Genomic DNA, 96443 nt, shown 5'->3' on the forward strand with positions numbered 1-96443 from the left:
GTGGGGTGCGCCTGGCGGACGAGCCCGGCCACACGCACCAGGAGCGCACCGACCCGCGCTGGGCGGCACTCAGCGGCCTGATCCCGCAGGACGAACGACCGCAGGACCGCAACTCGTAACACTGGTAACACCCGGGCACTTCGCAGTTCCGTAATTTCCGTAGTACTTGTGTTCCCGCAGTACCGATACCTAGGAGTCGTAACCGTGGCCGTTCCGAAGCGGAAGATGTCGCGCAGCAACACCCGCAGCCGCCGGGCCCAGTGGAAGACCACTGCCCCGTCGCTGGTGACCTGCGTGAACCCCGCCTGCCGCGCGAAGCACCTGCAGCACACCGTTTGCCCGAACTGCGGCCAGTACGGCGCGAAGGGCGAGCGCCGCCAGGTCGTCGAGAGCTAAACGGCACCAAGTCAGTGAATTCGGTCAACGAAACGGGGCTCTACGCCGAGCTGAACCAGCGGCTCGGCGTATCGCTGGCTGACAATTTGCTGGAGCACGCCTTCACCCACCGCTCGTACGCGTACGAGAACGGTGGGCTGCCGACCAACGAGCGGCTGGAGTTCCTCGGGGACTCCGTGCTCGGCGTCATCGTCACGGAGTCGCTGTTCCGGAACCACCCGGACCTGTCCGAGGGCCGGCTGGCCAAGCTGCGCGCCGCGGTGGTCAACATGCGCGCCCTGGCCGGCGTCGCCCGCGACCTGAAGCTGGGGAAGTACCTCCGGCTCGGGCGCGGCGAGGAAGCCACCGGCGGGCGGGACAAGTCGTCGATCCTGGCGGACTGCGTGGAGGCGCTGATCGGCGCCGTCTACCTGGACCGCGGGTTCGAGACCGCCGGAGCGGTGGTGCACACGCTGTTCGACGACCTGATGGAGTCGTCGGCCCGCCTGGGCGCCGGCCTGGACTGGAAGACCTCGCTGCAGGAGCTGGTCGCCCAGCTCGGCGTCGGCGTGCCGGAGTACGTGATCGCGGAGTCCGGACCGGACCACGCGAAGACGTTCGAGGCGCGGGTCCGGATCGGTTCCGACACGTACGGTCACGGCATCGGCCGGAGCAAGAAGGAAGCCGAGCAGCAGGCCGCCGAGACCGCCTGGAAGGCCCTGCGCGCCGCGCACCCCGACAGCACGGACCCCTCGCAGCAGCCGTAGCCGTCGGTGCCAGAGCTTCCTGAGGTAGAGGTCGTCCGCCGCGGTCTGGCGGAGTTCACCACCGGCCGCACGATCGACGCGGTCGAGGTCCTGCACCCCCGCCCGGTACGGCGACACGCCGCCGGGCCGGACGACTTCGTGGCCCGGCTCAAGGGCCAGGTCTTCGCCGAACCGGCCCGCCGCGGGAAGTACCTCTGGCTGCCGCTGGTCTCCGGCGACGCGGTGCTCACCCACCTCGGGATGAGCGGCCAGTTCCGGGTCCAGCCGGTCGGCGCGCCCGACGAGCCGCACCTCCGGGTCCGGTTCCGGTTCGCCGACGACGGCGGAGAGGTCCGGTTTGTGGACCAGCGGATGTTCGGTGGTCTGTCCTACTCCGAGGGCGGCGCCGAGCTGCCTGCCGAGATCGCCCACATCGCCCGGGACCCGTTCGACCCGCTGTTCGACCCGGAGGCCGCAGGCGCCAAGCTCCGGCGCCGCAAGACCGGCCTGAAACGGGCCCTGCTGGACCAGACCGTGGTCAGCGGGATCGGCAACATCTACGCCGACGAAGCGTTGTGGCGGGCCAAGCTGCACTACGCGCGGGCGACGGACACGCTGAAACCCTTGCAAACAAGGGCGATCCTGCAGCACGCCCACGACGTGATGGCCGCGGCGCTGACCGTTGGCGGCACCAGCTTCGACGCCCTGTACGTCAACGTGAACGGGGAATCCGGGTACTTCGAGCGCGGCCTGAACGTCTACGGCCAGGAGGGATCGCCATGCCCGCGGGACGGCCGGCCGATCCGTCGCGAGCCGTTCATGAACCGTTCGTCGTACCGGTGCCCGAAATGCCAGCCCGTCCCCAGGCACGTTCGCTGGTGAACGAGGTATCGTTAATAAATGTGGCCCAGGTTGACCCGTCGGCCTCGCCGGTGTCACCCTGAAAGACGGCACACCTTTTCGGCGCTCCCTCGTGACCAGGAAGAGGAGCGCGACCCGGCCAGAACCCTTCCGGAGGACAGCACAATGGCCAAGGCTCTTCTAGGGCATCTTGGAGGCACTGACCCGCGCATGCTCGAGCAGGTTCGTCTGCTCAACCGGCGTGTCGCCGATCTGGAGGCGCACGTGATGCGTCTGCAGGCAGAGAACGATCACCTCGTCGCACAGGTCCACGAGGGCCGGCTGCTCACCGTTGACGAGGCTCTGCGTACCCCTGCTTCGGTCTGAGCGACCTAGCGCGGCAAGACATCACGACCGTCCGCACTACAGTTCGAACGGCGGTGGCCCCCGTCCGGGCCTCCGCCGCCTGTATGTAGTAGCCAGTATGTTCACCGAATGTTGTGCTTCCTGGCCTGTTGCCGGTCATTCCGAACCGGCAGGCCTCCGCTGGATCTTCCGGGTCGCTCTGTAGACTCGAAGCGGAACTACTTCCCCGGGTAGCGGCAGCGTCACGAGCAGTTACGACGGTTCCTTGGGTATCGTCTGTCCTTTCACGGGTTGGAGAGCTTCGCCTTGTACCTGAAGAGCATGACGCTCCGGGGTTTCAAGTCGTTCGCGTCCGCGACGACGATGAACTTCGAACCAGGCATCACCTGCATCGTCGGGCCGAACGGCTCCGGCAAGTCCAACGTCGTCGACGCACTGGCCTGGGTGATGGGTGAGCAGGGCGCGAAGTCGCTGCGCGGCGGCAAGATGGAGGACGTCATCTTCGCCGGCACCTCCGGCCGCGCCCCGCTGGGCCGGGCCGAGGTGGTGCTCACCATCGACAACACCGACGGCGCGCTCCCGATCGAGTACGCCGAGGTGACGATCAGCCGGACGATGTTCCGCAACGGCGGGTCCGACTACCAGATCAACGGCCAGAACTGCCGGCTGCTCGACGTCCAGGAGCTGCTCAGCGACTCCGGGATCGGCCGCGAGATGCACGTCATCGTCGGCCAGGGCCAGCTCGACTCGATCCTGCGCGCCACACCGGAAGGCCGGCGCGGGTTCGTCGAGGAGGCCGCCGGCGTCCTGAAGCACCGCAAACGCAAGGAAAAGGCGATCCGGAAGCTGGAGGCCACCGAGGGCAACCTGCACCGGCTCGGTGACCTGATCCAGGAGATCCGCCGCCAGCTCAAGCCGCTCGGGCGCCAGGCGGAGGTGGCGCGCCGGGCCGTGACGATCCAGGCCGAGGTCCGGGACGGCCGGGCCCGGCTGCTCGCCGACGACATCGTCCAGGCCCAGTCCGCGCTCGAGGCCGAGCTCCGCGACGAGGCCGCGCTGACCGCGCGCCGCGCCGAGACCGAGGCGAAGCTGCGCGAGGCCCGCGATCTGGAGGCCGAGCTCGAGGACGCGCTCCGCGAGGACGCGCCGGCGCTGCAGGCCGCGCAGGACACGTGGTACCAGCTCTCCGGCTTCGGCGAGAAGATCAAGGGCACGGCGCGGATCGCGGCCGACCGGATCCGCTCGCTGAACGACGAGGCCGAGGACGGCCCGCGCTCGGGGAGGGATCCGGAGGAGCTCGAGCTGGAAGCGGCCCGGGTCCGCGAGACCGAGGCGCAGATCGAGGCCGAGGTCGAGGCGCACTCCGAGCTGCTGGCCGAGGCCATCGAGCGCCGCCAGCAGCTCGAGAACCAGGAAGCCGAGGAGGAGCGCCGGGTCGCGGCGCTGATCCGGGCCGCCTCCGACCGGCGTGAAGGTCTTGCCCGGCTGACCGGTCAGGTGAACGCGCTGCAGAGCCGCGCGGCCGCCGCCGAGTCCGAGATCGGCCGACTCGCCAGCAACATGCGCGAGGCCGAGGCGCGCGCCGCGAAGGCGCAGCACGACTTCACCGCGCTGGAGACCCAGGTCGCCGGGCTCGACGCCGGCGAGAAGGGCCTCGACGACCAGTACGAGGCCGCTCAGGCGATGCTCGACGAGATGGACGAGCGGCTGGCCAAGCTGCGGGCCGAGGAGCGCGACGCCGAGCGCGAGCGCACCGGGCTGGCGGCGCGGAAGGAAGCGCTCGAGCTCGGGCTCAACCGCAAGGACGGCGCCGGCGCGCTGCTGGCCGCCTCCGAGCAGATCAACGGGCTGATGGGCTCCGTGGCCGCGCTGCTGAGCGTCCGGCCCGGGTACGAGACCGCGATCGCGGCTGCCCTGGGCGAGGCCGCCGACGCGGTCGCCATCAGCCACACCGACGCTGCGCTGCACGCGGTCGGTCACCTCAAGCAGCATGATCTCGGCCGCGCCGGGATGCTCCTGGGCGATGCGCCCGCGGACGACTCCGGGACGTGGCCCGCGCTGCCGTACGGAGCGTCGTACGCCGTTGACGTCGTGGACTGCCCGGAGACGCTGCGGCCGGCGCTACGGCGGCTGCTGCGCAAGGTCGCGGTTGTGGACGACGTCAGCGCGGCGCAGTCGCTCGTGCGGAACCTGCCGGACGTCACCTGCACGACGCGCGCGGGCGACGTACTCGGAGCGCACTTCGCGTACGGCGGATCGGACGCGGCGCCGAGCCTGATCGAGGTGCAGTCCGCGGTCGACGAGGCGGCGGAGAAGCTGACCGAGGCGACAGCGCGGAGCGAGCGGCTCCGGTTCGAGCTGCAGGGGCTGGAGGACGAGCGGGCCCGGCAGAAGGAGTCCGTCGAGATCACACTGGCCCGGCTGCACGAGTCGGACGCCGCGATGGCCGCAGTGGCGGAGCAGCTGGCGCACTTCGGGTCGCTGGCGAAGGCGTCGCGCGGTGAGGCGCAGCGGATGGCTGAGGCGATCGCTGCGGCCGAGGCGGAGCGCGACAAGAACCTGTCCGGTCTGGCCGAGCTCGAAGAGCGGCTGATGGACGCCGAGGCGTTCGACGACGACGGCGACGAGCCTGACACGTCGGAGCGTGACCGGCTGGCGGAGGCGTCCAAGGCTGCGCGAGCGGCTGAGATGGAGTCGCGGTTGGCGCTGCGGACCACCGAGGAGCGGGCCCGGGCGCTGTCCGGGCGTGCGGACTCGCTGGAGCGGGCGGCGCGGCAGGAGCGCGAGGCCCGGGCGCGGGCTGTTGCTCGGGCTGCGCGGCGGGCTCGGCAGGCTGAGGCCGCGCAGGCTGTGCACCTGGCCGCTGGGCATGTGCTGGCTCGGCTGGAGTCGTCGCTGCAGCTGGCCGCGTCGGAGCGGTCGGCGATCCAGGCGCAGCGTGCGGACCGTGAGAAGGCGTTGTCGCAGGCCCGGTCCGCCTCGCGGAACCTGAGCTCCGAGCTGGAGCAGCTGACCGACACTGTGCACCGGGACGCGTTGGCGCGGGCGCAGCAGAAGATGCGGCTGGAGCAGCTGTACGAGAAGGCGCTCGCCGAGTTGGGTATCGAGGTCGAGGCGCTGGTCACGGAGTACGGACCGGACCAGCTGGTGCCGCCGGTGCCGACCGGTGACGACACGCTGGAGGTCGAGGGCGAGCCGTTCAACCGGACCAAGGTCGAGAAGCGGCTGAAGCAGGCCGAGCGGGCGCTGAACCAGCTCGGCAAGATCAACCCGCTCGCGCTCGAGGAGTTCGACGCGATGGAGGAGCGGCACCGCTTCCTCTCCGAGCAGCTCGACGACCTGAAGAAGTCCCGCCGCGACCTGATGGACATCGTCAAGGAGGTCGACGAGCGGGTCGAGCAGGTGTTCACCGAGGCCTATCGCGACGTCGAGGTGGCCTTCCAGCACGTGTTCAGCCGGCTGTTCCCGGGTGGTGAGGGCCGGCTGGTCCTGACCGACCCCGACGACATGCTCGCCACCGGTATCGACGTCGAGGCCCGTCCGCCGGGCAAGAAGGTCAAGCGTCTCTCGCTGCTCTCCGGCGGCGAGCGCTCGCTGGTCGCGGTCGCGTTCCTGGTAGCGCTCTTCAAGGCGCGGCCGTCGCCGTTCTACATCCTCGACGAGGTCGAAGCCGCCCTCGACGACACCAACCTCGGCCGCCTCCTGGAGATCTACGAAGAACTCCGCGAGAACAGCCAGCTCCTGGTCATCACCCACCAGAAGCGCACCATGGAGGTAGCCGACGCCCTCTACGGCGTCACCATGCGCGGCGACGGCGTCTCCGCCGTCATCTCCCAACGAATCCGCGAACCCGAACCGGTGTAGCTGACGTAGCACCGTGTGTCTCATCGCGCTACGCTGGTGATATGAAGGTCATCAGCCAGCGCGAGTTCCGGAATAACTCCGCCGCGGTGATGGACGCCGTAGAGGCGGGAGAGACCTACCACATCACCAGGAACGGTCAGGAGGTCGCCGAGTTGCGCCCGCTCACCAAGCGGCGCCGGCCGACCGCTGAGGAGTTGATCGCCAGGCACCGACGCCTGCCGCGGATCGATGCAGCTGCCCTGCGGAAGGAAGCCGACGAGTTCTTCGGGTCCGAAGACCGGGTCGGCGACGACGATCCGTTCGAGCGCGAATGAATGGACGGCCTCCGGTCGGTGTGCTCGACACCTGCACGTACATCGACCTGTCGGTGCTGGATGCCCAGGACCTGCCGGCGCAACTCGAGCTGACCGCCGTCACCATGGCCGAGTTGCACCAGGGGGTCGCGATGGCGAAGGATCCCTTCACCCGCGCTGCGCGAGCCGAGGTGCTCGGTGAAGCCGTTGCCGACTTCGAGCCATTGCCGTTCGATGCTGATGCGGCGCAGCGGTACGGAACTCTGGTCGCACTGGTCATCGCCGCGGGCCGGGATCCGCGACCTCGGCGTCTTGACCTGATGATCGCTGCGATCGCGTCCAGTCGCGACCTTCCGCTCTATACCCGCGATGCGACGCACTTCCGTGGCCTCGATCAACTCGTGGCCGTTCACGCGGTGTGATCCGCTTGTGTTCTTGAGACGACCGGTCATATTGGGATCATGGCGCGGCGGAGTATGAAGGAAGAGATTTTGGGGGCGGGGGTCGAGTTGTTTCTCGAGCGGGGGTTCAATGCGGCGGGGGTGAAGGACATCACGGATCGGGCCGGGGTGCCCAAGGGGTCGTTCTACAACCATTTCGAGAGCAAGGAAGCGCTCGCCGCGGTGGCGTTGGAGCGGTACGGCGAGTCGCGGCGGATGTCGCTGCTCGGGGATCGGACGATCGCGCCGGTGGAGCGGATTCGCCGGCACTTCGAGTTTCTTCGGGACGAGCTGGCGGAGTTCACCGGTGGCTGCCTTTACGGGAACTTCGGGGCCGAGGTTGTCGATCACAGCGAGCCATTGCGGTTGCGGGTGAAGGGCGGCCTGGACGTGTGGTCGACCGTGCTCGCCGAGGCGATCGCCGACGGGCAGGCGGCGGGGGAGATCCGCGCCGCGCTCGACCCGCAGCAGACCGCACGGTTCCTGACCAGCGCCTGGGAGGGCACGATCCTGAAGGTGCGCTCGGACAAGACGGGCGACGCCTTCGACGACTTCTTCGCCATCACCTTCGACGCTCTGCTGACCTGAAACTCGAGCCGCCCCCACCCGGGGCGGCCTTCTTGTGCCGATATCAAGATGACCGACCGTCTTAAGGAGTCGCAAATGTCCTACCGAGCGATCGAGGCCGGCGCCGACGGCGCCTTCCGGCTGGTCGAGCGCGAGTTGACCGAGCCCGGCCCTGGCCAGGTCCGGATCGCCGTCGAGGCCTGCGGCGTCTGCCACAGCGACGTCGTCGGCGTACACAACCTGTTCGGCAACCACCCGGCCGGTACGGCGATCGTCCCCGGCCACGAGGTGGTCGGCCGGATCGACGCGCTCGGTGCCGGGATCACCACCTGGTCCGGCGGGCAGCGTGTCGGCGTCGGCTACCTGGCCGGCCCGTGTGGCGTCTGCGCGGAGTGCCGCCGCGGCGACTTCGTCTACTGCACGAACCAGCCGATCACCGGCGACACGATCGACGGCGGGTACGCCGAGTACCTGATCGCCCCGGCGAGCGGGCTGGTCGCCGTACCGGAGGAGCTGGACGCGGCCGAGGCGGCGCCGCTGCTTTGCGCCGGGATCACGGTCTTCAACGGTCTGCGCAAGGGCGGTGCCCGGCCGGGCGAGCTGATCGCGGTGCAGGGCATCGGCGGTCTCGGCCACCTCGCGATCCAGTACGCCGCCAAGCTCGGCCTGCGCGTGGTCGCGATCGCGCGCGGCGAGGACAAGCGCGAGCTGGCGCTGAAGCTGGGCGCGACGGAGTACCTCGACAGCTCGGCCGTCGACCCGGGCAAGGCGCTGCAGGCGCTCGGCGGCGCGGGGGTGATCGTCGCGACCGCCGCCAGTGGTGCCTCGATGACACCGCTCGTCGACGGGCTCGGGATCCGCGGCAAGTTGATCGTCCTCGGAGCGGCCGGCGACCCGATCGAGGTCTCCACCAGCGCGCTGCTCGGCGGCCGCACGATCGAGGGATCGCTGACCGGCAGCCCGAGCGAGAACGAGCAGAGCCTCGCCTTTGCCCTGAGCAACGACGTCCGCCCGATGGTCGAGCGGGTCCCGCTCGAGCGGGCGGCCGAAGCCTACGAACGGATGCTGTCCGGTGCCGCCCGGTTCCGGATGGTCCTCACCACAGGAGCGAACTGATGAAGCTGGTACTGAAGGACCTGAACACCGTCGTCCTGGACGACGGACCCACCCCGAGCCCGGCGTTCGGCGAGGTCACGGTCGCGATCGAGGCCGCGACCGTGAACCCGTCCGACCTGAAGCTTGCCGCCGGCACCTACGGGTACCGCCCGGAGCTGCCGTTCGCCGTCGGCACCGAAGGCGTCGGCCGCGTCACCGGCGTCGGGCCGGGAACCGATCCCGACCTGGCCGGCCAGCGCGTGCTGATCGTGCCGAACTACGAGCAGGGCACCTGGGCGGACGAGCTGGTGACAAAGGCCACCAACGTGATCCCGATCCCCGACACGGGCGACCCGCTGCAGCTCGCCACGGTCGGCGTCAACCCGCTCACGGCCCACCTGGCGCTCACTCGGTACGTCGACCTGCAGCCGGGGGACTGGGTCGGCCAGAACCTGGGCAACTCCGCGGTCGGTAAGGCCGTGATCGCCCTTGCGAAGCACGCCGGCTTCCGCACGCTGAGCGTCGTACGGCGACCGGAAGCGGCCGAGGGACTGGAGTCTGACGTGGTCGTCGTCGACGGCAACGACCTCGCCGAGCGGATCAGGTCCGAGCTCGGCGGCGACCAGCTCCGACTGGTCCTGGACGGCACCGGCGACCACACGACGGCTGCGCTGGCCCAGTCCGCCGAGCTGAACGGCACGGTGGTCAGCTACTCGTCCGTGACCGGCCAGATGCCACCGGTCGGACTGGGCGACTACATCTACCGTCAGCTCCGGCTGACGGGCCTCTGGATCATGAACTGGACCCGCACCGCGCCGTACGCCGAGCTGGCCGAGACGTACGGCGAGCTCGCCCGCCTCACCAACGACGGCGTACTGCGGACGCGCATCGAGGCGACGTACCCGCTCGCGGCGTACGCCGAGGCGCTCGAGCACGCCGAGCGGGCCGGGAAGATCCTGTTCAGGCCGTGATCGTCATCGAGGCGAGCTGATCGCCCTGGACGTCGAAGGTGAAGTGGGACGGGCCGTTGAATCCGTCGCCGCCGACCTGGGTGACGATCGTGAGCGGGTTACCGGCCTGGCTGACCGACGTGTCGGTGAAGGTGGCCCGCTTACCGATCAGCTCGTTCTCGCTCCAGGAGCGGATCCGGTCGTGGCCGCGGAACTCGCGGCCCCAGTCGTTGACGAAGCCGTCGGCGGCGAAGGCCGCGACGAACGCGTCGTTGTCCTGCTCGTCGATCGCGGTCAGTGCGCGCTGGACCGCGGCCGGAATCTCTTGGCTCATGGACTCAGACGATAACCCTCCCGGTTGAACCGGTCGGCCGATCCGCACGTGTGGCGGGGTGAACGGTCAACCTAGAAGGGTTTCTGATGAAGCGTCTGAGCAGTGCGATGAGTGTGATGGGTGTGGTGGTGCTCGGGCTGTCCGGGCTGACCGCGTGCGGTGGTGGCGACGGCTACGGCTCCAGCTCCAGCTCGAGCTCCGGCTCGAGTTCGGCGCCGGCGAGCAGCCAGGCGGCCGGTGCGACGAAGCTGGCCACGGCGGACGTCGGCGACCTCGGCAAGATCGTTGTCGATGGCAACGGACGGACCGTGTACGTGTTCGACAAGGACTCTGCGGGCAAGTCGAACTGCGAGGGTGGCTGCCTGGACAAGTGGCCGGTCGTGGCGGCCGGTGACGGCACGCCGCAGCTCGACGGCGTCGACGCGTCGCTGGTCAGCACCGTCACCCGCTCGGACGGCACCAAGCAGCTCGCGCTGAACGGGCTGCCGCTGTACCTGTTCGCCAGCGACAGCAAGTCCGGGGAGGCCAAGGGGCAGGCGGTCGGCGGTGTCTGGTGGGTCGTCGGCGCGGACGGCAAGAAGATCACCACGCAGCCGGGTGACTCCGGCGATGGCAACGGTTACTGAGCCGTCTGCGGCAGCCCCTGTGTGGGCACCCACCGTTCCCGGTATCGTGCGGTCGGTGGGTGACTACCCAGGGCCGCACGACGCCGAGACGCTGATCCGTTCGCTGTACGCCGAGCACGGCCGGAGCCTGCTCGCGTACGCGACGAGGCTGACCGGTGATCGGGCCGCGGCGGAGGACGTCGTACAAGAGACACTGGTGCGGGCGTGGAAGCATGCCGGCGACCTGACCTCGGGCAGAGGCTCTGTCCGCGGCTGGTTGCTGACAGTGGCCCGCAACATCGTCACCGACCGGGCCAGAGCGCGTGCTGTGCGTCCGGCCGAGGTGGCGGACGTGGTGGACAGACCGCCGGTGGAGGGTGACCACTCCGAGTCCGTGGTGAACACCATGGTGGTGCTGGAGGCGCTGGAGAAGGTGTCGCCCGAGCACCGCGACGTGCTGGTGCAGCTGTACTACCGCGGCCGGTCGGTGGCCGAAGCCGCGAAGGAGCTGGGCGTTCCGCCCGGTACCGTGAAATCAAGAACGTACTACGCCCTCCGAGCTCTACGCGCGGTAATGGGACAAGAAGCGGAGGTGGCCAGATGACTGAGCACGACCGTACGCAACTGGGCGCCTACGCGCTGGGTGCGCTGGAGCCTGGCGAGGTGCAGGAGGTCGACCAGCACCTGGCGACCTGTGCCGAGTGCCGCGCCGAGCTGGCCGACCTGAACGAGATCAAGGACTTCCTCGGCGAGGTACCACCGGAGGCGTTCCTGGAGGGACCGCCTGAGGGCGGTGACCTGCTGCTGCAGCGCACGCTGCGTGAGGTCCGCGAGCTGACTCCCGCAGTGGAACCCGAGGTGGTGCATGCTCCGGTCAAGAAGCGCTCCCGCTGGCTGCTGGTCGCAGCTGCGGCCGTAGTGGTCGCCGGTGCCCTGGGTGGTGGCGTAGCGCTCGGTCGCTCGACCGCACCGCAGGCCGACGGACCCGTGGCGGGCTACAAGGAAGCCACCACCACTGACACGGTGTCCGGCGCGAGCATGGCGACCACAGTCGAGCCGCGGAGCGGTTGGAGCTGGATCCGGGTGCAGGTCAAGGGCCTGAAGTCCGGGGACCAGTGCGAGATGTTCGTCACCGACAAGACCGGCAAGAGCTGGGCTGCCGGTAGCTGGGTGGTCTCTCCGAAGGCAGCGCGCGACGGCAGCACGTTCGGCGGTGGTGTGCTCGTGCCGCTCGACCAGGTGCAGTCGGTAGAGATCAGGACCGTCCAGGGCAAGCACGTCATCACTGCGAAGATCTAGGGGAGTTGTGGCCATCAGTTCCAAGACCTCCGAGGACCTGCACGAGCGGCGGAAGAACGCTGCCGACAACTGCGTCCGCTGGCTGTTCAGCCCGCGGGTAGCGGTCGCGGCCCGGTTGCAGCGGCTCGCCGAGGTCGCCACCGACGAGCGGTCGGACTGGTACGGCGCCGGTGGCGAGGTGGATCTGCTGGAGCAAGAGGTGGCTGAGCTGCTGGGCAAGCCGGCGGCCGTGTTCATGCCGTCGGGCATCATGGCCCAGCAGAGCGTGCTGCGCGTGTACGCCGACCGCGCCGGCACCAGTCGGGTCGCCGTACACGGGTTGTCGCACCTTCTGGTCCACGAGCTGAACGCGCTCGAAGAGGTGCACCACCTGCGGATCGAGCGACTGACGTCCGAGCCCAGGCAGCCCCGGCCGGATGAGCTGGCGGCCATCCCAGGCAAGCTGGCCGCGGTGACGCTGGAGCTGCCACTGCGGGACGCAGGCTTCGTTCTGCCGACCTGGGATGAGCTGCTGGTGTTCGCCGACTCCTGCGCGAAGCGCGGCGTACCACTGCACCTCGACGGGGCACGGCTGTGGGAGAGTGCGCCGTACCTCGAGCACAGCCTGGCGGAGATCGCTGCGCTGGCTTCGTCGGTCTATGTGTCGTTCTACAAGGTGCTGGGCGGGATCAGTGGAGCCGCACTGGCCGGGCCGGAGGACCTGATTGCCGAGGTACGGCGCTGGCAGCGGCGGCTCGGCGGCAACCTCTTCTCGCTCTTCCCGTACGCCGTCTCCGCCCGCGACGGGCTGCGCACGGTGCTGCCGCGGATGGACGACCTGTACCAACGGGCGATCGAGGTCGCGACGGCCCTGCAGAGCGAGGGGTTCCGGGTCTTCCCGGAGCCGCCGCACACCAACTCATTCCGCGTCTACGCACCCCGTGGTGCGGACGAGATCGAGGCGGCCGCGGTCGCCCGGATGGAGCGGACCCGCGAGTCGATCAGTGGTGCGTGGCAGCCGGCCGACGTACCGGGCTGGTCCTGGGTCGAGCTGGCGATGACGCCCGCGTCGCTGGAGTGGCAGGTCGCCGAGATCGCCAAGGCGTTCGGGGAACTTCTGGCCGCCTAGGCGCGTCAAGCAGGGTGTTGGTGGGGTTAGTGGTGCAGTGGGGATTCGGGGAGAGAAGTGCTGACGTTCGTCGTGACCATGGTGGTTCTGCTCGTGCTGTCCGGCCTGGTGTTGCTGGCCGTTGCCCGTGGGGAGGGCAAACGCTTCGGATAGCTTTTCGGATAGCGCCGAACCGTTCGGTCGCCGGCGCGGGTTGGGTAGCCTCGCGTGCATGAGGCGACTGATCTTCCAGGAGTACGTGACGCTCGACGGGTACGCCGCCGGTCCGGACGGTGGGCTGGACTTCTTCGAAACGATCGCCGGCCAGCGGGACGCCGACAATCTCGAGCTGCTCGACAGCATCGACACGATGCTGCTCGGCGCCGAGACGTACCGGCTGTTCGCCGAGTTCTGGCCGACCGACGCGTCGGCCGGTGAGCCGATCGCGGCCAAGCTGAACGCGTTGCGCCTGGTCGTCGTGTCCACCAAGCTCGAGAGCGCGCCGTGGGGTTCGTACGAGCCCGGTCTGGTCGTCCGGGACCTAGATGCGGTCCGGGCACTCAAGGCGGAGCAGAGCGGCAAGGACATCATCTTGTGGGGCAGCATCACGCTGTTCCAGTCGCTGCTGAAGGCCGGACTGGTCGACGAGGTGCAGCTGCGGATCTGCCCGATCCTGCTCGGGGAGGGCAAGTCGGCCTTCCCCGTCGGCGGAGCCTCCCCTGTCAACCTCGACCTGATCGAGGCTCGGCCCTGGGCCAAGGGCGGCGTCCTGCTGCGGTACCAGCCGACTAGCTGACTGCTTCGACGATCGCCTTCACGATCGGGGCCGCGATGGTCACGGTCGGCAGGATCAGTAGCGCGGCGGCGCCGACGTACGTGACCGTGGCGAGCCAGCGGACGTTCGGTTGCGGGTCGGCGAGGCGTTGTACGCGCAGTACCGTTGCCGACTTGGCTGCGGCGAGGGCTGCGTCGGGGGCGGGTGCGCCGGCGAGAGCGACCAGGGCGCGCGCAAGTGGCTTGGGGCCGTTGCGGCGGCGGGCGTCGTCGTCGGCGAGCAGCTCGACCAGCGTGCGGGCCTGCTCGAGCGCTACCTCGCTGCGGACGAAGCGTGGGAAGGCGTGGTGCAGCGCGGTGAACTCCTCCAGCACCAGGTCGTGACGCGCCCGCAGGTGCGCCTGCTCGTGGGCCAGCACAGCCTTCAGCTCCATCTCGTCGAGCCGATCGAGTGCACCGACCGACACCACGACGCGTGCGCCGCGGATAGCGGGCAGGCAGTAGGCCAGCGGAGTCTCCTCGGCCAGCACGCGCAGGCCGGGGACTAGGCCGTCAGGTGTGGCCAGTACGTCGACCAGGTCTCGGTGGCGCTTCCGCCTTGCCCTAGTGCCGACTGCGACCCGACCGATCGACCAGAGCAGCTTCACCAGGACCAGTGCGGTCATGGCCAGGATCAGTGCGGCTACCAGGTCGCGTGGTGACGACGGGTCGAAGCGTGGCTCGCCCGGCTCACCCGCTGCGGAGTACGACAGCGCGATGCCGGCACCAACCGCAGCCAGTACTGCGGCGAGCGCGATGGACTGCCAGAGGATGACGGCGGCCCGTGGGACGCGGTACGGCCAGTCGGAGCGAGCCAGCAACGCCGGCGCCGGCCCGGTAAGCACCAGCGCCAGCAAGGCGAGCAGAACCGGCGTAATCACCCGACGCCATCCCCCGCCCGCCCAGAACCCCCCTCGCCCACCACGCCACCTTCAGTGACCGTGGTGTCTGGTTGGGTTTCCAGGTGGTTCAGGGCTTCGCGGAGTAGGGCGGCTTCTTCGTCGGTTACCTGGCCGACGAAGCGGACCAGGGCCTCGCGGCGGTCTCCGGCCCGGTCCAGTGCGTCGCGCATCAGGTCAGCGGCCAGCTCCTCGCGCGGTGCCGCCGCGCGGTACCGCCAGGCCTTGCCGTCGCGCTCGCGCTCGGTCAGCTTCTTCTTCGCCAGCCGGTCCAGCACAGTCATCACGGTCGTGTAGGCGAGCTCGCGGGTAGTCGCCAGCTGCTCGTGCACCTCGCGCACGGTCAGCGCCCGGGGCGCCGCCCACAGCTGCTCCATGACCAGCCGCTCCAGGTCGCCCAGGGGCCGCGGTGCCTTCTCCTCACTCGCCACGTGAGCAGTATAACTACACGTCGTAGTAGATGTGCGCTACCATCTACTACGTAACGTCGTAGATGGCTCGGGAGGCCTGCAGATGGACACCCTGGACCTGGCCCGCTGGCAGTTCGCGATCACCACCGTGTACCACTTCTTCTTCGTGCCGGTGACGATCTCGCTGGTCGCGATCACGGCCGGCCTGCAGACCGCGTGGTACCGGACCGGCAAGGCGAAGTACCTGCGGCTGACGAAGTTCTACGGGAAGCTGTTCCTGATCAACATCGCGATGGGTGTGGTCACCGGGCTGGTGCAGGAGTTCCAGTTCGGGATGAACTGGAGCGACTACTCGCGGTTCGTCGGGGACGTGTTCGGCGCCCCGCTGGCGCTGGAAGGGCTGCTCGCGTTCTTCCTCGAGTCGACGTTCATCGGGTTGTGGATCTTCGGCTGGGACCGGCTGCCGCGGCTGGTCCACCTCGGCTGCATCTGGATGGTGGTGCTGGGCACGCAGTTGTCGGCGTACTTCATCCTCGCGGCCAACTCGTGGATGCAGAACCCGGTCGGCTTCCGGTTCAACGCCGAGCGTGGCCGGGCCGAGCTGACCGATCTGGGGGCTGTGCTGACCAACAAGGTTGTACTGGTCACCTATCCGCACACGATCTTCGCCGCGTTCATGGTCGGTGGCGCGTTCGTGGCCGGGGTGGCGCTCTGGCATCTGGTCCGGCGTCCTGGCGTGGACAAGGACGTGTTCCGGTCGGCGCTGAAGATCGGCGCCTCGATCGTGCTCGTCGCCAGCGCGGGCGTCGCGATCAGCGGTGACCTGCAGGGCAAGGTGATGACCGAGGTGCAGCCGATGAAGATGGCCGCGGCCGAGGCGCTCTACGAGACCGAGAAGCCGGCGTCGTTCTCGGTCTTCACGGTCGGCACGCTGGACGGGTCGAAGGAGATCTACTCGATCAAGGTCCCGTACCTGCTGTCCTTCCTGGCCACCGGGCACTTCGGCGGCGAGGTCAAGGGGATCAACTCGTTGCAGGACGCGTACGAGCAGCTCTACGGGCCGGGCTCGTACAAGCCGAACATCCCGTTGACCTACTGGACGTTCCGGCTGATGATCGGCGTCGGGATGGCGTCGGCGGCGGTCGCGCTGTGGCTCCTTTGGGTGACGCGGCGGGGACGCGCGCCGGCTCGGTGGTTGGTGTGGCTGGCCGCTCCGCTGCCGTTGCTACCGCTGGTCGCGAACACCTTCGGCTGGATCTTCACCGAGACCGGGCGGCAACCCTGGCTGGTGTTCGGGTTGTTGCCGACGGCATCGGGTGTGTCGCCGGGGACGACCGGCGGTGAGGTGATCACGTCGCTGGTCGGGTTCACCTTGCTGTACGGCGTGCTCGCGGTGGTGGAGACCAAGTTGCTGCTGCGGACTGTCCGCGGCGGACTGGCCGGCACCGACGATCCCGAGCCTGCCGACGACAAGCCCGACCAGCCCGACAAGCCGCTGTCATTCGCGTACTGAGGGGGCGTGAGATGGAACTGACGACTGTGTGGTTCGTCGCGATCGCGACGCTGTGGACCGGGTACTTCGTGCTCGAGGGGTTCGACTTCGGGGTCGGGATGCTGTTCCGCGTGCTCGGCCGGAACGAGCCGGAGCGCCGCGCCGCGATCACTACGATCGGGCCGGTCTGGGACGGCAACGAGGTATGGCTGATCATGGCCGGCGCGGCGACGTTCGCGGCGTTCCCGGAGTGGTACGCGACGCTGTTCAGCGGGTTCTACCTGCCCCTGTTCGCGATCCTGGTGGCGCTGATCCTGCGTGGCGTGGCGCTGGAGTACCGGGGGAAGCGCTCCGAGCCTGAGTGGCGAAACCGGATGGAGTGGCTGATCGCGGGTGGTTCGCTGGTGCCGGCGCTGCTCTGGGGCGTTGCCTTCGGCAACATTGTGCGCGGGGTGCCGCTGGATGCCTCGCACGAGTACGTCGGCGGGCTCGGCGATCTGCTCAATCCGTTCGCGCTGCTCGGCGGGGTCACCTTCGTCGCGGTCTTCGTCACGCACGGTGCGATCTTCCTGGCCCTGCGGACGACCGACTCGTTGCGGCACCGGGCTCGGCGGATGGCCACTCGGGTCGGAGTCGTCGCGGCGGTGCTGGCGATCGCCTTCCTGTGGTGGGCACAGGCGCTGCGCGGCGACACGGTCTCGGTCGTGCTGACGGTTGCTGCGGTGATCGCCTTCGCGGGTGGTCTGGTGGCCAACCTGTTGCGCCGGGAAGGCTGGGCATTCATCGGTACGGCGTTGGCGATCGGATTGACGGTGGTGTCGTTGTTCGTCGCACTGTTCCCGGACGTGATGCCCTCAACACTTGATCCCCAATCAACATTGACAGCAGTTGACGCGGCATCAACGCCGTACACGTTGAAGGTCTTGACGATCATCACCGCGATCTTCTTGCCGCTGGTGCTGCTGTACCAGGGGTGGACGTACTGGGTGTTCCGCAAGCGTGTCATGGTCGCCGCATGAAGCCGCTCGACCCGCGACTGCTGCGGCGGGCTCGTGGTGCACGGGTCTTCCTGGCGGCTTCGGTGCTGATCGGGGTGGCGAGCGGGGTGCTGATCGTCGTACAGGCCGTGCTGCTGGCGCACGGCATCGCCGGTGTCGTACTGCGGGGCAGTGGGGTTGCTGCGATGGCTTGGGGGCTGGCCGCAGTGGTTGTGGGGCGGGCGTTGCTGCTGTGGGCACAGGAGGTCGTCGCGCAGCGCTCTGCGGCCGCGGTGAAGTCGACCCTGCGACGACAGGTACTGGAGCACTCGCTCAAGCTGGGGCCCGCCTGGCTGAGTGGTGAACGCAGCAGCGCGCTCACGACGCTGCTGACCAAGGGGCTGGACGACCTGGACCCGTACTTCGCTCGGTACCTGCCGCAGCTCGTGCTGGCGTCTACTGTGCCGGCCGGTGTTATCGGGTGGATGGCAACGGGTGACCTGATCGCGGCCGGGACTGTGGTGGTGACGCTGCCGCTCATCCCGATCTTCATGGCGCTGATCGGGTGGGCGACAGCCGCGCGCAGCCGGCGCCGTCAACACGCGCTGGCTGTGCTGGCGCATCACTTTGCGGATGTTGTCGGTGGGCTGACCACGCTGAAGCTGTTCGGGCGGGCGAAGGCGCAGGAGGCGGCCGTACGCCGGGTGACGGATGAGCACCGGGTGGCCTCGATGGCGAGCCTGCGGTTGGCCTTCCTGTCGTCGTTTGCCTTGGAGCTGCTGGCGAGCATCTCGGTGGCGCTGGTGGCCGTCGGGGTCGGGCTGCGGTTGGTCGACGGGCGACTCGGGCTGGAGACGGCGTTGATGGTGCTGATCCTGGCGCCGGAGGCTTACCTGCCGCTGCGACAGGTCGGTATGCAGTTCCACGCCAGCGCCGACGGGGTGGCTGCCAGCGAGGAGGTCTTCCGGGTCTTGGAGACGCCGCTGCCCGACCGCGGCGAGCGCATCGACGTACCTGACCTGGCCGTGACTCCGCTCCACCTGTACGACGTCGCGGTCCGCTACCCGGGGCGCACCGAGCCGGCTCTGGACGGCTTCGACCTGGACCTGCACCCGGGCGAGGTCGTGGCTCTCACCGGGCCTAGTGGTACTGGGAAGTCAACCGTTCTCGCTGTCCTGCTCGGGTTCGTGCAGCCGGAGCGGGGGATTGTTGTTGCGGGGGGAAGCGCGGTGGACGAGTTCGATCCAGCTGTCTGGCGCAGGCAGTTTGCCTGGGTCCCACAACGTCCTGGTCTCCGGCTGGGCACGGTTGCCGACAACATCCGCCTGGCGCGCCCGACCGCCTCAGACGACGACATCCGGCTAGCCCTGATCGCAGCCGGTGCCGCGGATCTCGAGCTGGACAAGCAGGTCGGCGAGCAGGGCGAGCTGCTCTCCGGTGGTCAGCAACGACGAGTGGCCCTGGCGCGCGCCCTGATCACCGACGCGCCAGTCCTCCTCCTGGACGAGCCCACCGCCGGCCTGGACCCAGAAACCGAAGCAACCGCAATAGTAGGCCTTCGCGCCACCGGCCGAACGGTCCTGATGGTCGCCCACCGCCCCGCTCTGATCGCAGCCGCCGACCGCACAGTCACCCTAGGCGCCCGAGAGCTGGTGCCCGCATGAGGCGCCTAGGGCTCGCACTGCTGCTGGGAGTGGCGGCTGCTGGGGCGGCGGTTGCGTTGCTTGCTACTTCGGCCTGGTTGATTACCGCGGCGTCCGGGCAGCCGCCCGTGTTGCTGTTGATGGTGCCGATCGTGGCAGTGCGGGCGTTCGGGGTCGGGCGAGGGGTGTTCCGGTATGTGGAGCGGTTGGTGGCGCACGACGCGGCTTACCGGGTGTTGGGGGAGACGCGGGCGCGCGTGACCGGGCGGCTGGAGAAGCTGGCGCCGCTGAGGAGCCGCCGGAAAGGGGATCTGCTGGCGCGGCTCGTGCTCGATGTCGATGCGGTGCTCGACCTCTGGTTGCGTGTGGTGCTGCCGGTCGGAGTAGCCGTCGTGACGGCGGCAGCGACCGTCGGACTGATGGCATTGCTGCTACCGAGAGCCGGCGCCGCGATCGCCATCGCAGTGCTGATCGCATGCACCGTCGTGCCCTGGCTGACAGCCAAGACCGCCCGCAGCGCCGAGCAGCGCATCGCCGGTGCTCGCGGTGACGTCGCGGCGGTTACCACCGAGACCCTCCTCACCGCAGCCGACATCGTCGCGTTCAATGCGGTCGACTCCGTGCTGGACGACTTCAGCAAGTACGACGCCCGGCTGGCCGCCGCCGAACGCCGCTCCGCCTGGAGCACAGGCCTCGGCAGCGCCCTACTCGTGCTCTGCGTCGGCGCCGCCAGCATCGCGGGCCTGACCCTCGGCAGTACCGCCAACATCTCCGGCGCAGTCTTCGCAGTACTCGTCCTCACCCCACTAGCCCTGGCCGACGTCCTAGGAGGCATCCCAGCCGCCGCTCAGCTCGCTATCCGCGTCCGAGCCTCGCTCGCGCGAGTCCAAGAGCTCGTAGACACCAAAGAGCCAGTCACCGAGCCGGCCGACTCGCACCCGCTCCCCACCGGACGCGACCTGACGGTCAGGCTCCTGAGAGTCGGGTACGACGACCACGACGACGTACTGCGCGACCTCAGCGTCGACCTGCCCGCGGGCAGCCGGGTCGTCGTCACCGGACCGAGCGGATCCGGTAAGAGCACGCTCGCCGCCGTACTCCTCCGCTTCCTCGAACCGAGAGGCGGAGAGGTACTGCTCGACGGCGTCGACCTGTCCACGCTCGAAAGCGATCAGGTCCGCTCCATCGTCGGCCTGCTCACCCAGGAAAGCCACGTCTTCGACACGAGCATCCGCGAGAACCTCCTCCTCGCCCAGCCGGGTGCCAGCGACCTGCAGCTCTGGAACGCTCTCTACCGCGCCCGCCTGGGCCACTTCGTCGAGAAGCTCCCCGGCGGCCTCGACACCATGGTCGGCGAGCACGGCGCACGTCTGTCCGGCGGAGAGCGCCAGCGACTCGCCTTCGCCCGCCTGCTCCTCGCGGACCGCGACATACTGGTTCTGGACGAGCCGACCGAGCACCTGGACGAGGAGACCGGCCGAGCCCTGCTGGCGGACCTGTTCGCGGCAGCCGGGCACCGGACTGTGGTGCTGCTCACCCACCGGCCCGAGCTCGTCCCACCTCACGTACCGCGACGGCTGGTTTCCCTGACGTGACAAATGCGGGCGGCGGGCCGGGTGTCTGTCAAGATGGGGAATCGTGACCCCACAGCTGACCGCACTGCTCGTCCCGCTGATCGGTGACCAGGCCCTGATCGCGATCGTTGTCGCGATCGCGGTCGTCCTGGTCGTCGGTACCACTGGCCTGATCGTCGCCCGCCGGCGCCGGACCGAGCTGCCCCCGGCCAAGCCGGCGAAGCCCGTGGAGGCCGCCGAGCCCAAGGTCGGCGAGGACGCCGAAGAGCCACGTGACACCGCGACGCGGACGCTCGAGGACACCGAGCTGCCCGGTGCGACGATCGAAAAGCCGGAGAGCGCTCAGGGCCGACTGGTCCGGCTGCGTGCCCGCCTGGCCCGCTCGCAGGGTTCGCTCGGCAAGGGCCTGCTCGCGCTGCTGTCCCGCGACAAGCTGGACGAGGAGGCGTGGGAGGACATCGAGACCACGCTGATCACCGCGGACGTCGGCGTCGCACCGACCCAGGAGCTGGTCGAGAAGCTGCGGACCCGGATGCGCGTCGAGGGCGTCGGCGGCGACCAGGCCCGCGAGATCCTCCGCGAGGAGCTGATCGCACTGGTCAACCCGGACATGGACCGCACGCTGCAGGTCACCCGCAAGGAGACCCAACCCGCTGTGGTCCTCGTCGTCGGGGTGAACGGCACCGGCAAGACGACGACCGTGGGCAAGCTGGCCCGCGTGCTGGTCGCCGAGGACAAGCATGTCGTCCTGGGTGCCGCTGACACCTTCCGTGCGGCCGCTGCCGACCAGCTGCAGACCTGGGGCGAGCGGGTCGGCGTACGGACCGTTCGTGGGCCCGAGGGCGGTGACCCGGCCAGTGTCGCGTTCGACTCGGTCAAGCAGGGTATCGAGGAGGAGGCGGACGTCGTACTGGTCGACACCGCAGGGCGCCTGCACACCAAGACCGGTCTGATGGACGAGCTCGGCAAGGTCAAGCGGGTGATCGAGAAGACGGCCGAGGTGGACGAGGTGCTGCTCGTCATCGACGCCACCACCGGCCAGAACGGGCTGACCCAGGCGCGGGTGTTCGCCGAGGTCATCGACGTGACCGGCCTGGTCCTGACCAAGCTGGACGGTACGGCGAAGGGCGGCATCGTGATCGCGGTGCAGCGGGAGCTCGGCGTACCGGTCAAGCTGGTCGGCCTCGGTGAGGGCGCGGACGACCTGGCCCCGTTCGACGCCGAGCAGTTCGTCGACGCCCTGCTCGACTGATGTAGAGAACGGCCCGACGGCTCCGTCCCCTGGGTAAGTCCGACGAGGAGGAACGACATGACCAAGTTCATGCTGCTGATGTCCATGGACGGCGGCAACACCGACATCCCGATGCTGGAGTGGGACGAGGCCGACTTCAAAGCCCACATGCAGCACTTGACCGAAGGCATGGACCGGATCCGGGAGAGCGGCGAGCTCGTCGAGATGAACGCGCTGACCTGGCCCAAGCACGCCAAGGTGGTGCGCGCCACCGGCGTGAACGCCCCGGTGCTCACCGACGGTCCGTTCGCCGAGTCCAAGGAGGTTCTGGCCGGCTACACGATCGTCGACGTCGAGTCGGAGGAGCGGGCGCTGGAGATCGCCGCGTGGCAGTCGTGCGCCCCTGGGCCTGGTGGTGTTCCGCTGGAGCAGCCGATCGAGGTCCGGCGGATCATGGAAGGCGACACCGATCTCCACGACTTCTGAGAACGGCCTCGAGGACCTGCTGCGCGAGCTGACACCGCAGGTCCTGGGTGCGGTCGTGCGCTGGTCCGGTGACTTCGCCGCGGCCGAGGACGCCGTACAGGAGGCGTTGCTGGCCGCGGCGACCACCTGGCCGCGGGACGGGGTGCCGGACAAGCCGAAGGCGTGGCTGATCCAGACCGCGTCCCGCCGGCTGATCGACGAGGTCCGGCAGGCGCAGGCGCGGCGTCGCCGCGAGGAGAAGGCCGCGCTGCGAGACCTGCCACCGGAGGACGTCGAGGAGCGCGACGACACCCTGCAGCTGCTGTTCCTGTGCTGTCACCCGGGTCTGACCCCGGCGTCGGCCATCGCGCTCACCCTGCGCGCCGTCGGCGGTCTGACGACGGCGGAGATCGCCGCGGCGTACCTGGTGCCTGAGGCAACGATGGCGCAGCGGATCAGTCGTGCCAAGCAGAAGGTGAAAGGCGCATCGTTCGAGCTGGACGCGAGCCAGGAGCGGCTGCGCAACGTGCTGCACGTGCTCTACCTGATGTTCAACGAGGGCTACACGAGCACCAGCGGCCCAGAGCTGCAGCGCAGCGACCTGTCCAGTGAGGCGATCCGGCTGACGCGCGCAGTGCACGCACAGCTCCCCGAGGACGGTCAGGTGACCGGTCTGCTCGCACTGATGCTGCTCACCGACGCCCGTCGTACCGCACGGACCGGCAGTGGGGGAGAGCTGGTCCCCCTGGCCGAGCAGGACCGCACGCAGTGGAACCAGGAGTACATCGTCGAAGGCGTAGCGCTGGCCGTCGAGTCCTTCGGTACGCCGCCGCTCGGTGAGTACCAGATCCAGGCCGCGATCGCTGCGCTGCACGACGAGGTGGACCGAGCCGAGGACACCGACTGGCCACAGATCCTCGCGCTGTACGGCCTGCTGGAGGAGCTGTCCGGCAACCCGATGGTCAAGCTCAACCGGGCCATCGCAGCGGCCATGGTGGACGGTCCCGACGCCGGGCTGAAGCTGCTCGCACCGCTGGACGAGGAGCTGGCCGGCCACTACCGCCTGGACGCCACCCGCGGCCACCTGTACGCGATGCGCGGCGATCGTGAGACCGCCGCGCACCACTTCCGTGCAGCCGCCCGTGCAACGACCAGCCTGCCCGAGCGCGACTACCTGACAGCAAAAGCAGACGCGCTCAGTTGCTAGGCCGCCGGTGCACTCCCGTCTCCAGTACGGCGTTGTCGGCCGCGGCGGAGAGGTCTGTCCACCACAGAACCTCCTCGTCGGGCTCGGTAGCCGGTTGAGCCGGCGCCTGCGGCAGGTTGCCGAGGCGTTCGACCTGTTCGGCCAACGCGTCCAGGACGGACCGCAGCTGCACGTGCGCGACCCGCGTGTAGGTCCGGACGTACTCCAGATCCGCGCTCGGGGCATCGGTCGCGGGGATCTGCTTGACGGCCGTCTCCAGCGAGTCGTGCGCCCGCTTCAGCGCGTCCCGCTGCTGTGACCGCGCTGTCTCGATCAGCTCCTTCGCGTACTGCTCCGCCTCACCCACCAGGTTGTCCGCGATCTGCTGCGCCTGGCTGAGCAGTCCGACCGCGTGCGCGGTGATGTGCGCCCGCTGCTCCGCGTCCGTCGTACTCTCGCGCAGCCGCTCGAGCTCGGCCCGCAACGCGGCCCGGTCCGCATCGGCGTACTCCACCTGCTCGGAGAGGTCGTTCAGGTACTCCGTCACCTCGGTCTGGTCGAAACCCTTCCGGCGGGTGGTGAAGCTCTGGTTCCGGATCGCGTGCGGCGACTGCGCCGCCCTCCGGGTGAACGGGTCTTGGCGCGTCACTGCGGACTCCCTGCCGAGGTCTTGATCCCCAAGGATTCGGTGTGGATGTCGGTCTCCGGTACGCCGGCCGCGGTCAGCTCGGCCACGGTGTGCCGGACCATGCCGGGCGACCCGCACACCAGCGCGGTACGGCCGGGCCACTGCGCCTGCGCGGCAGCGACCGCACCGACCTGACCACGATGACCGGGGTACGACGTGTCGTCGGACACCACGGGTGTGTAGCTGAACCACGGCCGCTGGGTCAGGTTGTTCAGCTGCTTGTGCTCGTACAGGTTCCACGGCATCCGGGCACCGTGAAACAGGTGGACCCGCGGCACCTCGTTCGCCGAGCTCCGCCGGTCGAGCTGCTCGAGCATCGCCCGGAACGGAGCCAGCCCGGTACCGCCGGCGATCATCACCAGGTCCCGGCCGGACGTGTCCGGCAGCTTTAGCGAGTCACCGACCGGCGCGCCGATCCGGACCGGGTCACCACGCTTCAGCGACCGTACGGCCGGGCCACTGACCTGGCCGCCCGGCACGAGCCCGATGTGCAGCTCGAACGACCCGTCCGGACGTGGTGCGTTCGCAGGGCTGTAGTACCGCCAGCGCCGCGGCCGGTACGGGATCTCCATCGCCACCGACTGACCGGGCCGGTAGTCCAGCGGCCGCTCCGGGTGGATCTGTACGACGGTGACGTCCATGGTGCGCCGGTCGACACCCAGCACTTCGCCGGACCACCAAGCGGGCGTCTCCTCGGCCGACTCCTCGGCCGCCTGGACCATGACGGTCGCGACCAGGCCGTAAGCCTCGGCCCAGTCCGCGGCCAGCTCACTGGTCCAGGCAGCACCGAGGAAGTGCTGCAGGGTGGCGAGCAGCGAGGCACCGACCGCCGAGTAGTGGTCGGTGACCGCACCGAAGCGTCGGTGGTCGCGACCGAGCTGCTGCAGGAGTGGCACCACTTGGTCGAGCTGCGTGGCGTTGCTGACCACCGCACCGAGTGCGGCGACCAGCTTGTCGCGCTGTGCGGCCATCGAGACCGGGAACATCTCCCGGACCTCGGGGTGCGACAGGAACAGGTGTGAGTAGAAGAACAGCGGCACCTCGTCGCCCGCCTTGGCGACGAGGGCCCAGCTGTTCTTCAGGGCAACCGGGTCCATCCCCGGGTCAGTTGGCGGAGACGATGTCGTCCTGGGTCGCGCCCAGCGCCTTCACCACCCGCCCGATGATGTCATCGGGCACCTCGTGCGCCTCCAGCGCGCCGACCAGGTGGACGACCACCTTGCCGAAGTCGCCCCCGGTGATACCACGGCCCTTGTGCGCGTCGGCGAGCTCAGGGCCCTCGTACGTGACCGGACCGCCCATCACCTGCGAGACGAGCTGTACCTGGTGCCGCTTGAGCCGCGCCAGGTCAGTCCCCTCGAAGAATCCCGACAACTGCGGGTCGGCGAGGACCCGGGTGTAGAAGAGATCCACCACCGAAGCGATCGCGGGCCCACCTCCCACCGCTTGGTAGTCACTGTCCCCCGACGTGCCGGCCTGCGTCTGCTCGACCACGGCGCAACCATCTCCCAACCCTCGTGAACGGTCCCCGAGCGGTGACGATCCGAGCACCCTCCGGGGTCACGGTCAAGGTCGAGACCCCGAATTCCCGTAATTCGTCCGATTGTCGTGACGCCCGGTTTGACCCTTTCGACCAGGGGTAAAACAAGTGCTCGGAAGAACGTTGCCGGAAGCAATAATCAAACGTATTGTTCAAACGCCAGCGCGATGTCCTCATTCGTTGCCAAGAGCAACCGAAGCAGGATCCGCGCCTTGTACGGGTCGAGGAACCCGGCGTCGACCAGCCCGCGCCCCAACAGATCGGTTTCCGATCCCGGCGACCGGTACGTGGTGCGGACGATCGAGCCGGCCCCGGTCCGCGAGGTCAGCACGACCGGTATCCGGTCAGCGAGCTCTCCGAGCACCGGCGCCAAGGCCGACGGCACGTGCCCGACGCCGAAGCCGGCCACGACCAGACCCTGATGCGTGTCAGCCACCCCCCGCAGCAGTACGCCGTCGTCGTCCATCGTGACGGTGTAGAGCGCGACTCGGGTGGCGTCGAGCGCGGCCGGCTCGGCGCTGCCCTGGACGCCGTCCAGCCGGAGCGGGCGGGTGAGGATACGGACCTGGTCCTCGACCACATGACCGATCGGACCGGTGTTCGGCGACTGGAAGGTCGCCGTACTCGTGCTGTGCGTCTTGCGCACCCAGCGCGCTGCGTGGATCTCCTCCTTGAAGACGACCAGCGCACCGAGGTCGCGGGCGGCGGGGGAGCTGGCAACGCGCAGTGCCGCCAGGAGGTTCGCTGGTCCGTCAGGGCCTGCCAGCGTCGGGTTGCGCATCGCGCCGGTGAACACCAGCGGCTGCGGGTGCGGCCAGACCAGGTCGGCGAGGAAGGTGCTCTCTTCGAGCGTGTCAGTGCCCTGGGTGACCACCGCGCCGGCCGCGCCGGCGGTGACTGCCTTGGAGGCCGCGTCGACGACCTCCAGCAGCTTTGCCGCCGTCAGGTCGCCGCTGGGGATCTTCTCGACGTCCTGGATCTCGACCGCGAGCTCCGACACCCCTGGGATCGCGGTGGTGAGGTCCTCACCGGTCAATCGGTGGCTCCCGGCCATCGAGATGGTCCCACCCAAGGTGAACAACGCGACGCTCACTGCCTGCCTCCTGTTATCGGGTCCGTGCCCGGACGTGCATTCGCTCGCCCTGAGGGCCGTAAAGACATAGCACCTCGGTTGGTCCAGGCCCTGGGTTGGAGAACCAGTGCGGCACCCGGCAGTCGAACTCCGCCACCTCGCCTTCCTTCACGACGAAGTCCTGGTCGCCCAGCTTGAGCCGCACGCGTCCGGACAGCACGTAGAGCCAGTCGTAGCCCTCATGGGTCTTCTGTACGACGTCACCGCCCGGGTAGCCCTCCGGAAGGATCTGCTTGAACGCCTGCAGCCCGCCGGGGCGCCGGCTCAACGGGATGTGAATCGTCCCGTGGTGCTTGATCGGCTTGGCGTAGATCCGCGGGTCGCCGGTCGGTGGAGCATCCACGAGCTCGTCCAGCTGCACCTGGTGTGCACGAGCGAGCGGTAGCAGCAGCTCCAGGGTCGGCCGGCGCTGCCCGGACTCCAGCCGGGACAGGGTGCTGACCGAGATGCCAGTGGCCTCGGACAGCTGGGCCAGGGTCGTGCCGCGCTCGACCCGGAGCTCGCGGAGCCGGGGGCCGACGGCCTCGAGTACGTCGTCGAGAGAGTCCATGTTGCCATTCTGGCAAACAAAGTTGTCGAAAACGAGAATCAGCACGGATCCTCGCAGGAGACGAGAGGAGTTCGGAATGACGAAGTACGACGTGATCGTGATCGGTGGCGGGGCTGCCGGGCTGAGTGGGGCGCTGGCGTTGGTCCGCTCGCGCCGGTCGGTGCTCGTGGTGGACGACGGCACGCCCCGGAACGCGCCGGCCGACGGCGTGCACAACTTCCTGACCCGGGACGGCGTACCGCCCGGCGAGATCTATGCGCTCGGCCGCCAGGAGGTGGCCGGGTACGGCGGTGAGTTCGTGAATGGCACCGTCACCACGGCGGGCCGCGACGACAACGGCTTCACAGTCGGCCTGGCGGACGGTACGACGTACCGCGGCCGGCGGCTGCTGGTGACGACTGGGCTCACCGACGTGCTGCCCGACGTACCAGGGCTGGCTGAGCGTTGGGGCAAGGACGTCGTCCACTGCCCGTACTGCCACGGCTGGGAGATCAAGGACCAGGCGATCGGGGTGCTGGCGACCGGTGCGATGGCTGTGCATCAGGCGCAGCTCTTCCGGCAGCTGAGCGACGACGTGACCCTGTTCCTACACACTGCGCCGGACCTGACCGACGAGCAGTGGGAAGAGCTGGCTGCCCGGGGAATCGCCGTAGTACAAGGCAAGGTCGAGCAGCTCGAGGTGACCGGCGACCGGATCACCGGTGTCCGGCTGGAGGGTGGCAAGGTCGTGCCGCGGCAGGCGATCGCGGTCCAGACCACAGTGCGGGCTCGTGCCGGCTTCCTGGCCGACCTGGGCCTGGAGGCGACGGTCGTGGAGGCGAACGGCGTCGAGGTCGGTACGGCGGTCACCGTCGATGGCATGGGCGCGACGGCGGTCCCTGGGGTGTTCGCGGCGGGCAACGTCAGCAGCCCGATGGCCCAGGTGATGCCGTCCGCCGCGGCCGGTCTGATGGCCGGGGCAGGTCTCAACTTCGACCTGATCGGCGAAGAGACCAGATTGGCTGTGGCCGCCCGCAGTAGTTGAGGAGTTGAATAGGGGCGGGAGGGTGGATGCGCGACACGGTCGACCCAGATTTCGCCTCGTACGTCGATGCGCGGCAGGGCAGATGGCTCCGGACGGCGTACCTCGTGTACGGCGATCTGGACCGAGCCGAAGAGCTACTGCTGCGCGCCTTCACGCGGTTGTCGCTGCGGTGGACCAAGGTGGACGACCCGGATGCGTTCGTCCAGCGGCTGATCTACCAGCCTGCCCTGCGGCCGTGGAACCGGGCGAAGGCGTTCCCGGACGAGGAGGACGAGGTCAAGGTCGCGCTGGGCAGCCTGACACCGGTCCAGCGGACGGTCTTCGTGCTGCTGCACCTGGAGGAGCTCACCGAGTTCGAGGTGGGCGATCTGCTCGGCCTGTCGCACCAGTCCGTGCACACCCACGCGCTCAGTGCGTTCGGGCAGTTCCGGACCGCGCTGGGCGCCGGCGAGTGGCGTGACGTGCCATGAGACGCGAGGACGTCGCGCCGCTGCTGTTCCGGGCCGCCGACCGGCTGCCGGAGCCGGACCTGGCCGACGCGGCTTGGGCCGAGGGTGTCGCGGTCCGGCGTCGTCGCCGACGAAGCATCCTGATTGGACTTATCGCGGCCGTGGTGGTTGCGCTCATCACGGTCATCGGTATCGGCATCAGCTCGGGCAAGAGCGCCGACGTGGTCCCACCGACCGAGCCGCCGACGAACCCGCCGGACTACATCGCACCGGCCGGACAGATCGCCGGGCTGGACTTCTGGTTGGCTCCGCCGCCCGGTAGCGAGCGTTTCCTCGACCGGCTGGAGACGCCCCTCGGCGATCGCCTGGAGTTGCCGGAGAAGGTCCGACCCCTCGCCAAGCACCTGCTCGACCAGGTCGCGGCCGTCGTACTCGAACGCAACGGTGGGGTCTACAGGCCGTTGCTGCTCGGCTCCGACTCATCCTGGTCGATTGCTGAGGTCCAACTGGTGTCAGTGGCCGGCCATGCGCCGCTGAGCCCCGGAGCGGTGTCACCGGACGGCAGGGTGGTCGCGTTTCCCCAGCCGGGGCAACTGGTGACGGTCGATGCGTCCACAGCCGAGGTCAACCACTACGCACTGCCCGGTCAGGATCTCCGGAGCGTGTCCTGGCTGGAGAACGAACAGCACATCCTGGTCAGCGGACCAGACATCGCGTACCGGGTGCTGGTGGGGGAGGGCGGCGACGGCGAGAAGCCTGTGGTCCTGGTCCGCGGCTCTCCCGATCCGGAAGCAGTCACCGCGCCCTTCCGGATGCAGAACGGCTCCATGGAGCGCTACCAGGTCACCGGCGACTGGGCAGAGGACAGCGCTCTGGTGCTTCCGGTCCAGTCGTGGGTGGGCCAAACGTTCTCCTCGGAGGGTGCCGCAGCCAGGCTGTTCATTGCTCACAAGCTCACCCAGGTCCCGACCAAATGGTCGCAACCACAGGTCGTCGCGGCCATCTCCACGCTGCGAGCACTGCCCAGCCGGCTGCTGGTGCTCGGTGAACCCCTGACTGGTCCGCCGCGCACCCCTTCGGGGCCGGCGGACCAGGCGTTCGTGCGTGAGCCCGGCTGCTGTGCGGTGCTGGGCTGGTACGACGAGGGAACGGTGCTGCTCCAGGTCCGCGGCTGGGTGCTCGCCTGGAGCCTGGACTCAGGTCGGGTCCGCCGGGTCACCGAACTCGCTGTGGACGGGCTGGCCCTCGGACCGGATCTGCGGTCCTGACGGCTCCAGGATCGCCCGCAGCGTGACCTCTGCGAGGCGGTCCGCCTCCTCCGGCGGTGGCATCGGCTGCCCGGTCAGTGCCCGGATCACGAACACCCCGGCCATCCACTCCACCATCAGCACCGGGTCGGCGGTGCTCTTGACCGGCTCGCCCCGGGACCTGGCCCGGTTCAGCGCGGCCCTGGTCAGCGCGATCCGGCGCTCCAGCAGCTGCCGGTAGATCGCCGCGGACCGCTCGTCCCGGCTCGACTCCGACACCGCGAGCCGGATCACCGCAAGCCCCCTCTCGGTGTTCGCGAAGTTCAGTGCGTACCGGTAGACCTGTCGCAGGTCGCCCGCGATGGAACCGGTGTCCGCATCCGGGATCTCGATGTCGAACAGGTCGGCCATCGCGTCGTTGGCGAGCAGTTCCTTGCTCGCCCAGCGGCGGTAGATGGTCGCCTTGCCGACCCCCGCGGCCTCGGCGACATCGTCCACTGTCATTCCGTCGAATCCACGCTCCAGCAGCAGCTGGACGGCGTACCTCCGGATCCTCGGCTCCGCGTCCGGGTCCCGTGGCCGGCCGCGACGTGGCCTCACCCCGTGATTGATCTCCATTTCCTGTCCCAAGCTCTGACGGGTGCAGTGGCGCGGCTGCGGTCCCGTGCGGTCCAGGCCAGAGTGCCACACCTTGACCTGACATGAGCGATGTCACGTCGATGTCACCTGGCGCGCCGCTTTGTCACATGCCCGAAACAAACCGACCGATCGGCTGAAACCGCGGCTCGGCACCGTGTCCGGTGTGGCTGGGCGCGGGCTCCCCGGCGTCGTGGAGTTCTCCGGATCGTGAGGACGCCTGCCACCCCCTGGATTCGATGAAGGGATGACGTTGATGGAGATCAACGCCGGCGATACCGCCTGGGTACTGGCCAGTGCCGCCCTGGTGATGCTGATGACACCGGGCCTGGCCTTCTTCTACGGCGGCATGGTGCGCATGAAGAGCGTGCTGAACATGATGATGATGAGTTTCGTCACCATCGCCGTCGTCACCATCCTCTGGGTGGTGGTCGGCTTCTCGCTGACGTTTGCCGGTGACACCGGCCACGTGATCGGGGACTTCTCAGAGGTCGGCCTGAAGGGCCTGCTCGCACCGGAGGCGGTGAGCGGGACGACGCCCACGCTCGCTTTCGTCGCCTTCCAGCTGATGTTCGCGATCATCACCCCCGCGCTGATCTCCGGCGCGATCGCCGACCGGGCGACGTTCCGGGGCTGGATCGCGTTCGTGGTCGGCTGGACCCTGCTGGTGTACTTCCCGGTCGCGCACTCGGTCTGGTTCCTGGACGACGGCAACGGCGGCTGGATCGGCGACAAGCTGAAAGCCGTCGACTTCGCCGGTGGTACGGCGGTGCACCTGAACGCCGGTGCCGCCGCGCTCGCCCTGGCGATCGTGCTCGGCAAGCGGGTCGGCTGGAAGAAGGACCCGATGCGGCCGCACAGCCTGCCGCTGGTGCTGCTCGGCGCCGGACTGCTGTGGTTCGGCTGGTTCGGCTTCAACGCGGGTTCCGCGCTGAGCGCCGGCACCACCGCGGCCGTCACCTTCGTGAACACCCAGGCCGCGACCGCCGCAGCGGTGGTCGGCTGGCTGGTGGTCGAGCGGATCGTGCACGGCAAGGCCACCACGCTGGGTCTGGCGTCAGGTGCGGTTGCCGGTCTGGTCGCGATCACCCCGTCCTGTGGTGCGGTCTCGCCGATCGGTGCTCTCATCCTCGGCGTCGCGGCCGGTGCGATCTGCTGCTTCGCGGTGTCGCTCAAGTACAAGCTCGGCTTCGACGACTCCCTCGACGTGGTCGGTGTGCACTTCGTCGGCGGTCTGTTCGGCTCGCTGGCGATCGGCCTGCTCGGTACGGCCGCTGCGCCGTCGGCCGTGGACGGTCTGTTCTACGGCGGTGGTGTCACGCAGCTGGGCCGGCAGGCGCTGGCCAACGTGGTGGTCGGCCTCTACTCCTTCACCGTGGCCTTCATCCTCGGCAAGGTGATCGACAAGACCATCGGCTTCCGGCTCAAGGAGGACGACGAGGTCACCGGTGTCGACCAGGTCGAGCACGCGGAGACGGCGTACGACTACCTTGGTTCGGCCGGACTGCGTGGGTCGCTAACGGCCCGCACGCTCGCGGCGGAGACGGACAACGGGACCACTGAGACCTCCGAGAAGGAAGGTGCCAACGCATGAAGCTGGTCACCGCGGTGGTCAAGCCGCACAAGCTGGAGGACGTCCGGGCCGCGCTGGAGACGTTCGGCGTCACCGGGATGACGGTGACCGAGGCGAGCGGCTACGGCCGGCAGAAGGGCCACACCGAGGTCTACCGGGGCGCCGAGTACGAGGTGGACCTGGTGCCGAAGGTCCGGCTCGAGGTGGTCGTCGAGGACGGCGACAGCGCCGACGTGGTGGACGTGATCGTCAAGGCCGCGCAGACCGGCAAGATCGGCGACGGCAAGGTCTGGGTCACTCCGGTCGAGTCGATCGTCCGGGTCCGCACCGGTGAGCTGGACGGAGACGCGCTCTAGTGGTGCACACCACACCACTCACGGGGTACTGATGGTCGACCGAGCCGCGCAGCGGCGTGCCCGTGCCGAAGAGGCGGACACGCTGCTGCAGCTCCTGCTCGCGAAAGCCTGCGACGCCCTCGGTGTGCCTGCCGAGGGCGTTGCGCTGGTCGCGGTGGGCGGCTACGGCCGCGAGGAGCTGTCGCCGTACAGCGATCTCGACGTGATGCTCGTGCACACCGAGGGGTACCCGCGGGTGGACGAGCTGGCCGCCCAGATCTGGTACCCGCTGTGGGACTCGCGGACCAAGCTCGACCACAGCGTCCGGACGCTCGCCGAGGCGCAGAAGGCTGCTGCTGACGACGACCGGGTCGCGCTGGGCTTGCTGGACGCACGGCACGTGGCGGGTGACTCGCACCTCACCCTGCAGCTGCGGTCGGTGCTGATGGCGGACTGGCGCCGTACGGCGAAGTCCCGGCTGCCGGCCTTGGCGCAGGCGTGCCGGGACCGGGCGTCGAACGTCGGGGAGCTCGCGCATCTCGCTGAACCCGACCTGAAGGAGGCGTACGGCGGTCTGCGCGACGCCGTCGTACTGCGGGCCCTGGTGGCCTCGTGGCTGGTCGACGTACCGCATCCGGTGGTGGAGCGGGCGCGTCGCGACCTGCTGGACATCCGCGACGAGCTCCACACCGTCGCCGGACGTGCCACCGACCGACTGGTGGCCGACGTGGCTGGTGAGGTCGCTGCTGGGCTTGGCCTGTCCGGTCGGGACGAGCTGCTGCGGCACGTGTACGCGACCGGCCGCACGCTGGCACATGTATGTGACGTGTCCTGGCGACGCGTCGAGAGCCTGATGACCAAGCCGCCGCGGTCCAGGCGCCGTCAGCGAACCGGTGGGCCGTTGCTGCTCGCGCTGGACGACGGTGTCGGTCAGCACGAGGGCGAGGTCGTGCTGATGCCCGACGCACGGCCAGAGCGCGACCCTGTCCTCGGACTGCGGGCCGCTGCGGTCGCTGCGGATCGAGAGCTCGTGCTGTCGCCCGCAGTGGCGGCACGGCTGGCGGCGAAGGCTGCTGACCTACCGGAGCCTTGGCCAGGGGAGGCGCGGCGTTTGCTGTGCGCTCTGCTCGGAGCGGGGAGCGGGCTGCTCGAGGTGTGGGAGTCGTTGGACCAAGCCGGGTACATCTCGCGGCTGCTACCCGAGTGGGACACGGTCCGCTTCCGGCCGCCGCAGTCCGCGATCCACCGGTACACCGTGGACCGGCACCTGCTGGAGACCTGTGTCGAGGCTTCGAAGATGGTCCGCGACGTACGGCGGCCTGACCTGTTGCTGGTCTCAGCGCTGCTGCACGACCTGGGCAAGGCCCTCGACGGCGACCACAGCGTCACGGGAGCGGTCATCGCGACCCGGATCGCGCTCCGGATGGGGTTCAGCAACACAGACGCCGAAACGATCACGCTGCTCGTCCGGCAGCACCTGATGCTCGCGCAGGTTGCTACCCGCCGGGACCTCGAGGACCCGATGACGGTGGAGATGGTCGTCGGCATCGTGCGCAACACCGAGACGCTGGACCTGTTGGAAGCGCTGACATACGCCGACGCGCGCGCAGCCGGCCCGGCCGCGTCGTCGCCCTGGCGGATGCGGCTGGTGGGGGAGCTGTGCCGGCGGGTGCGCGGTGAGCTGTCCGGAGGCGGCGAGGGGATGTGGACCGATGCTCCACCAGTACCGGTACCCGTCCTGCATCAGGTGGTCGGCGTCGGCCGGCTTGGGCTGACCGTCAGCGACCACCACGGCGACCTTCGGATCAACGTCGCCGTACCGGACCAGGTGGGGACGCTGTCAGCTGTCGCTGCTGTGCTGGCCGTGGAGCGGCTGGCTGTGCGGTCTGCTGTGATCACCTCCGTCGAAGGACTGGGCATCTCGCAGTGGACGGTCGCTGGGTCGCCGCCCGACCCAGTGCGGCTCCGCGACCGGCTCGCGGTGGCGCTGCGCGACGACACCGACGTCGTACGGCGGTTGGCGGCTCGGGACTCGTCGAAGCGGGTCCGTGTCGCGAGCCGGGTCGATCTGCTGCCGACCGCGTCCGAGACGGCCACGGTGCTGCAGGTGCGAGCGCACGACCGGCCGGGTCTCCTGTACGAGGTGACGGCTGCCATCGCTGCCACCGGTGCGGACATCCGGTCGGCGCACGTCAGCACGCTCGGTGCGGAGTGCGTGGACGTCTTCTATCTCACCGATCCGCATGGTGCGCCGCTCGATCCCGAGGACGCCCGGACGACCGCCAAGTCGGTGCTGGATCGCCTGACCTTCTAGGCCCTGTCTAGGCTCTGCCCGTGGACGTCGTAGAAGCCCTTCAGCGTCAAGCAACCGCCTGCGAGGACCTTGGGTCGCCGATGTACGCCGAAGTGCTTCGGCTGCTCGTGGACGACTACGAGGTCGGTGGTGTGACCGTCGAGGTCCTGGCGGAGTACGACGGCCGCTCGTTCGGTGAGGCGATCGGCTTGCGGCTGCTCGCCGCGGTGCACGGACTCGTGCTGTCCGGCGAGACACCTGAGCTGGCCGCGTTCTACCCGAGCGTCGGCGGGACCTGGGACGCCGTGCTCGGCTGGGAGGCGTTCAAGCAGACCATGCAGTCGCGGATCGGCGAGATCCGCTCCCTGCTGGCCCAGCCGCCGCAGACGAACGAGGTGGGCCGGGCAGCCTCGCTGTACGGCGGCCTGCTGCACCTCGTCGACGCAGTACCCCTGCCGGTGCGACTGTTCGAGATCGGTGCGAGCGGGGGACTGAACCTCCGCGCCGACCACTTCCGGTACGTCGCGGACGGAACGACGTACGGCGCTCCTGACAGTCCCGTGGTGTTCGACGAGGCGTGGACGGGCAAGGTGCCGGCCGCGGACCTGCGGATCGCGGAGCGGGTCGGCTGCGACATCGCTCCGGTCGACCCGCTGACGCCGAACGGCGCGCTGACGTTGACGTCGTACGTGTGGCCGGACATGACCGACCGCCTCGAGCGGCTGCGTGGTGCGTTGCTGGTCGCGCAGCAGGTGCCGGCCGACATCCGGCCGGAGGACGCCGTCTCGTTCGTCAACGGGATGGAGCTGTCCGAGGGGCACGTGACGGTGCTGTGGCACTCGATCATGTGGCAGTACCTGCGTCGGACCGACCGGACCGCTATTGAGGAGCGGCTGGCCGGGCTGGGGAAGCAGGCGACCGAGTCCAACCCGCTCGCCCACGTCCGCCTCGAGCCACATCGCGTGCTGACCCACGGCCACAACGAGGACGGCTGGGAGTACCGGATCGACCTCCAGACCTGGCCGGGCGGCGAGCTGCGCAGGCTGGGCACCGCTACACCGCACGGCCAGGACCTGGTCTGGGTCAGCTGAGCGCAGCCACCAGGGTGTCGGTCAGCTCGGCGGCGTAGACGCCGTCGGGATCCAGGTCGGGGTCGAAGATGCCGATGTCGATCCCTACGCACTTCGGCGACGCCAGCAGTGGGCGCAGGAGGTGCTGGAGCTGGACATGGTCGATGCCACCCGGGTCAGGGCTGTCGACGGCCGGCATCACCTTGGCGTCGAGGATGTCGACGTCCAGGTGCACCCAGAAGCCGTCCAGGCCATCCAGGTGCTGCAGAGTGCCCGCCGCAGCGGCCGCTGGGTCGTCGGCGATCTTCAGCGCCGGCCAACACGGGATGCCGGCCTTCTCGACGTCCGCCGCGTATGCGTCGTCGGTGCGTATCCCGAGCAGCACGGCGTCGCGGTCCTGCACATAGGGTCCGAGACCCTCCAGGTCGGTCAGGTCCGCCTGACCCCGTCCGGTGACCAGCGCGAGCGCCTCGCCGCCCGCGGCTCCGACGTACGGCGAGTTGTCGACGGTCCGGAAGTCCGAGTGCCCGTCGATGTACACGACGCCGTACCGGCCGCGCCGTCGCAGTGCCAGCGCAGGTCCGAGCAGGTTGCTGCACTCGCCACCGAGCAACACCACGAACTTGTCCTCCGCGAGGAACGATCCGACCCGGTCAGCCAGCTTGCCGGTGTACGTCGCCATGCCTGCCGCGTTGAACACACCGTCGCCAGGCTTCCAGCCCCGGTGGTTGTACCGCGGTGGCGTCACGCAGCCGCCGTCCTCCGCGCCGATCCGCCGTACGAACCCCTGGTCGCGGAGCGCGCCGGCCAGCTTGTAGCACCCCGGCACCGCACCTGGCACCGGCGGCCGCAGCCCCAGGTTCGAAGGTCCGTCCACGACTACCCGCACGGCAGCCTCCCTAACCGATCAGTGATCGCTGACCGGTTAAAGACTGGTGGTCGGCGTGGGTCGCTGTCAACCGGCTCCGGGCGGCCGCGCGGGCCGGTAGACTCGGGGGGTTACTGACTTCGAGGAAACGGACTGTTTCTCGTGTTCGACACGCTCTCCGACCGGCTCTCCACCGCCTTCAAGAACCTGCGCGGCAAGGGCAAGCTGACCGACGCCGACATCGACGCGACCACCCGGGAGATCCGGATCGCGCTGCTGGAGGCGGATGTCGCGCTGCCCGTGGTCAGGGAGTTCATCGCGGCGATCAAGGAGCGGGCCTCCGGCGCCGACGTGCGCGGCGGGCTGAACCCGGCGCAGCAGGTGATCAAGATCGTCAACGAGGAGCTCGTCAACATCCTCGGTGGCGAGACCCGCGAGCTGCGGATGGCCAAGCGGCCGCCGACGGTGATCATGCTCGCCGGTCTGCAGGGCGCCGGTAAGACCACCCTGGCCGGCAAGCTGGCCAAGTGGCTGCGCGAGACCAGGCACCAGACCCCGATGCTGGTCGCCGCCGACCTCCAGCGGCCGAACGCGGTCACCCAGCTCCAGGTCGTCGGCGAGCGGGCCGGCGTCCCGGTGTTCGCCCCGGAGCCGGGCAACGGCGTCGGCGACCCGGTCGACGTGGCCCGCCAGGCGATGGACGAGGCGCGGTCGAAGCAGTACAGCGTGGTCATCGTCGACACCGCCGGCCGGCTGGGCGTCGACGAGGTGCTGATGAAGCAGGCCGCGGACATCCGCGACGCGGTCAGCCCGGACGAGATCCTGTTCGTCGTCGACGCGATGATCGGCCAGGACGCGGTCACCACCGCGCAGGCCTTCCTCGACGGCGTCGGCTTCGACGGCGTCGTGCTGTCCAAGCTCGACGGTGACGCCCGCGGTGGTGCCGCGCTCTCGATCGCGCAGGTCACCGGCCGCCAGGTGATGTTCGCGTCGAACGGCGAGAAGCTCGAGGACTTCGACGTCTTCCACCCCGACCGGATGGCGTCCCGCATCCTCGGTATGGGCGACGTGATGAGCCTGATCGAGCAGGCCGAGCGCACCTTCGACGCCGAGCAGGCGGCGAAGACAGCCGCCAAGCTGCAGAAGCGCGGCGGCAAGGACTTCACCCTCGACGACTTCCTGGCCCAGATGCAGTCGGTCCGGAAGATGGGCCCGCTGACCAAGATCTTCGGCATGCTGCCCGGCGCGAACCAGTTCAAGGACCAGTTGGAGAACTTCGACGAGCGCGAGATCGACCGGATCGAGGCGGTCATCCACTCGATGACCCCGGCCGAGCGGAACGACCCGAACATCATCAACGGCTCCCGCCGGGCCCGGATCGCGAAGGGGTCCGGGACCGAGGTCGCGACCGTGAGCGGCCTGGTCGAGCGGTTCTTCGAGGCCCGCAAGATGATGGCCGCGATGGCGTCCGGCAAGGGCATGCCGGGGATGCCCGGGATGCCGGGCATGCCGGGCCTGGGTGGCGGCGTCCGGAAGGCGAAGCAGCAGCAGAAGAAGGGCAAGAAGCGCGGCTCCGGCAACCCCGCGAAGCGGGCCGGCCAGGGCAGCCCCCAGCCGCAGGCGCCGCAGCCCGGTCAGCTGCCCGCCGCGTTCGGCGGTGGCCAGGGTGACGGCGACTTCGAGCTCCCCGAGGACCTGAAGAAGATGCTCGGCGGCAACTGACCGCTTCCCGAAAGGGCAGTGTCGACCTGGTGAATTTCCGGCGACCACAGGCGGCACGTGCCTGCGGGAGATCCCTTGGTCGCCCGGATCGGCGCACCGTAGCCGGTTGTCCGAGCCCTGTGGGCGACTAAGATCGTCCCTACGCCCGAGAGACACACCAACTGCGGAATGCGTCGAGGACGGTTCGGATGAGGCAGCAGTTCAAGAACCTGGACACGTGGCGGGGCCGGTTGTCCGCCACGTGCGCCTGCTTGGCTCCGCCTACCGCCATGGTCGCCGTGTTCGTCGTCGGCGGCGTCACCTCGAACACGTTCATCGTCGACGCCCACGCGCTGGCCGCCCCGCGGCAGGACGCGGTGTTCGACGACCTGGCCAACCAGGTCCCGTCCCAGCCCGGTGTCGACGGCAGCCTGCCGACGCAGGAGAAGTCCACCATCCAGGTTCCGGTCACCGGGACCACCGACGGCACCGTCCAGCCGATCCCCGGACTCAGCGGCGACACGTCCGGGATCCCGGGCACCGTGCTGGCGGCGTACCAGAAGGTGGCGACCGACCTCGCGGGCGCGATGCCCGGCTGCCACCTCACCTGGCCGCTGCTGGCCGGGATCGGCAAGGTCGAGTCCGACCACGCCAGCGGTGGCAAGGTCGACCCGAACGGGAACACCCGCGGCAAGATCCTCGGCCCGGTGCTGAACGGCGGCCCGGGCACGGCCGCGATCGCGGACACCGACCACGGCGTGTGGGACGGCGACCCGACCTGGGACCGCGCGGTCGGGCCGATGCAGTTCATCCCGGGCACCTGGAAGACGTTCGGCGCGGACGGCAACGGTGACGGCGTCAAGGACCCGCACAACGTGTTCGACGCGGCCCGCGCGGCCGGGGACTACCTCTGCGCCGGCGGAGCGAACCTCGCCGACTCGCAAGGCCTGGTCCAGGCGGTGCTGCGCTACAACCACTCGATGGACTACGTCTCGACCGTGCTGCGCTGGATGCAGTCCTACAGCAAGCAGACCGTGACGATCCCGGACACCACGGGCACGATCGATCCGCCGGACGACAACGGCAACGTCGACAACGAGAACGACCCGACCCGGGAGAACACCACCAGCCCGACGCCGACCCCGACGCCGACGGTCCTGCCTTCCACACCGACCCCGTCGGCCACGCCGCGGCCGACCTCGCCGACGAAGCCCGCCAAGCCGTCCTCGCCGACCACCAAGCCCTCGAGCCCGGTCTCGTCGACGCCGACGCAGACCCCGACGCAGCCCCCGACCTCGCCGACGAAGCCGCCGTACACGCCGCCGCGGACGACGCCGCCGACGATCACGCCGACTCCGACCCCGACGCCGACGGATCCGCAGACGAATCCGACCTGCGCCCCGACCGAGGCCCCGACCAGCACGGCGACCGAGACCCCGGCCACGCCGACCCCGACGCCGACGGACCCGGGCACGCCGACGTGTACGCCGACCGGCGGCGCGGGCCAGGCGGGTAGTGACGCCACGGCTACCCCCAACGAGGCCCCGAAGGCCGGTAGCTGACCCATAACACCGGTCGGATGAGGTAAGCGTCAGCCTTACCTCGGTGCTGGTTTTCTCTGCCACGGACGGGTCAGGTAACTTTGCGTCGTCTTGAGGTAACTTTCTGGCGTATGGATCGTTGAGGGGACTATGCGCCTAACCCGTAGTGGAAACCGTCGGGTCAAAATCATCATCGCTTCACTGTGCACGGTCCCGCTCCTGGTCGGGGCCATCGTGACAGTCGCTTCGGGCGGAGCCGGTGCCTCCGGCGAGCTCGCAGAAGACCAACCGGTCGCGCCCTCGCCTGGGGCCGGCCTGAACAGCGGTGAGTTCGACGAACTGACGATGATCGTGCCGCAGCGTCCCGGGGTGGACGGCCGGCTCGGATCAGACAAACCTGCCCGCGCCGACGTCCCCGTCTCCGGGGCCACCGACGGCCGATCGGTCGTCCGCGCCGGGCGTCCGGGAGCCGTCAACGGCATCCCGCGTGGGGTCTTTCCCGCCTACCGCCGCGCCACCGCCAACCTCGCCGTGGTGCGGCCGAACTGTGGGCTCACCTGGCCGCTGCTGGCCGGGATCGGCAAGGTCGAGTCCAACCATGCGAGCGGCGGCCGGGTCGACGTGGCGGGCACCACCCGCGGCAAGATCCTCGGCCCGGTGCTGAACGGGCGGCACGGCAACGGCCGGATCACCGACACCGACAAGGGCAAGTACGACGCCGACGGGGTCTGGGACCGCGCGGTCGGCCCGATGCAGATCATCCCGCAGGTGTGGGACGAGTTCGGCGCCGACGGCAACGGCGACGGCTTCCGCAACCCGAACAACGTGTACGACGCGGTCACCACGGTCGCCGTGGTGCTCTGCTCCGAGGGTGACGACCTGAAGAGCCCGCACGACCTGGTCGCGGCCCTGCTGCGCTACCAGCACTCGAAGGACTTCGTCGCCACCGTGCTGAAGTGGATGCGGGTCTACAGCAAGAATGCGGTGCTGATCCCGAACGAGAAGGGCAACCTCTCGGTCCCGAAGACGACCGGCAACGCCGAGCGCAAGGTCGATCCGCGCGAGGTGCCGACCGTCGTGGACCCGACCACGCCGACCACGTCGACGACCGCGGTGCCGACGCAGCAGACGACGCAGCCGCAGCAGCCGACCGAGCAGCCGTCGATCCCGGACCCGATCGACCGGCCGACGTACACGCCGCCGACACACCGGCCGACGCGTCCGACCGAGACGCCCACCCCGGCGCCGACGAAGACGCCGTCCACCACTCCGACGCCGACGCCCACGACGACCCCGACGCCGACGCCGACGGACCCGCCCACCGAGACGCCCAGCGGCACCCCGTGTGCGGGCAACGAGAGCACCACGCCCACCTGCAACCCGGGTGGCGGCTCGCACGGCTGACGGCTCCACCAGACTCGGCGTACACCCCCGGACAACCACCCCGGGGGTGTACGTCGTTTCAGATACGGTCGGGGCATGAGCGTGCTGAAGCTGGTGGGGACGGTGCTGCCGGACGGTGAGCAGCGGGACCTGTACCTGAGCGGTGGCCTCCTCGTCGACGGGCCGGCCACAGCGGACGTCACCACGGTGCACAGCGGCGGCTGGATCGTCCCTGGGCTGGTGGACGCGCACTGCCACATCGGGCTCGACCAGCATGGCGCGGTCGAGAAGGACGTGCAGGAGCAGCAGGCGATCGCCGACCGGGACGCCGGTGCACTCCTCGTGCGCGACGCCGGCTCGGCCGCCGACACCCGGTGGATCGACGAGCGCGAGGACCTGCCGAAGATCATCCGCGCCGGCCGCCACCTCGCTCGCTCCAAGCGCTACATCCGCAACTACGGCTGGGAGATCGAGCCGGAGGAGCTGGTCGCGTACGTCGAGCAGGAGGCGACCCGTGGCGACGGCTGGGTCAAGCTCGTCGGCGACTGGATCGACCGCGAGGCCGGCGACCTGACCCCGTGCTGGCCGGCCGAGGCGCTCAACGCAGCGATCACCCGCGCGCACGAGCTCGGCGCGCGCGTGACCGCACACGTCTTCGGTGAGCAGTGCCTCCCGGATCTCCTTGCCGCCGGCATCGACTGCCTCGAGCACGGCACCGGGATCGAGGCGGACCTGCTGGACCACCTGGCCACGCGCGGGGTCGCCGTCGTCCCCACGTTGATCCAGCTCGAGAACTTCCCGGAGTACGCCGACCAGGCGGCCGCGAAGTTTCCGGCGTACTCGGCCCACATGCGCGATCTCTACGACCGCCGGCTGACGCGTCTCCGCGCCGCCTTCGAAGCCGGGGTGCCGTTGTACGCCGGGACCGACGCGGGCGGCGTACTCGGGCACGGGCTGGTGGCGCAGGAGATCCAGGCGCTGACCGAGATCGGGATGTCCGGGGAGCAGGCGCTCGCGGCGGGCTCGTGGGCCGCCCGCGAATGGCTCGGCGCTCCCAGCAACCTACGTCCGGGCGATCCCGCCGACCTGGTGGTCTTCGACGAGGATCCGCGGGCGAACCCGGCCGTACTGACGCATCCGAGACTGATCGCACTGCGCGGTCGCGTCATCCTCTCCCGATGACCTATCGTCAGCTAGCGCTGGCACCCGGTGGAAGGGTAGAGCCTGCTGTACCGACACATGCCGGGGCGCCGGGGAGGATTGAGACATGCTGACAAAGATCCTCGCTCGGGGTGGCCAGGCTTCTTGGTACCTGATCGTCCGGTACCTGAAGAACGTCGTCCTGCTGGCTGCGCTGCCGCTCGGCCTGATGCTGGGCTGGTTGATCCCCGCGGCCACCGCGGGTCTGGTCCGGCTGGCGAACAGCGAGCTGCTCGCGGCCGGGCGGCACCTCGGCCGCGAGGCGCCGCAGCTGCCGCGTGCCGCTGACCGCACGCCGGGTGACGTCGTGACGCTCGCCAAGGACATGTCGTTCCGGCGCAGCCTCGCGCTGCTGCTCGGCCCGCTGGTGATGGTGCCGGAGCTGTTCGTCGCCGTCACAGCGATCTTCGCGGTGCCGAGCGCCGTGCTCGGATTCGCCCTGTGGCCGGTCGACCCAGGCAACGTCACCCTGCTGGGCGAAGGGATCGACAGCTGGGGTGAGGCGTCGCTGCTGGCGCCGCTCCAGATCTTGCTCGGCCTGGTCATGCTGAGCCGGGTGGCTCCCGTCTTCGCCGAGGTGCATGCCAGAGCCGTACTCGCCCTGCTCCGCCCGAGCCAAGAGCAGCTGGCGACCGCTCGGCTGTCAGAGCGCGTCGAGGAGCTGACCCGGAGCCGGGCCGGTGCGGTCGACTCGCACGGTGCCGAGCTGCGCCGGATCGAGCGGGACCTGCACGACGGCACACAGGCCCAGCTCGTCTCGCTGGCGATGCGGATCGGCATTGCCAAGCAGACGATGGCCGAGGACCCGGAGAAGGCCGCCAAGCTGCTCGACGACGCCAGGGACGGTGCAGAGCAGGCGATGAACGAGCTGCGCGGCGTACTGCGGACCATGTACCCGCCGATCCTCGCTGACCGCGGCCTGACCGGTGCGGTATCGGCACTGGCCGCCCGGTGCCCGCTGCCGGTCGACCTCCGGCAGGGCGACCTCGGCGACGTACCGGCCGCCGTAGAGGCAGCGGCGTACTTCGTCGTGGCCGAGTCGCTCACTAACATCACCAAGCACAGCGCGGCCGGGCACGTCGACGTACTGATGGAGCGGCGCGGTCCGGAGCTGTACCTGTCGATCACCGACGACGGGATCGGCGGTGCGCGGATCAATGAGCAGTCCGACCTGCTGGGCCGGGGGAGCGGCCTGCATGGCATGCTGCACCGCGTGCAGGCGATCGACGGCCAGATGGAGCTGCAGAGTCCGATCGGCGGACCGACCACCGTCGAGGTGATCCTTCCGTGCGGGTGATGATCCTCGAGGACAACCGGATCCTCGCCGAGGGCCTGAGCCTGCTGCTCGACAACGCCGGCTTCACGGTCGCTGCGGTCGCCACCGACCCGGACGAGTTCGCCGCTGCGATCGCCGAGCACGAGGTCGACATCGCGGTGGTCGACGTACGGCTGCCACCGACGTTCACCGACGAGGGACTCCGGGCCGCGATCGAGGCCCGCCGGGTGCGGCCGGGCCTTCCGGTGCTGGTGTTCTCGCAGTACGTCGAGGAGGTCTACGCGGCCGAGCTGCTCGCGGCCGGCAGCGAAGGCGTCGGCTACCTGCTGAAGGATCGCGTGTCCCGGGTGGATGAGTTCATCGACGCGGTACGCCGGGTCGCCGCCGGCGGGACCGTGCTCGACCCGGAGGTGGTCAGCCAGCTCATGGTCAAGCGGAGCAGCCCGCTGGACCGGCTGACGCCCCGTGAACGCGAGGTGCTCGCGTTGATGGCGGAGGGTCTCGGCAACACCGCGATCTCCGAGAAGCTGGTCATCTCGGAAGGCGCGGTCCACAAGCACGTCGGCAACGTCTTCCTGAAACTCGACCTGCCCCCGACCGACTCCGGCCACCGCCGCGTCCTCGCCGTCCTCGCCCACTTGGGGCTGTGAACCCTTGACGGCGTTGACAACGTAGGCCACTCTCGATCGTTGAGAGCGCTCTCACCCACCGACCCGCCCCTAGGTGAAGGAGAGTCCACATGAAGATCTTCCTGGCCACGCTGCTCACGGCAACGACCGCAGTGATGGCCCCGACCGCGCTGCCGGCTGCGAATGCCTCCGCTTCGACAGTCCCGGGCCACCTGACCGTTGCGGGACAGGCTTCGGCGATGCAGCGCGACTTCGGCCTGACCGAGCAGCAGATGAACCAGCGCCTCGGCGCCGAGACTGCCGCTGCCAAGCTCCTGCCCGCCGCGCAGAAGGCTGCAGCCGAGGACTTCGGCGGCGCCTGGTTCGATGCGCGCACCCAGAAGCTGATCATCGGCGTCGTTGGCACCCAACACACAGCCGCTGTGCGAGCAACGGGAGCAGACGCCGCCGCAGTACCAGTGACAGCTGCTGCGCTGGACAGGCAGAAGGCGGCCGTCGACAAACTCGCCGGGAAAGCGGTGCCGGACGCCGTCAGCGGCTGGTCCGCCGACCCGCGCACCGGCAGCATCGTCGTCAACGTTCAAGCCGGCAAGCGATCCAAGGCAGTCGACGCCTTCGTCGCCAAGCTGACCCGCACCGGCACGGTGATCGTTCGGGAGGTCGCAGCCCAGGCCCCGCGGACGTTCGCTGCCGGCACGGTCGGTGGTGACCCGTTCTACGTCGACAACATCCGCTGTTCGATCGGCTTCTCGGTCTACGGCGGGTACATCACCGCCGGCCACTGCGGCCGCGGCGGTCTCGTCCGTGGCTGGGACGGCTCGGACCAGGGCTGGTTCCAGGGCTGGTCGTTCCCCGGCAACGATTATGCCTGGGTGTCCGTCGGCTATGGCTGGTGGACTGTCCCGGTCGTTCTCGGTTGGGGACAGGTCAGCGACCAGCTGGTTCGCGGCTCCTGGGAAGCCCCCATCGGTACGTCGGTCTGCCGCAGCGGCTCCACCTCGCACTGGCACTGCGGCACGATCCTGGCCAAGAACGAGACGGTGAACTACGGCAACGGGCAGCTGTTCTACGGCGCGACCAAGACGAACGTGTGCGCCGAGCCGGGCGACTCCGGTGGCTCGTTCATCACCGGCGACCAGGCGCAGGGCGTGACGTCCGGCGGCTGGGGCAACTGCAGCAGCGGCGGTGAGACCTGGTTCCAGCCGGTCAACGAGATCCTGCAGGCCTACAACCTGACCCTCCACACCGCCTGACGAGACTTGGGGGTCCCCTTGCCCGCAAGGGGACCCCCAAGACTGTCAGCAGAGCGGTACGCCGGGGAGCTGGGCGTTCGGGTCGTTGATGTAGATGTTGCTGATGAACCCGTTCTGGTCGCGGAGCTTCGACCACCAGTTGTTGGTGTACCCCTCGGCATTGACCGTGTCGCCCTGCTTCTGGCAGAGCACCCACACCGAGGTCGGACCGGACAGGGTCGTGACGACCGGCGAGCTCAGATAGGCGTCGGACCGGACGTTCACCCCGGAGCCCCAGGTCATGTAGTTCGTGCCGGGACCGGAGCAGCCGTTGTCGCTGGTCAGGAAGTACGAGCCGTACGAGCCCGGGTAGGCGAGGGCGCTGCCGTTGATCCGGATGTCCTGACCGACACCGTTCAGCAGCTGCTCGTAGTGGATGTGCGGGCCGGTGGCGTTGCCGGTGCTGCCGGTGACTCCGATCTGCTGGCCCTGGGAGACCTGTTGGCCGTCGGCCACCGAGTACGCGGACAGGTGGAAGTAGTAGGTCTTCCACCCGCCACCGTGCTCGACGGCGATGTAGTTGCCGGCGCCACTGGGCTGCGAGAACCGGTGCGCCGTACCCGCGGCGGAGGCGAGCACCGGCGTACCGTTCGTGGTCCCGCCGTCGGCGCGGACGAAGTCGAGCGCGCGGCGGACCTCACCGGAGTGGAAGCTGTAGGTCCAGCGTTGGCCACACGGGAACGGGGCCTTGAAGTTCGGCGCGGCCTGCGCCTGCACCGGTGCCGCCACCAGGGCGGCGGCACCGAGCAGGAGCGAGGCGAGAACTGCGAGAATCCTTCTGGGCGGCATGTCGATCAGTGTCGGCCGTAAACCAGAAACCGATCAACAGGCTGCACCTGTAGTTAATTGTCAGGCCGGTTGGTCCGGGACCGACTCCAGGGCGGCCGGCTGCTCGTCCTTCTTCGTGGACAGCGACTCGATCAGCTGCTTGGCCAGCGCGAAGCCCGAGCCACCCATGGTGATCGTCTTCACCAGGGTGTCCTCGATGCCCTGGGCACCGTTCAGGACGACCATGTTGCCGACCTTCTCGAACGAGCCTGCGGCCGCGGCGACGATCTCCGGGTAGGCCTCGGCGAGCTGCTGGGCGACGACCGCGTCGGTGTTCGTGGCCAGGGCCTCGGCCCGGGCCTTGATACCGGCCGCCTCGGCCATTGCCTTGGCCTGCACCGCGGACGCCTCGGCCTTACCGGTGAGCTCGGTCGCCTTCGCCTGCGCCTCACCGCGCAGCTGGACCTGCCGGGCATCCGCCTCGGCGGCCGCGATCTGCGCGTCCCGGGCGGCCTGCGCGAGCGTGCGCTGCTTGTACGCCTCGGCGTCGGCGGGCTTCTGGACCGACGACTCCAGCTGCTTCTCGGCCAGCGACGCGTTCAGCTTCGCGGTCTCCGTCTCGGCGACGACGACCTCCTGCTTGGCGAGCGCGGCGGCCAGCGGGCCTGCCTGGAAGGACTTCGAGGTGGCCTGGTCGATCTCGGCCTGGTAGCGCGCCTTCGCGATCTCGCTCTCCCGGACGGCGGCGGCCTTGGCCGCGGCCGCGACCTGCTCCTTCTCGGTCGCCTCGCGGTCCTGGTTGGCCTGCGCGATCCGGGCCGCGGCCTCGACCGCGGCGGCCTGCGGGCGACCGAGGTTGCGGATGTAGCCGGACTCGTCGTCGATCTCCTGGATCTGCAGCGAGTCCGCGACCAGGCCGAGCTTCTCCATGTCGCCGATCAGCGAGCTGCGGATGTTCGCGGTCAGCGTCTCCCGGTCGTGCAGCATCTCCTCGACGGTGGTGGAACCAACGATCGCGCGCAGGTGGCCGGCGAACAGGTCGTGAATCGTGTGCATGACCTGCTCGTCGCTCTGCTCCAGGAACCGCCGGGCCGCGTTCGCGATCGAGCCGTAGTCGTCACCGACCTTGTACGCGGTGACGCCCTTGATGTGCAGCGGGATGCCCTGGCTGGACACGCAGGTCACGGCCAGGGGGGTGGCGCGGATGCCGAGCGACAACCGGCGTACGGTCTGAAAACCTGGCAGCACCGCGGTCCCGCGGCCGACGACGATCTTGAAGCCGAGCGTCTCGTTGCCCTGCTCCGGGTTGGAGTGCGCACCGAGCCCGGAGATGATCAGGGCCTCGTTCGGCTCCGCCACCCGCCAGATCAGTTTCAGGATGATGATCAGCACGATCAGCGCCGCAGCAGCAGCCCCCAGGTACGTCCACAACAACATTTCCCCTCCAGGGAACTTGGTGGTGTGTCTCCCGGCCCCACGCCTACTGCGCGGCACTCGGCGAGGCACTCCGCCGAGCACCTGCTCGCTACGGCGTGGGGCCGGGAGACACACCACATTTAGATGGCGCGAGCGACGTAAACCGTTCGCGGTGGGTCGAAGTCGACTACCACCACTTGCGTCCCCACCTCGATCACCTCGTCGGTCGCTGAGTAGGCGTAGAAGGCCTCGGTGGCGCCGCGTATCGGCAGCATCACCTCACCGACGCGACCGGGTGAGATCCGCCCGATCACGCGCCCCCGCTTGCCTACCATGATGTTCCTTTGACGCGCCGCTGCTGCCCTGGGTTCCGCAGCCTACCCTCGGAGCGTCAGCCGCGAACGGCTCCTTCGGTGGCGCCCTTGATGAACTGGCGGGCGAAGATCCCGAAGATGAACACCAGCGGCAGCATCGCCATCAGTGCGCCGGTCATGATCATGCTGTAGTCGACGCCGTGCGCCCGGTTCAGCGTGGACAGCGCGACCTGCAAGGTGATGTGGTCCGGGTTGGTCAGCACGATCAGCGGCCACATGTAGTCGTTCCACGAGCCGACGAACGTGAAGATGCCGAGGAACGCCAGCGCCGGCCGCGCCGACGGCAGTGCCACGTGCCAGTACGTGCCGAAGAAGCCGCAGCCGTCCAGCGTCGCCGCCTCGACCAGCTCGTCGTGGATCGAGTTCTGGAAGTACTGCCGCATCCAGAAGATGCCGAAGGCGTTCGCCGCCCCCGGAATGATCAGTGCCTTGAGCGAACCGACCCACCCGAGGATCGCCATCGTCTGGAACTGCGGTACGGCGGCCAGCTGCGCCGGCAGCAGCATCGTCGCGAGCAGGATCACGAACAGCGCGTTCCGCCCCGGGAACCGGAACTTCGCGAACGTGAACGCCGCCAGCGAGTCGAAGAACAGCACCAGCAAGGTGGTGGAGATCGCGACCGTCGCGGTGTTCGCCATCGACTGGAAGAACGCCACGTTGTCGAGCACGTGCCGGACGTTGTCGAACAGGTGCGAGCCGAAGCTGAGCTTCGGCGGGAACCGGTAGATGTCCGCGGTCGTGTTGGACGCCATGATGATCGTCCACACGAACGGGAGCATGAACACCAGCAGGGCGAAGACGAGTACGGCGTGCAGCCCCAGCCCGCGCCACTTGGACCGCGTCATCGGTCACTCCGTCCGCGGAAGATCCGCCAGTTGATCGCCGTGAACAGCAGCACCAGCGCGAAGATGCTGAGCGCGATGGCCGCCGCGTACCCGTAGTCGTTGTCGAGGAACGCGGAGCGGTAGAAGTACAGGACCACCGTCATACCGCTCTGACCGGTGCCGCCGCTGTTGCCGACCATCACCTGTGGTTCGGTGAAGGTCTGCAGGCCGCCGATGGTCGAGATGACGACGGTGAAGAGGACGACGGGACGCAGCTGCGGCAGCGTGATCGAGAAGAACGTCCGGGCCGCGCCGGCGCCGTCGACCTTGGCGGCCTCGTACTGCTCCTTCGGAATCGCCTGCAGGCCGGCGAGATAGATCAGGGTGTTGTACCCGACCCACTGCCAGACGATCATCGTCGAGATCGCGATCTTGATACCCCACGGCTCGCCCAGCCAGTCCTGCTGGGCGATGCCGAGCGACCGCAGCGCCGCGTTCACCAGGCCGAAGTTCGTGCTGAAGATCGAGCTGAAGAAGATCGCCATCGCGACCAGCGACGTGACGTTCGGGATGAAGTACGCGATCCGGTAGACGCCGGTGAACCGGACGGCGGACTGCAGCATCACCGCGAGCACCAGCGCCAGCACCAGCGTGGGGATCGTCGACATCAGGAACAGTACGACGGTGTTCTTCAGCGCGAGCCAGAACGTCGGGTCCTGGGCCAGGAACCGGAAGTTGTCGAGCCCGTCGAACCGCCGCGGGTTCAGGCCGTCCCAGCGCTGGAACGCCAGCACGATCGTGGACAGCATCGGGTACAACCCGAACACCGCGAACAGGATGTAGAACGGCGACAGCGCGAGGTAGAACCGCCAGTAGGACCGCACCTTCCGGCCGGGCCGCCGACCGGGGGCGGCCAGCCGTCCGGCCGGGCTGGTGGCCGGCACAATCGCCGTACCGGTCACTGCACCCCCTGCCGCTTGGCGATCGCCTTCGCCTTGGAGACCGCGGCGGCCCAGGCGGCGTCGGAGGTCTTGGAGCCGGTCTGCACGGTCTTGAGCTCGTCGTGGAACGGCGCCGCGACGCTGTCGTCGAACGGGCTCTGGTACGCGACCGGGATGGACTTCGCAGCCGGCCCGAAGACGTCGATCGGCACCTGGCCGCCGAAGAACTTGTCGGCCGCCTTCAGCTGCGGCTTGTCGTACGCCGCCGGCGCGGACGGGAAGATCTGCGCGTCGGTGAAGGCCTTCGCCTCGCTGTCCGGGCTGAGCATGTACTTGATCACGTCGAAGGCCTTCTGGGGGTCGGCCGCGTTCTTCGTGATCGCGAGGAACGAGCCGCCGAAGTTCGCCGGACCGCTCGGGGTCGGTGCCAGCCGCCACTTGCCCACGCTGGTCTTCACCGCGGACTTGATGTCCAGGGCAACCCACGCGGCGCCGATGTGCGCGGGCACCGTGCCCTGGTCGAGGCCGGCGTTCCAGTCCGGGCTGCCGCTCGGCGTCTTGCCGTCGATCTTCAGCGTCATCGCCTTCACCGAGGTGTCCCACGCCTTGCGGATGTGGTCCTGGTCGCCGATGAACTTGTTGTCCTTGGAGATGTACCGCTCGGTGCCCTGGCCGATGACCATGTCGTACAGGTCGGTGGCGTCCCAGACCAGCGGGGCCTTCGGGTTCTTCGCCTTCAGCTGGACGCCGGCGTTGAAGAAGTCGTCCCAGGTCTTCAGCTGCTCGGCCACCTTGGCCGGGTCGCTCGGCAGGCCGGCCGCCGCGAAGATGTCCTCGCGGTAGAACAGCGCGGTCGGGCCGACGTCGATCGGCAGGCCGATCACCTTGCCGTCCAGCGTGGTGGCCTGCTTGACCTTCCAGTCCAGGTAGTCGCCGAGGACCGAGTCCGCGCCGACCGTCTTCAGGTCGACGAACCGCTCGGCCTGCGGCAGCAGCGAGGCGATGTCCTCGCCCTTCAGGCCGGTGATGTCCGGGATCCCGGTACCGCCGTTGAACGTGGTGACCAGCTTCTGCTTGAAGTCGCCGCCGATCTCGGAGTACTTGATCTTCGGGTCCGGGAAGTGCGCGATCGTGTCGTCGAGGACGGACTTGCCGAGGCCGCCGGGCCAGCACCACATGGTCAGCTCGGTCGCGGCGTTCTTCTTGGCCGGCGCACCGGCGTTGTTGATCCCGGACGAGCAGCCGACAAGTGCGCCTCCGGCAACTGCAGCGAAGCCCCCGAGCAGGGTCCGACGGGATAGCTCCATGGTTCTACCTTCCTGAGTGAGCGCTGATCAGCGCATGGAGGTGGTGGTCTTCGGGGTGCGCGTCCTGCCAGGCGGCCAGGTCGGCCCAGCGGGGCGCCGCGTCCGCGCCACCGAGCCGGGTGACCGACAGGGCCGCGGTCAGCGCGGCGAACCGCACCCGCTGCTCGAGCGGCAGCTCCCACAGCGTCGCGGCGATGAAACCGGCGGCGAACACATCACCCGCCCCGGTGGTGTCCGCCGCCGGGACCGGGTACGCCGGTACAGCGACTTCCTCGCCGGTGCTCGCGTCGAGCGCCAGCGCGCCCTCCGCGCCGTTCGACACGACCACCAGCGGCACCTGGTCCGCCAGCTTCCGCAGGGCTTGCTGGGGAGTGCCGGACCGGGTGTAGCGCATCGCCTCTTCGGCGTTCGGCAGGAACACGTCGCAGTGCTCCAGCTGGTTCAGCACCTCGGGGTCCCACTGCTCGGACGGGTCCCACCCGACATCGGCGAACACCACACTGCCGGCCGCCTTCGCCTTGGCCAGCCACTCGTTCGGCCACGGGCCGATGTGAGCGGCGACCGCACGGGCGACCGGCGGCGTGGTGATCAGCTCGTCGGCTGACAGCAGGGGAGAGGTCCCGCGCGTGACCAGGGCCCGGTCGTTGTCATAGGCCAGGGCCACGGTGAGCGGGGTCTGCCAGCCGGCGAGTCTTCGGGACAGAGTCAGATCGATGCCTTCGTCGTCGGCGAGCCGGCGCCAGACCCTGTCGCCCAGGTCGTCCGCGCCGAACACGGCCGCCATCCCGGTCCGCAGCCCGAGCCGGGCCAGCGCCACCGCGAAGTTCGCGATCCCGCCCGGGCTCTCGTGCGAGTCCGTGGCCCAGACCTCGGTGCCGGGGCGCGGGGCGGAGGGCAGGCCGAGGACCAGATCCTCGAATACCAGACCGGACACCACAACATCCAGGGCTGGTACGTCCAGCTCGTGCATGCGCCGCCACACTCCTGCAGGCTCGATCAAACTCGTGCATGAATACTGGAACTTTAGCGCAGCATCCGCAATACCTGATCACAGATTTGACTGAAAATGACAGAGTTTGCGTGATAGTGTCTCCGCTATGTTGCCGAAGCAGCGCCAGGACCAGATCGTCCGCGCGCTCCGGGCCGACGGGGCCGGGGGCGTCAAAGTGCTGGCCTCCAAGTTGGGCGTGAGCGAGGCGACGATCCGCCGCGACCTCGAGCAGCTGCACGCCGAGGGCCGGCTGACCCGCGTGTACGGCGGTGCGCTCGCCGTCGACGGCGGTGATGAGCCGTTCGCGGACGTCAACGCCGTCCACGCCGAGGAGAAGGACCGGATCGCCCGCCGGGCCGCCGAGCTGGTGACCGACGGCGAGTCCGTGCTCCTCGACATCGGTACGACGGCACTCCGGGTCGCGCAGCACCTGCACGGGCGCTCGGTGACCGTGGTGACCAGCAACCTCGCCGTACTGGAGGAGCTGCAGAACGACGAGCAGATCGAGCTGATCGTGCTCGGTGGGTTCGTGCGCCGCTCGTACCGGTCGCTCGTCGGCTACCTGACCGAGGAGAGCCTGCGGCAGATCCACGTCGACTGGCTGTTCCTGGGGACCAGCGGGGTCCGGCCGGACGGGCGGGTGATGGACAGCACGATGATCGAGGTGCCGGTCAAACGGGCCATGATCAAGGCGGCGGACCGGGTCGTGCTGCTCGCGGACGGGACCAAGTTCCCGGGTCATGGGGTCGCGCGGGTGTGCGAGCCGGACGAACTGAGCATGGTGGTGACAGAGCCCGGTGCCGACGAGGCGACCCTGGCCCAACTGACGGAAGCGGGAGTACAGGTGGTGCTGGCGTGAGCATGTGGGGCAGTGACGGGGTTCTGGGGGCGTTGCCGTGCGACTGACGATTCTCGGTGGGGGCGGGTTCCGGGTACCGCTCGTGTACCACGCCCTCCTCGGCGACCGCGGCCCCGGCCGCATCACCGACGTAGTCCTCTACGACAGCGACCGGACCCGCCTGGCGGCGATCGGTGCGGTCCTGCGACAGCAGGCAGCTGCCGCTGCATCTACCGACACCGACTCTCTCCCGCCCCCGGCGGTAACGGAGACGACGGACCTCGACGAAGCTCTGCGCGGCGCCGACTTCATCTTCTCGGCCATCCGGGTGGGCGGCCTCGAGGGACGCACCGTCGACGAGCGGGTTGCCCTGAGCCTCGGCGTGCTCGGCCAGGAGACCGTCGGTGCCGGCGGCATCGCCTACGGCCTCCGGACGCTACCTGTCGCTGTCCAGATCGCCCAGCGGATCGCGGCGATCGCCCCGGATGCCTGGACGATCAACTTCACCAACCCCGCGGGCATGGTGACCGAAGCCATGATCCCGTTCCTCGGTGACCGGGTCATCGGTATCTGCGACTCACCGTCGGGTCTCGGGCGGCGCGCTGCCCTCGCCTTGGGTGTGGACCCGTCGACCGCCTTCTACGACTATGCCGGCCTCAACCACCTCGGCTGGCTGCGTGGGCTGCGCTCTGGTGGCGTGGACCGGCTCCCTGACTTGCTGGAGTCGGCTGATGCGCTCACCTCCTTCGAGGAGGGCCGCTTGTTCGGCGCGGACTGGCTCCGGTCGATCGGCTCGATCCCGAACGAGTACCTGCACTACTACTACTTCGCTCGCGAGACGCTGGCCGCCGTACAAGCAGTGCGGCAGACGCGAGGGACCTTCTTGCTGGAGCAGCAGTCTGCGTTCTACGCGGAGACAGGCCAGCACCCGGAGCAGGCGCTCGAGCTGTGGCAGAAGACCCGGGCCGAGCGCGAGTCGACGTACATGGTGGAGAGCCGTGAGGTCGCCGATGCAGGGGAGCGGGACGAGCGGGACATGGCCGCGGGCGGCTACGAGCAGGTCGCGCTGTCGCTGATGCGGGCGATCGCGCACAACGAGCGGGCCTCGCTGATCCTCAACGTCCGCAACCGGGGCGTGCTGCACCACCTGGACGACGACGCGGTGATCGAGATCCCCTGCACGGTGGACGCCAACGGCGCGTTGCCGGTGACCGTGTCACAGCTCACCGACCACCAGGCGGGTCTGGTCTGTTCGGTGAAGGCCGTCGAGCGCTCCACGATCGAGGCCGCCGCCTCGGGGTCACGAAACGCTGCCCTCCGGGCGTTCGCGTGGCACCCGCTGATCGACTCGGTCACAGTCGCCGGCAAGCTCCTGGACACGTACGCGTCGGAACTCCCCGGGCTCGCCCGGTTCGTCAGCGCTTGATCCACTCGGCGGCGATGCCACGCAGCAGTGGAGGATAGACAAGTAGGTGACGGAACGGTCCGATCGCGGCCATGTACGCCCGTCCCAGCCGGCCGTTCGGCTTGACCAGCACTGCGAGCTGACCGCGGTACTGCGAGCCGTCCGGGACCCAGGCGAGGTGCATGACCGCGTGGACCGTGCTGTTGGCCATCTCGGCAACCCAGTCGTTGTCAGTCAGGTAGACCGAGCTGAACGGGAGCCGGCTGAACTACCTCGTTCGGCACCTTCATGACTCACACCCCTCCCTCGTTGAGTGCCACGCCGAGCACTCCCCGGTCGTCGGCCAGGACGCCCGCCTCCTCGCCTTTCATGGTGGCCGATTGGCGGCGAATTGGTGTGGGGGGTTGGATCTGGCAGAATGGTCGGCTGAGTCCGTCCAGGTTCGTGCAGCCCTCTAACTCCACGACCCGGCGCGGCCATTCGAGTATCAGCCGTTGTCCCCACGACGTGCTCTGCTGCTCACCAAGACAGGTAATTCCGAGGGAGACCACCCGAACGTGGCAGTCAAGATCCGTTTGAAGCGCATCGGCAAGAAGCGCACCCCGCACTACCGCATCGTCGTCATGGACGCCCGCACCAAGCGGGACGGCCGGGCGATCGAGGAGATCGGCATCTACAACCCGAAGACCGAGCCGTCGTTCATCCGGGTCGAGTCCGAGCGGGCGCAGTACTGGCTGGGCGTCGGCGCGCAGCCGAGCGAGGCCGTCGAGGCGATCTTCAAGGCGTCCGGCGACTGGCAGAAGTTCAAGGGCCTGGACGCTCCGGCGCCGCTGCGGGTCGCTGAGCCGAAGCGGGACAAGCAGGAGATCTTCAACGAGGCGCTGGCCGAGGCCCACGGCACGCTGAAGACCGAGGCGGTGACCGCCAAGAAGACGGCGGCCAAGAAGACCGCTGCGAAGTCCGAGGACGCTGCGAAGGACACCGCGAAGGACACTGCGAAGGACGACGCCGCCGAGGCGCCGAAGGCCGACGCCCCGAAGGCTGAGAAGGCCGAGAAGGCTGACGAGGCTCCGGAGGCCAAGGCCGACGAGGCCGCCGCCACCACCGAGGCCTGACGATGATGGAGTCCGAGGCGCTCGAGCACCTGGTCCGGGGCATCGTGGACAACCCGGACGAGGTCAGTGTCCGATCCCGGAACCTGCGGCGCGGCCGCACCCTGGAGGTCCACGTGCACCCCGACGACATCGGCAAGGTGATCGGCCGGAACGGACGGACCGCCACCGCGATCCGGACCGTCGTCGGCGCGCTCAGTGCCGAGTCCTCGCTGCGCATCGACTTCGTCGACGAGTTCAACCGGCGTCCGCGCCGCTGAACCGGGCTTTTCCGAAGGGCCGCACCCCGGTGGGTGCGGCCCTTCGTCCTATCCTCACTCTGAACGTCTGTGTAGAAGGGTTTGAACGGGTGCTGGTGACAGTCGGGCGGATCGGCCGCGCGCATGGGATCAAGGGCGAGGTCGGGATCGACGTGCGCACCGACGAGCCGGACCGCCGGTTCGCGGATGGCGCCGTGGTCGTGACCGACGCCAAGGTGGCGCGGACGCTGACCGTCGCCGCGAGCCGCTGGCACAGCGGCCGGCTGCTGGTGAAGTTCGCCGAGGTGCCGGACCGGACCGCCGCGGAGCAGCTGCGCAACCTGTTCGTCCAGTCCGAGGTGGACGAGGACGAGCGCCCGGAGGACCCGGAGGAGTACTACGACCGCGAGCTGGTCGGCCTCACCGTCCGGATCATCGACGGCTCGGAGGTCGGCGAGGTGATCGACGTGGTGCACCTGCCGTCGCAGGACCTGCTGGAGATCCGCCGTACCGCGGGCAACCTCGTGCTGGTGCCGCTGGTCGAGGAGCTGGTGCCGGAGATCAGCCTGGAGAAGCAGTACGTCGTCGTGGCGGACCGGCCTGGGTTGCTGGACCCCGAGGGCGCCGACGTGGTCGCGACCGAGGACTGACATGCGGCTGGACGTCGTCACGATCTTCCCGGAGTACCTGGCCGCGCTTGACGTGTCGTTGGTCGGCAAGGCGGCCAAGAGTGGCTTGCTGGATGTCCGGCTGCACGACCTGCGCGACTGGACGTCCGACCGGCACCGGACCGTCGACGACACCCCGTACGGCGGCGGTGCGGGCATGGTGATGAAGCCGGAGCCGTGGGGCCTGGCTCTCGACGCGATCGCGCCTCCCGACGGGCCGTCCCAGCCCCGGCTGATCATTCCTACTCCCTCTGGGCGGCCCTTCACCCAGGAGCTGGCGTATGAGCTGGCCGCCGAGCCCTGGCTCGCTTTCGCCTGCGGCCGGTACGAAGGGATCGACGCGCGCGTCGCGGCGTACGCGGGCGAGCGGATGCGCGTCGACGAGGTCTCCATCGGCGACTACGTGCTCAACGGCGGCGAGGTCGCCGTACTCGCGATCGTCGAAGCCGTCGCCCGCCTGCTCCCGGGCGTGATCGGCAACCCCGAGTCGCTGGCCGAGGAGTCGCACTCGGGCGACGGCCTGCTCGAGTACCCGGTCTACACGAAGCCGGCCTCGTGGCGCGGGTACGACGTACCTGAGGTGCTCATGTCCGGCAACCACGCCGTGATCGCAGACTGGCGCCACGACGAGTCGGTACGCCGTACTGCGGAACGCCGGCCGGATCTGCTGGCCGCGTGGGGCGACGTGCTGGCTGGTAAGGACGACACCGACGCTGTCCGCCTGCTCGCGGCCGGCCCGGCCGACGCGGGGGAGATCCACACGGTCCAGGTCGCCGCCTTCCTCGCCGAGGCACGCCGGTACGACGACTACACGATCCCCCCGCTGAACGAGGACCCAGCGGCCATGGCAGCCCGCTTCGAGCGCGGCATGGTTCTCAAGGCAGTCGCGGGGACGCGCATCGTCGGCGCGGTCCAGTTGACCATCACCGGCTCGGTCGGCCGGATAGAACGGCTGGTCGTGGCCCCCGACTGGCAGGGTCGCGGGCTGGGCGCCCGGCTGCTTCGCGCGGCCGAACAGCTCGCGCCGGCGGACGTCACGTCGTACGAGCTGGACACCGGTGCGGAGAGTGACGGCAACCTGGCTCTGTACCGGAAAGCCGGTTACCGAGAGGCACGCCGGTTCCAGCACACCCCGAAGATCGAGATGGTGCTGCTCACCAAGCGTCGCCGGGGACGCTGATTTCGTGGTGGTTGGGGCGGTATGGCAAGATTGCCTGTTGCTGCCCTTCGGTGCTCCTGCCACAGGGGGTGACCACCGACCGGCGGCAATTTCTCTCACATACGACATTCGTGGGTGACCTGTGGCACGCGCGAGGAAGAGACACCTGATGAGCAACATCCTGAACGAGCTCGACAACGCGAGCAAGCGCGACGACATCCCGGCCTTCCGCGCCGGTGACACCGTCAACGTGCACGTGAAGGTCGTCGAAGGCAACCGTTCCCGCGTCCAGGTGTTCAAGGGTGTCGTGATCCGCCGCCAGGGTGGTGGCCTGCAGGAGACCTTCACGGTCCGCAAGGTCAGCTTCGGCGTCGGTGTCGAGCGGACCTTCCCGCTGCACACCCCGATCGTCGAGAAGATCGAGGTCGTGACCCGCGGCGACGTCCGTCGCGCGAAGCTGTACTACCTCCGCGAGCTGCGCGGCAAGGCAGCCAAGATCAAGGAGAAGCGCGAGGTCCCGGCCTCCTGACGTCCTAGCGACGACGGTCACCTATGGCGCCGAGCACTGCGACTCGCGCTCGCCCTCACCCGGCACCCCGGAGGGCACGTCGCAGTAAAGGACGTCACCGCAGGCTGAAGCAGCGGAACCCGCTGCTCAGCCTGCTCATCGAGATGAGCACCGTGACGGTGCTCGCGCTCGTCATCACGGTGGTCCTGCGACTGTTCGTCGCGGAAGCGTTCTACGTACCGTCGGAGTCGATGTACGACACGCTCACCAAGGACGACCGGATCCTCGCCGAGAAGGTCAGCTACCTGCACCGCGACGTCGACCGCGGCGACATCATCGTCTTCAAGGACCCCGCCAACTGGCTGCACGGCGAGGACGACCCGGTGAAGCCACCCGGGACGGTCCGGCGGATCGGCGAGTTCGTCGGCATCCTGCCGCGCAGCGGCGAGGGTCACTTGGTGAAGCGGGTGATCGGCATCGGCGGCGACCGGGTGATCTGCTGCGACAAGCAGGGCCGGATCACCGTCAACGGGATCCCGCTGGACGAACGCGAGTACCTGCTCAAGGACGCGAAACCGTCCGAGGTGCCCTTCAACGTGCTGGTGCCGGCCGGCCACCTGTGGGTGATGGGCGACAACCGCGCCCAGTCCGCCGACTCCCGTGCCCACATGGGCGGTCCCGGTGGCGGGTTCGTCCCGGTCGAGAACGTGGTTGGCCGGGCCTGTTGCGTAATCTGGCCGTCTGACCGGATGACCATGCTGCGTCCTCCGGAAACCTTCAAGAAGCCGGGGCTGAAGAAGTGACCGATACACCGACCAAGTCGGACGCCAAGGACACCAAACCCGCCCACCGCTCGGGCTTCGCGGCAGCAGCCCGCGAGTTCGTCCTGATCGTGGTCGGCGCGCTGATCGTGTCCTCGATCCTGCGGGCGTTCGTCGGGCAGATGTTCATCATCCCGAGCGAGTCGATGGAGAACACCCTGCTGGTCGGTGACCGGGTCGTGGTGGAGAAGCTCACCGATGTGAAACGTGGCGACGTGGTCGTGTTCGAGGATCCGGGCGGCTGGCTCGGCCCGGAGGAGAGCGGCCAGAAGCGCGGCTCGGTCGGCCGGTTCTTCGAGATCGTCGGTCTGCTCCCGGACTCCAGCCACGGCCACCTGATCAAGCGCCTGATCGGGATGCCGGGCGACAAGGTCGCCTGCTGCGACTCGAAGGGGCGGCTGCTGGTGAACGGCCAGCCGCTGGACGAGGTGGGCTACCTGTACCCGGGTGACTCGCCGTCGCAGATGCAGTTCCAGGTCACCGTCCCGGCCGGGCGGGTGTTCGTGATGGGTGACCACCGGTCCGCTTCCGGGGATTCGCGCGTCCACCTGCAGGATCTGGACGCCAACGGTGGCAATCAGGGCGACGCGGCGTTCGTGCCGATCGACAAGGTCACCGGCCGGGCGATCATGGTCGTCTGGCCCGCGGGCCGCTGGGCGAAGCTCGGCGTACCCGACACATTCAAGGCGGTGCCGGCGCCCGGTCCGGCGCCGGACAAACCCGCGATCTCGCTGACGCCACCGCCCAAGACCTCCGGCTGATCCCGCGGCAGCGGTCGGTCGCGGTAGGTCGTCGCCGGCGCTGCGCAGGCGCGGGTGCCACTTCGACCTTTGTCCGTCGAGTTGCCTAGGGTTGGGTGTGTGATGCGGAGGGCTGGATGAGCGCGTTGCCGCGCGGGAGCACGGTACGGCGGGACGCCGGGCTGTACGGGTACGAGCGGGCCCTGCGCCGCGTCGGCCTGGATCCGATCGCCGGCGTCGACGAGGCCGGTCGTGGGCCGTGCGCGGGCCCGCTGGTCGCGGCCGCGGTGATCCTGCCCGACGGCAAGCGCGGCCAGATCCCCGAGCTGGCCGACTCGAAGCTGCTGACCGCGAAGGCGCGCGACCGGTGCTACGAGGAGATCCGGAAGCGGGCGCTCGCCTGGTCCGTGGTGTCGATCGAGTCCACCGAGTGCGATCGGCTCGGGATGCACGTCGCCAACGTCGAAGCGCTCCGGAGGGCGTTGTTCCGGCTCGATCTCCGGCCGTCGTACGTGCTGACGGACGGCTTCGGCGTCGACGGTCTCGGCGTACCGGGGCTGGCGATCTGGAAGGGTGACCGGGTGGCGGCCTGTATCGCGGCCGCCTCCGTGATCGCCAAGGTGACCCGGGACCGGGTGATGGAACACTGGGACAAGGTGTACCCGCAGTACGGGTTCGGGATCCACAAGGGTTACTGCACCCCTGAGCACCAGGCGGCACTGGACGAATACGGCCCGTGCCCACAACATCGACGGCGGTTCGAGAATGTCCGCCGCAGTCTGCGACCCGACATGGGACAGAATGTGACCAGTCCCACCGAGTGGAGAGCCGATGAGCGCTGACGACCTTGAGAAGTACGAGACCGATATGGAGCTCCAGCTCTATCGGGAGTACAAGGACGTCGTCGGGATCTTCAAGTACGTGGTGGAGACCGAACGGCGCTTCTACCTGTGCAACGCGGTCGACCTGAAGGTCCGTACCGAAGGCGGCGACGTCTACTTCGAGGTGACGATGGCGGACGCCTGGGTCTGGGACGTCTACCGCTCGGCCCGCTTCGTGAAGAACGCCAAGGTCGTCACCTTCCGCGACGTCAACATCGAAGAACTCGCCAAGTCCGACCTGGAGGTCCCCAAGGACTCCGACTTCGGCCGCTGACCCAGCTCGGCGCCGCCCGGCCTATCAGCTTTCTGTCGCCGGGCGGCTGTCGCTGGATGGCAGTCGGTCGCCGGGGCTTGGCGTTTGTATCCCCGCCGGCGGCCGTGCGGTCAGGCTAGAGACATGCCCGGGACGCGTTGGCGGATGGCTTCGAGTTCGGACTCGTCGGAGATGCCTTGCCAGTCGTGGCGTGGGGTGTAGGGGGCCTCTAGCGTTCGTACGTCGTCGTCGGTGAGCTCGAGCTCCAGTGACGCCACGGCCTCGTCGATCTGGTGGATCGAGCCGGCCCCGACCAGCGGCGCGGTGACGACCGGCTGGCGTCGCAACCAAGCGAGCGCGACCTGTGCCCGGCTGACACCGTGGCCCTCGGCAACCTTCCCGACCGCCTCGATGATCGCGCGGTTGGACGCCTCCTCGGCAGGCGAGTAGAGCAGGTCCGCATACGAGCCGTCGCTCTCGGACCGCGCCGTAGATCGCGCGTCGTCCCAACCACGCGCGAGCCGACCACGCGCCAACGGCGACCAGATGATCGTGCCGACCCCCTCGTCCAGGCAGAGCGGGATCATCTCCCGCTCCTCCTCACGGGCGAGCAGGTTGTAGTGGTCCTGCATCGACACGAACCGCGCCCACCCGTTCTGCTTCTGCAGGTGCAACGCCTTGGCGAACTCCCAGGCGTGCATCGACGACGCCCCGACGTACCGGACCTTGCCGGCCTTCACCAGCTCGTCGAGGGCCTGGAGCGTCTCCTCCCACGGCGTCGAGTGGTCGTTCCGATGCAGCTGGTACAGATCGATGTACTCCGTCCCGAGCCGCCGCAGGGAGTGCTCGACCTCGGTCATGATCGCCTTGCGCGACAACCCACGCCCGTTCGGACCGAGCCGCATCGGATGCCGGAGCTTGGTCGCGATCACCACGTCGTCGCGATTGGCGAAGTCCTTCAGCGCCCGTCCGAGGATCTCCTCGCTGGACCCGTTCGAGTACATGTTCGCGGTGTCGAAGAAGTTGATCCCTGCCTCCAGCGCGTGCCGGATCAGCGGACGTGCCTCGTCCTCACCCTTCGACCAGACAGGGTGCCCGCGGTCCGGCTCGCCGTACGTCATCGCGCCGATCGCGATCGGCGACACGTCGAGTCCGGTCGTACCGAGCTTGATGTACCTCATGATGCTCCTCTAAGCTATGTGGAGAGTTCTCCAGTTACCGTAGTGGAGAGCTCTCCACTTAGCAAGTGCAGCTTTCGCACGACTGATGAATGAGGATTGATGGTCCGTTCCGACGCCCGCGAGAACCGCGCCCGCATCGTCGCGGCCGCCCGCGAAGCCTTCGCCGAGGACGGCCACACCTCGATGAACCAGGTCGCCCAACGCGCGGAAGTCGGGGCCGGCACCCTCTATCGCAACTTCCCCACCCGCGAGGCCCTCGTTCTGGCCGTCTACCAGGACGAAGTCGAACGGATCGTCGGCACGGTCCCCGGCCTACTGGCCGAGCACCCGCCGCTGGAAGCCCTCCGCCACTGGACAACCGACCTGGTGGAAGCCATGCGGAGAAAGCACGGGCTGGGCGACGCCCTGAGCCCGGCCGCCCACCAGACAATCACCGAACAGACCTACGCCCCCGTAGTAGCCGCGATCACCACCCTCCTGGACGCCGGCAAACAAGACGGCACCATCCGCCCCGACGCCGCCCCGACCGACTACCTCCAACTAACCGGCGCCCTCTGGCGCGCCCCCACCACCCCCGAAGACCGAGCCCCCCACCTCCTGACCCTCCTCCTTGACGCTCTCCGCCCCCAACCATCCCGCTAACCCTCACGCAGCCGAGGGGAGGCCGGGTGGGGCAGCTGCTTAGGAGGTTGGTGGGCTGGTGGGGGTTAGGCGCCAGCCGGGGGTTGGCTGGGCGGTGGGGGCGGCGTGGTGGGGGTTAGGCGCCAGCCGGGGATCGCCTGAGGGGTGGGGGAGTTGGGGGTGGGGTGCGTGGCTTCTGGGTGTTCTGGTGGGGAGGGCGGCGTGTGGTACTCGACCAGGGCGAGGGTGGTTAGGGCTTGGAGGGATTGTTCGGTGGTGGGGAGGTCTAGGCCGGCGGTTACTGCTATGCGGGTGGCGGGGGCTGGGTGGTGGACGGGGACGGCGTCGAGGGTGCGTTGGAGGTCGGGGTGGAGGGTGTCTTGCAGGGTTTCGGGGGCTCTGGGTGGGGCGGTGAGGGCGGTGCCGAAGGGGGAGATGGCTTCGATGATGTCGGCGACGTTGGTGGCCAGTACGGCGTTGCGTTCGCGGACCAGGAGGTGACTGCCGGCGGACATGCGGGACGTGATCGGGCCGGGGACTGCCATGACCGCGCGGCCGCACTGCTCTGACCAGCCGGCGGTATTGAGGGCTCCGCTGCGTACGGCGGCTTCGATCACGACCGTGCCCAAGGTAGCGGCAGCGATCAGCCGGTTGCGGGCCAGGAACCGGAGCTTGGTCGGCGAGCATCCGGGTGGGAGTTCGCTCACCAGCAAGCCGTCTTCGACGATCCGGCTGAAGAGCGCCGAGTTTCTTCGCGGATAGCTGACGTCGATGCCGCAAGCAAGCACCGCGATAGTCACCCCTGAGGCAGCAAGCGCCCCGCGATGTGCCGCAGCATCAATCCCGAACGCCCCACCCGACACCACAGTCACCCGGTTGTCCGCCAGTCCGGCCGAAAGCTCAGCGGCCACATGCTCGCCGTACGACGAACACGCCCGAGCACCCACCAACGCCACCGACCGGGTCAACGCACGCTGAAGATTCGGCCGCCCACGAACCCACAAACCGAACGGCACCCCCGCCCGCCGAGCAAGCTGCCCCGCGTCCTCCAGTACGTCGACCTGCTCGGGCCACTCCTCGTCTCCTGGGATGACGAACCGCGCCCCGACCGCCGCCGCCCGCTCGAGATCTCGCCGCGGATCCACCTCGGCCAGTCGCGTCGACCACCTCTCCAGACCGCGCGACCCGCGCTGCAATCGATCCCAGATCTCCAACGCCTCCAAGCCGGCAAATGCCTTCAGGGCCGCAAGATCTCCCGGCTCGATCACCCGAGACAGCCCAGCCCGGGCCAGTCGCTCCACCTCCCCGTTGCCCCCAGCAACCACCCCGCCGCCACCCGAACCTCCGGGTCCGTCGGCGCCTTCACCGCAGCCGGTCGTCTCAGTCGTCAGCATGAAGTCAGTGGTCATTGGGAGACTCCTTTGAGGGGCGGACGTCGGATTTGAGGGGGCGGACGTCGGACAACGGTGTGAGGGGGTGGCCGGAGCGGAGTTGGTAGGCCTCATGGGTGTGGGTGACGGTGGGGCGAGGGCTGGCCGAGAGGTCGGCCAGGGTCCAGGCGACGCGGACTACTCGGTCCAGGCCGCGGGCTGTCAGGCGGCCGGCGGTGTAGAGGTCCTCCAGGAGTTGGCGGCTCGGGTCGTCCAGGGGGAACTCGCGACGGAGCACTGGACCAGGGACCTGGCTGTTGAGGCGCCAGACGGTCTCTCGGTAGCGGTGAGCCTGTCGGTCCCGCGCGGCTTGGACGCGAGCTGCGACGGTTGCAGTGGACTCGGTCGGCTCGGTATCGGCCAGCGCACGGGCGGCCGGGAGGATCTGGCGCTGGATGTCGAGGCGGTCCTTGATCGGGCCGCTGATGCGCTGGCGGTAGCGGGCCAGGACTTGTGGGGTGCAGCTGCAGACGCCTTGCTCGGTGCCGGAAAGCCCGCAGGGACAAGGGTTGGCGGCCAGGACGAGCATGAACCGGGCCGGGAACTTCGCGACCGCTGCCGCCCGGTGGACCTCGACGAAACCCGACTCCAGCGGCTGCCGCAGAGTGTCGAGCGTCAGCGGATGCATCTCGGGCGCCTCGTCGATGAACAAGATCCCGCGATGTGCACAGCTGATGGCACCCGGGCGCGGTACGCCGGACCCGCCGCCGACCAGGCTCGCCAGCGACGCCGTGTGGTGTGGCGCGATGAACGGCGGCCGGACCACGAGCTCGGCCTCGCCCGTCAGCAACCCGGCCAGCGAATGCACCGCCGAGACCTCGAGCGAGTCGTCCATGCTCAGATCGGGCATCAGTCCGGCAAGGCGCTCTGCCAGCATTGTCTTGCCCGATCCCGGCGGCCCGTGCAGGAACAGATGATGACCACCGGCCGCCGCGGCCTCGATCGCGCGCCGGCCTTCGCGATGACCGATCACGTCGTCGAGATCCACGGTCGGCACCCGGGTCAGCGACTCCGACAGCAGCCGGGGCTCGGCGCGAGGTGGCGCCTCGTCGGCGATCTCGGTGCCGCGGAGGAGCGCGAGGACCTGGCGCAGCGAGCGCACGCCGTACACCTCGATGCCTGGCACGAGCCGGGCCTCGCTGACGTTGAGGTCCGGGACGACGATGCGGTCGAAGCCGGCGCGGGACGCGGCCAGCGTCATCGCGAGGGCGCCGCGCACCTCTCGCACTCGGCCGTCGAGGCCCAGCTCGCCGATGATCGCCGTCCGGCTGAGGCTGACCGGCTCCAGAACGCCCGCCGCGGTGAGGAGCGACAGGGCGATGGCGAGGTCGTAGTGCGAGCCCGTCTTCGGCAGCGTGGCGGGGGAGAGGCCGATGGTGACCTTACGGTCGGGGAACTTCTCGCCGCTGTTCACGACAGCCGCCCGGACCCGGTCGCGCGCCTCGGAGAGCGAAGCGTCCGGCAGGCCGATCAGCGTGGTCTTCGGCAGGCCCTGGGCGATGTCGGCCTCGACCTCGACCAGGTGTCCTTCGAGGCCGACCAAGGCGACCGACCAGGTGTGCGCGAGTGACATCAGGCGACACCCCGCACGTGGTCGACGGTGGGTGGCGTGTTGTGGTCGAAGACGACCGAGATGATGTCGATCCGGATCCCCGACGGCTTCACCTCGTGGGTCTGCAGCCAGCGGCCGGCCAGCTTTCGCAGCGTGGTCAGCTTCCGGTACGTGATCGACTCCAGCGGGCTGCCGTAGCCCAGCCCGCGACGGGTCTTGACCTCGCAGACGACGAGCGTGCCGCCGTCGCGCGCGACGATGTCGATCTCGCCGAGCTCGCAGCGCCAGTTGCGCTCGAGCACGGCGAAACCGTGTGTGCTCAGATATCTCGCGGCGAGATCCTCGCCGTACCGCCCGACGGTGTTCTTGGTCCGCATCGATGACCACCTCCGGCTAAGAACATGCCGGGAACGGCCCTCGGAATCGCACCCCACTTTTTCCCTGTGGACAACGGGGAGGACGGCAAACGACGAGGGCTCTCACGTCGCCGTGAGAGCCCTCGCCGGTCAGTTCCTCGCCGGTCAGCTGCGCATGTGTTTGCCGCGGGTCGGCTTCTGGACCTGTTGCTGCTCCGGTGGAGTGCGGTTGACCCGCAGCTCGGGTGGACGGTCCTGCTCGATCCGGATGGTCTGCAGGCCGCCGGTCCCGTGGTCCGTGTCGCCGATGTCGAAGTCCCAGCTGTCCTCGTTGGCAAGGCGGCTGTGCCATCGGCCGTACAGGCCGTAGATCGCGATACCGATGAGCATCCAGATGCCGAACTTGGTCCAGGTGCTCGTCTTCAGGTTGAGCATCAGCCAGACCGTCGCGCCCAGCGAGAGCAGCGGGATCAGCGGGACCATCGGCACCCGGAAGCCGCGCTCCAGGTTGGGCTCCGTACGGCGCAACCGGAGGACACCGACCGCGCAGAAGGCGAAGCAGAACAGGGCACCGATGACCAGCAGCTCCTCGAGCTCCAGGACCTTCGGGTACAGCGTGAGCAGCAACGCAGCCACGCCGGCGGCCGTCGCGGCCCTGGCCGGCGAGGAGTAGACGCGGCTGACCCGCCCGAGGCTCTTCGGCATGAGACCGTCCCGGCCCATGTTGAAGAGCACCCGGCTCTGGGCGATCAGAACCACCATGATCACGGTCATCAACGCCAGCAGGGCACCCAGGTTGACCACCTTGGCCGCCCAGCCGACGCCGACCGCGGCCAGCGCTTCGGAGACCGGTGCGCTCCCGCCGAGCTTGCTGTACGGGCGCATGCCGACGAGCACGACCGCCATCGCGATGTACAGGATCGTCACCGCGCCGACCCCGAGCAGCATGCCCTGGGGAACCGTCTTACGCGGGTTCCGGGCGTCTTCGGACGCGGTCGCGATCAGATCGAAGCCGATGTACGCGAACACGATCGTGCTCGCCGCCGTGAAGACGCCCATCGTCCCGAACGAGCCGAACGAGGAATCCACGATCCACCCGAGCAACGTTGGACTCGCGGTCGCTGGTGCGGCCCGCGACATCGGGACGAACGGGTGGTAGTTGGCCATGTTGATGTGGGCCGCGCCCACGATGACGACCAGCAGGATGACCGCGACCTTCGCGATCACCACGATCGTCAGGACCCGGGCGGACAGCTTGGTGCCGGTCACGATCAACGCGGTCAGGATCAGCAGCAGGAGCGGCGCGACGAGGTTCAGCTTGGCTTCCGGCCCGAAGTACTTCGCGACGCCGTCGGGCAGCGACACGCCGAACCCGTCCAGCGTGGCCAGGAAGTACGCGGACCAGACCCGCGCCACGATCGCGGCGGCGGTGACGAGCTCGAGCACGAGCGCCCAGCCCACCAGCCAGGCCCACGCCTCGCCGAAGGTGACGTAGCTGAACGTGTACGCGCTACCGGAGACCGGGATCGTGGACGACAGCTCGGCGTAGCACGCCGCTGCCAGCAGACACACGATCGCGGCGATGACGAACGACAGGATCACTGCCGGGCCGGCCACGCTGGCCGCCTGGACGCCGCTGATGCTGAAGATGCCAGAGCCGATCATCACGCCCAGGCCGAGAACAACCAGGTCGCGACGATTGAACAAACGCGGCAGACGGTGCCGCGCATCCTCGACTCGAGTGAACGCCGACTCGACCGGCAGGCGCCGGCCTACGGTCTGTCCGTTCGCTGAGGGGGCCATGGTCAGGGGTGCCTCCGTTGCTACTAGGGCAATCGGGCCGAACAGTAGTCGACCGTTGGGCTATCGACCAGACCTCCTCTCCTCGGCCCCCGCGCGGTGGCTTGCGATGCCGGGTCGCCTCCCGCATCGTCAGGGCATGACGCCGGACGATGTCAGTGGAAACGCCTCCTGGCCGGAGGGCTTCGCTGCGTTACTGGCTGACTACGAACGGCATCTGACGGCGGAAAGAGACCTCAGCACTCACTCGGTGAGAGCGTACCTCGGGGATGTCGCGGATTTACTCGAACATTTGATTCGGCTTGGTCACGATGATCTCGATTCCCTCGACATCAGAGGATTGCGGTCCTGGCTGGCCAAACAGCAAAGTCTGGGGAAATCCCGCAGCACGATGTCCCGTCGGGCGACGGCTGCGAGGGTGTTCACGGCCTGGGCGCAACGGACCGGACGGATCTCCACGGACCCGGGCGCACTGCTCGCCAGCCCGCGGCCGCACAAGACCCTGCCCGGCGTGCTGGGCCAGGACGACACCCGGGCCGTCCTCGACGCTGCTGCCGTCGCGGCGGACGACGGCAGCCCGGTCGGCCTGCGCGACCTCGCGATCATGGAGCTGCTCTACGCGACCGGCATCCGGGTCGGTGAGCTGTGCGACCTCGACGTCGACGACATCGACCGGTCGCGCCGCGTCGTACGGGTCTTCGGCAAGGGGCGCAAAGAGCGATCGGTCCCGTACGGCGTGCCCGCTGCCGGGGCGCTCGATCGCTGGCTGGCCGAGGCGCGGCCGAAGCTCGCCCGGGAGGGGAGTGGACCGGCGGCATTCCTGGGCGCGCGCGGCGGCCGGATCGATCCGCGAGCGGTACGTCGTCTGGTCCACGAACGGATCGCCGTCGTCGACGCACCGGACCTGTCTCCGCACGGTCTCCGGCACACGGCCGCTACCCATCTGCTCGAAGGCGGCGCCGATCTCCGCAGCGTGCAAGAGCTTCTCGGGCACGCGTCGCTCGCGACGACCCAGATCTACACCCACATCTCGAACGAACGCCTGCGCCAGGCCTACCACCAGGCGCACCCTCGCGCCTGAGCCCTCCTCGGGGCGGAATGCGGCGCACCGGGCGGGGGATGGGGCAGACTGCGGAACATGCGGGTTTCGGCGAAGTCTGACTATGCGTTGCGAGCTCTGATCGAGATCACCCAGCGGTGGGTGGCGAGCGACCCGTCCGTGGTGTCGGCGGAGGAGCTCAGCCGGGCGCAGGGCATTCCGCACGGGTTCCTGCAGGGCATCCTCGCCGACCTGCGCCGCGCCGGGATCCTGGCCAGCCAGCGTGGCCAGTCCGGTGGCTGGCGGCTCGCTGTCGACCCGAACGAGATCACCGTCGCGGACGTGATGCGCGCCGTGGACGGGCCGATCGTGAGTATCTCCGGCGTCCGGCCCGAGAGCGTCGCGTACAACGAGCGGGCGGTCGTCCTGCAGCGGGTGTGGATCGCCGCGCGAGCCAGCCTGCGGGACGTGCTCGAGCACACGACCCTCACCGACCTGGCGAAGAACAAGCTTCCGGCCGGGGTCGAGCGGCGGTCCAAGGACGAGGATGCCTGGCAGGCGCGAGTCCCAGGTAGCTGACATCCGGATCACTCCCGTTTGATGAGCGCACCGGCCGTCAGGGTGATGGCGGCGGTGGCGGCGATGATGACGGTGGCGGTTCGGTGGTCCGGTGGCGCAGGCACGGCAGCTCTCTCGATCTCCACAGAGTCGGGTGGTGGGGGAGGAGCCGCCGGCGGTGGGCTGGTTGCGAGCGGCAACAGGCGGACCGGGCGGTTCGGGAGGAGGGTCAGGGGATTCAGGTACTGGCGGCCGGCCAGCAGACCCCAGTGCAGGCAGGTCGCTGGTGCGCAATGCGAGCCCGCGGCCGAGAGGTGACCGATGACGGTCGTGGGCGTGACCGTGACGCCGACGGCGACGCTCGGGACGACGGGTTCGTAGGTAGTCCGGCGCGATCCGGCACTGATCGTGACCACGCCGCGACCGGCCAGCGGACCGGCGTACGTGATCGTGCCGGCGGTTGCAGCGAGGACGGGTTGGCCGGGGCGGCCGGCCAGATCGACGCCGCGGTGGCCCGGGAGCCACGGTTTAGCGGGCAGCTCGAAGCCGCGGATCACCGCGGGTAGTGGTTGCAGCGGCCAAACGGGTGGTGGAGGCGGGAGAATTGGGTTCATGCCAGGGAAGATGCCGTGGCCGGACCCCCGAAATGCCGGCGACTTCCGGGCCTGTGGACAAGCCGCTGGTCAATTGGCTCCCGGCCGGGGTGGTCACGTACACTTCCGGTGGCGCCCCATGCGAATGGGGCGACTACGCATGCCCGCACAAACTGTGACGTTCCTTCGGTCCCGGAGCACTCCGGGTGGACCGGCGCGACGGGCATCAGGAGCCGCGGATCACCCGATCCGGGGCGGTACAACCGAGAACCAGGTCCGGACCACCACGGCCGGGCCGCCAAAGGAGACCACCTCATGGCCGTCGTGACCATGAAGCAGCTGCTCGAGAGCGGCGTGCACTTCGGGCACCAGACCCGGCGCTGGAACCCGAAGATGAAGCGCTACATCCTGACCGAGCGCAACGGCATCTACATCATCGACCTCCAGCAGTCGCTGTCGTACATCGACCGCGCCTACGAGTTCGTGCGCAGCACCGTGGCGTCGGGCGGGGCGATCCTGTTCGTCGGCACCAAGAAGCAGGCCCAGGAAGCGATCGCCGAGCAGGCGACCCGGGTCGGCATGCCCTACGTGAACCAGCGCTGGCTGGGCGGCATGCTCACCAACTTCCAGACCGTCAACAAGCGGCTCCAGCGGCTCAAGGAGCTCGAGCTCATCGACTTCGACGACGTCGCGGCCTCGGGCGTCACGAAGAAGGAGCTGCTGCAGAAGCGGCGCGAGCACGACAAGCTGCTGAAGACCCTCGGCGGTATCCGCGACATGGCCCGGGTTCCGGCCGCCGTGTGGATCGTGGACACCAAGAAGGAGCACCTCGCCGTCGACGAGGCGCGCAAGCTGAAGCTGCCGATCATCGGCATCCTGGACACCAACTGCGACCCGGACGAGGTCGACTACCCGATCCCGGGGAACGACGACGCGATCCGCTCGGTCGGCCTGCTCACGCGGGTCGTAGCCGACGCCGTCGCCGACGGCCTGATGGGCCGCTCGGGCCAGGGCTCCGCCGCTGCCGGCGAGGAGCTGGGCCAGGAAGAGCCGCTGGCCGCCTGGGAGCGCGAGCTGCTGGAGAGCCAGAACGGCACCGCCGACGCCAAGACCGCCGAGGCGTCGGCCGCTGAGGCCACCCCGGCTGCCGAGGCTGCCGAGGCGCCTGCCGCCGAGGCCCCCAAGGCCGAGGAGACCCCGGCTGCGGAGGCCAAGGCCGACGAGACCCCGGCCGTCGAGGCCAAGGTCGAGGAGACCCCGGCCGCCGAGGCGCCGAAGGCCGACGAGGCCTGACAGCCACGGGTGCCGCCCGGTTCACCGCCGGGCGGCACCACCACTGCGCACGCCTGCGGCGGGCCGGGCGACACGGACGGCCGCACACCGCGGGGACCGACGTACCGCCCATCCAGCCGCACCGACAAGACGAGAGAACGAGGAATGGCGAACTACACCGCCGCTGACGTGAAGAAGCTCCGCGACGCCACCGGCGCGGGCATGATGGACGCGAAGAAGGCGCTCGAGGCGACCGACGGCGACTTCGAGAAGGCGATCGAGGAGCTGCGCATCAAGGGCGCGGCCAAGGCGCAGAAGCGGGGCGCCGAGCGCTCCGCCACCAACGGCCTGGTGGCCGCGGCGGAGAACGCGCTGGTCCAGCTCAACTGCGAGACCGACTTCGTCGCCAAGAACGAGCAGTTCCAGCAGCTCGCCGCCGACATCGTCGCGCACGCCGCCGCCAGCAAGGTCGGCGACGTCGAGGGCCTGCTGTCCGAGAAGCTGACCGACGGCAAGTCTGTCGCCGAGAACATCGAGGCCCTGGCCGCCGTCATCGGCGAGAAGCTGGAGCTCGGCAAGGTCGCCGTCTTCGACGGCAAGGTCACCGCGTACATGCACAAGCGTGCCGCGGACCTCCCCGCCCAGGTCGGCGTGCTCGTCGAGTTCGAGGGCGACGACGTCGAGGCCGCCCGCGGCGCCGCCATGCAGGCCGCCGCGATGCGCCCGCTGTACACCACCCGCGACGAGGTCCCGGCCGAGACGGTCGAGAACGAGAAGCGGATCGCCGAGGCGACCGCCCGCGAGGAGGGCAAGCCGGAAGGCGCGCTCCCGAAGATCGTCGAGGGCCGGGTGAACGGCTTCTTCAAGGACGTCGTGCTGCTCGAGCAGCCGTCGGTCACGGAGAACAAGAAGACCGTGAAGGCGGTCCTCGACGAGGCCGGCGTGACCGTGAAGCGGTTCGCCCGCTTCGAGGTCGGCGCCTGAGGCCTGCGGGGCGACGCCACAGCAGGACACAGCAACACAACGAGGAGGCCGGAATCGTGACGGAAACCCTGGGTACCGAGACGAGTCCGGCCTCTTCGCCGTTCTCTCCGGCCTACCACCGGGTGCTGCTGAAGCTGTCGGGTGAAGTGTTCGGCGGCGGCAAGCTGGGGGTCGACCCCGACGTGGTGAACTCGATCGCCAAGCAGATCGCCGAGGTGGTCCGGGCCGGCGTGCAGGTCGCCGTCGTGGTCGGCGGTGGCAACTTCTTCCGCGGTGCCGAGCTCCAGCAGCGCGGCATGGAGCGGAACCGGGCCGACTACATGGGCATGCTCGGCACGGTGATGAACTGCCTGGCGCTCCAGGACTTCCTGGAGAAGCTGGGCATCGAGACCCGGGTGCAGACCGCGATCACCATGGGTCAGGTCGCCGAGCCGTACATCCCGCGCAAGGCCGAGCGGCACCTGGAGAAGGGCCGCGTGGTCATCTTCGGCGCCGGCTCCGGGATGCCGTACTTCTCCACCGACACCGTCGCCGCCCAGCGCGCGCTGGAGGTCGGTGCCGAGGCGCTGCTGATGGGCAAGCAGGGCGTGGACGGTGTCTACGACTCCGACCCGAAGAAGAACCCGGACGCGGTCAAGTTCGACCAGCTGTCGTACGACGACTTCCTGGCCCGCGGCCTGCGGGTCGCCGACGCGACCGCGATCAGCCTGGCCCGCGACAACGCGCTGCCGATCGTGATCTTCGGCCTCGAGGAGGGCAACATCGCCCGCGTCGTGCACGGCGACAAGATCGGCACCATCGTCTCGCCGGGCCATTAGCGCGCGGCGAACCCCGGCTCGACCGGCGTTCACGTCGTACCACTAGGATCGTTGTGACACGGGTGGATGTCCGTTATCTGGTAAACCTGCGTTCGTAGGGTTCAGGGGTGGCCGCGCCGAGGCGGCCCAGAGGAAGCGAGGAATGTCGTGATCGACGAAGCTCTCCGCGATGCCGAGCAGAAGATGGCGAAGGCCGTGGAGGTTGCGAAGGACGACTTCGCCGCGATCCGGACCGGCCGGGCGCACCCGCAGATGTTCGCGGGCATTCTGGCCGACTACTACGGCAGCCCGACGCCGCTGCAGCAGCTGGCCGGATTCCAGGTCCCGGAGCCCCGGACCGTGCTGATCTCGCCGTACGACAAGGGCGCGATGGCGGCGATCGAGAAGGCGATCCGCGACTCGGACCTGGGTGTGAACCCGGGCAACGACGGCGCGGTGATCCGGGTCGTGCTGCCGCAGCTGACCGAGGAGCGCCGCAAGGAGTACATCAAGGTCGCCAAGACCAAGGGCGAAGAGGCCAAGGTCTCCGTCCGCAACATTCGCCGGCACGCCATGGACCAGGTGCACAAGACGGTCAAGGACGGCGACGCGGGCGAGGACGAGGGCAAGAGTGCTGAGAAGCGGCTCGACGGGTTGACGAAGAAGTACGTCGACTCCATCGACGACCTGCTCAAGCACAAGGAAGCCGAACTGCTCGAGGTGTGATGGGCGTAGAGAGCACGCCCGCGCCGAGTCCCAGCCCGAGCCGCGCCGGGCGGAACCTGCCTGCGGCGATCGCGGTAGGGGTCGGCCTCGGCGCGCTGATCCTCGGGTCGCTGCTCTGGCAGAAGTCCCTGTTCGTCGCGCTGGTGCTGGCGACGATCCTGGTCGCGGTCGACGAGATGATCAAGGCGCTGCGGACCGGCGGGGCGGTGATCGCGAAGGTCCCGATGTTCGTCGGTACGGCGGCGATGCTGGTCGCGGCGTACTTCGGTGGACCGATGGCGTTGCTCGTCGCGCTCGGCGGGACCGTCCTCGGCACGATCTTCTGGCGGATGCCGGGCGGGTCGATCGGCTTCGTCCGGGACGTGTCCGCCGGGGTCTTCCTGATCGGCTACGTGCCGCTGCTCGCCGGGTTCGCGGTGCTGCTGGTGCAGCCGGACGCGGACGGGCCGGGCCGGGTGATGACGTTCATCCTGGTCGTGGTCGCCAGCGATGTCGGTGGTTACGTGGCCGGTGTGCTGTTCGGGAAGCACCCGATGGCGCCGACGATCAGCCCGAAGAAGTCCTGGGAGGGTTTCACCGGGTCTGCCCTCGCCTGCATCGGCGCCGGCATCGGCTCGGTCGTGCTGCTCCTGGACGGCCACTGGTGGGTCGGAGCGATCATCGGTGCGGTCGGTGTCGTCACCGCGACCGTCGGCGACCTCGGCGAGTCGATGATCAAACGCGACCTGGGCATCAAGGACATGTCGAACCTGCTGCCAGGACACGGTGGAGTCATGGACCGGCTCGACTCGCTGCTGGCCACCGCTCCCGCGGTCTGGCTGCTGCTGCACCTCCTGGTGAAGGCATGACGGTCGCACCGGACGGACGGTCGCTGGTCGGCGACGTCGTACGTCTGGACCGGATGACGCCCGAGGACATCGACGAGCTGTACGCCGCGATCGGCAACGAGCAGGTGTACGCCGGTGGGTTCGCCGGCGGCCCTGCCGCGATGCCATCGAGTGCGGACGACATGCGGGCGAAGTGGATCCCGGCCGCGGCCAAGCGGATCGCTTATGTCGTTCGGCTCGTAGCCGACAGCCCGCTCGGCACCGCCGGCACGGTCGTCGGTACGTCGAGTCTCGCCGACGTGGACCTGGTCAACGAGCGGATACACCTCGGCTCCACCGGCTACGCGCCGGCGGTGTGGGGGACTGCGGTCAATCCGGCCAGCAAGTTGCTCCTGCTCGAGCATGCCTTCGAGGTGTGCGGGTTCGGACGGGTCAAGATCCAGACCGGCCTGAAGAACACCCGGTCTCAGGCGGCGATCGCCAAGCTCGGCGCGACCCGTGAGGGCGTGCTGCGGCGGCACATGCGGATGGCCGACGGCTCGTTCCGCGACACCGTCGTCTTCTCGATCCTCGCCGACGAGTGGCCGGACGTGCGGAAGCGGCTAGAGGACCGCATCCACCGGTAGGTCGGCCAGCGCGGCGTACGACGCGAGCAGATCTTCGCGATCGTAGGTGTTCGTGGTGATCAGTACCTCGTCTGCACCGGTCCGCTCGATCAATTCACCCAGCAGAGCGTTGACCTCGGACGGTGTGCCGTAGAGCTGGCCGTTCAACGCCTGCTCGAAGAACTCCTGCTCGCGGGCGGTCATCGTCGACGGGATGTCCGGCTGGAGTGGTGGGAAGACACCGCGGGTGCGGGAGTAGGCGCTGGCCCATGCCTCGGGCAACAACAGCTCTCGGGCTGCAGCCGTCGTCTCTGCGACGGCGGCGGTGACGGCCAGGATGATGAACGGCGATGGAGCCCACGCCGATGGCTGGAATGACCGTCGATACTGCTCCGCGAGGTCCGGCGAATCTGGTCGCGCCGCCAGAACGACTGGTAGACCCAGTGCTGCGGCGATCGAGGCGCCTTCGCCGACCGCCAGAATGAAGGGTGGGATGCGCAGGCCCTCGCCGGGGCGGGCGTGAACGTCAGAGTCGCCGGTTAGGTAACCGAGCAACTCGCGGACCTGCTCGGCAAAGTCCTCCGTGGCGTCCTTCGAGACGCCTAGCGCGCGGCGGACGCCGTTGGTGAAGCCGACGGAGCGGCCCAGTCCCATGTCGATCCGGCCCGGGTACAACGACTCCAGTACGCCGAACTGCTCCGCCACGACCAGCGGCTGGTGGTTCGGCAGCATCACTCCACCGGTGCCGACCCGGATGCTCGACGTACGCGCGGCGACCGCCGATGCCAGCACAGTCGGCGCAGAGCCGACCACTCCAGGCACGCTGTGGTGCTCTGACACCCAGAAACGCTTGTAGCCAAGCGCTTCCACCTGCCGAGCCATCCAGACAGTGGCCCTCAGGGTCTCGGCCTCGGTCTCGCCTACACGTGCCCGGGAGCGATCCAGAACTGAAAGCGGCACCATGCAAAGTCCAACGGGACCGCCGGAGCCCTCATTCCCCCAGCAACAGCCGCAGGTCCTCCCGGAACCGCTCGCCGTCAGGCAGCACAGCCAGGAAGTCCCGCTCGACCTCCAGCCGCACCCGCTCGGCCGCCGTGAAGATCGACTCACCCCGCGCGGTCAGTACGACGACGTTCCGGCGCCGGTCCTCCGGACTGCGTCGCCGCTCGACCAGGCCGCGTTCCTCCAACCCGTCGAGCAGGTCACCGATCGAGGTCCGGTCCACGCGCAGCCGGCCGGCCACCTCGAGCTGGGACACCGGCTCGCCGGAGGCGACCGCGGAGAGCACGGCCAGGTCGCGACCGTTCAGACCGTGCGGTGCCAGCGCTGACGCCTGTGCCTCGGTGAGCCGGGCCAGCACGTGTTTGAGCAGGTAACCCAGCCGGTCGGACGTCATACGGTCAAATCTACCGGGAAGCTGATCGTCAGGAGAGCTGATCATCAGTTACACTGACGATTATGCCACTGACCTTCGGTTTGAAGACCTCTCCGATGCATGTCCCGTACGCCGACATCCAGCGCGTCTGGCTGGAGGCGGACAAGGTTCCGCAGATTCGTGACGCCTGGCTCTGGGACCACTTTCTGCCGCTGGCCGGTCCGAAGGACGGCGACGTACTCGAGGGCTGGACCTTGCTGACCGCGCTCGCCGCCCAGACCACGCGCCTCCGCCTCGGCCTGCTCGTCACCAGCAACCGCATTCGTCCGCCGGCCGTCCTCGGCAAGATCGCGAGCACCCTCGACGTCATCTCGGGCGGCCGGCTCGTGATGGGCCTCGGCGTCGGCGGTACGCATCAGCCCGGCGGGCTCAGCGGCGTACCCGGTCCGAACCCGGCGATCGCGGAGTACGCGGCGTACGGTCTGACGCTCGTCTCGCCGGGGGAGGGGGTCGACCGGTTGCGGGAGACGATCCAGATCCTGCGCAGCATGTGGACCGAGGACGTCTTCGATTTCCGCGGTCGCTACTACACCCTCGAGCAGAACCGGAACGAGCCGAAGCCGGTCCAGCCCGGGGGTCCGCCGCTGCTGATCGGCGGCTGGGGAGACCGCATGATGCGACTGATCGCGCAGTACGCCGACATCTGGAACATCGGCGGTCCGCCGCACAACGACCTCGACTTCCTGGCCGATCGGATCCGGCGGCTGGACGCGGAGTGCGCGCGGATCGGGAGGGACCCGGCGACGGTCAGCCGTTCGCTGCAGCAGATCGTGTCGTACGACGATCCGGCGTCGACGCGAGCCATCGTCCGCCGAGCCGCTGAACTCGGTTTCGACCACATCGTGCTCTCGCTGCCGCGCCCGTACCCGGAACACGCTGTGCAGTGGCTGGTCGACGAAATCATCAGTCGGTAATCCTTTTCGACCGGGGTCGAAAGGGTTGGTGAGTTTTTCACGCGCCGATAGAGAACTGTGTCAGTATCAAACGCAGGACGGCCCGCCCCGGTCGTCCACCGCGTGTGAGGAGCTGACATGACCCCCACGACGAAGTTCAAGGCCGCGCTCTGCGGTCTCGCCCTCATCACCGCCGCCGCCCTGCCGATGACCACGGCCTCCGCCGCAGCGACCCAAGCAACCCAAGCGCCGACCCAAGCCGCGTTCCAAGCAGCCGCCAAGTCCGCCTCGGCCCAGCCCGCCCTCTCGGCCGATGCGCTCCAGGCCCAAGCCCGAGCCGCCGGCAAGTCCGTCCCGGCCGGTGGCTACACCACGCAGACCCTCCGGACGCTGAACATCCAGTTCCAGTACCAGCAGACCGGGTACTGGTGTGGACCGGCAGCAACCCGGATCGCGCTCTCGGCCCGCGTCTCGCCGCCCAGCCAGCAGCAGCTGGCCAACGAGCTGCCGACCACGACCAACGGCACCGACTGGATCGGTCAGGTCACCCGCGTGCTCAACAACCACGTCGGCACCGGCTGGTACGAGACCAAGGAGATGCCCAACGACCCGCCCACCCAGGCGCAGCGCGACCTGCTCTGGCGGGACGTCGTCCTGGACATCGACAACAACTACCCGATCGTCGCCAACATCGTCGCCCCGGCGAACAACCACCCGCCGGGCTACCCGAACTACACGATCTACCACTACATCACCGTGATCGGGTACGACTCCAGCGACCTGACCGTGCTGATCGCCGACCCGGCCGGCTTCGCGCCGACCGCGACCTACTGGCTGACGTTCAACCAGCTCGCAACCCTCATCCCGCCGAAGGGCTACTCAGCCTGACCAGCACCGCCTCCACATGGGAGAGCCGCAGGTCGCGGACCTCCCGCAAGCTGAACGCTCCGCCCCGATGGGGGCTGAGGACAACGTTCGGCAACGTATGAAACGGGTACGCCGACGCCGCGATCCCGGTCGCGGCGCCGGCCGACCGGGCCTCTTCCCACCAGACGTCCAGCCCCGCCGCGACGCCACCGCGGGACAGGCGTTCGTAGAGCGCTTGCTCGTCGACAACAGTGGCTCGGGCCATGTTCACGAGCACGCTGGGCTCGGGCAGGGCCGCGATCAGGGCGGCGTTGAACAGCCCGTCTGTCGACGGCGATGCGGGTACGGCGAGGACGACGACGCGCGACCGCGGGACCAGCTCGGCCAGCGCGGATCGCGGGTGGATCTGTACGTCACCGTCCAAGGCAGGCCGGTCGGACGAGCGCACCGCGTGCACCTCCATGCCGAGCCCGGCCAGGCCACGGGCGACCCGGCGGCCGACCTCGCCGTACCCGATCACGAGGGCTCGGTGGTCGCCGAGGATCATCGTCGGATTGGGTGGGACGAAGCGCGGGGTCCAGTCGCCGGAGCGCATCGCCTGGTCGGCCGGGACGATCGCCCGGGCCGCAGCGAGGACCAGGCCTACGGCGAGCTCCGCGGTGGGACCGGCGTTGTGGTGGATCGTGCGGACGGCCAGATCGGGGAAGTCGGCGAGCAGAGCGCGTGTCTCGGCAGGGATGCCCGCGAACGGTACGACGAGGGTCCGGAGGCGCGGGCTGGCGGTCAGCAACGCATGAGATGGCCTGCCGGTGACGAGGACGTCGTACCCGGCGTCGGCGGTCGGTGGGCCGTCGGTGAACTGCCAGTCGGGGTGGCGAGCGGCGAGGCGTTCGGGGGCGTTGTCGTCCAGGCCGGCCAGTCCGTGGACCCAGAAGTCCGTCACGGCGGGAATCTAATACGTTGCGGGGGTGACGGAGCCGCGGTTGGAGATCGAGTACTGCACGCAGTGCCGGTGGTTGATGCGGGCGGCGTGGACCGCGCAGGAGCTGTTGACCACGTTCCCGCAGGAGCTGGGGGAGGTGGCGCTGATCCCGAGCAGCGGCGGCGTGTTCGACGTACGGCTGGACGGCGAGACGCTGTGGTCACGGAAGGCGGAGGGTGGGTTCGCCGAGATCCCGCTGCTCAAGCAAATGGTGCGGGACCGGATCGCTCCGGACCGCAAACTCGGCCACTCGGACCGCAAGGACCAGTGACTGGCCGCTAGCGGACAAGCCGCGTGATCCGCGCTGCGGATCGGCGAGCCTGGTCGGGTGCCAAGCGTGGGTAGGGTCGTACAGCTGACGTTCGGTGGCGTCGCGTTCCTCACCTTCGTCGGAGCGTTCGTCTACCTGGCGGCCTGCGACGAAGAGAAGGTCACCGCGTCGAGCGACAGCCTGGCGCAGCTGTGCGAGGACCACAGCCGGACGCGGATCCCGGACGCGCCGCCGTACCAAGGGCCCGGGCCGCACCCGATCCTGGTCTTCGGCCCTGGCGTTCCAACGCTGGACGACCAGAAGTCGCCGGCCGCGGTGTGGAGCCCGAAACCGGTTGATGCCCAACTGGTCGGCTGCGTTGACGCGGGGTCCGCGGCGGACGTCATCGGGACCTGCCACTTCGACCTCCCCGAGCCCAAGGATCTCGACCTGCGGGCGACGACGGCGCGGCTGACCGTTTACGAGGTGCGCAGCCGGCGGAAGATTGCCGACCTGACGGTTCACGGCACCCGGTGCCCGGTCAGCGTTATCCAGCCCGTCGACCAGGAGTGGGTGGACGCGGTGCCGCTCGCCGCCGAGGTCCGGGAGGCGGTCCGGAAGTACGTCGAAGGGTGATTCTCGGCACGGTGGAGGATGTGAATTTGTGAACCGGCCGCGGCGCTTGCGACAATAGGTCGGTTATGACTACGAATCTCCCCCTGGTCTTCGATGAGCCGCGCCGTGCCAAGAAGCCGCCGCGACACCTGGCCGATCTCTCGGGGGAGGAGCGGCGGACGGCGGTCGCCGCGCTGGGCGAGCCCGCGTTCCGGGCCAAGCAGCTGTCGAACCACTACTTCTCCCGGCTGGTGTCCGACCCGGCCGAGATGACCGACCTGCCGGCCGCGACCCGCGACAAGCTGGTCGCCGAGCTGATGCCGCCGCTGCTGACCCGCGTGCGGGATCTGGAGTGCGACAACGGGGAGACCCGCAAGACGCTGTGGAAGCTGCTCGACGGTTCACTGGTCGAGTCGGTCCTGATGCGGTACCCGGGGCGCGTGACGATGTGCGTGTCCTCCCAGGCGGGGTGTGGGATGGCGTGCCCGTTCTGCGCGACCGGCCAGGGCGGACTGACCCGGAACATGACGACTGCCGAGATCGTCGAGCAGGTGGTCGACGGTGCGCGGGCGTTGGCCCGCGGTGAGATCGCCGGCGGCCCTGGGCGGGTCAGCAACATCGTGTTCATGGGCATGGGCGAGCCGATGGCGAACTACAAGGCCGTCATGGGCGCCGTACGCCGGTTCACCGATCCCTCGCCGGAGGGGCTGGGGATCTCGGCGCGCGGGGTGACCGTGTCGACCGTCGGTCTGGTGCCGCGGATCAACCAGCTCGCCACCGAGGGGATCCCGGTCACGCTCGCGCTGTCGCTGCACGCGCCGGACGACGAGCTGCGCGACGAGCTGGTCCCGATCAACAACCGCTGGAAGGTCGACGAGGTGCTGGACGCCGCGTGGGACTACGCGCGGCAGACCAAGCGCCGGGTCTCCATCGAGTACGCGATGATCCGCGACATCAACGACCACGCGTGGCGCGCCGACCTGCTGGCGGAGAAGCTCGCGGCCCGTGGCGACTGGGGCTGGGTGCACGTCAACCTGATCCCGCTGAACCCGACGCCCGGCTCGAAATGGACCGCGTCGGACCCGGCCGACGAGCGCGAGTTCGTCCGACGGCTCGAGGCCGGCGGCATCCCCACCACCGTCCGCGACACCCGCGGCCAGGAAATCGACGGCGCCTGCGGCCAACTTGCCGCGGCCGGCGACGCCTGATGCTGCAGCCTGAGTTCCGCGTCCGGCGGATTGGGCAGCGGTACGACCGCGCGCAGGTCGATGCCCTGGTCGAGCGGCTCATCGCGACGGTCGAACGGCGGTTCGTCGATCCCATGGTGACCGTCGAAGAGCTCCGTAGCGCCGCCTTCCGTACGCCGCTCCTCGGGCCCGGCTACCCGGTCGAGGAAGTCGACGACTACCTCGCCGAGGCCGAGCGTTGGCTCCCGCACCGCGAGGTGGCCAAGCCGGTCCAGCCGCTGCGCGACCCGAAGTTCACCCCGGTCCGCATCCGCGAGGGCTATGCGCCGCACGAGGTCGATGAGTTCCTTGAGCGCCTCCTGGCTACCGCCAACGGCCGACCCGTCGAGCGTCCCGTCACGATCCGCGAGATCCGCCGGGTCCGGTTCACTCCCGTCCGACTGACCGAGGGCTACGACGTAGAAGAAGTAGACGCCTTCCTGGACGAGGCCGAACGCTGGCTGGGCGGCTGACCCGCCCGCTGCAACCACATAGTCGGTTGATGGAAGGATTGGGCGAGTGAAGATCCTCTCGATTCAGTCGGCGGTTGCCTACGGGCATGTGGGTAACTCGGCAGCTGTGTTCCCGTTGCAGCGGATCGGGGTGGAGGTGTTGCCGGTCTATACGGTCAACTTCTCCAACCACACCGGGTACGGCGCCTGGCGGGGGCCGATGATCAGCCCGGAGGATGTGCGCGAGGTGCTGCTGGGGATCGAGGACCGCGGAGTCCTGGAGCAGATCGACGTGGTGCTCTCCGGCTACCAAGGCGGTGAGGGGATCGCCGACGTGATTCTGGAGACGGTGGAGCGGGTGAAGGCGGCCAACCCCGCCGCGGTGTACTCGTGCGATCCGGTGATGGGGAACGCGAAATCCGGGTGCTTCGTCGCTCCTGCCATCCCGGTGCTGCTGCGGGATCGGGTGGTGCCGGCGGCTGACATCATCACGCCCAACCAGTTCGAGCTGGGCTTCCTGACCGGGACCGAGCCGGACACGCTCGAGTCCACGCTCGCGTCGGTGGAGCTGGTGCACGCGACCGGTCCGCGGACGGTGCTCGTCACCAGTGTCGAGCGCCCCGACCGCGAGGACGGCACGATCGAGATGCTGGCGGTCGACGACAGCGGTGCGTGGCTCGTGCAGACGCCGTACCTCCCTATGAAGGCGAACGGCTCGGGTGATGTGACGGCTGCGCTCTTCACGGCGCACTACCGCAGTACAGGCGATCTCGCGGAGGCACTCGCGCGGACCAGCTCCAGCGTGTTCGAGCTGCTGACGCGCACGCACGAGTCGGGCGAACGCGAGCTGCAGCTGGTCGAGTCACAGGACGCGTACGCCAACCCGCCAATGCAGTTCAAGCCACGTCAAGTCGCCTGAGGATCTCCGAGAGCGCTGCGGGCTGCGAGAGCATCGGCCAGTGACCGGTTGGCAGCTCAACCAGCTCCCAGTGCGGTGACTGCAGCTCGCGCTGCACGTCGGCGGAGGGCTCGTGGCCTGCCATGAGGCACTTGATGTACGTCGTCGGCAGCTCGCCGATCGGCCGCGTCAGCCGCGCCGGCTGCGTCAGCGTCAAGCCAGGGTGCGGCGTACTGCGAGACACGAGCAGGCTGACGGCGGAATCGGACAGGTCCTGGCCGGCGAAGTGCTCCGCCTCCGCCGGAAGCCACATGCCGTCGCCCTCGATCAGCTGGTCCTCCAGCCACGCACGGTCGTCGTCGGACCAGCTGTCGACGAAGGACAGCCCATCAGCCGGAATGCTCGAGTCCACGTACACGACCCGTCGCAGCCGGTCCCCGATCTGACCGGCCGCCTGTCCGACCGGGACGCCCGAGTAGCTGTGTCCGACCAGCACGACGTCGTACAGGTCGTTGCCCTCGATCACCGAGATGATGTCGTCGACATGCTGCTGCTGTCCGACCTGGTCCGCGCCCGGCCCAGATCGCTCCGCCAGCCCGCTCAACGTCACCGCATAGACCGCGTGCCCGGCACTCTGCAGGCTCTCCGCGACCGCCTCCCACGCCCAGGCTCCCAACCGAGCCCCGGGCACCAGCACGAACTCAACCATGGGTAGACCATCTCAGCTAACGAGGTCCGCGGCCTCTTCGATCGTGTCGACCAGGTGGATCGGCATCGGGTGGTCAGCTGCCAGCGACCGGAGTAGAGGCCACACAGGCAACCGGGTGGTCCAGTAGTCGGTGCCGACCAGCACCAGAGGGATCTGGGTGGCTGGGTCGCCGTAGTAGTTCGGGGTGACGGCCTGGAGGATCTCCTGGACGGTGCCGGCGGCGCCGGTGAGGTAGACGATGCCGCCGCGGGCGCGACCGAGGAGGACATCCTCGCGTTGTGCATTGGAGAAGTACTTCGCGATCGCCGACGCGAACACGTTCGGCGGCTCGTGGCCGTAGAACCAGGTCGGGATCGAGACGCCGCCGTCGCCGGGGAAGCGGGCCCGGACGGCCATGCCCGCGGTCGCCCATGCACCGATCGACGGGCGGAAGGACGGTACGGCGGCCAGCTCCGCCAGCGCAGTCTCGACAGCGGCATCGTCGTACGACGCCAGCGAGGCACCGAGGTTGGCCGCCTCCATGGCGCCCGGGCCGCCGCCGGTGACGACCATGCGCCCGCCGCGGGCCAGGACACGACCGAGCAGTACTGCGGAGCGGTAGTCGTTGCTGCCTCGCCTCAGCCCGTGGCCGCCCATCACCCCGACCCAAGGACCCGAGGAAGGCAGCTCGGCCAGCGCGTCCGCGATCGCGTGGTCGTGGAGCGCCGCGGCCAGGGTACGGCTGGTGTCGCCCTTCTCGTCCTGCTGCCTGGACCAGGCGTAGATGCGGGCGTCCGGCGTTGCGTCGTACCCGTGCTCGAGACCGGCGTACAGCTCGTCGGCGTCGTACAGCCGCCCGCGGTAGGCGTCGAACGGCAGCGCCGGGATCGCCGGGAACACCAGCCCGCCGCCGTCCCGGATCCACTCGTCCGCCTTCTCCTCCAGCGCACACCCGAGGAACAGCGCGCCGAGCGGCGACAGCCCGAGCAGTTCAGCCGTCCGCGCGCGCAGATCGACCGACTGCACCCGCCACCCGGCCATCCCCATAGCCCCCGCGGCTACGAGCCGGTCGAAGTGCTCCAGGGACTCGATATCGACGTGCGGGATGCTCGGCATTGTCACGGAGAGCACCATAACGTCATAGACCTGCGCTATCGCGGAAGCGGTGTAATGCTGTCCCCATGACACATGCGGAGCTCTGGGAGCGTCACAAGGCCGTCATGCCGGACTGGCTCGCGTTGTACTACGAGGAGCCGATCGAGATCGTCAAGGGCTCCGGCCGCCGGGTGACCGACGGTGAGGGGAACACGTACCTCGACTTCTTCGCCGGCATTCTCACGAACGCGATCGGCTACGACATCGCGGAGATCTCCGACGCGGTCCGCGAGCAGCTCGGGTCCGGGATCGCGCACACCTCGACGGTGTACCTGATCCGTAAGCAGATCGAGCTGGCCGAGCAGATCGCCGAGCTGTCCGGGATCCCGGACGCGAAGGTGTTCTTCGCCAACTCGGGAACCGAGGCGAACGAGACGGCCCTCCTGCTCGCCACCCAGAACCGCCGCTCCAATCAGGTGCTGGCGATGCGCAACTCCTACCACGGCCGCGCGTTCGGCACGGTCGCGATCACCGGCAACCGCGGCTGGTCCGCGAGCAGCCTGTCGCCGGTGAACGTGCAGTACGTGCAGGGCGCGTACCGGTACCGCAGCCCGTTCCGCGACCTGCCGGACGCCGACTACATCAAGGTCTGCGTCGAGGACCTGCGCAACGTCATCGAGACCACCACGGCCGGCGACGTCGCCTGCCTGATCGCCGAGCCGATCCAGGGCGTCGGCGGGTTCTCCTCCCCGCCGGACGGTCTGTACGCCGCCTTCAAGGAGGTGCTCGACGAGTTCGGCATCCTGTTCATCTCCGACGAGGTGCAGACCGGGTGGGGCCGGACCGGCGACCACTTCTGGGGTATCCAGGCGCACAACGTGGTCCCGGACGCGATGACGTTCGCGAAGGGTCTCGGCAACGGGTTCGCGATCGGTGGCGTGGTCGCCAAGGCCGGGCTGATGGACAGTATCAAGGCGAACTCGCTGTCCACCTTCGGCGGCAACCCGATCTCCACCAGTGCGGCCAAGGCGACCATCGACTACCTGCTCGACAAGGACCTGCAGGCGAACGCGGCCAAGCGCGGCGCCCAGCTCGCCGACGGCCTGCGCGGCATCTCCGACGAGTACCCCGAGCTCGGCGACGTCCGCGGCAAGGGCCTGATGCTGGCCGCCGAGATCATCCACCCGGACGACCGCAAGCCCGACCCGGCCACCACCGCCAAGCTCCAGCAGGAGACCAAGAACCGCGGCCTGCTGGTCGGCAAGGGCGGCCTCTACGGCAACGTCCTCCGGATGGCCCCACCGATGACACTGACCGAGGAAGAGACCACCGAGGCCTTGGAGATCATCCGCGACTCCTTCAACACCCTGCGCTGACCACGAAGCAGAAGACCCCCTCCACCTGGAGGGGGTCTTCTGCGTCAGAGCGGGGCGCCCTGGCCCGGGTCGGTGGTCAGAGGCAGGGGCGGTGGGGCACCGGTGATCTTACGCCGGCGGCGCGAGCGGCCCTCGAGGTACCGGGCCAGGATCGAGAGCAGCGAGCAGAGGCCGATGTAGATCACGGCGATGACGATGTACGTCGGGATGTACGGGAAGCCGTACTGCAGCCGGCCGCCCATCTGCTTGCCGACATACAGGAGCTCGCCGTACGTGATGATGAAGCCGAGCGCGGTGTCCTTCAGCAGGACGACGAGCTGGCTGACGATCGCCGGGAGCATCGCGCTGATCGCCTGTGGCAGCAGCACCAGCCGGACCACCTGGTTCTTCCGCAGACCGAGCGCGTACGACGCCTCCCGCTGACCCTTCGGTACGGCGGCGATGCCGGCGCGGAAGATCTCCGCGAGCACCGAGCCGTTGTAGAGCGTCAGGCCGAAGACGACCGCCCAGAACGGCGTCAGCCCGAGGTGGAACTGCAGGCTGCCGTAGTAGAAGAAGAACATCAGGATCAGCAGCGGGATCGCCCGGAACAGCTCGACGACCAGGACGGCAGGCGCCCGGACCCAGGCATGGTCACTGATCCGCGCCGCCGCGAACACCGCGCCGAACAGCACCGCGAGGACAGCGGCCAGCCCGGCCGCGCGCAGCGTGTTGAGCAGACCGTGCAGCAGCTGGCTCTGGATCGAGGAGTACTGGAACTGGACCCACCGGCGGCTCTCGAACTGGCCGGTCGCGTTCAGCCGATAGACCACCCACGCGATCGCGCCGAGCACCAGCAGGACCACGACCACGTTCAGGATCCGGTTGCGGACCTTCGCCCGCGGACCGGGTACGTCGTACAGCATCGTGCTCATCAGGCCACCGCCGTCCGTCGCTCGGCGTACCGCTGCAGGAAGACCAGCGGAATGATCAGGACCAGGAAGCCGATTGTGATCCAGACCAGCGTGAGCATCTGGTTCGCGCCGCGCTCGGCCATCGCGGCCGGGATCGCACCGGCCTCGGCGACCGAGAAGCCGGCCGCGATCGTGGTGTTCTTCAGCAACGCGATCAGCACGCTGGTCAGCGGCGGCACGATCGCGCGGAACGCCTGCGGCAGCACGATCACGCCGAGCACCTGGACGAACGACATCCCGATCGCGCGGCCCGCCTCGGTCTGTCCCGGCGGGATCGTGTTGATGCCGGACCGGACGACCTCACAGATGAACGCCGAGGTGTAGATCGTCAGCGCGACCACCGCGGACCAGAAGAACGACGGCAGCTCGATGTTCATCTTCGGCGCACCGAAGACCAGGAACGCGAACACCAGGGTCAGCGGGGTGTTCCGGAGTACGTTCACATAGCCGGTGCCGACGCCACGCAGCGCGGGGACCGGCGAGACCCGGAACGTGCCGAGCAGGGTGCCGAGCACCAGGCTGAGCACCCCGGAGATCAGGAACAACTTGATCGTGGTCCAGAACCCGTGTCCGAACAGATCCCAGTTGTCGGTGAGAACCGAGAACATCGCGACCTTCCTGTGTTGAGCACAGACCGGCCGCGGCACCCTCTCGGAGCGCCACGGCCGGCCGGTGGATCAGTACTTCTCGATCGGCGGCGGGGTCGAGTCCGAACCCGACTTGCCGAGCGTGTCGTCGTAGATCTTCTTCCAGGTGCCGTCCGACTCGGACTTCTCCAGGATCGTGTTCACCTGGTCGCGCAGCGCCTTGTCGGCCAGCGGTACGCCGATGCCGTACTTCTCCGTGCTGAACGGCTTGCCGACCACCTTGAGCTCGTCGGGCGCGGTGGCCGCGTAGCCCTTGAGGATCGCGTCGTCGGTGGTGACCGCGTCGGTCTTCTTGTCCAGCAGCTGTGACACGCACTCGGAGTACGTCTTGAACTCCGAGATGTTGCTCGGCTCGGTCAGCTGCTCGTCCTTGACCCGCTGGATCGGGGTCGAGCCGGTCGCGGAGCAGACCTTCTTGCCCTTGAGCGCGGTCTTGCCGGCGTCCATCGAGCTGTCGGACTTGCGGACCAGCAGGTCCTGGCCGGCGACGAAGTACGGACCGGCGAAGCCGACCTGCTTCTTCCGCTTGTCGGTGATCGAGTAGGTGCCGACGTAGTAGTCGATCTCACCGCCGGCGATCGCGGTCTCGCGGTTCGCGGACGGGATCTCCTTGTACTGGATCTTGTCCGGGTCGAAGCCGAGGTTGGCCGACACCATCCGGGCCACCTCGATGTCGAACCCGCAGCGCTTGCCGCTCGCGTCCTTGTAGCCGAGGTTCGGCTGGTCGGCCTTGACGCCGACGACCACGTTGCCGCGGGACTTCGCCTTGGTGAAGGTCGGGCTGCCGGCCACGTCCACACCGCTGGCGACGTCGAACTTGTGCAGGTCGCCGCAGGAGTCGGAGGCGTTGCCGCTTCCGGAGCCGCCGCCGGCGGCGGGCTCGTCCTTGCCGCAGGCCGCAACGGACAGCGCGAGCGCCGCGACGCCGACCGAGGCGACGAGGTTGCGCATTCTCATGATCAGGTTCCCCTTCGTTGGTTGCTACAGCTACTGCTACAGCCGCGGGCGGAGGTCAGTGCTTGAGGATCTTCCCGAGGAAGTCCTGCGCGCGCCGGGAGGCCGGGTTGGTGAAGAAGGTCTCCGGGTCGGACTCTTCGACGATCTCGCCGTCGGCCATGAACACCACCCGGTTCGCCGCGGTCCGGGCGAAGCCCATCTCGTGCGTGACCACGACCATCGTCATGCCCTGCTTGGCCAGGTCGATCATCACCTCGAGGACCTCCTGGATCATCTCCGGGTCGAGCGCCGAGGTGGGCTCGTCGAACAGGATGACCTTCGGGTCCATGGCCAGCGCCCGCGCGATCGCGACCCGCTGCTGCTGACCACCGGACAGCTGAGCCGGGTACTTCGAGGCCTGGCTGGCCACCCCCACCCGCTCCAGCAACTCCATCGCCCGCTTCTCGGCCTGCTTCGGGTCCGTCTTGCGGACCTTGCTCGGGCCGAGGGTGACGTTCTGCAGGATCGTCTTGTGCGCGAACAGGTTGAACGACTGGAACACCATGCCGACGTCGGCGCGCAGCCTGGCGAGCGCCTTGCCCTCGCTCGGCAGCGCCTGGCCGTCCAGCGTGATGCTGCCCGAGTCGATCGGTTCGAGCCGGTTGATCGTCCGGCAGAGCGTCGATTTTCCGGACCCGGACGGGCCGATCACCACGACGACCTCGCCCTGATCGATGGACAGGTTGATGTCCTTCAGGACGTGCAGCTCGCCGAAATGCTTGTTGACACCGGTCAGCGTGACCAAGCCAGTTTTCGTCAGGGTCCCGGAATCGCTCATGGCCAGAACCTACTGGAGGCCGGGGGGCGGGAGCAGCGCTGGGGGGTTCCACGGTGGTAACGATCTGCAATAAACCGGAGCGGGCTGTGAGGTGATCGTCACAGCCCGCTCCACATTGCGCTTCAGTGCGCGGTACTGCGAGTGCCGCAACAGCCACCTGCAGCGATGGTGGCCGCGGTCGGTGGTTCCTTGACCGCTGCCTCGACATCGGCGAGCAGCTGGCGACGTTGTGCGGGAGAAATGACGCGGCCGCGGGTAATGACGGAATTGAGCTGCCGGCTGTTGCGGATGTCGCTCAATGGATCGGCGTCCAATACAACGAGATCGGCAATCTTTCCCGGGTCGACCGAACCCAGTTCCGCATACATGCCCAGGAATCTGGCCGGCTCGGCGGTGGCGGCGTACAACGCCTGGCGGGTCGTCGCGCCGGCGCCGACCAGGTGCTCGAGCTCGTCGTGCAACGCAAAGCCCGGGACGGAGTACGGCGTACCCGTGTCGGTGCCGGCCAGCAGCGGTACGTCGTGCTCGATCAGCTCGCGGACGAACCGCTGCCGCCACGCCCACATCTCCCGCTGGTGCGAGATCTCCTCGGCGGTCCGGTTGGCGGCGTACAGGTTCTGGATCACGTAGTCGTACGTGCCGATCGACTCCTCGCTGAGGTACTTCGCCAGCGTCGGGTCGAGGCTGGTGTAGTCGATCTGGTCGAGGACGTTGTGCATGGTCAGGGTCGGGGTGACGCGGGTGTTGTTGCGGCGCAGCGTGCCGAAGACATCGGCGGCGCGGGCCCGGCTGTACGTGTTCCGGGCCAGCCACTCGATCGGGTGCAGCTCCCGGAACCAGGCGTTGTAGTCGCCCTTGGCCACCTTGATGTCCATGATCATCCGCCGGACCTCGGCCTCGCGGGTGGAGACCGACAGGCCGAGTGAGTGGATGTGCTCGATGCTGCGCTGGCCGGCGTTGCTGACGTCCTTGCTCGTGACCTCGTCCGGGCCGTGGCCGGCGACGGTCAGCCCGACCTTGCGGGCCTCGTCGATGATCGCGGCCCAGGTCGCTCTGGCGAGACGCGAGTAGACCTTGAGGAAGTCGGCTTTCCCGTCCGCCTTGATCGTGCGTACGGCGGCGCGCCCGGCGGCCGGGTCCGCGGCGACGATGACCTGGATCAGGTTCGGGTCCCAGAGCGTCGGGTCGCCGTCGATGATGTTGCTGGCAACGATCATCCGCGGACCGAGTAGGGTGCCGGCGGCGATGCGATCGCGCCAGTCGTAGAGGGTGGGGTTGGTGCCGGACATCTCGCGGACGGTGGTCAGCCCGTTGGCGAGGTAGAGCGGCGGCGAGACCCGCTCGTCGCCGAGGCTGTGAACGTGCATGTCCGCGAGGCCGGGGATGACGTACTTGCCGGTCAGGTCGATGCGCGTCGCGTTGGACGGTACGGCCGGGCGGCCGACGGCGACGATCCGTTCACCGCTGATCAAGACGTTCTGATTGCGGTTGCGACGTCCGGTGGCGACGTCGATGACGGTGGCGTTGGTCAGGGCAGTCAGCCGCGGTGCGGCCGGGCGCGGGGACGCGAAGGCGGACCTACTGGTGAGCGATCCACCGGCAAGGACGGCGGCACCAACAGCGGTCTGAGCGAGGAACTGGCGACGAGAACTGTTCATACCCCTCACTATTCTTGCTGCCGGGGGCAGCGTCAGTGGTTGCAGACCGCCAGCCCGGGTAGGGAAATGTCTACCTAGGCCCGTACTCTTGGTGGCTGTTATGCGTACATATGAGGTCCGCACTTACGGGTGCCAGATGAACGTCCATGACTCCGAGCGGCTGCGCGGGCTGCTGGAGGACGCGGGCTATGTCCGCGCGCCCGAGGGTGACCAGGCCGATGTGGTCGTCTTCAACACATGCGCGGTCCGGGAGAACGCCGACAACAAGCTGTACGGCAACCTCGGGCACCTGGCGCCGGTGAAGGCCAAGACCCCGGGGATGCAGATCGCGGTCGGCGGGTGCCTGGCGCAGAAGGACAAGGCGTCGATCACCCGCAAGGCTCCTTGGGTCGACGTCGTGTTCGGCACGCACAACATCGGGTCGCTGCCGGTGCTGCTGGAGCGGGCGCGGGTCGAGCAGGAGTCGCAGGTCGAGATCCTCGAGTCGCTGGACGTGTTCCCGTCGACGCTGCCGACCCGGCGCGAGTCGCCGTACTCCGCCTGGGTGTCGGTCAGCGTCGGCTGCAACAACACCTGCACGTTCTGCATCGTCCCGGCGCTGCGCGGTCGCGAGAAGGACCGCCGGCCGGGTGATGTGCTGGCCGAGGTCGAGGCGCTGGTCGCCGAGGGCGTGCTCGAGGTGACGCTGCTCGGGCAGAACGTGAACTCGTACGGCGTGGAGTTCGGCGACCGGTTCGCGTTCTCGAAGCTCCTGCGCGCGTGCGGTTCGGTGGACGGGCTGGAGCGGGTTCGGTTCACCTCGCCGCACCCGCGGGACTTCACCGCCGACGTGATCGAGGCGATGGCCGAGACGCCGAACGTGATGCCGTCGCTGCACATGCCGCTGCAGTCCGGCTCGGACGCGGTACTGAAGGCGATGCGGCGCTCGTACCGGCGGGACAGATACCTTCGCATTATTGAAGACGTGCGCGCGGCCATGCCGGACGCGGCCATCACGACGGACATCATCGTCGGCTTCCCGGGGGAGACCGAGGAGGACTTCCAGGGCACGCTCGACGTGGTTCGGCAGGCGCGGTTCGCGAGTGCGTTCACGTTCCAGTACTCGAAGCGTCCGGGGACGCCGGCCGAGTCGATGGCGGACCAAGTACCGCGTGACGTCGTCCAGGATCGGTACGAGCGACTTGTCGCGCTGCAGGACGAGGTGGCGTGGGACGAGAACAAGAAAATGGTCGGCCGTTCGGTCGAGGTGCTCGTTGCGGAGGGGGAGGGGCGCAAGGACGCGGCCACTCACCGGCTCAGCGGGCGCGCTCGCGACAACCGGCTCGTCCACTTCGCGCTTCCCGAGAGTGTCGAGAAGCCGCGGCCGGGTGACATCGTCACGGTCGAGGTCACGTACGCCGCTCCGCACCACCTGAACGCCGACGTTTTCGGAGCGCTTCGCCGTACCCGGGCCGGCGATGCGTGGGAGCGGGCGCAGGACGCGCCGGCTGCTGCCCCGGGCGTGATGTTGGGGATGCCCACGATCGGGGCCAAGCCGCTCGAGCCTGCAGCCGGCGGCTGCCAGGTCGGATGACCGACGGATTGGTCCCGGCGGGGGCGAAACCGTTCGCTTTCGGGCGGGACGCGGACGTGTACGCGATCGACGCGGACTGGGTGGTGCGGCGGTACCGCAACGGCCATCCGGTGCGAGACGAGGCCGACTACATGCGGCACGTGGCGAAGTACGACTACCCGGTGCCCTCGGTTCGCGAGATCGAGGGGCCGGACATGATTATCCAGCGGCTCGACGGCCCGACCCTCGGCGACGCCGCGATCGCGGGCGAGCTCAGCGCGCGGGAGGTCGGCGAGATCCACGCTGACCTGCATCGCCGGTTGCAGGCGATCCCGGCCCCGAGCGGTACGCCGGGTCACGTCGTGATCCACGGCGACCTGCATCCGCTGAACGTGATCGCCACCGCGGACGGTCCGGTCGTCATCGACTGGCGGAACGCGGAGGAGGGTCCGGCCGAGTTCGACGTGGCGATGACGGCGATCATCTTCGCGCAGGTCGCGCTCGATCCGGGGTTCGCCGAGTTGACTCCGTTGCTGCGCGAGGCGTTGGCGACGTACCTCGCCGGCTCGATCGATCCGACCGCCGGGCTGCCGGCGGCGCTGCGGGCCCGGGGCAACAACCCGACGCTGTCTGCCGCGGAGCTCGCGATGCTGCCCGCGCAGGAAGAGCTGATCCGCTCGCATCTGTGAAGGGACCTCACCCAGCCCCTGAACCGGGCGAGGTCCAACTCCTTCAGGCGTCTGAGGCGTCTCAGGCGTTGAGGAACTGTGCCGGCTCGAGGGCGCGGCCAACGATCCGGATCTCGCCGATGTTGCCCGCGAAGGCCTGGTCGATCTCGTTCGCATAGTGGCCGGCGGCAACCAGCCACGGCTTGCCCGCGGTTGCGAGGCCGTTCGACGGGGTGGCCGGGTTGCGGAGCAGCTCGGACGAGTCGACGTACACGACGCTGTGCCGGCCGTCGTTCACGATCGCGAGGTGGAACCATCGGCCGGCGCGCTGCTCGTGGCCCCAGTTGGTGAACGTATCGTTCTTGTCGAGCGGGTAGACCGCCCACTGCACCTGGAGTCCGCCGGAGAACCCGAGCTTCGCCGCCGGCTCGTCCGGGTCGCTGCCGGTCTTGCCGGCGTCGCGTCCGGTGCCGAGGCGGGTGAACAGGCCCTCCCACGAGTGGTCCTGGCCGTCGTCGGCCAGCTTGATGAACGCCTCGATCGTGTACCCGGACCTGAACGTCATCGCGTTCAGCGGCGCGTTGTCGGCGGTCTGCAGGTACCCGCCGCGGGCCGGGTTCTTCCCGCCGGGGAACACCCAGCTCGCGTGGCCCGGCTGGTCCGGGTGATACTCCGTGCTAGCCGTCGGCGCGTCGCCCGCGAGCTGCTTGCGGGTGAGGTCGTTGCCCTTGCCCGACAGATCCTTGACGGTGTCGGTGACCGGGCCGTCGAAGCGCCAGTACGCCGCCGTACCGGGGATGACCAGCTGCTGCGCCGGACGGGCCGGGCGGACCGGGGTCGGGTCGAAGCCGGCGAACCGCTGGGCGAAGTCGATCGGGATGCTGAACCGGTTGGTGTCGTCGGTCAGCTCCAGCTCGAGCTCCTCGAGCAGGTTCCGCTGGGCCGGGTCCTGGCCCATGATCCACGGCGAGATCGTCTCGACGTCGATCGTGTTGCGGGCCAGGTCGAAGTGGTAGAGCCGGACCATGCCGGAGCCGCCGTAGTACCGGTCCTGGTAGTTGGTGATGTGCAGGTGCACGTCGTGGCCCTTGGCGTTCTGCCGGGTGACCCGGCCGGGCGGCCAGTAGTGGCCGTTCATCGTGAGGAAGATCTGGTCGTTGTCGTCAACCAGCTGGTCCCAGACCCGGTTGCCGAAGCCGCTGAAGTAGGCGGTCGGGTCGCCGGCGTCGGCGTAGACCAGCTCGTGGATGGTCAGGATGACCGGCAGCTTCGGGTGCTTCGCGATCACGTCGCGGGCCCAGGCGAAGCTGGCGTCCGACGGGCGCCAGTCCATTGCCAGCAGCAACCACTGACGGCCGGCGGCGCGGAAGACGTGGTACTGGTTGTAGCCGTTCGGCGTGGAGCCGCCGTACGTCGGCATGCCTTTGAAACGCTTGGGCGGGAAGGTTCGCAGGTACGGCGAGTCGCCGCGGGTGTCGTCCTTCGAGCCGTCGATGTCGTGGTTGCCGGCCAGGACGGAGTACGGGAAGCGGGCCCGGTCGAGGATCTTGAAGACCGGGTCGGCCTGGGCGAACTCCATCGCCAGCGCGTTCTCGGTGACGTCGCCGAGGTGCGCCATGAAGACGATGTTCTCCTCGGCGCGATTCTCGATCAGCCAGTCGAAGGTCGCGGTCAGCGGCGCGGGGTCGCCACGGTCCTGGTCGAACTGGTACTGCGTGTCCGGCACGACCGCGAGCGTGAACCGCGGGTGCTGGGTGTCGATCCGGCCCATGTGGCCCTGGACCTGCTGCGCCTGCTCGCCGGCCGCTGTCGCCGTACCTGTGCTCAGAACACCTGAGGTGACCGCTGCACCCGCCGTGAGAACCCCGGCCTGCAGCAGCCGCCGCCGGCTGGTTCCGTCGTACTCGCCCATCGGTCCACCCTCTCGATCGCTGACACCGCAGCGAACACTATGGGGTGGCGCCCTTCGGGATGGTGAACTCAGGCAAAACCCTGGACGATCACCGCAGGAAGCCCGCCGGTTGTCATCCCGCTGATCACCCGAGCCTCGTGCGGTACGCGCGGCTCCGGCAACTTGTCCAACGCGAACCACTCCAGCGCGTCGGCCTTCTCCGGCTCCATCAGCCGCGGCTCACCCACCCACTTGTCGGCCGTGAAGAAGAAGTCCACCCGCTCGTCGATCGGATCCCCGTTCCCACCGGTCCGATGCATCGCCGTCACCGGCTGCAGATCCGCGGGGTCGATCTCCACCCCCACCTCTTCCCTGACCTCCCGCACCGCCGCCTCAACCACCGACTCCCCCCGCTCCACATGCCCGGCCGGCACCGCCCAGAACCCATCCATGTACCCGGTGTTCGCCCGCAACATCAACAACACCTCATCCCCCCGCCGCAAAACCACATAAGCCGCCGGCACCACCCGAAACCGATCCATCCCCCCAACCTAATAACCCCCACCGACACTCCTCGTGGTGGGGCAAGAACATCCCCCGGAAAAAACACGCCCGCGAAAGGACACGCCTTCGGCGCGGCTGTCTTATTGCCGCCTCCGGCGGGGCGCGGCAGGTGGTGACGCGCTGGGCGTGATCGGCGGGGTGGATGTGGTGACGCGGAAAGGTCACGCCTTCGGCGCGGCTGTCTATTGCCGCCTCCGGCGGGGCGCAGCAGGTGGTGACGGGCGGGCCGTGTTCGGCGTACTGGATGTGGTGACGGACGGAGAGGTCACGCCTTCGGCGCGGCTGTCTTATTGCCGCCTGCGGCGGGGCGCGGCAGGTGGTGACGCGCTGGGCGTGATCGGCGGGGTGGATGTGGTGACGCGGAAAGGTCACGCCTTCGGCGCGGCTGTCTATTG

The 96443-nt window shown here is 68.9% G+C and carries 104 protein-coding genes (1 of these 104 cut by a window edge); 68 read left to right on the forward strand and 36 right to left on the reverse strand.

The features are described 5' to 3' along the window. The 11 genes from AB0E69_RS28730 to AB0E69_RS28780 form a co-directional block, all read left to right on the forward strand. Nucleotides 1–119, forward strand: the final stretch of a protein-coding gene (locus tag AB0E69_RS28730) for a DUF177 domain-containing protein (RefSeq protein WP_360152731.1). 409 nt of this gene lie to the left of the window's left edge; only the last 119 of its 528 coding nucleotides appear in the window; its start codon lies beyond the left edge, outside the window; its stop codon occupies nt 117–119. A gap of 85 nt (nt 120–204) precedes the next feature. Next, on the forward strand, nt 205–396 hold the full coding sequence (rpmF, locus tag AB0E69_RS28735; protein ID WP_130387616.1) for a 50S ribosomal protein L32: 192 nt from the start codon (nt 205–207) through the stop codon (nt 394–396). Between the two features lie 14 nt (nt 397–410). Further along, the gene (rnc, locus tag AB0E69_RS28740) at nt 411–1142 is read left to right on the forward strand and encodes a ribonuclease III (protein WP_360152734.1); all 732 of its coding nucleotides are present in this window, start codon (nt 411–413) and stop codon (nt 1140–1142) included. A gap of 6 nt (nt 1143–1148) precedes the next feature. Further along, nucleotides 1149–2003 (forward strand): bifunctional DNA-formamidopyrimidine glycosylase/DNA-(apurinic or apyrimidinic site) lyase, encoded by an 855-nt coding sequence (gene mutM, locus AB0E69_RS28745; RefSeq protein ID WP_360152737.1) that lies wholly within the window; start codon nt 1149–1151, stop codon nt 2001–2003. 189 nt (nt 2004–2192) lie between these two features. Beyond that, entirely contained in the window at nt 2193–2348 is a 156-nt protein-coding gene (locus tag AB0E69_RS28750) for a hypothetical protein (RefSeq protein WP_360152740.1), read from the forward strand. Nucleotides 2349–2633: 285 nt separating this feature from the next. Then, entirely contained in the window at nt 2634–6191 is a 3558-nt protein-coding gene (smc, locus tag AB0E69_RS28755; RefSeq protein WP_360153110.1) for a chromosome segregation protein SMC, read from the forward strand. A 41-nt stretch (nt 6192–6232) separates the two neighbouring features. Further along, nucleotides 6233–6505 (forward strand): type II toxin-antitoxin system prevent-host-death family antitoxin, encoded by a 273-nt coding sequence (locus tag AB0E69_RS28760; protein ID WP_360152743.1) that lies wholly within the window; start codon nt 6233–6235, stop codon nt 6503–6505. After that, the gene (locus AB0E69_RS28765; RefSeq protein ID WP_360152746.1) at nt 6502–6906 is read left to right on the forward strand and encodes a type II toxin-antitoxin system VapC family toxin; all 405 of its coding nucleotides are present in this window, start codon (nt 6502–6504) and stop codon (nt 6904–6906) included. Before AB0E69_RS28760 ends, AB0E69_RS28765 begins: the two co-directional genes overlap by 4 nt. A 39-nt stretch (nt 6907–6945) precedes the next feature. Continuing rightward, the gene (locus AB0E69_RS28770) at nt 6946–7512 is read left to right on the forward strand and encodes a TetR family transcriptional regulator C-terminal domain-containing protein (protein ID WP_360152749.1); all 567 of its coding nucleotides are present in this window, start codon (nt 6946–6948) and stop codon (nt 7510–7512) included. Between the two features lie 75 nt (nt 7513–7587). Further along, nucleotides 7588–8607, forward strand: coding sequence for an alcohol dehydrogenase (locus AB0E69_RS28775; RefSeq protein ID WP_360152752.1), 1020 nt, complete (start codon nt 7588–7590; stop codon nt 8605–8607). After that, nucleotides 8607–9557 (forward strand): zinc-dependent alcohol dehydrogenase family protein, encoded by a 951-nt coding sequence (locus AB0E69_RS28780; RefSeq protein WP_360152754.1) that lies wholly within the window; start codon nt 8607–8609, stop codon nt 9555–9557. The genes AB0E69_RS28775 and AB0E69_RS28780 overlap by 1 nt, the downstream gene beginning before the upstream one ends. Here the strand turns inward: AB0E69_RS28780 and AB0E69_RS28785 are convergent. Continuing rightward, a complete protein-coding gene (locus AB0E69_RS28785) occupies nt 9547–9870 on the reverse strand; it encodes a nuclear transport factor 2 family protein (protein WP_360152757.1) in 324 nt (107 codons plus the stop codon). The genes AB0E69_RS28780 and AB0E69_RS28785 overlap by 11 nt on opposite strands. Before the next feature lie 86 nt (nt 9871–9956). Here AB0E69_RS28785 and AB0E69_RS28790 point away from each other — a divergent pair, with 86 nt between their 5' ends. The 5 genes from AB0E69_RS28790 (at nt 9957) to AB0E69_RS28810 (ending at nt 13657) form a co-directional block, all read left to right on the forward strand. Beyond that, on the forward strand, nt 9957–10496 hold the full coding sequence (locus AB0E69_RS28790) for a hypothetical protein (RefSeq protein WP_360152760.1): 540 nt from the start codon (nt 9957–9959) through the stop codon (nt 10494–10496). 55 nt (nt 10497–10551) lie between these two features. Then, complete coding sequence (locus tag AB0E69_RS28795) at nt 10552–11079, forward strand: sigma-70 family RNA polymerase sigma factor (protein WP_360152763.1); 528 nt, start codon at nt 10552–10554, stop codon at nt 11077–11079. Continuing rightward, on the forward strand, nt 11076–11774 hold the full coding sequence (locus tag AB0E69_RS28800) for a zf-HC2 domain-containing protein (protein ID WP_360152766.1): 699 nt from the start codon (nt 11076–11078) through the stop codon (nt 11772–11774). Before AB0E69_RS28795 ends, AB0E69_RS28800 begins: the two co-directional genes overlap by 4 nt. A gap of 7 nt (nt 11775–11781) precedes the next feature. Further along, a complete protein-coding gene (locus tag AB0E69_RS28805) occupies nt 11782–12882 on the forward strand; it encodes a beta-eliminating lyase-related protein (RefSeq protein WP_360152769.1) in 1101 nt (366 codons plus the stop codon). 211 nt (nt 12883–13093) lie between these two features. Next, nucleotides 13094–13657 carry a dihydrofolate reductase family protein gene (locus AB0E69_RS28810; protein ID WP_360152772.1) on the forward strand — a complete coding sequence of 188 codons (564 nt, stop codon included), beginning with the start codon at nt 13094–13096 and terminating at the stop codon, nt 13655–13657. On the opposite strand, the gene AB0E69_RS28815 is transcribed toward AB0E69_RS28810, so the two are convergent. Then, nucleotides 13650–14555 (reverse strand): M56 family metallopeptidase, encoded by a 906-nt coding sequence (locus AB0E69_RS28815; protein WP_360152775.1) that lies wholly within the window; start codon nt 14553–14555, stop codon nt 13650–13652. The genes AB0E69_RS28810 and AB0E69_RS28815 overlap by 8 nt on opposite strands. Then, nucleotides 14552–15004, reverse strand: coding sequence for a BlaI/MecI/CopY family transcriptional regulator (locus AB0E69_RS28820; RefSeq protein ID WP_360152778.1), 453 nt, complete (start codon nt 15002–15004; stop codon nt 14552–14554). The genes AB0E69_RS28815 and AB0E69_RS28820 overlap by 4 nt, the downstream gene beginning before the upstream one ends. A gap of 82 nt (nt 15005–15086) precedes the next feature. Here AB0E69_RS28820 and AB0E69_RS28825 point away from each other — a divergent pair, with 82 nt between their 5' ends. From AB0E69_RS28825 to AB0E69_RS28855, 7 genes are read left to right on the forward strand one after another with little or no spacing between them, the layout of a single operon-like run. Beyond that, nucleotides 15087–16496: a cytochrome ubiquinol oxidase subunit I gene (locus AB0E69_RS28825; protein ID WP_360152781.1), complete on the forward strand. Its 1410-nt coding sequence runs from the start codon at nt 15087–15089 to the stop codon at nt 16494–16496. 11 nt (nt 16497–16507) lie between these two features. Continuing rightward, on the forward strand, nt 16508–17494 hold the full coding sequence (gene cydB / locus AB0E69_RS28830; protein WP_360152784.1) for a cytochrome d ubiquinol oxidase subunit II: 987 nt from the start codon (nt 16508–16510) through the stop codon (nt 17492–17494). Further along, nucleotides 17491–19116 carry a thiol reductant ABC exporter subunit CydD gene (gene cydD, locus AB0E69_RS28835; RefSeq protein ID WP_360152787.1) on the forward strand — a complete coding sequence of 542 codons (1626 nt, stop codon included), beginning with the start codon at nt 17491–17493 and terminating at the stop codon, nt 19114–19116. The genes cydB and cydD overlap by 4 nt, the downstream gene beginning before the upstream one ends. Beyond that, nucleotides 19113–20690, forward strand: a complete 1578-nt coding sequence (gene cydC, locus AB0E69_RS28840) for a thiol reductant ABC exporter subunit CydC (RefSeq protein ID WP_360152790.1) — start codon at nt 19113–19115, stop codon at nt 20688–20690. Before cydD ends, cydC begins: the two co-directional genes overlap by 4 nt. A gap of 43 nt (nt 20691–20733) precedes the next feature. Next, a complete protein-coding gene (ftsY, locus tag AB0E69_RS28845; RefSeq protein WP_360152793.1) occupies nt 20734–21921 on the forward strand; it encodes a signal recognition particle-docking protein FtsY in 1188 nt (395 codons plus the stop codon). 57 nt (nt 21922–21978) lie between these two features. Then, complete coding sequence (locus AB0E69_RS28850; protein WP_360152796.1) at nt 21979–22386, forward strand: YciI family protein; 408 nt, start codon at nt 21979–21981, stop codon at nt 22384–22386. Then, on the forward strand, nt 22370–23572 hold the full coding sequence (locus tag AB0E69_RS28855) for a sigma-70 family RNA polymerase sigma factor (protein ID WP_360153113.1): 1203 nt from the start codon (nt 22370–22372) through the stop codon (nt 23570–23572). Before AB0E69_RS28850 ends, AB0E69_RS28855 begins: the two co-directional genes overlap by 17 nt. Here AB0E69_RS28855 and AB0E69_RS28860 read toward each other — a convergent pair. The 5 genes from AB0E69_RS28860 to AB0E69_RS28880 all read right to left on the reverse strand — a co-directional run bounded on the left by AB0E69_RS28860 (nt 23562) and on the right by AB0E69_RS28880 (nt 27461). After that, nucleotides 23562–24200, reverse strand: a complete 639-nt coding sequence (locus AB0E69_RS28860; protein ID WP_360152799.1) for a DivIVA domain-containing protein — start codon at nt 24198–24200, stop codon at nt 23562–23564. The genes AB0E69_RS28855 and AB0E69_RS28860 overlap by 11 nt on opposite strands. Then, a complete protein-coding gene (locus tag AB0E69_RS28865) occupies nt 24197–25336 on the reverse strand; it encodes a globin domain-containing protein (RefSeq protein ID WP_360152802.1) in 1140 nt (379 codons plus the stop codon). Before AB0E69_RS28865 ends, AB0E69_RS28860 begins: the two co-directional genes overlap by 4 nt. A gap of 7 nt (nt 25337–25343) precedes the next feature. Continuing rightward, nucleotides 25344–25733 (reverse strand): group 1 truncated hemoglobin, encoded by a 390-nt coding sequence (locus AB0E69_RS28870; RefSeq protein WP_360152805.1) that lies wholly within the window; start codon nt 25731–25733, stop codon nt 25344–25346. Nucleotides 25734–25918: 185 nt separating this feature from the next. Then, on the reverse strand, nt 25919–26872 hold the full coding sequence (locus AB0E69_RS28875; RefSeq protein WP_360152808.1) for an asparaginase: 954 nt from the start codon (nt 26870–26872) through the stop codon (nt 25919–25921). Nucleotides 26873–26885: 13 nt separating this feature from the next. After that, nucleotides 26886–27461 carry a helix-turn-helix transcriptional regulator gene (locus tag AB0E69_RS28880; protein WP_360152811.1) on the reverse strand — a complete coding sequence of 192 codons (576 nt, stop codon included), beginning with the start codon at nt 27459–27461 and terminating at the stop codon, nt 26886–26888. A 76-nt stretch (nt 27462–27537) separates the two neighbouring features. On the opposite strand from AB0E69_RS28880, the gene AB0E69_RS28885 reads away from it, so the two are divergent. Genes AB0E69_RS28885 through AB0E69_RS28895 form a run of 3 tightly spaced genes read left to right on the forward strand, consistent with a single transcriptional unit; the run spans nt 27538 to nt 30202 of the window. Further along, nucleotides 27538–28485 carry an NAD(P)/FAD-dependent oxidoreductase gene (locus AB0E69_RS28885; protein ID WP_360152814.1) on the forward strand — a complete coding sequence of 316 codons (948 nt, stop codon included), beginning with the start codon at nt 27538–27540 and terminating at the stop codon, nt 28483–28485. 26 nt (nt 28486–28511) lie between these two features. Continuing rightward, complete coding sequence (locus tag AB0E69_RS28890) at nt 28512–28955, forward strand: sigma factor-like helix-turn-helix DNA-binding protein (protein ID WP_360152817.1); 444 nt, start codon at nt 28512–28514, stop codon at nt 28953–28955. Further along, nucleotides 28952–30202, forward strand: a complete 1251-nt coding sequence (locus tag AB0E69_RS28895) for a hypothetical protein (protein ID WP_360152819.1) — start codon at nt 28952–28954, stop codon at nt 30200–30202. Before AB0E69_RS28890 ends, AB0E69_RS28895 begins: the two co-directional genes overlap by 4 nt. Here the strand turns inward: AB0E69_RS28895 and AB0E69_RS28900 are convergent. Further along, the gene (locus AB0E69_RS28900; RefSeq protein WP_360152822.1) at nt 30131–30799 is read right to left on the reverse strand and encodes a TetR/AcrR family transcriptional regulator; all 669 of its coding nucleotides are present in this window, start codon (nt 30797–30799) and stop codon (nt 30131–30133) included. The two genes, AB0E69_RS28895 and AB0E69_RS28900, sit on opposite strands and share 72 nt — an antisense overlap. 265 nt (nt 30800–31064) lie before the next feature. Between AB0E69_RS28900 and AB0E69_RS28905 the strand changes: the two genes are divergently transcribed. From AB0E69_RS28905 to AB0E69_RS28920, 4 genes are read left to right on the forward strand one after another with little or no spacing between them, the layout of a single operon-like run. Next, the gene (locus tag AB0E69_RS28905) at nt 31065–32411 is read left to right on the forward strand and encodes an ammonium transporter (RefSeq protein WP_360152825.1); all 1347 of its coding nucleotides are present in this window, start codon (nt 31065–31067) and stop codon (nt 32409–32411) included. Continuing rightward, entirely contained in the window at nt 32408–32746 is a 339-nt protein-coding gene (locus AB0E69_RS28910) for a P-II family nitrogen regulator (protein ID WP_360152828.1), read from the forward strand. The genes AB0E69_RS28905 and AB0E69_RS28910 overlap by 4 nt, the downstream gene beginning before the upstream one ends. Continuing rightward, the gene (locus AB0E69_RS28915; RefSeq protein ID WP_360152831.1) at nt 32721–35039 is read left to right on the forward strand and encodes a [protein-PII] uridylyltransferase; all 2319 of its coding nucleotides are present in this window, start codon (nt 32721–32723) and stop codon (nt 35037–35039) included. The genes AB0E69_RS28910 and AB0E69_RS28915 overlap by 26 nt, the downstream gene beginning before the upstream one ends. Nucleotides 35040–35059: 20 nt before the next feature. Further along, nucleotides 35060–36109, forward strand: coding sequence for a DUF2332 domain-containing protein (locus AB0E69_RS28920; protein ID WP_360152834.1), 1050 nt, complete (start codon nt 35060–35062; stop codon nt 36107–36109). Here AB0E69_RS28920 and AB0E69_RS28925 read toward each other — a convergent pair. Continuing rightward, entirely contained in the window at nt 36102–36977 is an 876-nt protein-coding gene (locus AB0E69_RS28925; RefSeq protein WP_360152837.1) for an arginase family protein, read from the reverse strand. The genes AB0E69_RS28920 and AB0E69_RS28925 overlap by 8 nt on opposite strands. Before the next feature lie 141 nt (nt 36978–37118). On the opposite strand from AB0E69_RS28925, the gene ffh reads away from it, so the two are divergent. The 7 genes from ffh (at nt 37119) to AB0E69_RS28960 (ending at nt 45939) form a co-directional block, all read left to right on the forward strand. Then, the gene (gene ffh, locus AB0E69_RS28930) at nt 37119–38678 is read left to right on the forward strand and encodes a signal recognition particle protein (RefSeq protein ID WP_360152840.1); all 1560 of its coding nucleotides are present in this window, start codon (nt 37119–37121) and stop codon (nt 38676–38678) included. 188 nt (nt 38679–38866) lie between these two features. Continuing rightward, entirely contained in the window at nt 38867–40219 is a 1353-nt protein-coding gene (locus AB0E69_RS28935) for a lytic murein transglycosylase (RefSeq protein ID WP_360152843.1), read from the forward strand. Nucleotides 40220–40432: 213 nt separating this feature from the next. Then, complete coding sequence (locus tag AB0E69_RS28940) at nt 40433–41602, forward strand: lytic transglycosylase domain-containing protein (protein WP_360152846.1); 1170 nt, start codon at nt 40433–40435, stop codon at nt 41600–41602. 75 nt (nt 41603–41677) lie between these two features. After that, nucleotides 41678–42763, forward strand: a complete 1086-nt coding sequence (locus AB0E69_RS28945; protein ID WP_360152849.1) for an amidohydrolase family protein — start codon at nt 41678–41680, stop codon at nt 42761–42763. An 85-nt stretch (nt 42764–42848) separates the two neighbouring features. Further along, on the forward strand, nt 42849–44078 hold the full coding sequence (locus tag AB0E69_RS28950; protein WP_360152852.1) for a histidine kinase: 1230 nt from the start codon (nt 42849–42851) through the stop codon (nt 44076–44078). Then, a complete protein-coding gene (locus AB0E69_RS28955) occupies nt 44069–44707 on the forward strand; it encodes a response regulator transcription factor (protein WP_360152855.1) in 639 nt (212 codons plus the stop codon). Before AB0E69_RS28950 ends, AB0E69_RS28955 begins: the two co-directional genes overlap by 10 nt. An 89-nt stretch (nt 44708–44796) precedes the next feature. Continuing rightward, nucleotides 44797–45939: a S1 family peptidase gene (locus AB0E69_RS28960; protein ID WP_360152858.1), complete on the forward strand. Its 1143-nt coding sequence runs from the start codon at nt 44797–44799 to the stop codon at nt 45937–45939. 45 nt (nt 45940–45984) lie between these two features. On the opposite strand, the gene AB0E69_RS28965 is transcribed toward AB0E69_RS28960, so the two are convergent. The 7 genes from AB0E69_RS28965 to AB0E69_RS28995 all read right to left on the reverse strand — a co-directional run bounded on the left by AB0E69_RS28965 (nt 45985) and on the right by AB0E69_RS28995 (nt 52578). Further along, on the reverse strand, nt 45985–46767 hold the full coding sequence (locus AB0E69_RS28965) for a M23 family metallopeptidase (protein ID WP_360152861.1): 783 nt from the start codon (nt 46765–46767) through the stop codon (nt 45985–45987). A 60-nt stretch (nt 46768–46827) separates the two neighbouring features. After that, a complete protein-coding gene (locus AB0E69_RS28970; RefSeq protein ID WP_360152864.1) occupies nt 46828–48183 on the reverse strand; it encodes an SPFH domain-containing protein in 1356 nt (451 codons plus the stop codon). Between the two features lie 119 nt (nt 48184–48302). Beyond that, complete coding sequence (locus AB0E69_RS28975; protein WP_360152867.1) at nt 48303–48497, reverse strand: hypothetical protein; 195 nt, start codon at nt 48495–48497, stop codon at nt 48303–48305. Nucleotides 48498–48553: 56 nt separating this feature from the next. Beyond that, nucleotides 48554–49381, reverse strand: coding sequence for a carbohydrate ABC transporter permease (locus AB0E69_RS28980; protein WP_360152869.1), 828 nt, complete (start codon nt 49379–49381; stop codon nt 48554–48556). Further along, nucleotides 49378–50322 carry a sugar ABC transporter permease gene (locus AB0E69_RS28985; protein ID WP_360152872.1) on the reverse strand — a complete coding sequence of 315 codons (945 nt, stop codon included), beginning with the start codon at nt 50320–50322 and terminating at the stop codon, nt 49378–49380. Before AB0E69_RS28985 ends, AB0E69_RS28980 begins: the two co-directional genes overlap by 4 nt. Beyond that, nucleotides 50319–51608, reverse strand: a complete 1290-nt coding sequence (locus AB0E69_RS28990; protein WP_360152875.1) for an extracellular solute-binding protein — start codon at nt 51606–51608, stop codon at nt 50319–50321. Before AB0E69_RS28990 ends, AB0E69_RS28985 begins: the two co-directional genes overlap by 4 nt. A 4-nt stretch (nt 51609–51612) precedes the next feature. Further along, nucleotides 51613–52578, reverse strand: a complete 966-nt coding sequence (locus AB0E69_RS28995) for a carbohydrate kinase family protein (RefSeq protein ID WP_360152878.1) — start codon at nt 52576–52578, stop codon at nt 51613–51615. 127 nt (nt 52579–52705) lie between these two features. Here AB0E69_RS28995 and AB0E69_RS29000 point away from each other — a divergent pair, with 127 nt between their 5' ends. Together AB0E69_RS29000 and AB0E69_RS29005 are read left to right on the forward strand one after the other, a co-directional pair. Next, nucleotides 52706–53458, forward strand: coding sequence for a DeoR/GlpR family DNA-binding transcription regulator (locus tag AB0E69_RS29000; protein ID WP_360152881.1), 753 nt, complete (start codon nt 52706–52708; stop codon nt 53456–53458). A 37-nt stretch (nt 53459–53495) separates the two neighbouring features. Next, nucleotides 53496–54863 carry a 6-phospho-beta-glucosidase gene (locus tag AB0E69_RS29005; protein ID WP_360152884.1) on the forward strand — a complete coding sequence of 456 codons (1368 nt, stop codon included), beginning with the start codon at nt 53496–53498 and terminating at the stop codon, nt 54861–54863. Here the strand turns inward: AB0E69_RS29005 and AB0E69_RS29010 are convergent. Further along, nucleotides 54853–55080, reverse strand: a complete 228-nt coding sequence (locus AB0E69_RS29010; RefSeq protein ID WP_360153116.1) for a DUF2867 domain-containing protein — start codon at nt 55078–55080, stop codon at nt 54853–54855. The two genes, AB0E69_RS29005 and AB0E69_RS29010, sit on opposite strands and share 11 nt — an antisense overlap. A gap of 319 nt (nt 55081–55399) precedes the next feature. On the opposite strand from AB0E69_RS29010, the gene rpsP reads away from it, so the two are divergent. The 9 genes from rpsP to AB0E69_RS29055 all read left to right on the forward strand — a co-directional run bounded on the left by rpsP (nt 55400) and on the right by AB0E69_RS29055 (nt 61244). Next, complete coding sequence (gene rpsP, locus AB0E69_RS29015) at nt 55400–55957, forward strand: 30S ribosomal protein S16 (RefSeq protein ID WP_360152887.1); 558 nt, start codon at nt 55400–55402, stop codon at nt 55955–55957. A 5-nt stretch (nt 55958–55962) separates the two neighbouring features. After that, on the forward strand, nt 55963–56214 hold the full coding sequence (locus tag AB0E69_RS29020; RefSeq protein ID WP_360153119.1) for an RNA-binding protein: 252 nt from the start codon (nt 55963–55965) through the stop codon (nt 56212–56214). 89 nt (nt 56215–56303) lie between these two features. Beyond that, nucleotides 56304–56843: a ribosome maturation factor RimM gene (rimM, locus tag AB0E69_RS29025; protein ID WP_360152890.1), complete on the forward strand. Its 540-nt coding sequence runs from the start codon at nt 56304–56306 to the stop codon at nt 56841–56843. A gap of 1 nt (nt 56844) precedes the next feature. Next, complete coding sequence (trmD, locus tag AB0E69_RS29030) at nt 56845–58041, forward strand: tRNA (guanosine(37)-N1)-methyltransferase TrmD (RefSeq protein ID WP_360152893.1); 1197 nt, start codon at nt 56845–56847, stop codon at nt 58039–58041. Nucleotides 58042–58189: 148 nt separating this feature from the next. Further along, entirely contained in the window at nt 58190–58549 is a 360-nt protein-coding gene (rplS, locus tag AB0E69_RS29035) for a 50S ribosomal protein L19 (protein WP_360152895.1), read from the forward strand. Nucleotides 58550–58692: 143 nt separating this feature from the next. Further along, complete coding sequence (gene lepB, locus AB0E69_RS29040; RefSeq protein WP_360152898.1) at nt 58693–59331, forward strand: signal peptidase I; 639 nt, start codon at nt 58693–58695, stop codon at nt 59329–59331. Further along, a complete protein-coding gene (gene lepB / locus AB0E69_RS29045; RefSeq protein WP_360152901.1) occupies nt 59328–60110 on the forward strand; it encodes a signal peptidase I in 783 nt (260 codons plus the stop codon). The genes lepB (AB0E69_RS29040) and lepB (AB0E69_RS29045) overlap by 4 nt, the downstream gene beginning before the upstream one ends. Nucleotides 60111–60226: 116 nt before the next feature. Further along, on the forward strand, nt 60227–60931 hold the full coding sequence (locus tag AB0E69_RS29050; protein ID WP_360152904.1) for a ribonuclease HII: 705 nt from the start codon (nt 60227–60229) through the stop codon (nt 60929–60931). Then, nucleotides 60921–61244, forward strand: a complete 324-nt coding sequence (locus AB0E69_RS29055) for a DUF2469 domain-containing protein (RefSeq protein WP_012922325.1) — start codon at nt 60921–60923, stop codon at nt 61242–61244. The genes AB0E69_RS29050 and AB0E69_RS29055 overlap by 11 nt, the downstream gene beginning before the upstream one ends. 110 nt (nt 61245–61354) lie before the next feature. On the opposite strand, the gene AB0E69_RS29060 is transcribed toward AB0E69_RS29055, so the two are convergent. Further along, a complete protein-coding gene (locus tag AB0E69_RS29060) occupies nt 61355–62404 on the reverse strand; it encodes an aldo/keto reductase (RefSeq protein WP_360152907.1) in 1050 nt (349 codons plus the stop codon). Between the two features lie 99 nt (nt 62405–62503). On the opposite strand from AB0E69_RS29060, the gene AB0E69_RS29065 reads away from it, so the two are divergent. Next, nucleotides 62504–63046 (forward strand): TetR/AcrR family transcriptional regulator, encoded by a 543-nt coding sequence (locus tag AB0E69_RS29065; RefSeq protein ID WP_360152910.1) that lies wholly within the window; start codon nt 62504–62506, stop codon nt 63044–63046. A 65-nt stretch (nt 63047–63111) separates the two neighbouring features. On the opposite strand, the gene dprA is transcribed toward AB0E69_RS29065, so the two are convergent. The 4 genes from dprA to AB0E69_RS29085 all read right to left on the reverse strand — a co-directional run bounded on the left by dprA (nt 63112) and on the right by AB0E69_RS29085 (nt 68070). Beyond that, nucleotides 63112–64434: a DNA-processing protein DprA gene (gene dprA / locus AB0E69_RS29070; protein WP_360152913.1), complete on the reverse strand. Its 1323-nt coding sequence runs from the start codon at nt 64432–64434 to the stop codon at nt 63112–63114. Then, nucleotides 64424–66028 (reverse strand): YifB family Mg chelatase-like AAA ATPase, encoded by a 1605-nt coding sequence (locus AB0E69_RS29075; protein WP_360152916.1) that lies wholly within the window; start codon nt 66026–66028, stop codon nt 64424–64426. The genes dprA and AB0E69_RS29075 overlap by 11 nt, the downstream gene beginning before the upstream one ends. Next, a complete protein-coding gene (locus AB0E69_RS29080) occupies nt 66028–66384 on the reverse strand; it encodes a YraN family protein (RefSeq protein WP_360152919.1) in 357 nt (118 codons plus the stop codon). Before AB0E69_RS29080 ends, AB0E69_RS29075 begins: the two co-directional genes overlap by 1 nt. Nucleotides 66385–66528: 144 nt before the next feature. Beyond that, complete coding sequence (locus AB0E69_RS29085) at nt 66529–68070, reverse strand: amino acid permease (RefSeq protein WP_360152922.1); 1542 nt, start codon at nt 68068–68070, stop codon at nt 66529–66531. A 232-nt stretch (nt 68071–68302) separates the two neighbouring features. Between AB0E69_RS29085 and AB0E69_RS29090 the strand changes: the two genes are divergently transcribed. Both AB0E69_RS29090 and AB0E69_RS29095 read left to right on the forward strand, forming a co-directional pair. Continuing rightward, nucleotides 68303–69244: a tyrosine recombinase XerC gene (locus AB0E69_RS29090; protein ID WP_360152925.1), complete on the forward strand. Its 942-nt coding sequence runs from the start codon at nt 68303–68305 to the stop codon at nt 69242–69244. A gap of 57 nt (nt 69245–69301) precedes the next feature. Beyond that, nucleotides 69302–69781 carry an Rrf2 family transcriptional regulator gene (locus AB0E69_RS29095; protein ID WP_360152928.1) on the forward strand — a complete coding sequence of 160 codons (480 nt, stop codon included), beginning with the start codon at nt 69302–69304 and terminating at the stop codon, nt 69779–69781. 8 nt (nt 69782–69789) lie between these two features. Here AB0E69_RS29095 and AB0E69_RS29100 read toward each other — a convergent pair whose 3' ends face one another. Beyond that, complete coding sequence (locus AB0E69_RS29100; RefSeq protein WP_360152931.1) at nt 69790–70374, reverse strand: M23 family metallopeptidase; 585 nt, start codon at nt 70372–70374, stop codon at nt 69790–69792. Between the two features lie 294 nt (nt 70375–70668). On the opposite strand from AB0E69_RS29100, the gene rpsB reads away from it, so the two are divergent. The 6 genes from rpsB (at nt 70669) to AB0E69_RS29130 (ending at nt 75585) form a co-directional block, all read left to right on the forward strand. After that, the gene (gene rpsB, locus AB0E69_RS29105; RefSeq protein WP_360152934.1) at nt 70669–71646 is read left to right on the forward strand and encodes a 30S ribosomal protein S2; all 978 of its coding nucleotides are present in this window, start codon (nt 70669–70671) and stop codon (nt 71644–71646) included. A gap of 144 nt (nt 71647–71790) precedes the next feature. Beyond that, nucleotides 71791–72609, forward strand: a complete 819-nt coding sequence (tsf, locus tag AB0E69_RS29110; RefSeq protein ID WP_360152937.1) for a translation elongation factor Ts — start codon at nt 71791–71793, stop codon at nt 72607–72609. A 56-nt stretch (nt 72610–72665) separates the two neighbouring features. Then, nucleotides 72666–73427 (forward strand): UMP kinase, encoded by a 762-nt coding sequence (pyrH, locus tag AB0E69_RS29115; RefSeq protein ID WP_360152940.1) that lies wholly within the window; start codon nt 72666–72668, stop codon nt 73425–73427. A 150-nt stretch (nt 73428–73577) separates the two neighbouring features. Then, entirely contained in the window at nt 73578–74132 is a 555-nt protein-coding gene (gene frr / locus AB0E69_RS29120) for a ribosome recycling factor (protein WP_360153122.1), read from the forward strand. After that, the gene (locus AB0E69_RS29125) at nt 74132–74980 is read left to right on the forward strand and encodes a phosphatidate cytidylyltransferase (protein ID WP_360152943.1); all 849 of its coding nucleotides are present in this window, start codon (nt 74132–74134) and stop codon (nt 74978–74980) included. The genes frr and AB0E69_RS29125 overlap by 1 nt, the downstream gene beginning before the upstream one ends. Beyond that, nucleotides 74977–75585 (forward strand): GNAT family protein, encoded by a 609-nt coding sequence (locus AB0E69_RS29130; RefSeq protein ID WP_360152946.1) that lies wholly within the window; start codon nt 74977–74979, stop codon nt 75583–75585. The genes AB0E69_RS29125 and AB0E69_RS29130 overlap by 4 nt, the downstream gene beginning before the upstream one ends. On the opposite strand, the gene AB0E69_RS29135 is transcribed toward AB0E69_RS29130, so the two are convergent. Together AB0E69_RS29135 and AB0E69_RS29140 are read right to left on the reverse strand one after the other, a co-directional pair. Beyond that, the gene (locus AB0E69_RS29135) at nt 75562–76527 is read right to left on the reverse strand and encodes an LLM class flavin-dependent oxidoreductase (protein WP_360152949.1); all 966 of its coding nucleotides are present in this window, start codon (nt 76525–76527) and stop codon (nt 75562–75564) included. The two genes, AB0E69_RS29130 and AB0E69_RS29135, sit on opposite strands and share 24 nt — an antisense overlap. 28 nt (nt 76528–76555) lie before the next feature. Beyond that, on the reverse strand, nt 76556–76960 hold the full coding sequence (locus AB0E69_RS29140) for a MarR family winged helix-turn-helix transcriptional regulator (RefSeq protein WP_360152952.1): 405 nt from the start codon (nt 76958–76960) through the stop codon (nt 76556–76558). 62 nt (nt 76961–77022) lie between these two features. Between AB0E69_RS29140 and AB0E69_RS29145 the strand changes: the two genes are divergently transcribed. Beyond that, nucleotides 77023–77913: an LLM class flavin-dependent oxidoreductase gene (locus AB0E69_RS29145; protein WP_360152955.1), complete on the forward strand. Its 891-nt coding sequence runs from the start codon at nt 77023–77025 to the stop codon at nt 77911–77913. Nucleotides 77914–78030: 117 nt separating this feature from the next. Beyond that, nucleotides 78031–78780: a C39 family peptidase gene (locus AB0E69_RS29150; protein WP_360152957.1), complete on the forward strand. Its 750-nt coding sequence runs from the start codon at nt 78031–78033 to the stop codon at nt 78778–78780. Here AB0E69_RS29150 and AB0E69_RS29155 read toward each other — a convergent pair. Next, nucleotides 78752–79702 (reverse strand): NAD(P)-dependent oxidoreductase, encoded by a 951-nt coding sequence (locus tag AB0E69_RS29155; RefSeq protein WP_360152959.1) that lies wholly within the window; start codon nt 79700–79702, stop codon nt 78752–78754. The two genes, AB0E69_RS29150 and AB0E69_RS29155, sit on opposite strands and share 29 nt — an antisense overlap. A 25-nt stretch (nt 79703–79727) precedes the next feature. Between AB0E69_RS29155 and AB0E69_RS29160 the strand changes: the two genes are divergently transcribed. The 5 genes from AB0E69_RS29160 (at nt 79728) to pdxY (ending at nt 83203) form a co-directional block, all read left to right on the forward strand. Further along, nucleotides 79728–80012, forward strand: coding sequence for a SelT/SelW/SelH family protein (locus AB0E69_RS29160; RefSeq protein ID WP_360152962.1), 285 nt, complete (start codon nt 79728–79730; stop codon nt 80010–80012). Nucleotides 80013–80078: 66 nt separating this feature from the next. Further along, nucleotides 80079–80627 (forward strand): hypothetical protein, encoded by a 549-nt coding sequence (locus tag AB0E69_RS29165; protein WP_360152965.1) that lies wholly within the window; start codon nt 80079–80081, stop codon nt 80625–80627. Between the two features lie 65 nt (nt 80628–80692). Next, nucleotides 80693–81814 carry a 23S rRNA (adenine(2503)-C(2))-methyltransferase RlmN gene (rlmN, locus tag AB0E69_RS29170; protein WP_360152968.1) on the forward strand — a complete coding sequence of 374 codons (1122 nt, stop codon included), beginning with the start codon at nt 80693–80695 and terminating at the stop codon, nt 81812–81814. After that, a complete protein-coding gene (locus AB0E69_RS29175; protein WP_360152971.1) occupies nt 81814–82305 on the forward strand; it encodes a DivIVA domain-containing protein in 492 nt (163 codons plus the stop codon). Before rlmN ends, AB0E69_RS29175 begins: the two co-directional genes overlap by 1 nt. Nucleotides 82306–82351: 46 nt before the next feature. Further along, the gene (gene pdxY / locus AB0E69_RS29180) at nt 82352–83203 is read left to right on the forward strand and encodes a pyridoxal kinase PdxY (protein ID WP_360152974.1); all 852 of its coding nucleotides are present in this window, start codon (nt 82352–82354) and stop codon (nt 83201–83203) included. Here pdxY and AB0E69_RS29185 read toward each other — a convergent pair. Together AB0E69_RS29185 and AB0E69_RS29190 are read right to left on the reverse strand one after the other, a co-directional pair. Continuing rightward, nucleotides 83181–83891 carry an alpha/beta fold hydrolase gene (locus tag AB0E69_RS29185; protein WP_360152977.1) on the reverse strand — a complete coding sequence of 237 codons (711 nt, stop codon included), beginning with the start codon at nt 83889–83891 and terminating at the stop codon, nt 83181–83183. The genes pdxY and AB0E69_RS29185 overlap by 23 nt on opposite strands. 12 nt (nt 83892–83903) lie before the next feature. Further along, nucleotides 83904–84986 carry a Rossmann fold nucleotide-binding protein gene (locus tag AB0E69_RS29190; RefSeq protein WP_360153125.1) on the reverse strand — a complete coding sequence of 361 codons (1083 nt, stop codon included), beginning with the start codon at nt 84984–84986 and terminating at the stop codon, nt 83904–83906. Between the two features lie 65 nt (nt 84987–85051). Between AB0E69_RS29190 and AB0E69_RS29195 the strand changes: the two genes are divergently transcribed. Further along, on the forward strand, nt 85052–86341 hold the full coding sequence (locus AB0E69_RS29195; protein WP_360152980.1) for an aminotransferase class III-fold pyridoxal phosphate-dependent enzyme: 1290 nt from the start codon (nt 85052–85054) through the stop codon (nt 86339–86341). A gap of 44 nt (nt 86342–86385) precedes the next feature. Here the strand turns inward: AB0E69_RS29195 and AB0E69_RS29200 are convergent, their stop codons facing one another. The 5 genes from AB0E69_RS29200 to AB0E69_RS29220 all read right to left on the reverse strand — a co-directional run bounded on the left by AB0E69_RS29200 (nt 86386) and on the right by AB0E69_RS29220 (nt 91373). Then, nucleotides 86386–87255, reverse strand: a complete 870-nt coding sequence (locus AB0E69_RS29200; RefSeq protein ID WP_360152983.1) for an amino acid ABC transporter permease — start codon at nt 87253–87255, stop codon at nt 86386–86388. Further along, the gene (locus AB0E69_RS29205; protein ID WP_360152986.1) at nt 87255–87902 is read right to left on the reverse strand and encodes an amino acid ABC transporter permease; all 648 of its coding nucleotides are present in this window, start codon (nt 87900–87902) and stop codon (nt 87255–87257) included. The genes AB0E69_RS29200 and AB0E69_RS29205 overlap by 1 nt, the downstream gene beginning before the upstream one ends. A 69-nt stretch (nt 87903–87971) precedes the next feature. After that, entirely contained in the window at nt 87972–88898 is a 927-nt protein-coding gene (locus AB0E69_RS29210; protein ID WP_360152989.1) for a glutamate ABC transporter substrate-binding protein, read from the reverse strand. A 55-nt stretch (nt 88899–88953) separates the two neighbouring features. Then, nucleotides 88954–89682, reverse strand: a complete 729-nt coding sequence (locus tag AB0E69_RS29215; RefSeq protein WP_360153128.1) for an amino acid ABC transporter ATP-binding protein — start codon at nt 89680–89682, stop codon at nt 88954–88956. Nucleotides 89683–89837: 155 nt separating this feature from the next. Then, nucleotides 89838–91373 (reverse strand): amidohydrolase family protein, encoded by a 1536-nt coding sequence (locus AB0E69_RS29220; RefSeq protein ID WP_360152992.1) that lies wholly within the window; start codon nt 91371–91373, stop codon nt 89838–89840. Nucleotides 91374–91473: 100 nt separating this feature from the next. Between AB0E69_RS29220 and miaB the strand changes: the two genes are divergently transcribed. Next, a complete protein-coding gene (gene miaB, locus AB0E69_RS29225; protein WP_360152995.1) occupies nt 91474–92946 on the forward strand; it encodes a tRNA (N6-isopentenyl adenosine(37)-C2)-methylthiotransferase MiaB in 1473 nt (490 codons plus the stop codon). Further along, a complete protein-coding gene (locus AB0E69_RS29230) occupies nt 92943–93614 on the forward strand; it encodes a phosphotransferase (protein WP_360152998.1) in 672 nt (223 codons plus the stop codon). The genes miaB and AB0E69_RS29230 overlap by 4 nt, the downstream gene beginning before the upstream one ends. A 61-nt stretch (nt 93615–93675) precedes the next feature. On the opposite strand, the gene AB0E69_RS29235 is transcribed toward AB0E69_RS29230, so the two are convergent. Together AB0E69_RS29235 and AB0E69_RS29240 are read right to left on the reverse strand one after the other, a co-directional pair. Continuing rightward, nucleotides 93676–95505: a LamG-like jellyroll fold domain-containing protein gene (locus tag AB0E69_RS29235; RefSeq protein WP_360153001.1), complete on the reverse strand. Its 1830-nt coding sequence runs from the start codon at nt 95503–95505 to the stop codon at nt 93676–93678. 68 nt (nt 95506–95573) lie between these two features. Beyond that, nucleotides 95574–96026 (reverse strand): NUDIX domain-containing protein, encoded by a 453-nt coding sequence (locus AB0E69_RS29240; RefSeq protein ID WP_360153004.1) that lies wholly within the window; start codon nt 96024–96026, stop codon nt 95574–95576. A 169-nt stretch (nt 96027–96195) separates the two neighbouring features. On the opposite strand from AB0E69_RS29240, the gene AB0E69_RS29245 reads away from it, so the two are divergent. Then, the coding region (locus tag AB0E69_RS29245; protein WP_360153007.1) for a hypothetical protein at nt 96196–96443 on the forward strand (248 nt) is incomplete at its 3' end.

The sequence above is a fragment of the Kribbella sp. NPDC026611 genome, from assembly GCF_040638345.1.
Classification (GTDB): domain Bacteria; phylum Actinomycetota; class Actinomycetes; order Propionibacteriales; family Kribbellaceae; genus Kribbella.

Bases quoted from the DNA above. Each gene is read 5' to 3' on its own strand.
- AB0E69_RS28750 (WP_360152740.1), top strand. From the start codon at position 2,193: ATGCTCGAGCAGGTTCGTCTGCTCAACCGGCGTGTCGCCGATCTGGAG.
- AB0E69_RS28760 (WP_360152743.1), top strand. From the start codon at position 6,233: ATGAAGGTCATCAGCCAGCGCGAGTTCCGGAATAACTCCGCCGCGGTG.
- AB0E69_RS28765 (WP_360152746.1), top strand. From the start codon at position 6,502: ATGAATGGACGGCCTCCGGTCGGTGTGCTCGACACCTGCACGTACATC.
- AB0E69_RS28770 (WP_360152749.1), top strand. From the start codon at position 6,946: ATGGCGCGGCGGAGTATGAAGGAAGAGATTTTGGGGGCGGGGGTCGAG.
- AB0E69_RS28775 (WP_360152752.1), top strand. From the start codon at position 7,588: ATGTCCTACCGAGCGATCGAGGCCGGCGCCGACGGCGCCTTCCGGCTG.
- AB0E69_RS28780 (WP_360152754.1), top strand. From the start codon at position 8,607: ATGAAGCTGGTACTGAAGGACCTGAACACCGTCGTCCTGGACGACGGA.
- AB0E69_RS28785 (WP_360152757.1), bottom strand. From the start codon at position 9,870: ATGAGCCAAGAGATTCCGGCCGCGGTCCAGCGCGCACTGACCGCGATC.
- AB0E69_RS28790 (WP_360152760.1), top strand. From the start codon at position 9,957: ATGAAGCGTCTGAGCAGTGCGATGAGTGTGATGGGTGTGGTGGTGCTC.
- AB0E69_RS28800 (WP_360152766.1), top strand. From the start codon at position 11,076: ATGACTGAGCACGACCGTACGCAACTGGGCGCCTACGCGCTGGGTGCG.
- AB0E69_RS28810 (WP_360152772.1), top strand. From the start codon at position 13,094: ATGAGGCGACTGATCTTCCAGGAGTACGTGACGCTCGACGGGTACGCC.
- AB0E69_RS28825 (WP_360152781.1), top strand. From the start codon at position 15,087: ATGGACACCCTGGACCTGGCCCGCTGGCAGTTCGCGATCACCACCGTG.
- cydB (WP_360152784.1), top strand. From the start codon at position 16,508: ATGGAACTGACGACTGTGTGGTTCGTCGCGATCGCGACGCTGTGGACC.
- cydD (WP_360152787.1), top strand. From the start codon at position 17,491: ATGAAGCCGCTCGACCCGCGACTGCTGCGGCGGGCTCGTGGTGCACGG.
- cydC (WP_360152790.1), top strand. From the start codon at position 19,113: ATGAGGCGCCTAGGGCTCGCACTGCTGCTGGGAGTGGCGGCTGCTGGG.
- AB0E69_RS28850 (WP_360152796.1), top strand. From the start codon at position 21,979: ATGACCAAGTTCATGCTGCTGATGTCCATGGACGGCGGCAACACCGAC.
- AB0E69_RS28865 (WP_360152802.1), bottom strand. From the start codon at position 25,336: ATGGACCCGGTTGCCCTGAAGAACAGCTGGGCCCTCGTCGCCAAGGCG.
- AB0E69_RS28880 (WP_360152811.1), bottom strand. From the start codon at position 27,461: ATGGACTCTCTCGACGACGTACTCGAGGCCGTCGGCCCCCGGCTCCGC.
- AB0E69_RS28885 (WP_360152814.1), top strand. From the start codon at position 27,538: ATGACGAAGTACGACGTGATCGTGATCGGTGGCGGGGCTGCCGGGCTG.
- AB0E69_RS28890 (WP_360152817.1), top strand. From the start codon at position 28,512: ATGCGCGACACGGTCGACCCAGATTTCGCCTCGTACGTCGATGCGCGG.
- AB0E69_RS28895 (WP_360152819.1), top strand. From the start codon at position 28,952: ATGAGACGCGAGGACGTCGCGCCGCTGCTGTTCCGGGCCGCCGACCGG.
- AB0E69_RS28900 (WP_360152822.1), bottom strand. From the start codon at position 30,799: ATGGAGATCAATCACGGGGTGAGGCCACGTCGCGGCCGGCCACGGGAC.
- AB0E69_RS28905 (WP_360152825.1), top strand. From the start codon at position 31,065: ATGACGTTGATGGAGATCAACGCCGGCGATACCGCCTGGGTACTGGCC.
- AB0E69_RS28910 (WP_360152828.1), top strand. From the start codon at position 32,408: ATGAAGCTGGTCACCGCGGTGGTCAAGCCGCACAAGCTGGAGGACGTC.
- AB0E69_RS28935 (WP_360152843.1), top strand. From the start codon at position 38,867: ATGAGGCAGCAGTTCAAGAACCTGGACACGTGGCGGGGCCGGTTGTCC.
- AB0E69_RS28945 (WP_360152849.1), top strand. From the start codon at position 41,678: ATGAGCGTGCTGAAGCTGGTGGGGACGGTGCTGCCGGACGGTGAGCAG.
- AB0E69_RS28950 (WP_360152852.1), top strand. From the start codon at position 42,849: ATGCTGACAAAGATCCTCGCTCGGGGTGGCCAGGCTTCTTGGTACCTG.
- AB0E69_RS28960 (WP_360152858.1), top strand. From the start codon at position 44,797: ATGAAGATCTTCCTGGCCACGCTGCTCACGGCAACGACCGCAGTGATG.
- AB0E69_RS28965 (WP_360152861.1), bottom strand. From the start codon at position 46,767: ATGCCGCCCAGAAGGATTCTCGCAGTTCTCGCCTCGCTCCTGCTCGGT.
- AB0E69_RS28970 (WP_360152864.1), bottom strand. From the start codon at position 48,183: ATGTTGTTGTGGACGTACCTGGGGGCTGCTGCTGCGGCGCTGATCGTG.
- AB0E69_RS28975 (WP_360152867.1), bottom strand. From the start codon at position 48,497: ATGGTAGGCAAGCGGGGGCGCGTGATCGGGCGGATCTCACCCGGTCGC.
- AB0E69_RS28980 (WP_360152869.1), bottom strand. From the start codon at position 49,381: ATGACGCGGTCCAAGTGGCGCGGGCTGGGGCTGCACGCCGTACTCGTC.
- AB0E69_RS28990 (WP_360152875.1), bottom strand. From the start codon at position 51,608: ATGGAGCTATCCCGTCGGACCCTGCTCGGGGGCTTCGCTGCAGTTGCC.
- AB0E69_RS28995 (WP_360152878.1), bottom strand. From the start codon at position 52,578: ATGCACGAGCTGGACGTACCAGCCCTGGATGTTGTGGTGTCCGGTCTG.
- AB0E69_RS29000 (WP_360152881.1), top strand. From the start codon at position 52,706: ATGTTGCCGAAGCAGCGCCAGGACCAGATCGTCCGCGCGCTCCGGGCC.
- AB0E69_RS29020 (WP_360153119.1), top strand. From the start codon at position 55,963: ATGGAGTCCGAGGCGCTCGAGCACCTGGTCCGGGGCATCGTGGACAAC.
- trmD (WP_360152893.1), top strand. From the start codon at position 56,845: ATGCGGCTGGACGTCGTCACGATCTTCCCGGAGTACCTGGCCGCGCTT.
- rplS (WP_360152895.1), top strand. From the start codon at position 58,190: ATGAGCAACATCCTGAACGAGCTCGACAACGCGAGCAAGCGCGACGAC.
- lepB (WP_360152898.1), top strand. From the start codon at position 58,693: ATGAGCACCGTGACGGTGCTCGCGCTCGTCATCACGGTGGTCCTGCGA.
- AB0E69_RS29050 (WP_360152904.1), top strand. From the start codon at position 60,227: ATGAGCGCGTTGCCGCGCGGGAGCACGGTACGGCGGGACGCCGGGCTG.
- AB0E69_RS29055 (WP_012922325.1), top strand. From the start codon at position 60,921: ATGAGCGCTGACGACCTTGAGAAGTACGAGACCGATATGGAGCTCCAG.
- AB0E69_RS29060 (WP_360152907.1), bottom strand. From the start codon at position 62,404: ATGAGGTACATCAAGCTCGGTACGACCGGACTCGACGTGTCGCCGATC.
- AB0E69_RS29065 (WP_360152910.1), top strand. From the start codon at position 62,504: ATGGTCCGTTCCGACGCCCGCGAGAACCGCGCCCGCATCGTCGCGGCC.
- dprA (WP_360152913.1), bottom strand. From the start codon at position 64,434: ATGACCACTGACTTCATGCTGACGACTGAGACGACCGGCTGCGGTGAA.
- AB0E69_RS29075 (WP_360152916.1), bottom strand. From the start codon at position 66,028: ATGTCACTCGCGCACACCTGGTCGGTCGCCTTGGTCGGCCTCGAAGGA.
- AB0E69_RS29080 (WP_360152919.1), bottom strand. From the start codon at position 66,384: ATGCGGACCAAGAACACCGTCGGGCGGTACGGCGAGGATCTCGCCGCG.
- AB0E69_RS29090 (WP_360152925.1), top strand. From the start codon at position 68,303: ATGACGCCGGACGATGTCAGTGGAAACGCCTCCTGGCCGGAGGGCTTC.
- AB0E69_RS29095 (WP_360152928.1), top strand. From the start codon at position 69,302: ATGCGGGTTTCGGCGAAGTCTGACTATGCGTTGCGAGCTCTGATCGAG.
- AB0E69_RS29100 (WP_360152931.1), bottom strand. From the start codon at position 70,374: ATGAACCCAATTCTCCCGCCTCCACCACCCGTTTGGCCGCTGCAACCA.
- rpsB (WP_360152934.1), top strand. From the start codon at position 70,669: ATGGCCGTCGTGACCATGAAGCAGCTGCTCGAGAGCGGCGTGCACTTC.
- tsf (WP_360152937.1), top strand. From the start codon at position 71,791: ATGGCGAACTACACCGCCGCTGACGTGAAGAAGCTCCGCGACGCCACC.
- AB0E69_RS29125 (WP_360152943.1), top strand. From the start codon at position 74,132: ATGGGCGTAGAGAGCACGCCCGCGCCGAGTCCCAGCCCGAGCCGCGCC.
- AB0E69_RS29130 (WP_360152946.1), top strand. From the start codon at position 74,977: ATGACGGTCGCACCGGACGGACGGTCGCTGGTCGGCGACGTCGTACGT.
- AB0E69_RS29135 (WP_360152949.1), bottom strand. From the start codon at position 76,527: ATGGTGCCGCTTTCAGTTCTGGATCGCTCCCGGGCACGTGTAGGCGAG.
- AB0E69_RS29140 (WP_360152952.1), bottom strand. From the start codon at position 76,960: ATGACGTCCGACCGGCTGGGTTACCTGCTCAAACACGTGCTGGCCCGG.
- AB0E69_RS29145 (WP_360152955.1), top strand. From the start codon at position 77,023: ATGCCACTGACCTTCGGTTTGAAGACCTCTCCGATGCATGTCCCGTAC.
- AB0E69_RS29150 (WP_360152957.1), top strand. From the start codon at position 78,031: ATGACCCCCACGACGAAGTTCAAGGCCGCGCTCTGCGGTCTCGCCCTC.
- rlmN (WP_360152968.1), top strand. From the start codon at position 80,693: ATGACTACGAATCTCCCCCTGGTCTTCGATGAGCCGCGCCGTGCCAAG.
- AB0E69_RS29175 (WP_360152971.1), top strand. From the start codon at position 81,814: ATGCTGCAGCCTGAGTTCCGCGTCCGGCGGATTGGGCAGCGGTACGAC.
- AB0E69_RS29185 (WP_360152977.1), bottom strand. From the start codon at position 83,891: ATGGTTGAGTTCGTGCTGGTGCCCGGGGCTCGGTTGGGAGCCTGGGCG.
- AB0E69_RS29190 (WP_360153125.1), bottom strand. From the start codon at position 84,986: ATGCCGAGCATCCCGCACGTCGATATCGAGTCCCTGGAGCACTTCGAC.
- AB0E69_RS29195 (WP_360152980.1), top strand. From the start codon at position 85,052: ATGACACATGCGGAGCTCTGGGAGCGTCACAAGGCCGTCATGCCGGAC.
- AB0E69_RS29200 (WP_360152983.1), bottom strand. From the start codon at position 87,255: ATGAGCACGATGCTGTACGACGTACCCGGTCCGCGGGCGAAGGTCCGC.
- AB0E69_RS29205 (WP_360152986.1), bottom strand. From the start codon at position 87,902: ATGTTCTCGGTTCTCACCGACAACTGGGATCTGTTCGGACACGGGTTC.
- AB0E69_RS29210 (WP_360152989.1), bottom strand. From the start codon at position 88,898: ATGAGAATGCGCAACCTCGTCGCCTCGGTCGGCGTCGCGGCGCTCGCG.
- AB0E69_RS29220 (WP_360152992.1), bottom strand. From the start codon at position 91,373: ATGAACAGTTCTCGTCGCCAGTTCCTCGCTCAGACCGCTGTTGGTGCC.
- miaB (WP_360152995.1), top strand. From the start codon at position 91,474: ATGCGTACATATGAGGTCCGCACTTACGGGTGCCAGATGAACGTCCAT.
- AB0E69_RS29230 (WP_360152998.1), top strand. From the start codon at position 92,943: ATGACCGACGGATTGGTCCCGGCGGGGGCGAAACCGTTCGCTTTCGGG.
- AB0E69_RS29235 (WP_360153001.1), bottom strand. From the start codon at position 95,505: ATGGGCGAGTACGACGGAACCAGCCGGCGGCGGCTGCTGCAGGCCGGG.
- AB0E69_RS29240 (WP_360153004.1), bottom strand. From the start codon at position 96,026: ATGGATCGGTTTCGGGTGGTGCCGGCGGCTTATGTGGTTTTGCGGCGG.